Below are 113,972 nucleotides of genomic sequence, written 5' to 3'. Positions count from 1 at the left end.
TTTGACATGTGTGCTGTCGATGAAGGCAACCGAAGGATCGACGAGGCCGAGATCCATGGCCTGACGTAAAATCCTATAGAAGATTGTTTCAAATAGGTCTGTGTCATGAAAGCGACGTTCATAGTTTTTACTGAAGGTTGAAAAGTGAGGGATTTTTTCAGAGAATCCATATCCAATAAACCAGCGATAGGCTACATCAGTTTCGATTCGCTTAATGGTTTCGCGCATGGAGCGATGACCAAACACGTATTGAATGAGCACCATTTTAATCAGTACAACAGGATCAATACTTGGACGCCCTTTTGAAGAATAAAGAGGGGCAACTTTTTGATAAATAAATGAAAAATCAATGGCTTCTTCCATCTTCCTGACCAAATGGTCTTCAGGTACAAGCTCACTTAAGGCAACGACTTCAAGCTGTTCACGCTGATCTTTAGAGTGTTTGGTCAACATGGTAAAACCTCCAAAAATTAGATTCCACACACATTTTAACAAAAAAAGCTTGTCGATCAAGCCACTTTTTTGTGACTTTGTCGACAAGCTGAACGGATCATTTCTGATCCGTTTTTTATGATTTCAAAAGTCCGAGCGCTTCCACCGCGTATTGAATGCCGTCTTCATCGACGGGCTTTGTGATAAAGTCGGCTATTTTTTTCAGCTCGGGCACAGCGTTGCCCATCGCTACTCCGGTTCCCGCAAATTCGATCATCTGCAGGTCGTTCAGACCGTCCCCGAACGCATAAGTATCCTCTCTGTCGAACGGAAGTTTTTCAATGACTTTTTTGATTCCTTCCGCTTTCGATCCGCCTGAAGGCAGCACATCTGTGGAGCGCTCGTGCCAGCGGACGAGATCAAACTCTTTAAACCGGCTGTACCGCTCTTCCTCGTCTTGCGTGCAGAACAAGAGGACCTGGAAAATGTCCCTGCCCTTAAAGTAGGTACGATCCTCTTCCGGCGGATTGACTTTTAAGCTGCCGATCCCTTCATCGACGAACGGATGGGCGGCAGTTGTAGAGCGCATCCCCTCTTCCCCCATGAAGACGAGGGGGTGGCCGCAGCTGTCCGAATGCGCAAGCAGCGCTTCTAACGACTGCTCGGCAATGGGATTTTTATAAATGACCTCTCCTTCAAAAACGACATATTGTCCGTTATAAGAGACAAAAGAATCGATGCCCAGTTCTTCAAGAACAGGCCTGACCATAAACGGCGCACGGCCTGACGCGATGAAAACATGATGGCCGTGCGCTTTCAAATCGGAGACGGCCTGTTTTGCGGTGGCGGGAATGCGTTTATCGTGATCATAAATCGTTCCGTCAATATCAAAGAAAATCAGCTTTTTATCCATGGCAGTGAATCCTTCTCCCTTAGCTAGTATGATTGATGGTTCTCCTGTACCATCATACAAAAACTGCGTACGCGAGAAAACCTTTTCACTCCAAAATCAAAACTAAATCAACATGCCAATAATATCCATGTAACAATAGACGGATTCATCATATAATAGAACTAAAGAGATACGGAAGTTACTCAGACAAGTCAGAGAAAGGAGGAACCCGTATGCTTCGCCGTCTGCGGAAAAAATTAAAAAAACAGCTGAATGGCATGATGCGCAGAAAGTCGATTGCCTAAAAGGACCTTCACTCGTGTGGAAGGGTCCTTTTTTTCTCAGGCGCTTTTCTTATGAGCCAATTTCGAATATAATAGAAAGATGAGTCTAACAATCGGCAGTTAAGGAGAGATTTGGATGATCTATAAGGTATTTTATCAAGCAAGCAATGACGAAGTACCTGTTCGTGAAAAAACAGATTCAATTTTTGTGGAAGCTCAATCTGAACGTGAAGTCAGATCTAAATTAAAACCATACAACTACAATATTGAGTTTATACAGCAAGTTGAAGGCGCTTTTTTAGAATATGAAAAGCAAAGCGAAAATTTTAAAGTATTGGAGTTATGAATGAATGAAATTTGTTAAAAATGACCAAACGGCTGTATTTGCCCTTGGAGGACTTGGGGAAATCGGCAAAAACACGTACGGGGTCCAGTTCCAGGACGAGATCGTGCTCATCGATGCGGGGATTAAGTTTCCGGAAGACGAGCTTCTCGGAATCGACTATGTCATCCCTGACTACACTTATTTAGTCAAAAACGAAGAAAAAATCAAAGGTCTTTTTATTACGCACGGACACGAAGACCACATCGGCGGAATTCCGTACCTGCTCAAACAGGTGAACATTCCGGTTTACGGCGGACAGCTCGCCATCGGCCTTCTCAGGAAGAAGCTTGAAGAGCACGGTTTGCTTCGCCAAACAAAGCTTCATATCATTGAAGAAGACGATATCGTCAAATTCAGAAAAACGTCGGTTTCTTTTTTCAGGACGACCCACAGCATTCCGGACTCATACGGGATTGTCGTAAAAACACCGCAAGGAAACATCGTACATACCGGAGACTTTAAATTCGATTTTACACCGGTGGGCGAACCCGCCAACTTGACAAAGATGGCCGAAATCGGAAAAGAAGGCGTGCTTTGCCTGCTGTCAGACAGCACAAACAGTGAAATCCCTGATTTCACGATGTCAGAGCGCAAAGTCGGAGAAAGCATTGATGATATTTTCCGAAAAGTCGAAGGCCGGATCATCTTCGCAACCTTTGCGTCAAACATCCACCGCCTGCAGCAGGTGATCGAAGCGGCTGTTGCAAACGGACGGAAGGTTGCCGTATTTGGGCGAAGCATGGAGTCGGCGATCGAAATCGGCCAAACGCTCGGATATATTAAGTGTCCGAAAAACACTTTCGTTGAAGCGAATGAAATCAACAGGCTCCCTGCCGGGAAAGTGACGATTCTCTGTACCGGAAGCCAAGGCGAACCGATGGCTGCTCTATCTCGAATTGCAAACGGCACACACCGGCAAATCTCCATCAATCCCGGGGATACGGTCGTATTTTCATCATCTCCGATCCCGGGCAATACGATCAGCGTCAGCCGCACGATTAACCAGCTTTACCGGGCGGGTGCCGATGTCATCCACGGAGCTGTGACTAACATTCACACCTCGGGACACGGCGGACAGGAAGAGCAAAAACTGATGCTCCGCCTCATCAAGCCAAAGTTTTTCATGCCGATTCACGGTGAATACAGAATGCAGAAAATGCATGTCAAACTGGCGACAGACTGCGGAATTCCTGAGGAAAACTGCTTTATTATGGACAACGGGGAAGTGCTTGCTTTGACAAGCGAAGAAGCCTCAGTTGCGGGTAAAATCCCGTCAGGCAATGTTTATATTGACGGAAGCGGCATCGGCGACATCGGCAATATCGTGCTTCGCGACCGCCGGATTCTTTCCGAAGAAGGGCTCGTCATTGTCGTTGTCAGCATCAACATGAAAGAATTCAAAGTGTCCGCAGGGCCTGACTTAATTTCCAGAGGATTTGTCTATATGAGAGAATCCGGTGATTTAATCAATGATGCCCAGGAACTGATTGCAGGACACCTTAAAAAAGTGATGGAGCGCAAAACGACACAGTGGTCTGAAATTAAGAACGAGATTACAGACACGCTTGCTCCTTTCCTCTATGAAAAAACAAAACGCCGGCCGATGATCCTTCCGATTATTATGGAAGTCTAATCGCGGATGCGGATACAGCAAAAAACGGATGCACCGGGGTGCATCCGTTTTTTTATGGTTGAACCGGGATATGCCTGAACGCTTTAACATCAAACAATCCTTCCGTTGTCATTTTAATGTCGGGAATGACCGGAAGCGCTAAAAAAGAAAGCGTCAGAAAAGGATTAAACGCTCCTGAAAATCCTGTCTCTGTTATTGCCGCGTGGAGAGATTTCAAGCTTTCGTTGACCGTCTCAAGCGGTTTGTCCGACAAGAGGCCGGCGATCGGCAGTGCGACGGATTGAAGCTCCTTCCCTCCTTTGGCAATGGTGAGGCCTCCTCCGATTTCTCCGAGGCGTTCAATCGCTTTTAAAATGTCTTGATCATTTGTACCGACAGCGATTAAATTGTGGGAATCATGAGAAATGGTTGTCGCGATGGCGCCTTCTTTTAAACCGAAGCCTCTGACTACGCCGAGTCCGATTTCTTTAACGCCGCGATGGCGCTCAACCACTGCAATTTTCAACAGATCGCTTTCCAGATCCGGCTGAAAAAAAGCTCCGCTTTTCGGCTTGGCCAGGGACAGCTTTGTTTCGAGCTGATTGGGGATAATGTCAATAACCCTGATTTCATTCTCTTGAACGATCGGAATTTGCAGATCATCCTCATGTAAATCAGACAGATGCACAGATTGAAGCAGACCGGATGCCGCTTTGCCGCCCGTCGATTGGCTTTGCTCTGTCCCGCTCCAGATCACGCCGTTAATCATCGTCTTTGTAATGCTCACGTTCTCAAAATCGCTGATGAAAAGAAGATCTGCGTCATAACCCGGGGCGACCGCTCCCTTCGTCTTTAACCCGAAGCATTCCGCTGCATTCAGGCTGCCCATTTGATATGCGAGAAACGGGTCAAGCCCCTCTTGAATGGCAAGCTTGACCTGGTAGTTAATGCTTCCTTCATCGACCAGTTCGTCCAGATGCTTATCATCCGTACAGAAAAAGAAGCGTCTCACATTTTTCTCGTTGACCGCAGGTAAAACATGACGCGTATTCTTTGCCGCAGAACCTTCTCTCAGCATGACGTACATCCCTCTTCTCACTCGTTCAAGCGCCTCTTCAGGTGTTGTGACCTCATGGTCTGTAAGCACGCCCGCCGCTCTGTAGACATTGACAAACCCGGCTGACAAGCCGGCCAGATGCCCGTCGATCCGCTTGCCCGCTTTATCGGCATCAATGAGCTTTTGCACCATATCCGGCTCTCCAGCTTCAACGGCCACATAGTCCATCACTTCCGCAAGCCCGAGCACCTCTTCGCGGCTGTAAAAAGGATGTAAATCCGCGGCGTTCAAAATCGCACCCGATTTTTCGAATGGTGCCGCAGGCACACAAGAAGGGAGCATAAAATAAATGTTCAGCCTGGTCATCTCAGCCTGCTCCAACATGAACTCAAGACCCTTCACACCTGAGACATTCGCGATTTCGTGGGGATCGGTGACAACGGTTGTCACACCGTGGGGAATCACCGCTTTAGCGAATTCGGGCGGCGTCACCATCGAGGACTCAATATGGACATGACCGTCGATAAAGCCGGGAACGATCATTTGTCCCTCAGCGTCAATGATATTTCCCCCCTCATATTCGCCCAAGCCGACGATGGCCCCGTCTGTGATGGCAATGTCCGTCTCCAACCATTCCTGATTAAAAACATCCATGATTTTTCCGTTTTTAATTACAGTTTCCGCTTTTTTGCGATGACTGGCGGCGCCAAGCCGGCGAATGAACATCTCTTTGTCCAAAGGTATATGTCCCCTCTCTTTTTTATATGTATATGGTTCAATATCGTAGCCGAATCGCTTGAAACAGTCAATGAAAAGATCAAAAAAACCGCGGGCTGTGGGGTTCCCGCGGTTAATCGGTGGCATTTTAATGTTGAAAGACTTTTTTTTCAAATCTCTCAATGTCAGGATTTGAGCCGATGACGATTAAAATATCGTCTTTCTGAATTTCTTCAGTGGCAAGCGGAGATACGATGACTTCCTTTCCCCGCTTGATCGCAACAATATTAATTCCGTATCTGGCCCGGATATCAAGGTCAAGCAGTGTATTTCCGGCCAGTTTGCCGTTCGCTGCGATTTCGACAAGGCTGTGTTCATCAGAAAGTTCCAGATAATCAAGCACATTGTTGGAGACGATGTTGTGGGCGATCCTTTTTCCCATTTCACGCTCCGGGTGAACGATCCGGTCCGCTCCGATTTTGGATAATACTTTTTCATGATAATCGTTTTGAGCTTTTACGGTAATCATTTTCACACCAAGCTCTTTTAAGATCAGCGTTGTCAAAATGCTCGCTTGAATGTTCTCCCCGATCGCTACAATGACATGGTCAAAATTGCGCAGTCCAAGGTTTTTCAGCACAGATTCGTCTGTAGTGTCTCCTATCACAGCATGTGTTGCAATTTTGGCGTATTCGTTTACGCGATCTTCATCTCTGTCGATCGCCATTACTTCAAGCCCTTCTTCACTCAATGCTTTGCAAATGCTGCCGCCGAACCGGCCGAGTCCAATTACTGCAAATTCTTTTTTCATCGGTAATTCCTCCATGGGTCAATCTTGAACAAATTCTATCATATGAAGTGGAATTTTTCCTCTTTTATTTTATAGTTGCGCGGCTGCAGCATCCTTGCTGAATGTCGTTCTCTTCGGACGCCGCACCTTTATCGACCGGAAGCAAAATGTGGAATGTGCTTCCCTCGCCCAATTTGCTGTCGATTTTCATTTCTCCGTTGTGGGCGCCGATGATATTCAGGCAAATTGTCAGCCCAAGACCTGTCCCTTCTTCTTTCGTTGAGAAGAAAGGCTCCCCGAGCTTTGCCAAGTCGGCTTGGGAAATGCCGCCGCCTTCGTCTTTGATGCTGATTTTCACATAGTCTCCTTCTGCCTTTGAGGAAATCGTAATTTTACCGCCGTCAGGCATCGCTTCTATCCCGTTTTTAATTAAATTGATGAATACCTGTTTGATTTGATTTTCATCACCGTTTATTTCCCACTCCTCCCCGTGCTGAAACGCTTTTTCGATCTTAATGTGGGAAAGCACGGCGTTCGTCTCAAGAAGCGTTGCCACTTGCTGAAGAACCGAATTGATTTTGATCTTTTTAAATTGAACCTGGTGCGGTTTGGCCAGCACAAGCAGTTCTCCGAGCACAGAATCGATTCGTTTAATCTCTGAGAAAATAATGTCAAAGTAATCTTTCCGGTCAGGATATTCCGCTTTCATCAGCTGCAAAAATCCGTTTACAGATGTCAGCGGGTTCCTGACTTCGTGAGCGATCCCCGCTGCGAGCTGCCCGGCCATCGCCAGCTTTTGAGACTGCATGGCCAGCCGCTGATTCGACTTAAACAGTTCCATCTCCGCTTTTTTCCGTTCTGTCACATCAGTCAGCGTCCCCAAGCTGCCCGTAAATTGACCGTTTTTATAATAAAGTTTATAGTGAACTTCGCCCCAGAACTTGCTCCCGTCTTTGCGATGGTAGAGCACCTCGATCCTGCCTTCGGGCTCCTTGTTCTTCAACTGGGCGATCAGGTGATTCGAGATCCGTTCTTCATGGTCAAAATAATCGTTGTACATCGTTCCAAGGCTCTCTTCGACACTGTATCCGGTCAGGGTTGTCCACGCCTGATTCAGAAATGTAATGTATCCTATCCGGTCCGTTTGAAAGACGATTTCCTGAAGATTATCCATTATGCGGTTGGTTTCTGAGGAAAGCTCTTTATATTTCTTTTCGCTTTCCTTCAATTTATAGACAAGCTGATTTGACTCATCGATATAAAGTGTGAGCCACCAAACGCTGATTAATGTCACCAGCGTAAACAGCAGATCAACCGTCCAATTGATTTTATTTCCCAACACCCCATAGAATAAAAAATTCCAAAACATGATAAAAGTCATTGCCAGCACGGTTGCAATGATTCGTCCTTGATATCTTTTCATACCCCCACCTGCCACTTGTATTTCTCAGTCAATTGTAACATTCTTTACACCACATTTGAGAGGATTGTTCGAAGTATTTATCGTCTCTATGGCTGAATTTTTCAGTGACGGCGGTTTTATCTGCTCCCGGCGCAAGAAAAAGCCCTTCTGATGAAGGGCGTCGAATGTTATGCTTTCACTCCGTTTAAGGCAGCTTTGATTTCTTCCAAAAGCAATTCGGCCCCTTCAGGACTGAGCGTAATTTTCCCGTTTCCATACTCGCGGTTTTCAGAAGTGATTTCACCGGTCATCAGACACACACCGTGCGGTTTATATTTTTTCAGGACGATTTTATCTTGGTCGACAAAGAATTCGATGCTGTCCTTGATCGAGATATCCAAAGCTCTTCTCAATTCAATCGGCATCACGATCCTGCCGAGTTCGTCTACTTTTCTCACAACTCCTATTGCTTTCAAAACTTTCGCCTACTTCCTCTATTGTTTCTATTTTTCTAAGATATTGTCTTAGCATAACGATAGACGAATGAAGACTGAAAAAGGTTTCCCTTATCAAGCGTTTCTTCGACAAAAATCCGGTCATAAAAATGAAATAATTTTCTCATCATGTAAATATGAGGACAGCATTTTACAGATTGGTTTCAAAATCGTCACAAACCCCCAAAAATCGCCGATGATTTGAGAAAATTTAAATGAAATTCATTTTTTCAGCACGAAGAAAATTTCGTTTTTCGGAAAAATTTTAAATAGAGATTGGGTGAAAACATGTTTCAAACAACCGAGATCGGAATTGATCTAGGCACAGCTAACATATTGGTTTACAGCAAAAACAAAGGAATCATTTTAAATGAGCCTTCCGTCGTCGCCGTGGACACGGAAACAAAGAGCGTATTGGCGGTCGGCACAGAAGCCAAAAACATGATCGGAAAAACGCCGGGAAAAATCGTCGCGGTCAGGCCGATGAAAGACGGAGTCATCGCCGATTATGACATGACGACAGACCTCTTGAAGCAGATTATGAAAAAAGCCGGAAAGAACATCGGCTTTACGTTCAGAAAGCCGAGCGTCGTCGTCTGCACGCCGTCCGGCTCAACCGCTGTTGAAAGGCGCGCAATCAGCGATGCTGTCAAAAACTGCGGAGCCAAACAAGTCCATTTGATAGAGGAGCCTGTCGCCGCCGCCATCGGCGCAGATCTGCCTGTCGATGAACCTGTCGCAAACGTTGTCGTCGATATCGGCGGCGGCACGACAGAAGTGGCGATCATTTCATTCGGAGGCGTTGTCTCGTGCCACTCGATCCGGATCGGCGGTGATCAGCTTGATGAAGACATCGTGTCATTCGTCAGAAAAAAATACAACCTGCTGATTGGTGAACGGACGGCCGAAGAAGTCAAAATTGAGATCGGCTACGCATTGATTGACCATGAGACGAAAACGATGGAAGTCAGAGGACGCGACCTTGTTACAGGCCTGCCGAAAACGATTACCCTGGAATCGAAAGAAATTCAGAAGGCGATGCGCGAATCGCTCCTGCATATTATCGAAGCCATCAGAGCGACGCTAGAAGACTGTCCTCCGGAGCTGAGCGGAGACATTGTCGACCGGGGCGTGATTTTGACCGGAGGAGGCGCGCTTTTGAACGGCATCAAAGAATGGCTGTCACAGGAAATCGTTGTGCCCGTGCATGTTGCTGCAAATCCGCTTGAATCTGTCGCTATCGGAACGGGTCGTTCTCTCGAAGTGATCGATAAATTGCAAAAAGCGGCTAAATAATTTTTGTTTTCGCGTCTTTTTTCCCGGCTTCTTTCATATCGTGAGGAATGGAGAAACGATAAGGAGGAAGACCATGCTTAGAGATATGGGAAGACGCCTGGCCATCACCGTTATTTTAAGCGGTATTATTCTCGGGGGGATGAGCATCTCCCTTGCAAACATGCCAAGCTCGCCCCCCGGCCAAACGGCCAAAATCAACCGTTAAAAAAGAAGCAGCCTGAACCGGGCTTCTTCTTTTTTTCTTTTCAATCAAATATTTGATATGATGTTATGGACAATAAAGGAGGTTTTGCCAATGAATTCGTTTACTGATAAACTGAGCAAATATGCAAAGCTTGTGGCCGAAGTCGGCGTAAACGTTCAAAAAGGACAGCAAGTCGTCATCAACGCGTCAACAGAAGTACGCGATTTTGCACGGCTCCTCGTCAAAAGCGCCTATCAAAGAGGGGCGAAAAACGTGACGGTCCGCTGGCAGGATGATGAGGTCACAAGGCTGAAATACGAGCTGGCTCCTGCGGAAGCCTTTGAAGAGTTCCCTGAATGGGAAGCAAAGGGGCTTGAGACGCTCGCCAAAGAAGGCGCTGCTTTTATTTCCATTGTCTCTTCAAGTCCTGATCTTTTGAAAGGCATCGATTCCAAAAAAATCTCCGCACAGCAGAAAGCCGCCGGAAAAGCGATGCATACATACAGGCAAATGATTCAATCGGATAAAGTCAGCTGGACTGTCGTCGCAGCGCCTTCGCCGGCCTGGGCGAAAAAAGTATTCCCTGAGGCAGATGAAGAGACAGCCGTGCAAAAGCTATGGAATGAGATTTTCAAAACGACCCGCGTCGACCGTGAAGATCCCGTTCAAGCGTGGAAAGATCACGATCAAACCTTGCGCGATAAAGTAAGCGTCTTAAACGACAAGCATTATCACGCCCTTCATTACCAAGCAAAGGGAACAGATTTGACGATCGAGCTTCCCGAGAAGCATCTGTGGGTCGGCGCCGGAAGCACAAACGAAAACGGCGTCGAGTTCATGGCCAATATGCCGACAGAGGAAGTATTCACTGCTCCGAAAAAAGACGGGGTGAACGGCACCGTTTCAAGCACGAAGCCGTTAAGCTACGGCGGCAATTTAATCGACGGCTTTACACTGACATTTAAAAACGGACGGATTACGGATGTCAAAGCTGAACAAGGCGAAGAAATTTTAAAAGAGCTGATCGAAACGGATGAGGGTTCACACTACTTAGGCGAAATTGCGCTTGTTGCCCACGATTCGCCGATTTCCAAGTCCAATATTCTGTTTTACAACACACTGTTTGATGAAAATGCCTCAAACCACCTCGCGATCGGCAGTGCATACGCATTCAACATCGAAGGCGGAAAACAGATGTCGCGCGAGGAGCTGGCGAAAGAAGGATTAAACGAAAGCATCACACATGTTGACTTTATGATCGGTTCAGGAGAAATGAATATAGACGGAATCACTGCTGACGGAAAAAGAGAGCCGATATTCAGAAACGGCAACTGGGCGATATAAAGCCTTCCGCAAAAAAAGACCTCAGAAAACTTCTGAGGTCCTTTTATATCGTGTCCGCATGCCGCCCGCAATCCTAAACTTCCCTGTACATGCATGGCGGCTGTAACAGCTGAAAATCAGGTCCATGCTCCGCCGCCTCATCGCTTGGGCAAACTGCTTAAATGTTCATGCTTCAGTTTCCAGCGTCCTGACTCGTCCTTTACAAATACGTTTGTCGCACGGCCTGCCCCTTGAACCGGTTCGCCCCTATATAACCCTTTCCATTCGTATGTATAAAGACAGACGGCCTGTTCGTCCGTTTCCGTGATCCAGCTGACATGACCGGCGCTGTATACTTCATTTTCGATTTGCTTCCAGGCGTTTTCAAAATAACGCTGAATCTCCTCAAAGCCCGAGCACGTTTGATCCGAAAACCAGTACACAGCGCCGGGGTCAAGGAGGGCTTTGACATTCTCAAACTCATGTGTGTTTGTTGCTTGAATATATTGCTCAAGAGCCTTTCGGCATGACACAGCAACCATCTCCTTTTTATAAAAAAAACCCGCTTTTTAAGGCGGGTTTTCTATCATTACGCGTAAAGTTCAGCAAGCTTGTCCTGAACCGTTTTGTCTTCCAAAAACTCGTCGTAGCTCATTTGTTTATCGACGATTCCGTTTGGCGTGATCTCGATGATCCGGTTGGCGATTGTTTGGACAAACTGATGGTCATGAGATGTAAACAGCATGGCGCCTTTAAAGCTGATTAAACCGTTATTCAGCGCTGTAATGGACTCGAGGTCCAAATGGTTTGTCGGCTCATCAAGCATCAGCACATTGGCGCCGGACAGCATCATTTTCGACAGCATGCAGCGGACTTTTTCTCCCCCTGACAAAACGCTTGCTTTTTTCAGCACTTCTTCTCCGGAGAACAGCATCCGGCCTAAAAATCCGCGCAGGAAGCTTTCACTTTGGTCATGCGGCGAAAATTGGCGGAGCCAGTCGACAAGGTTTAAATCGCTGTTTTCAAAATACTCGCTGTTGTCTTTCGGGAAAAACGCTTGGGATGTAGTGACGCCCCATTTAAACGATCCGCTGTCAGGCTCCATTTCCCCGGCAAGGATTTTAAAGAGCGTTGTAGCGGCTAGCTCGTTCCGGCCTGTAAAGGCGATTTTATCCTCTTTATTCATCATAAAGCTGACAGAGTCAAGCACCTTGACGCCGTCGATCGTTTTCGACAGGTCTTTGACAACAAGCACATCGTTTCCAATTTCGCGTTCAGGTGCGAAATGTACATACGGATACTTGCGAGATGAAGGCTTAATATCGTCAAGCGTAATTTTTTCAAGCAGTTTTTTTCTCGATGTCGCCTGCTTCGATTTTGAGGCGTTGGCGCTGAATCTGGCGACGAACTCTTGGAGCTGTTTGATCTGCTCCTCTTTTTTCTTATTGGCTTCCTGAGCCATTTTAAGCGCAAGCTGGCTTGATTCATACCAGAAATCATAGTTTCCGACATAAATTTGAATCTTGTTAAAATCCAGGTCGGCAATATGCGTACATACTTTATTTAAAAAGTGGCGGTCATGCGATACGACGATAACCGTATTCTCAAAATTGATTAAAAACTCTTCTAGCCATTGGATCGCCTGAATATCCAAGTGGTTGGTCGGCTCATCGAGAAGAAGGACGTCGGGTTTTCCGAACAGGGCCTGTGCAAGAAGGACCTTCACCTTTTCAGAGCCGCCCAAATCTGCCATTTTCTTCGTATGAAGTTCTTCAGGAATGCCGAGTCCTTTTAATAAGATCGCGGCTTCCCCTTCGGCTTCCCAGCCGTTCAGCTCGGCGAATTCGCCTTCAAGCTCCGCGGCGCGGATTCCGTCTTCATCTGAAAAATCAGGTTTCATGTAAATCGCGTCTTTTTCCTGCATGACTTCATAAAGTCGTCTATGTCCCATGATCACGACTTTCAACACTTCATGCTCTTCATACTCAAAGTGGTTCTGCTTCAGGACGGCAAGACGTTCGCCAGGACTCATATGGACTTCGCCTGTCTGAGGCTCAATTTCGCCAGACAATATTTTTAAAAAAGTGGACTTTCCGGCGCCGTTTGCTCCGATCAATCCGTAGCAGTTTCCGGGCGCAAACTTAATATTTACATCTTCAAACAGCTTCCGGTCTGCAAACCGCAAGCTGACATTTTGAACAGCTATCATTTAATATCCTCCATCTATACTTCATTAAAATGAGTATAACACGAAAATTCCGCAAGAGAAATGCTTTGCTTTTTTACGATAAAGTTTGAAAGAAAAATATATCAAAAAAACGCTTATTTCCACTTTCTTTGTGACAATATGTTACAATTAATGAAGAATGGGGGAAGGAATAATGAAATTGAAAGATGACCCTGATATCATCAGATGGATTAATTCGAGGCCGCGCCAAGCGCTTTTCGCGTCAGTGGCCATGGTGATTTCTACGATGTCTATCGGGCTTTTCAAAGGGTTTGATATGTGGACCGCTGACTTTTTTATATTTTCCTGTCTGCTGATCGGCTTCGGCCTCCTTGTGGGATGGCTCCAAAAGATATATTATAAAAAGGTGATATTTGAAGAAAACTCGGATCGTTAGACGGAGGAAACCATGAAGCTTATCACTTTGACGGAATACTGCATGTTTATTTTTTTTGCAGGGGTCTATCTTGCCATAACCGGCTTTACAGCACGGGATCTGGGGCTTTACATCGGGATTGCCATGATTTACGTGTTCGTTCATATCGCGGCGAAACGAATGCTGTCAAAACGGGGAAAAGAAGCCGCGGAAATCAGAATCTTGTACAGCGTTCTTCTGATTATGGCCTCTGTGTTCGTTACCGTACTGTTTATCGCAGTGCTGGCATCATTATCCGCATAAATCAAGCAAAAATGCCTGATTGTCCAAATGGACATCAGGCATTTTTCAGTCTGTTTTTCGGATTTCGTTAAACGGGAAAAACACAAATTGCGAAGTTCCGGCCACTCGTTTTTTATCAATCAGTCCGAGGCCGTTCCGGCTGTCCATTGACCTCTGGCGATTGTCTCCCATCACGAAATACTTGCCTTCGGGAACCTTCACAGGGCCAAAGTCGCCCGTCAGCTTGACGCCGACTGCTTCCGCCTCTTTTCTGTTTTCCGAAAGATACGGCTCCGACACCTTCTTCCCGTTTATGTACAGCGTGTCATCTTTCATTTGCACGGTATCTCCCGGCAGGCCGATCAAGCGCTTTACATAATGGACATTCTTTTCGTCGCCGTCGATAATGACGATATCTCCCCGCTTAAATTCGCCTACGTATCTAACCGTTTTATAGACGAACAGCCGCTCTCCGTCGTGCAGCGTCGGGTCCATCGACGTACCTTCCACTAAATACGGTTCGAATAAAAATGCCCTGATCAATAACGCCAGAACGACTGCAATAATAATGGCTTTTACCCATTCAAAGAGAGAGTTTTTCTTATTGGTGGATTTTTCTTCAGTCAAAACGCTTCCTCCTAAAAACAGTCTGTCACAGCATACATGCCAAAATAAAAGCTTTCCTATACTTTATCACAAGTTCCCGCTGAATACATAATCCCCGCGCTCACTTCCGGCAAAAACAGTAAAAAAGAAAGTGCCACGAGAGGGATTACTGTGGCACTTTCAGCACTTATTTTTCAGTTGGAACCGGCTTTTTCAAAACGCCGAGAATCAAAGCTGTCACAACCGCACCGATCAAGATGCTGAGGAGATACAGCAGCGCATGATTCGTCGTAAAGAAGAGAACGAATATTCCGCCATGCGGCGCTTGCAGTGTGACATGGAAAAATTGAGACAGACCGCCGGCAACTGCTGACCCGATGATACAAGCAGGAATGACGCGTGCCGGATCTGCTGCCGCAAAAGGAATCGCACCTTCAGTAATAAATGACAAGCCCATCACGTAGTTGGTAATTCCGGCTTCGCGATCCCGTTTTGAGAATTTATTTTTAAAGAAAGTCGTTGCAAGGGCAATTCCAAGCGGAGGCACCATACCGCCTGCCATGATGGCTGCGTGAGGTCCAAAGTTTCCAGCTTCAATCATTGCGATACCGAATGTAAAGGCCGCTTTGTTGATCGGACCGCCCATATCAATCGCCATCATACCGCCTAAAACAATACCCATTACGACAAGGTTTCCTGTTCCAAGACCTTCAAGCCAATGTGTCATGCCGTCCATAATGTACTTGACAGGCGTATTGACAACATATTGCATAATGATTCCGGTCAAGAATATTCCAAACAGCGGGTAGAGCAGCACAGGTTTTAAACCGTCAAGCACTTGCGGCAGACCAGCGAACACTTTTTTCAACAGGACAACAATATAACCAGCTAAGAAACCGGCAATCAGGCCGCCTAAGAAACCTGCGCCAGCTTGTGTCGCCATGAAACCGCCGACCATACCAGGCGCAAATCCCGGACGATCTGCAATGCTCATCGCGATAAATCCGGCCAATACAGCGACAATTAATCCAAGTGCATTCGTTCCGCCAATATTATTTAATACAGCAGCGAACTCATTATAAGTCGGATCTCCCGGCTTGGTCGCGTTAATTCCCCAGAAGAACGAAATCGCAACTAAGATCCCGCCCCCGACGACGAACGGCAGCATGTTGCTGACACCGCTCATCAAGTGTTTGTAGAAACCGCCGCCTTTTCCTTTGGCAGCTCCGTCTTCAGAAGCGGTTGCACCGCCGCCTTTACCCTGATAGATAGGCGCGTCTTGTTTCAGCGCCTGCTCAATCAGCTCTTGCGGACGTCTGATACCTGCTGTTACAGGTACTTCAATGACATGCTTGCCTTGAAAGCGTTCCATTTCAACCTGCTTGTCGGCGGCGACAATGATCGCAACGGCATCTTCGATTTCCTGGGCCGTCAGACCATTTTTAATACCGCTTGAACCGTTCGTTTCAACTTTGATATCAACCCCAAGCTCTTTCGCTTTTTCTTTCAAAGCATCCGCAGCCATGAACGTGTGGGCGATCCCTGTCGGGCATGCTGTAACCGCAAGGATTTTTCCTTTTGCTGATGGTGCAGGAGCCTCTTCGGCCTGCTCTTCTTCTTCATCATCATCTTTATCATGCTGATTGATGATGTCGATGATTTCGTCTTCAGATGAAGCTTCAAGCAGCTGTTTGCGAATCTCCTCCCTCATAAGCAAAGTCGACAGTCTTGACAATGCTTCGAGGTGAGTGTTATTTGCACCGTCTGTAGCGGCGATCATGAAAACGAGATGGCTTGGCTGGCCGTCAAGGGATTCATAATCGACGCCGCCTTTTGAACGGCCGAACGCGATCGCAGGCTCTTTGACGCTTGCCGTTTTCGCATGCGGGATGGCGATGCCTTCGCCGATACCGGTAGAGCTTTGTTTCTCGCGGTTGATCACAGCTTCTTTGTAGCCTTCTTTATCATTCAACTTGCCAGCCTGATCCAAAACGCTGACGAGTTCTTCGATAACGTTTTCTTTCTGGCTGCTCTCAAGGTTTAACTTGATCGTATGCTTTGTTAGTAGCTCAGTTATTTTCATAACCTTTCCTCCTTTATATCGCTTTGACTTGAACTTCCGGAAGCAGCTTGTGAACGAGCTCTTCCGTTCCCAGCTCCTCTGAAAAGGCAGTTGCGCTTCCTGAAGCGACTCCTAAGCGAAAAGCTTCTTTGATGCCAAGCTGTTTTTCAATGCCTGCGAGAAAGCCTGCAACCACTGAATCCCCCGCACCGACTGAGTTTACGAGCTTTCCTTTAGGTACGTTGGCATGGTAGACACCGTCTTTTGTACATAAAAGTGCGCCTTCTCCAGCCATGGAAACGATCGCGTTTTCAGCCCCGCGTTCAACGAGTTTCTTTCCGTAAGGCACCGCTTCTTCGGCCGAGGTGATAGTTGTTCCAAACATTTCTCCGAGCTCGTGATGGTTCGGTTTCATTAAAAGCGGCTTCATTTCTGCTGCTTTTAAAAGGGCCTCACCCGAAATATCAACGACAACCCGGACATTTTGCTCTTTGCATTTTTCCGCAATCTTTTCATATGTGTCCTGCGGCAATGATGAAGGAATGCTGCCCGCCAGTACAACAATGTCCCCTTCTTTCATCGCTGAAAACTGGTCTAAAAAGGCCGCGAAATCTTCTTCGCTGATGACCGGCCCCTGCCCGTTGATTTCCGTCTCATCCCCGGTCTTCAATTTGACATTGATGCGCGTGTCGCCATTCACCTCATGAAAAGCCGTTTCAAGCTTCTCTTCTTCGAGAAATGATTTGATATATCCCCCGGTAAAACCGCCGATAAAACCGAGAACTTTTGAAGGTACATGGTGTCTGTTCAGTACGCGTGAGACATTGATTCCTTTGCCTCCGGGATATTTCGTGTCATAGACTGAACGATTCAGCCCGCCTACAGAAAATTCTTCAACGTGAACAATATAGTCGACCGATGGGTTGAGAGTTACAGTGTATATCATGTTTTCACTACCTTTACGACAGTTTTTTCTTGATAGTTATCAAATGAATGTTTTGCAGATCCTGCTGTAATGATAGTTGCTTCGTCTAAACCGGCAAAGGCAGAAAATGAAATTTCCCCAAACTTGGAAACGTCAGCTAAAATAAATGCTTTTTTCGCCTGGTTGACAGCTTTTGTTTTCAAAAGCGCTTCTTCAGGATCCGGAGTCGTGAACCCCGCTTCCTTATGAATGCCGTTGACGCCGATGAAGCTTTTGTCAAACCGGTATTGGCTGATGGCTGATAAAGCCGAACCGCCTACGATCGCTCCGGTTTTATACTTCACATACCCGCCTAATAAATAAAAAGTAATGCCTTTTTTACCTAGTGCCTCAATGTGCATGACTCCATTTGTAACCACGATAATATCCATCTCTGGATTGATAAAATCGATCATTTGCAATGTGGTCGTTCCGGCATCAAGGTAAATACAATCGCCTTCTTCAAGAAGTGAGGCCGCTTCTTGAGCGATTTTTCGCTTTTCATGAAGGTTTTTGGATGATTTCTCTAGCATGTCAGGCTCCGTACGAATATCGGAAAGCCTTGATGCCCCTCCATGAACACGCTTTAAATATCCGCGGGCTTCCAGCGTCGACAAATCTCTTCTGATCGTTGACTCAGATGCGTTCGTTAAATTCATTAAGTACTGGATTTTCACGACATCATGCTTTTCAATCTCGTCAATAATCAGCTGATGCCGTTCGGGAGTCAACACATTATCACCCCTTTTGGAAACGCCTTCATTAAGCTTACAATTTCATTGTAAACGCTTTTTCGACATAACTCAACAAAAATCTTTCAAATTCATTCAATAACCATCAAAATCTTTCACATTTTAAAATATTAACGTGATATGTACCGTTTGTAAACTGTATAAACTATAAAAATCCGCAAAAATATGTGACATTATTATTATCTATTCCTTCAAACATCATTCAGGTCACAGGATAAAACCCCATGCTCACCGCATGAGGTTTTACAGCAAATCTGTATCCTGTTTCCGATTACTGAATATTTTCTATAAATTGATATAGTAAGACAGGCCGCAACATGGATATAAATATAATTGAAATGCCGATCCATCGTTCTCCGGCTGCTGATGCATATTCCAAGTAGATTTAATAGAGGCTTCTCGGCCGGAATGTAGCCACCAAGCACCAAGCATCCCTTTATATAGGCATGTTTAACCGGAACATCCATACACCATATGCCTGATCAAATTTGCTTTTCCATAAAAAAACCGCCTGCTCAGGCGGTTTCAATATTGTCGATAGTCTGACGTACTGGCATGGACCATTCGTGCATTTGGGTTTTTCCTGCAACTGCTTCAAGTTTCTCAACCATCTTACTCATACCTCAATGCATCAATCGGATGAAGGCGGGCCGCTTTATTGGCCGGGATGAGTCCAAAGATAATCCCGATCGCCATGCTGAACAGGACGCCTCCGAGGACCACCTGCCAGGAAACGAGCGGCGGCCACCCGGCAAAAAACGATACGAGGGCTGCACCGCCGTATCCAAGGCCGATGCCAAACACCCCGCCGATCAGTGTAATTAAAGACGATTCTATTAAAAATTGCATCAGAATCTGGCCTCTTGTTGCACCAAGCGATTTTCGAATCCCGATTTCCCTCGTCCGTTCAGTGACCGACACCAGCATAATATTCATGACGCCGATCCCCCCAACGAGTAAAGAAATGCCTGCAATTGAACCGATGAACATCGTCATAATTGTTGTAATCTGGCTGATTCCGGCCGCTATGGCCTCCATGTTCATCACTTCGTACGAGTCCGAAGTGCCGTGATTCTTGTTGACGGCCGCTGCAGCCCGCTTCCCGACGGCCTGCAGATCGTCGGCAGACTCAGCTTGAACGGAGACAGAGTCATAGTCGCTGATGCCGAAGGACGATTTTAACATTGAAAATGGAACATACATCTCATTCATCCCCAATGCAAGCAGCCCGGTTTCTTCTTTCAATACACCGATGATTTCAACAGGCTGGCTATTTATCCATACGACACGGCCGAGAGGCGACTGCTGAGAAAACAGTTCTTCCGCAAGCTTCGGCGAAATAATGGCGACCCTGCTTCCAGCAAGGTAATCCTCTTCTGAAAATTCTCTTCCCTTTTCGATTTCCATCGAATTGATGCTGATATATCCGTCATTAATGCCGTTTACAGCGGCATCCGTATTTTCATCCCGGAAGCGGGCATTCATGGACTCGGTTGTTTTCGCAACGACATGTTTCACGCCTTCGAGTGACTTTAAGCTTCTGATGTCTTCTTCGGTGAAGCCGGCGTCTAAGTAGGCGTTCGGATTGGCGGTTAATTCTTCATTGCTGGGCTGATAATAGATTTCGACCGTGTTGCCGGGTCCGCTGATCGTCTGCTTGAGCATCTGCTCTCCTCCTTGCCCCGCTGCAACAACGACAATAACGGAGCCTACACCAATAATGATTCCAAGCATTGTTAAAATCGATCGCAGTTTATGGGAAAGGATGGAACTTAAAGCCATTCTCAAGTTTTCGATGAGATTCATTGCACCGTCCCCCTCCGCTCTGTTTCCGGCGAGACGATCACACCGTCCCTCACCATGATGGTCCGGCTTGTATAGTCCGCAATTTCAGGTTCGTGTGTGACGAGCACCACCGTCGTTCCTTCCTCATTCAATTCGGTGAATTGCTCCATGATGTCCCGGCTTGTTTTCGTATCGAGCGCTCCGGTCGGTTCATCAGCCAATATCAGTTTAGGTTCATTGACGATCGCTCTAGCGATGGCTACACGCTGTTTTTGCCCGCCGGAAAGCTCGTTCGGCATATGGCGCATTCTGTCCTTGAGCCCGACTTTTTCGAGCGCCCGTTCAGCCCGCTCCCGCCGCTCCTTTCTTGGAACGCCGCCGTAAATCATCGGAAGCTCCACATTTTTTATGGCATTCAAGCGCGGCAGAAGCTGAAACTGCTGAAAAACAAAACCGATTAAACGGTTTCTGACACCGGCAAGCTCCCTTTCGCCGTATGATGAAATATCCTCGCCGTCCAGCCTGTAAATACCCGATGTCGGGCGGTCAAGGCAGCCGATAATGTTCATGATCGTCGATTTTCCCGAACCGGACGGCCCCATGATGGACAGATATTCTCCCGGCTCGATTTTCATATCGATCTCCCTGAGAACATCAATGGTTTCTCCTCCGATTTGGTAGCTTTTTTTCACTTTGGAAAGCTCAATCATTGAAGCTTCACTTCCGTTCCGCTTTTCATATCCTCGGCCGGGTTTGCGATAACCGGGTCCTTGTTTGTCAGACCGCCGGTAATTTCAACGAGGCCGTCTGCTTTCTCACCGGTTTTGACATTGATCCGTTTTGCCTTGCCGTCTCTTACGGCAAACACGTATGATTGATCACCATCCTGCTTGACGGCATCTTCAGGAAGAGCCTGAACGATTCTTTTGTCCGTCTGGATTTTGAGAATCATGTTAAAGCCGGACTTTGCTTTAGGACGCTCCCCTTTTATTTTGACTTCAAACGGATATTGAACAGCTTGCTCCTTTGTTCCCGCAGCACCTGCAGACGCCTCTTCTTTGGGAACCAATCCGACTTGTGATACCCTTCCACGCCACTCTTTATTTTGGATGACATCCGACGTGATGGTCACGTTCTGTCCCTTTTTCACTTTCAATGTGTCATACTCTGAGAGCACGCCTTTAACGACAAGCTTGTCCTCGTTACCTATATGTATAACCGGCTTTTGAATATCCGATTGCTTTGCAGCGGCTTGTTTGTCAACGGTAATAACCGTCCCGTCAATGCCGCTTTTCACTTGCAGCGCTGCCGATTTCTTCTCGAGCGTTTCCTTTTGCAAGTCGGCTTGTTTCAGTTCAAGCTGGAGCGATTTTTCTTCCATTTCAAGCTGTGACCGTTCTTCATCAATTTGCCTCTTGGCTTTTTCCGCTCCGAGCTCAGCCTTCAGCTCGTCTTCCTTGCTTTTTAGGCTGCTGATTTTTCGCTTAACCTGTTCAAGCTGGAGATCCTTCGATTGAATGGATAAAGCGTTTTGCTCCTTTTCCAGGCGAATTTCTTCATTTGTATAGGTGAAAAGCACATCTCCTTTTTTCACCTTATCGCCTTCTTTTACTTTGATGTCGGCAATTTCTCCTTTTTCAGGTTCAAAATATTCGTATTGTTCGTTTGCAAACTGAAGGGTCCCCGGAACCATGACTTCAGAAGAAATCTCTTTTTCTTCCAATTTCACGGTTTGAACCGCTTCTTCAGCCCCTCCGCTCGTTTGAACCGAGCGGTAGAGGTTGAGTCCGATAAAAAGCGCAGCAGCCCCAACAATGACGATGCCGATCCATATTTTTTTCATTTACATTGCTCCTTCAAATGAATCGAAGAAATTGATCGCCATACCGCCTATTAAAGCGAGCAGAATGGAGATCACAAATAAAATGATCACACCGGTCCAAGCCGCTTTTTTGGAGATGCCCCCAACCTTTTGGAGACCCAGGGCAACCAATGAGAGCGACCAGATCGTGAAAATATCAAATACACCCAATACCGATTTGAGCGGCTCGTCTGCCGGGATGATGCCGTTTAAAGACGTGACGACGATCGTGGGATCGATATTTGAATAATAGATCACTAGTCCGCCTATGAATTGTCCGATAGCCGCAATAAAATATGTAAAAACAGACAGCGAAAACATGTGAACAAAATTGGTTGTTCCTCTTCCGATTTTGACAATCAGCCAATAAATTAAAGCGCTGATCAGCAAGGCAATCACAAAGCCGAAGATCCCGCCGATGATGCCGATTCCCTTCATAGCAGCTTGAAATGCTTCAGCATCCGGCATTTCCGACAAATCGGTAGACAACGCCGTTTTTTCGCTGAGCATATACGCTCCCGCAACCGACAAGATTAAAACAATGACAAGCGGAAACCAGAAAGCCGGCTTTTCTCTCATTCTCTCGAACTGTTCTCCGGGCCGGGTAATCAATCCGAGCAATGACGGATTCTTTACTTTTTCAGTTTCTAAATTCGTTTCCATATGTATCCCCCTTAAAAAATGAATTACCAGTTTATACGCAGAATGTCCTAAAATGTTTCACAACTGTTCTCAAAAAAACGCCCCGGCCGCATTCTTAGAAGGTGCGGCCGCGGACGGTTTTAGTTTCGCTGAAACATTTGATACTGCAATTTAACCAGCTCATAATACATTCCACGTTTCCCGATCAATTCCTGGTGATTTCCTTCTTCTATTTTCCGGCCGTGGTCAAGAACCAGGATTTTATCCGCATCCCTTATCGTTGAAAGCCTGTGAGCGATCATAATAGCCGTTCTGCCATGGAGCAGTGTTTTCAAGGCAGCCTGGATTTTGACTTCCGTTTCTGTGTCAATGCTTGCGGTTGCTTCATCAAGGATTAGAATACGAGGATCTGCCAGAAGCGCCCTCGCAAATGAAATGAGCTGCCGCTCACCTGCCGATAATACATTGCCGCGTTCTTCCACTTCTGTGGCGTATCCATTCGGAAGCGCTGAAATAAACGAATCGGCTCCGACAGCTTTTGCTGCTTCGATCACTTCTTCATCGGCGGCGTTCGGACGGCCAAAACGAATATTTTCCATAATCGTTCCGGAAAAAATAAACGTGTCCTGCAGCACGATGCTGATTTGCGAACGAAGATCGGAAAGCGAGATATCGGTAATCGGTATACCGTCCACTTTGACAGCCCCGCCTGTTGCATCGTAAAACCTGCTGATCAGATTTGCGATCGTCGTCTTCCCTGATCCTGTATGTCCGACAAGCGCAAGCGATGATCCCGCAGGTATCTCAAATGAAATGCTGTGCAGCGCCTTGCGGTTCCCGTCATAAGAAAATTCCACCTGTTCAAATTCGATCCGGCCTTTTAATTCTTTTATTTTGACCGCATCTTCCTTGTCTGCAACGCTCGGCTTTTCATCCAGAAATTCAAAGATCCGCTCTGACGAAGCCATCCCCATCAACAGCTGGTTGTAGACTTGGCCGAGCCTTGAAATCGGCTCCCAGAACATTCCGAGATAGAAGGCGAACGATACAAATACACCGATCGTGATCGTTTCATTGATGATCAAGCTTGAGCCGTACCAGATTAAAATGGCCGTCCCGACAGCGTTTGTCATTTCTACAAGCGGACGGAAAGTCGCATTTTTTTTCGTCGCTTCCCGCCAGGCTTCAAAGTTCTCACTGTTGACGCCTTCAAAATACATCATATTCTCTTTTTCCTGAGTAAATGCCTGAGTGACCCGGATGCCTTGAATGCTTTCGTTCAAATGGGAATTCAGCTTGGACTGCTTTAAGCGCACCTTTTGCCAGGATCGCCGGATTTTCCTTCTGAGATTAGTAGAAATGAAGAACATCACAGGCAGCGTCACCATAATGGCGATGGTCAGCTCAGGACTGAGCGAGAACAGAATGACGACAATTCCAAAAAGAAGCAAAATATCCATCAATAAATTGATGACTCCGCTCGTAAACAGTTCCTGCAAAGAATTGATGTCATTCATGATCCGGACAAGGATTGAACCTGCCGAACGCTCGTCGAAAAAGCGGTGCGACAGCCGCTGAACATGCGTAAACAAATGCTGTCTGAGATCATATATGACATGCTGGCCAAGCTTGTTCATCCAGCGGATTCTCAGCACATTGCTAACATAATTGACAAGATACAACCCACTGATGACGGAGATCAGAATCACAAGAAGATTCATATCCCGGCCTGCGATCGCTTGGTCGAGCGCATAGACGCCGATCAAAATCGGCACCGCCAGCCGGATCGCCGCCGAGATCATGACCGTTAAAAACGACAGCGGCAGCAAATTTTTTCGGTAGGGCTTTAAATATTTAAGCAGCCTCCACATCTGCGCCCAGTTAAAAGGCTTTTCAATGATTTGGTCTGAAGTATAAAAAAACCGGTTCATCAACGTTTGTTTTTTCGCCTGGTTTTCCATAGCAAGAGCCTCCTATCCTGCAAAATGCGGCTCATTCAACACATTTTGATCTTTATACTGCAAATCAAAAATCCGTTTGTATAAACCGTTTGCTTCCATTAATTGTTCGTGTGTTCCCCTTTCCTTGACTACGCCTTTATCGAGAACAAGGATTTCGTCGGCATGCTTTAAGGATGAGATTCTGTGAGCGATGATGAAAGTCGTCCGATCCCGCATCACTTCCCGCAATGCAAGTTGAATGCGGTGCTCCGTTTCCATGTCAACGGCACTCGTCGAATCATCCAGGATGAGAATGCCCGGGTTCATACAAATCGCTCTCGCAATCGCAATCCGCTGTTTTTGGCCACCGGACAGCCCGAGCCCCCTCTCGCCGAGCATCGTATCATATTGATTCGGAAGCTCCATGATAAAATCGTGAGCCTGGGCTCTTTTCGCGCTTTCGATAATCTCATCCATCGATGCATCAGGCTTTCCATACGATATATTTGACCTGATCGTTGAGGAAAATAAAAACGATTCCTGCGGAACGACGCCGATATTGGAGCGCAGCATCTTTAATGAGTAGTGTTCAAGCGGTTTGCCGTCGATCGTGATCCGGCCGGATGTCGGTTCATAAAAGCGGCTCAGCAGTTGAATGATGCTGCTCTTGCCTGACCCCGTCGCGCCGATTAACCCAATCGTTTTGCCGCGCTCAGCCTGAAAAGACACCCCATGCAATGCTTCCGCATTTTCTTTTGTATATTGAAGGGAAACATCGCTGAATACGACATCGCCGTTCAGTCTGCCGCTTTTCACCGCCTGTTCGGTATCGGTGATTTCCTCCTCGGCATCAAGAATTTCCAGCAGCCGCTCTCCCGATGCTTTCGCTTGTGAAAACAGGTTGATGACATAACCGAGGTTCATGATCGGCCACATCAAGTAATTGACGAGACTGAAAAAAGCGACAAGCTCACCCGGTTTTAAGCTGTTCTGCATCACGAGCCAGCCGCCGAACGACAGCAGAGCCACGAGGCAGATATTGCCGATAAACTCCATCAGCGGAAAGAACTTCGACATGATAAACGATGCGTTTAAATTTTTAGTTCGAAAATGGTCATTTGAATGAGTAAAGTTTTGAATCTCAAAATCTTCTTTTGATAAAGATTTAACGGTGTTCATGCCGCTGATATTTTCCTGAACCTTCGTATTTAAACGGGCGAATGATTTTCTTATGTTCCGAAAAGCGGGATGCACTTTTTTATCAAACCGGTAGACGGCCGCTCCTAAAAACGGCAGAGAAGCAATCGTAACCAGAGTCAGCGGCACAGAATAAGAAAACATGACAGACAGACTGAAAGTGACAAGCAGGATAAATCGAATCGCCTCAGCAAAGCCGAAAGATAAAAAGAATCTGATGCCTTCGACGTCCGCCGTAAGCCTTGACATTAAATCTCCCGTTTTAGCGCTGTCGTAATATTTGAACGGCAGACGCTGCAATTTCGCATACAGCTCTTTTCTTAACCGGTAGACAGAGCGAATTCCGAACATATCTCCGAGATACTGATGAAAAAAAGTGGCTGCGCCCTTCGCCGCCATGACAGCGATGAACCCGAGGCTGATCCATATGACCAAACCGTATTTTCCGCCGAGAATTACTTCATCAATTGTCATTTGCAGAATAATCGGATAAACAACGGTAATCGCCGTCATTAGAAGCATCGACGCAATCGACCATAAAAACATTTTTTTATAAGGCCAATAAAAATCTTTTAGTTTTTTAAGGGACTCCATTAGCACCAGCACCTTTCCAATTCATGTAAAACAAGGACACATCATCTAATATATCGGTTTACGAAATAAAATTCCACCGTTTTTAAAAAATTCAGTCTTATTATGGAGTTTTCCCCCTTCTTCGGTTTGAAATAAAGCCTGTTTAAAATGTGACAGCCGATAAAAAATAGTTTCTCGATGTCAAAGGAAATTTTTTGATGAATGAAGGAAGATGATGTAAAATAATAGAAAAAGTTATCAAATTATGAATGACGGAGTTGATTGCAATGTCGAAAAGAGAGGCTTTAAAAAAACGGCTTCTCCTCTTAGGTGAATTGGAACAAAAAATCTGGAAGGACTTCCGGAAAGAACGCGAAGGGATTTATGCAAGGTTGGGAGAACTTGACAGACAAATCCAGCGACATAGACGTTCCAATAAAGAGTATTATGCAGCACATTGCGTAGACATTATTAAACAGCAAAAAGGAGAAATTGTAACGACAAAAGAACTGAAAATGAAACTGAAGGAAAGAACCAATTTTAACGTTCACCGTATTAGTGAGCTTTATGACCTGATTCAAAAATTAGAACCAAACATTTCGAAAGAACGGCGCGGCTGTTTTCTTTATATAGAGAACGGTTCTAAAAAAAACGTCGGTCGGTGACAGGCTTATGCCTGAACCGACCGACGTTCTCATCCTCCGCTGACCGGGGGAATAAAAGCAACCGTATCTCCCGACTCGACCTCACTGTTTCCTCTTCTGTACACTTCGTTCACAGCGATCATCGCCCGGTCCGTCCCCTGAAGATTGTACGTTTCTTTTAAAAACTGTCTAATCTCGTCTGTTGTCGTCTTTTCTTCATCTATATCGATACTCTGCGCACCCGCTTGTTCCGCAAGCTGGGCAAACAGCAAAATTTTAATCAATGGTCAGCACCTCTTTCTCTGCCGGAAGCCGCCTCTTCAATATCCGGTTTCCCTTCCGGGTATTCAGTTGTCTCAAGCTGGTCGCCGATCCAAGTCTCGCCGTCCTCCCAATGTTCTTTTTTCCAAATCGGGACGATTTGCTTTATTCTTTCGATCGCATATTCGTTCGCTTCATACGCCGCTTTCCGGTGAGGCGACGACACGGCGATGACAACGGCCGCGTCAGAAATGTCCAGCCTGCCGATGCGATGGGTAATGGCTGCAGCTGTGCCGGGCCATTTTTCATTGATTTCTTTGCCGATCTGAGCGAGCATGCTGACCGCCATTGGAACATAAGCTTCATATTCGAGATAGAGGGTCTTTTTTCCGTTGGTCCATTCTCTCACTGTTCCGATAAACGTCGTGACGGCACCGGCTTCCCTTCTTTCAACTTTTTTGACGACATCTTCGATGACAATCGGGTCTTTTGTTATGATAAATCGTTCAGACAAACGCCTTCCTCCTTTAGATGATTCAGAATAAAAGCCAGGGCACCCGGGTCTTCAATATGAAAGGATGGAACATCTGTTTTCGGCTCGCTCTGCTGGTAAATGACGGCGATGATGCCGTCCAATTCCTTCAGGAGCCGGCAGTCCGCTTCGTTTCTGACCATGACAACTTTTTGATATGGCGCATGTTTAAATCCTTCGATGAGGAGACACTCAACTGCTAAAACGCCGTAAGCGGCAATCAGTTGATCAAGCGTCCACTCGCCGCGCGCCGTAAGCTGAAAAACGCCCGCACCTTCTACGCCGGACGCAGCCGCTCCAGCCCGAAAAAAGCGGTCGGAATCCTTCCCTTCGGCAAAAGCGTCCGGTTCTCCTCCATGTCCGTGGTGTTTCAGACAGCCAACATTGACTCCTAGCTGATCGAGCTTTCCCGCCAATTTTTCAACGAACGTCGTTTTGCCGCTGTTTTGGTACCCTACGATCTGGAGGATTGGAAAATGTGCGGCCACAGCTGTTCACTTCCGTTCTCATCCCGGTATAAAAGAACATGCACTCTTGCCCCGGCTTCAAAGCCTCTCGTTCCGCCCGGCAAAACCATCAGCGCATTGGCATCTGCAAGAGACGTTACGGCGCTCGATTTATCCAGACCGACAGGCTCCGCCTGAAGCGCGCCGTCTTGAATGGATACAAACGAGCGGACAAACCTCGTAAACGGGTTAGGTTTTGGAAAATCCTTGGCTAAAACCGCTTCTGCACATAAAGAATACGGCTTCGGATGATGCAGCCAGGTGCGCAGGGACGGCTTGACGAAAAGCTCAAATCCAACGAAGCAGGCTGACGGGTTCCCGGACAGCCCAAACAGCAATTTGCCGTTTAATTGAGCGACCGTCGTTACACTTCCGGGACGCATCGCCACTTTATTAAACAGGACCTCGGCACCGAGCTTTTCGTAAATTGCCGGCAGAAAATCAAAGTCCCCTACGGATACCCCTCCGGTCGTAATCAGAAAATCCACCTTGTCCAAAGCTTTTTCCACCGCTGCAAAGCTTTCGTCAAATTGATCAGAAATCTTTCCTAAATAAAGGGGTTTTCCGCCTGATTCTTCAACCTGAGCGGCCGCCATGCCTGCATTGCTGTTGCGGATTTTTCCGGGAACAAGAGGATCGCTGACATTCAGAAGCTCCGTCCCGGTGGCAATGATGCCTACCACAGGCTTTTTGACTGCAGGAACCGCTGCATATCCGAATGTTGCAAGCAAAGCGACAACACCCGGCGTTATCCGGGTTCCTTTTTTCACAAGAACTGATCCTTTTCTCGCATCTTCTCCGGTTTTTGATATATTTTCTCCCGGCTGTAGTGAGCGCTTCAACACCATATAGTTTTTGCCGTCTTCCGAGAAGGTTTTTGTCAGCTCAAGCATGACTACCGCATCAGCGCCCTCCGGAATCTGCGCTCCCGTCATAATTCTGACGGCTTGAAAAGAACCCAGCTTTTTATCCGATACGGCCCCGGCTCCAATGTGATCAACCACCTCGAATTGCAGCGGATTTTCCCCCGAAGCACCGGCTGTATCGCATGCTCGGACAGCAAAGCCGTCGTATGGCGAACGGTCAAAAGCGGGTACATCGTGATCAGCCTTGACATCTTCGGCTAAAAATCTATGGAGACTCTCCTCAAGGTGAATCCACTCTGCATCTCCCAGCTTCTGGTGCTGAGAGACACGCGCAGCGGCTTCAAAAACTGGAATGGGCGTTCTTTTTTCAATCATTTAAAAAAACCTCCTGTTGTTACATTCCGATGACTCTCGCCAATATGGAGTTGGCTTCTTTTATATCATTTGTGCCGTGAACAAGGGCTCTTCCATCGTTGAAAATAACGATTCTGAACGCCTCATATTGTACATGCAGCAAATAATCATTCGCATCCACTTTTCCGATGACCGAAAGCTTTTTCATGAGCTCCTCTTTAGGCAGCCGTTTTAACATTTCGCTGCGAATTTGGACGGTCTCTCTTCCGCACAGCACGTCGGCTTTCTTTTGGCTCATGTTGCTGAGGAAAGGATAAACCGGCGTTTCTCCGCACGAAGGACATTTCTCATTGCGGCCGATCTGCATGCGATAATGGGTGTTCGCCCATAAATCAAACGTGACAAAAGCAGTTTGAAGCGCTTCTTGCTGTCCAGTTAAGATTTTTAAAATTTCAGCTTGCTGATAAGCCGACACCATTTGAACGGCCGGCGAAATAATCCCCGACGTATCGCATGTAGCCCCGCCAATCGGAACATCTTCAAACAGGCAGGCAAGGCATGGCGTTTTTTGGGGAATAATCGTCATATACATGCCCTGACTGCTGACACAAGCGCCGTAAACCCACGGAGTACCCGTCTCCTGCGCAAGGTCATTGATGATCATGCGGGTCTCAAAGTTATCCGTTGCATCAATGACGGCATCCGCCTCTTCGATCAGCGGTCTGAGTGTTTCAACTGTGCCGTCTGCAACATATGTACGAAGCTCAACACCGCTGTTGATCTCGGAAAGACGTTCTTTTGCAGCCGCCGCTTTCGGAAGCCTTTCCTCCGCGTCTTTCTCTGTGTAGAGCTGCTGCCTTTGCAAGTTGCTCCATTCCACATAATCGCGGTCTATAATAGACAGTGCGCCGATGCCTGCGCGCACAAGCCCTTCAGCGGCTGACGTGCCAAGCGCCCCGGCCCCGACGATCAAAACATGGCTCTGCCTGATTCTGTCCTGACCCGCCTGTCCGATGTTTTGATATCTGATTTGTCTTGAATACCGTTCATGCATCAGGATGATCCCCTTTACTTCCTTTTCTATATCATACCATTTTTCCGTCTGCTGTTCTTTGAAAAACACCTTCCGAAAAACCCTTGCAATCTATGATAAAATATTTCATCCCGGAAAGAACGGCTCTATTTCTTCTAAATCCGACTTTTTATTGACATTTATAAATTCCCACGGCTCTGCACCAACCGCATCTGCTTCAATGTACTTGACGCGAATGCGGTCGAGAAAACTGCTGATCTTCAGTTCGTTCTGCTGAAGCTGTTCATGGAGGACGGATTTTACCCTTCTGTGGTAGACGGCAACAAGCGGCTGCGCCCTTCCGTCTGCGACAGGCACGACGGCGTCATCCGCCGGGGTCAACTGCCGTTTTAAAGCCGATATGGTCTCCTGCCGGACAAGCGGGGTGTCACAGGCCGAAAAAATATAGCATTCCCCTTCCGCCCGCTCCATGGCTGTGTACATACCGGCAAGCGGCCCTTTCCCTCTGTACGGTTCGATATCTTCCAGCACCGCTTTTTCCCCGAGTTCTATAAACCGCTCCGTCAAGCCCGGACGGCTCAATATCAGGACGTCGTCTCCCAGCGCCTGTTTGCACCATTGATAAAGCGGCTTGCCTTTCCAGCGGGCAAACGCCTTCGGTTCCCCAAAACGGCGCGAAAGCCCCCCTGATAATATGACATGTATTTCTTTCATACGGCTCAACCTTCCTTCGCGTGTTCCTGCCTGCGAACATCATAGCAAAACTTTAGAAATCCGAACAAGTCTGTAAAATCTCTTTTTCAAAAGGCATGGCGGGTTTCATTTATGCATATTGTAGTTGTAACATTTATAGGGGGCTGGTCACCATGAAAAAAACATCGGGTTCGCTGCCTTATTTTCAAGATTTATCACAGGAAAACCTTTTTTTAAAAGCTGAGCTGGCAAGATCACATCAATTGATACACGAGCTTGAAGCAAGCTATTTTCACCAGAAAAATCATAAGCTCAGCCGGGAAAACGCAGCAATGAAACAGCAGCTTCAGCAGCTGTCATTCGAACTGGAGCGGATTTCGGCAAACAAGGAAGACAAGTCGGCCGAAACGCTCAACCGGATAAAAAGCGAATTGCTGAGTAAAATCGTCGTTCTTCAGGAGCTTCTTCAAAAAGAAACCTATGCAAGAAAACAAGAGATAGAAGAAAAGCACCGCCTTCATTTAACAAATGTAAAAGCCGAAGAAGAGAAAAAAAGCTTACATAGCCAAATAGAATACGAAAAGCTTCATGCAGAAAGAGAAAAAACGCTGAGGGAAAAAAAGGAACAGGAGCTCAAAAACGCTGCATACGAAAATGCCCGCCTGAAAGATGAACTTCATGCTAAAAGTCTTCAGCTCAAACAAATCGAAACTGATGTTGCGGTATTAAAAGAGCGGGTGACGGAAACGAAAAGCCGGCTTTTGGAGGCTGAAAAAACAAAAGAAGCGCTGTTTTATGAAACGATTCTCTCTTATAAAAGGCAACTCGATGAAAGTGATAAGTGGATCGCTTCTCATTTTGCCGATATTGATGCATTTCAGCAGACGGAGAAGGCGCTTGAACAAAACGAGGAGGTTTTTGAACGGACAGAACAGATCGAGGCGGTGCTTCAAACTGTTACAGAGCAAGTTGATCAGCTCCAACAACAATTGAGCGCCATTCAACAAAATGATACGAAAATGGATCAAAAAATAACAGAATGGAAAAAACAGGCGAAAGAAGAAACACCCCCGCAAAAATGGGTCTATCAAATTAAACGCAAAGACAAAGAAACAAAACCTTTAAATTAAATACCACTTTAAGGAATAATTTGGTTTTTACAAAAAAACCGCTTGAGTAGATTGTCTCAAGCAGTTGATTGGGCGGCGCGTATAAAGCGGCCGCCTTTATGTTCCCTTAAAATGGAAACGCTATCTGAAAAAGCAAGGGTTTGACCTATTGCTGCTCTGTCTCAGTAGAAATCTCACCCTCTAATATATATTGACCGCGGTATGGTTTTTTGACTTCCGGGTACATTTTAATCAGGCTTTGCATAAAGGTTGTCATATTAGGGATCTCAAGTCCGCTCTCTTTTTCGATTTCTTTTTGAAGTTCGGAGCTTTTGATGGCCGCATTATGGCGTTTTAATGTTTTAATCGCCGCTTCACGCAATTTTGCAGCTTTTGAGCCTGGACGTGCTGTACCCCTTCTGCGCCTTGTCGTTCCATCTGGAATTCCGGCAGGCAGTGAGGAGGTTTGCGGAGAAGTCTGCTGCTGGTTCTTTTGAGATGCTTGCGGCTGCTGTTGCTGCTGTTGCTGGTAGCTCTTCATCTCCTGTGCAGCCAATTCAGCTAAAACAGGGAGAGATTCAGTTTTACGCTCCGGGCGAAAATCTTTTTTTGTATCATTAAAGCTGGATGGACGATCCAATTCACGCAGCTTTGCATATATGTTATCCCGCTCAATTTGATACTCCCTAATCACCTTAACTTCAGCCTCGTTCAGCTGCTCTAATCTTAAACGCAATGCTTCCCTCTCGTTAAACATACCGTTTATACCCTCCTATCAGAATAAATAAACCTTCCAATAAAAATATTAGATTACCAAACTAATTTTATCAACTATTTTTTCGTTTTTCTACTGTTGCTCTCCGTTAAGAAAATAGAACTAAATTTCCGAAAAACTTGAAGCCTGAGGAGTTTTTGAAGCATTTCGGCCTATTCTAAGCTCATTGTCGAAAAATGGTAAATAATGAAGGAACCTAGAAAATTACTTTTCAATGAAACATAATTTAGGAATAGAATCCACTGTTTAATTATGATGGAAAGTGTGAGATATCAATGATTATTCCGCCTTATAAATCCAGAATATTTAAAATTTCCAGATTTCACTTGTCGAATCCACAGTCTTTTATGCACGGGGTAAGTAAGAAATGCTCCCGAACCAAAAACAGGCCACCAGACTCATCAAATGAAATAAACAGTGTCAAATGGCCTATTTGTCGAAAGGGGAGGCTAGAGGAAATTTTTTTTGTTTTTTTGTAATTGGGGAGCCAAATAAATAAAAAACCCCATGAAAACGGGGTTTTTCATCTTTATTCAGCAGACTGTTCTGTTTCGGCAAGAACGCGGTTCACACGTTTTTCGAGCATTTTCATTCCGCTGCCTCCAGCTTGAAAATGGCGAAGCTGGCCTGTTTTGTCAAACACGTAATAAGCAGGGACATATTCATTCTCAAAAGCGTCAGTCAGCTTATGGTCGCTGTCAACAAAAATAGGCTGAGTGATATCATGTTCAGCGGCAACTTCTTTGATTTTATTCAAGTCTAAATCGTCTTCTGAACGCGGCATATGCACGGCCACCACGTTTAGTTTATCGCTGTAGCGGTCGCGGAATTCATTGACCTGGGGCATCGCCTCTTTGCACAAGTGGCAGCTGATGGACCAAAAATGAATTAATGTCGGCTTTTCTCCTATAAGCTGCTCTTTTGTCACTTCTCCGTTTAACCACTCTTTTGCGCCGGTCAGTTCCGGCATCGGCTGACGTAATTTCATGATTTTTCCTCCAATGTCATTTTTGTCGTTTAAAAAGGTCTAACAAATGTTAGACCTTTCCAATCAGATTTCTTATCGAAATTAAAGGGTTGCTTGTCCCGGTTTCCAGTTTGCAGGGCAAAGACCGCCTGTTTGCAGCGCTTGAAGCACGCGCAATGTTTCGTCTACATCACGGCCGATATTGTTATGGAACACTGTTTGATATTGAAGTTCGCCTTCTGGATTAATGATGAACAATCCGCGAAGCGCTACACCTTCTTCTTCAATCAGTACGCCGTATTCACGAGATACTTCATGGTTTGTGTCGGCAGCAAGCGGATATTTCAGCTGGCCGAGACCGTTATCTTTGCGGTCCGTGTTAATCCATGCCAAGTGAGTGTGGATGGTGTCAGTTGATACGCCGATAACTTCTGCATCAAGGTCTTCAAACTCGTCATAGCGGTCAGACATTGCTGTAATTTCTGTCGGACACACGAAAGTGAAGTCCATTGGATAGAAGAATAGAACCGTCCACTTATCATTTTTCATGTTTTCTTCAAGGCTTACTTTTCCGAATTCTTTGTTTGCAAGAACCGCTTCCATTTCAAAGCGCGGCGCTTGTTTACCTACCATGCGTTCTGCCATTTTATGTATCCCTCCAATTGTGATTTTTGGGTTATGCTACCCGTATCTAAATGAGAATTCAAATATTAAATTCTCATTTAGTTAATAATATCACATACATAGTTCATTATAATGCTTACCATATTTTAAGTCAATATTAATTGATAATAAATTTAAATTAGCGGTTGTTCTATTTAAATCCTTTAAAAAAATTGTAACATGCCGCCGGATGAGGAAACAACCGTTTAACACGCAGCAGCTGTTTTTTTTGGAAAACAAGTTAAAACCGAAGCTGGAACTTCGGTTTTATGTCTATTACTGAAGTTTTTGCTCAACCTGCTGACAGATTTCATCGGCAGTTAAACCCGTCGCCTGTATGACAGATGCTCCGGTCATCGTATCTGAAATCCCGAGCATATCAGTGTCCAGACCAGTGACGACGCAGCAGTCGCAGCCTTTTGCATCGTCTTCGGTTTTCATCGTTACAACCTCATACCCTTTTTCCTTCAAAGCAGCCTCGACATCAGAAAGAGATTGTTCGATTCCGATTTTTTTCGACATGAAGAAACACCTCCACCAATTAAGATGCCACGTTTGCCGATTTTTTATACCAGCCGCTTTATCTAATTGGCTTTGGAAGAGAAATAAGCCGTCATGACGCGGACTGCCGTTTCAAGCGCTTCCTCTTTCGGCTGCAGCTTGGCGTGGTGAAGCCCGTAAGGTGAATCGACGCCGAGCCAAAACATGAAGCCCGGATACTTTTTCAGCATATAGCCGAAGTCCTCCCCTGTCATCGCTTCTTTTGAACGGACGACCTCTGCAAGGCCGTTTTCAGAAACGAACTGCATAAAGTCTTCGACTAAATCGCTTGAATTGCAGACCTGATAATATGCTGCAGGATAGCTGACTTTACCGCTGCATTGATAAGCCGTTTCCAGGCCCCGAACCATGGCCTCGATCCTTTTCTTCACCTGTTCCATTGACGCTGGGGACAGCGTCCTGATCGTCCCTTCAAGCCTTGCTTCCTGAGCGATGATGTTTTGTGCCGATCCGCCTGTAATCGTCCCGATGGTAATGACAGCACTGTCCAGCGGATCGACATTCCTGGCTACGATCGACTGCATTTGCGTAACGAGCGAACTGGCCGCGACCACCATATCTTCTGCAAGGTGGGGATATGCGGCATGCCCGCCCTTTCCTTCAAGTTCGATTACGAGCTCCGACGTATTGGCAAAGAGCAGCCCGCTTTTCGTTCCGATCGTTCCGACCGGGAGTTCAGGCGCGATGTGCAGCGCTGTGATCATGCTCGGCTCCCACTTTTTAAACAAGTCGCTTTCAAGCATCGGCTCAGCGCCGCCCGGTCCTTCCTCAGCCGGCTGGAACAAAAACAGCAGATCTTGTTTAACCGGGTGGCGGACGAAATGATCGATGATGCCGAGGGCAATCGTCATGTGGAAATCATGCCCGCACGCATGCATCCTGTCCTGATGAACGGAAGAAAAAGAATATCCGGTATCTTCCCGAATAGAGAGCCCGTCCATATCCGCCCTGTACGCCAAAATCTTTTCAGGGGCCGTCCCTTTAACCTTTACAAACAGTCCGGTTCTCCACTTTTCAATTTCAATCCGTCCTTCCGGATGCTTTGCTAAGTGGTTCAAAAGATAAGCCTGTGTCTTATATTCCTGAAAACCGAGTTCAGGAATTTGGTGCAGATCTCTGCGAATCGCTGCTAATTCGTCCAATTTCATCTTTCTAACCTCCCCGGCGATGCGAAAATGCGTGGATTGTCACATCCACGCACTTTTCGCTGCCGCTTCTAAAGCTGGCGCAATTCCTGTTTGATTTCTGTTTTGCCTTTAGTTTTTTCATCGATGTCTTTGATTTTTTTCGCAGGTGTTCCGGCGACTACTGTGTAAGGCTCAACATCTTCCACAACGATCGCGCCGGCAGCAACAACGGCTCCTTTTCCAACAGTCACGCCTTCAAGTACGACGGCGTTTGCACCGATGACGACATCGTCTTCAATAACGACAGGTTTTGCTGAAGGAGGCTCAATGACACCCGCAAGCACGGATCCCGCTCCGATGTGGCAGTTTTTGCCGACGGTAGCTCGTCCGCCCAGCACGACATTCATATCGATCATCGTTCCTTCTCCGATCACAGAGCCGATGTTGATGGAAGCCCCCATCATGATGACGGCATTATCGCCGATTTCCACTTGATCGCGGATGATCGCACCCGGCTCGATGCGCGCTTTAATATTTTTTAAATCGAGCGTTGGAATCGCCGAATTGCGGCGGTCGTTTTCGATGACATAGTCTTCAATTTTGCCTTTGTTGGCTTCGAGCGCAGCTTGAATCTCCGCCCATTCTCCGAATACAACCCCTGTATTGCCTGTAATAAAAGGCTTGGCTGAAGCGCCGAAGTCAATTCCTTCAAGGTCGCCTTTCACATACACTTTAACAGGTGTCGATTTCTTACTATTTTGAATAAATGAGATAATCTCATTTGCATCCATCATTTTCATTATGTAAGTCCTCCTTCTCTTTTTCTCCTCATTACTGTATCAAAGGAAAGATTTAAAAACAAGAAAAAAAGGAAAGGGATGTCCCGTTTCCTTTTTTATCAAAAGCTATGCCGGCACTTCACATTTCTTTGCAAAATCCCTGCCGAATTGGAGCAGCATGCCTTCTTCTTCATCCTCCGGATTCATTTCGATTTTGACGGACGGAAGCACCACGTTCCCGCCGAGCTCCTTGATTTTATCTTCAAGAATGTCGACGGCACCGCAAAAATGCTCGTAAGAAGTATCTCCGGATCCGAAAACGGCAAACGTCTTGCCTATGAAATCCATCCCTTCCATATCGTCGTAAATATCCAAAAACTCATCCGGAAGTTCTCCGTCGCCCCAAGTATAGGCGCCAAATATCATGTGCTGATAATCGTTAAAGAGCGCCGCATCTACATCCATCGCTTCATGACGGTCCACTTCGGCCCCGCCCTCAAGAAGGCCCTTCTCGATTAAATCGGCCATCGCCTCTGTATTTCCAGACATGCTTGCATAAACCAGCAAAACTTTCCCCATCATTATTCCTCCTATAAAACGCTATAAAATCAGTGGGCTGCAGCAGGCTGTTCATAAGGCCTGACAAATTTGCATTCATAAAGACCTGCGCAAAAGAAGTTCTCCTTTTGGTTGGCCACCCTGAACCCATGCCCTTTTATCGTGTCAAACCATTTCAGCTCCCTCTCAAAGAAATCAAGCTGATAGATTCTTGAAAAGCCGTCTCGGTCCTGAGCCGATGTGACATAGATGATTCCGTTGTCTTCGGACACATCCAGGAATGATTCTTCATTCTCAACAAGGCCCCGCCTGATTTGTATTTCATCATTTGTGTGAATGTTGACCAAATCGACGGCACCGTGATTCCCTTTTTTGGATCCCATCGCACATACCAGCCATTCGCCTTCAAATGCGATCATCGAGGCGGTCATGCGGCCGGTTTCTTTTTTGATCATAAAAGCCGATTCTGATGCCAAATCGTATGCCCAAACACCGCCGTGCACTTCATGAATCTGCGTCCCGATGTAAAGGCGCTCTTCATGGAGGCACAGAGAGCGGATAACGGGCGGATGACTCAAACCGGAAAACGGCTTGACGACTTTCCATGAGACGCCGAAATCGTCGGATATGTAAATGCAATGCTTCCCATGCGCACACACAAAGCCGTCCGTTCTCCCCGTGATCGACCAAATCGTGGCGTTTGTCGGAAAGCTTGAGATTGACCAGGTTGCCCCTTGGTCAGACGATCTGATAATCGTTCCTCTCTCCCCTGCGCCGAATAAATAATCGCCGATATAGGTGATGGAACAAATTTTGCTTTTTAATTGAAAGAGCCTTTTCCAGCCTTGCTCAAGTGAATAGTGAAAAATGCCTTCCCGCTTGACGGCGACAAAGTAACCGGAATGCTTTGCCGAAGCGACGGCCGTCGCACCTTTATGAAACATGGATCTCAGCCCGCCGTTTTTGCTGTTCTGCCCATCTTATAAAGCCTTCGGCAAATTCCTTGCAGCACTCGGCATCTTCATCTGTTTCAGGAGCAAGCTCTATTTTCAGTGTCTCTTGATAAAGGTCGGCGCCGGTTCGTTCAAGCATGGTGTAAAACGTGTTGACCGCTTCGCAAAATCGGGGGTATGCATAATCGCCGGATCCGAAGCATGCCGCTTTCTTTCCTTTAAGGTCAAGCGAAGAGACCTCTTCGTAAAACGATTCCGCTTCATAAGGAAGATCCCCGTCCCCCCATGTGTAGGTGCCGATTAAAAGAAGATCATATTCAGCCAATGAGTCGGTATCGACATCATCCATTTCCTGAATGGTGACATCAAAACCGTACTCTCGCAATGTATCTTTAATGATCATAGCGATATCCTCCGTGTTGCCGGACATGCTGGCATATGCAATCAATGCTTTAGACAACAGAATCACCTCTATAATTGATAATGATTTTCATTATTGTATAGATACACTTTAAATGATAATGATTATCAATGTCAATAAATCGTACAAAAAAAAGCAGTCCCCTTTTTGGAGTCCTGCCTTTCTAGTGTTTATTCCATTGCCGTACATTCTTTCACAACTTCTACAAACGCCTGTACTTGCTTCAGCTGGAAAGCCGGCTCATAACCGAGCAGCCACGTATCTCTGCCGATTGCTTTTCCTTTAGCATCAAGCAAAGGGATTTGGTGAACATGGCTCCCGCTTCCGTGAAGCGTCACCGATGGAAGGATCGCATAACCGATTCCGTGGAAAGCCATCTGTTTGCATGTTTCAATTTGGTCGACAATAATGGTTTGTTTCGGCGATGTTTTGAACTTTTGGTGCCACCAGTGCTGAATTTCCTGATAGTACGTGCTGTCGCTTTTGAACTGGATGAACGGCCGTTCCGTTTTGGCAATGTCCTCAATGTTTCGGATCTCTGTATCGACGAGGTACAATTCGTCCCGCATCAAGTAGTGCTTAGGGCCTTTCCATTCCGGGTTTCCCCTGATAATGCCAATATGAACATGGTCTTCGTAGAGGCTTTTCAGCATTTCGCTGCTCCAGCCGGTGACGAGGGAGATTTTGACGTTCGGATATTGTTTAACGTAGGTTTTCAGAACGTTCGGAAGCCAATGCTGCCCGATAATCGAAGCGGCCGCCAATTTGAGCGTACCGTGTATCTCGCCCTCCAGCTCATCTATATTCTCTCTCACTTTTTCCTGTTCCAATGTTACATCTTTTGCAAACTGGATAATTTTTTCTCCGGCAGACGTGACAGTCAGCCCTTTTTGCGATCTTAAAAAAATTTTCGTTCCCCATGATTTCTCGATGGTCTGCAGCCGCTGGGATAATGCCGGCTGGGAAACAAACAGACGTTCAGCCGCTTTCCGCATATTTAATTCTTCCGCCAGAACGACAAGCATGTGAAGCTCTTGAAGCTGCATGGACATTCCTCATTCCAATAAGTTTTTCTTATCATACATTTAATCAAACGGCTGTTTTTTAATCAAGCGGGAAGTCGGGCATCGGGGAATGTGCGGAGGATTGGATGGAGCGCTGCAAATAAAAAATAGGCCGCTGCCGCGCCTATTTATTCAACGTCCTCAAATGCTTATTCAGCTGTTTTAATACGACACGCCTTGTAAAAATGCCTTCGAAAACCTGCTCTTCATTTTCGACACATACAAACGCGTTGTTGATGACGAGTCCGAATCCTTTTAAAATCGGATCATCAATTTTTAAGCGGGGGATGTCCGTCAGCATGACTTCTTCAACATGAATCTTATCAAGCTTCTCAAATTCGATTCGTTCCAAGCCGAAGATTTTATCCATGATCATATTCGTTCCGATTAATCCGTGCAAACGGAAAGAAGCATCAAGTACAGGGATCGCGGTATATCCGGTTTTCGTCAAAACGAGAAGGGCATGTTCCAGATTGTTTCCGACTTGAACATGGGCTACTTTATCAGCATCGATCATAAACTGACCTACTGTCGTTTCAAGAAGTTCATCTGATTGCAAACTAATCATGATTTTTCGACTCCTTTTCAGCTTTAATCCATCAACGCATAATTTCCCTATACTACAATAATATAAACAATATCAATATTTGTCGAAAACTTTCCTTTCTCCCAAGGTCAGTTTATCATTCAATATCCTTTTAGGAAACAAAAAAGATACTCTAATGAGTATCAATTGATATAATCTGACCTAATTTTCAGACCGGACACGGTCATATAAGGTAACCAGTTTCTTATATGTCAGGCTATCCACATTTTTTGTACCAGTTTCTATATCATTGATCTCACTGCTTAGTAGCTCTACGGCATACTCATGGTCCAAAAGTACGTTCAGCAACAGTTTTCTCTCTTCTTCTGAAAAGCGTTCCATTCTTAACCAGCCCCCTAATTGATTTAGCTAGAGTCAGAAACAATATGTTCTCTCTAGTTTCTATAGGGCTAGAATATGAAATTGAAAATCAAACGTCAACCGCACATTTCGACATCTGTTCGATTTTCTTTCAAACAATTATTTTGTGTACCGGTTTGCATAGCTTGAAGCTGTATAGGAGTCAGGTTTAATTTTGGCGCAGATCCCCATCGAAGTGATTCGTCCTGTCATTTCCTGAATTAAATCCTTTGTCATTCCTTTTTTTCCGATATCCAAATGAACTTCAAGGGTTAAATCTGCTCCCTCGTCTGTAAACGGAAGAAGCAGATCCATGATTTCATTAAAATAATCATTTAAAAGATATGCGGCAATCTCTTGGCTGTAAGCTGTTTCAAGCGATATTTTCTCCCTGAGGCTATGTATCGGTCTGTTGACAACCGTGTTTTTCAGACAGCCCCACGCTCCTTTGCCTTTGCGGTGCAAATGGATAGCTGTGATAAATTTTGTGCAATTCTGATGGATCTGCGAGTCTGTTCCGACGGACAGCAGATAGCTTGCCCTCGGATCTTGGCGTATGAACGACTTTAGTCTCCCGATCACTTCAGGAAATGTCATTTGATCTTCAGAAAGATTGTAAAAAAGAAAAGAATCAGCCATTGGAATGCCCCTTTTCATTTTTGATCTGCACCGAAGATGGAACGATTCGTCTGTCTGCTATCCTTTTTTGGTCGGTATATTTTTCAAGCTGAACCCGCAGCTCTCACATCTGTAAATCACATTCTGATTGGACTGGGCCGTCAGAACTTGATCCATATGCTCGGTTGTTTTGCAATGCGGACAAATAACGCTTGGAAAAGCTTTCATGCCATATCCTCCTATTGCTGAAGCAGTTCAAAGATTTCGATTGAAATCATATCGATGTTGTCAAACGGAAATGTGGTAGGCTTATCTCCTTTTTGATAAACTGTCAGCTCAAACGTTTGGTTTTTTTCAAAATATTTTACGCTGCAAATTTTTTCTCCGTTCACTTCAAAATTGCGCTGCGTCGGTTCTCCGGCAGCCTCCGCAGTCTCTTGCAGGCTCTGCAGTCTCGTGATGATACCCATTAATTGTGACATTCTAAAAAAGACTCCTTTCAAAAAAACAACTTCAGGATCAACAAGTATTAATTATAATACAAGTTCTACAAAGCATCATACCACAAAGTATCAGCCGATGACATTTTTCCTTTTTGATCATGAAAAAGAAAAACCGCTTTTTCATAGTTTGAGTTTTCTTTTTTCATGTCATACATGAAAAATATTTTTTTGACTGCAGAGGAGTCTATTTGAACCACCAATTTAGATTTATGGAGCAAAGGATTGTCTTATTCCTGCGCGCGCCTAATGCCCAAAAATCCCGCAGCTATTTGAAGTGCGGGATTCCATGCAAATAAAAAACTTGGCGGGGGCAGCGCCAAGTTTTTTAAATCTTGATCTGATAGAGGGGTTGGGGAACAGAGAGGTTCATCTCTCTATAATTAAATGATAATGATTATCAGTATCATTGTCAATGATTTTCTTTAAATTCTTTTGCTAGCTGAAAATTCCGGCCAATGTCCAGTTAACATCGGTGGCAAAAAGCGGAGATGCAGCCTGGTCTCCTTCCCCTTTATCCGCAAAATTCGAGCTTGTTTCTTTTTCATCCGGTTGTTTGGACATTATTTCTTCTCCAGCCGGTTTTGTATCAGATTGGCCGATATCCGTTACTTTGAAGCTGCCGCCGGTATTCTTCAGCGTCACCGTCTGATAATTTTTTTGATATGAAACAGGGCCGTCGTTTTGATCTCCAACAAATTCATATACGGTATAGCTTCCGTCTTTCTCAGCCACTTTTGTGTCTTCGTCATAGCTGAAGAAAGGGATTGCAACTTCAGGCGCGTCTGTCCCGTAAAAAATCCACCCCGCTTGTTCAGGAAAGGCGTTCGCCTCTACATACTTCACTGCCATGGCGTGCTCCATATAAGGTTCCAAGAGGGATATCATGTCTGTTTTCGTTCTTTCCTTTTCGGTCAGCTGAAAATGGACGTCCGATACGGATTGAAGGGTCTCAAATAACGATGCTCTTGTCGGTTTTTCTCCGGCTTTGGCAAAATCCGCGCAGAAGAATACAAGAGCCGCAGCCAGAAGCGCGCACAGTAAGGATGACCAAACGTTCTTCATATGATCCACCCCTTTTTAGCATTTATATTTTCACATTTTCCTTTATATACGCGAAACAAACCTCTCGGGATTCATTTTTTCAAAAAGAAAAAGCGGCGAAAGGCCGCCGCTTAAATTAATCCGTCTTGTTCGTATAAATATGAGTAGGACAGGTCAATGAACAGATACAATTCTTCATCCATCGGATAGGAAAACGTTCTGATCATTTCCCCCGTTTCGATATCGCTGTACAAATCGCTGAAAAACCCTTTTCTCATCGTTCTCATCCTCATGATATTCTCGAGAAAATAAGGGCGCCAGCTCCAATTTTTGCCGATGTACTCAGGCTGAAATATCCATGCTCCGTCATGCTTAAACACGTTTTTCGTCAGCTGAATACCGTCTTCATCGCACATGTAAATTCTAAAGCTGCAATCTGTCAGTTCTTTTCCGAGATTGAAGAGAAATTCATCGTCTGACTGAGCCGTTTTCTTTAGCGATGTGACAAGCTGATGAACCCGTTTGTAAAACTGCTCGGAGTGATCGTACAGAATGGTTAGCTTCTTCTTCTCATGCGTGATGAATTGATGAAACTCGGCCTGCAGCCGGTCCTTTAATACATCCCGTTCGATAAATTTATCCTTCGGCAGCTCAAGATACTGCCCCTGGAAATATCGGCCCCCGTTTCTCCATGCGTATTGCAGCTGAAAGCTCGCTTCAATATCTTCATAAAGCAATGCGGCTCCGATTTTTCTGGCAAGGAGAGATATGCTGTAAAGCACATATTCATAGGAAGGCGAAGGAGAAGACAGCTTGAGCGGCTGAAGGTCGATCTTTAACAGATCCGGAGAAAGAAGAGCGATTCTGTCGAGATTGCTGCTTTCCTTACCGATATTATCAACAGCGACTTTAATTCCGTATGTACGGTAATAGGTCAGCAAATGATGAAGCTGTTCAATATCCCCTTCAAACTTTTGCTCCGTGATTTCGATAACGAAACGGCTGAGCTCGAGCCCTTTATCCTGATATTCCATCAACAGGTCGAGGAACGATTCGCCGTGATCCATCATCAGCACATTTGCATCTTGATTGACGAAGATGAGCAGGTCGCGCCCGCTGTCCAGAAAATGATCGAGCGCCTGGCGGATCACCTTGAGATCAACCTCTTTCTTGTATTCTTCCGGAATTGTCGGATCAGAAAAAAACGGCCCGAGGCTCTTCACTTCAGTTTCTACCTTGATGCGCCCCAGCACTTCATAGCCGATCACCTTTTGTTCTTCAGCACTGAAGATCGGCTGATAGTATGGAATGACATCTTCAATGTTCGTTAAAATATCGAGTGGATCCAACATGGCATATCACCTGCTTCTAATCTTTGTCTGATTATACCATACCGGCTCGCACCTTTGAATTTGAAATCTAAAACGGACGGGGATTCAGCCATTGACCTCCGTCCATCGTCACACACTCCCCGTTGACATATCCCGCCTGCTCAGAAAGCAAAAATGCGGCGAGTCCCGCGATTTCTTCAGGGGTGCCCAGCCTTTTGAGCGGAACGCTTTTGATTGTCGCGTGCGCGGCTTCTTCCGATTCAAATAATTTTTCGGCTCCGCCCGTCCTCTCGATCGGACCGGGCGCAATGGCGTTGCACCTAATCCCGTATGCACTTCCCCACTCGACGGCAAGCGTCCTTGTCAGCGACAGAACGCCTGCTTTTGCCGCCGCGGAGTGAACGACACCGGCACCGGCGCCCCATGCATACGTCGCGACCATATTTAAAATCTGGCCGCGTTTCTTTTCCTTGATCCAGTAGCGGCCGGCTGCTTGGCTGCAATAAAATGTGCCGTTCAGCACGATATCGATGACCGCCTTCCAGCCGTTGACCGATAGTTTTTCAGCCGGGCAGATAAAGTTGCCTGCGGCATTGTTAACCAAAGCGTCGATCGTGCCAAACCGTCCTGCCGCCTCTGTGATCATCTGTTCCACATCTTCAACAGACCGGACATCCATCCGGCATACGGCCACCTGCCCGGCAAAAGTTTCAATTTCTTCTTTGGCCGCTTCGAGCGTTTCTTGTGTTCTGCCCGTAATCATCACATTCCATCCTTCTTCAGCCTGCTTTTTGGCGATCGCTTTTCCCATTCCGCTCGACCCGCCGGTCACGATTACAACTTTTCTGTCCATATCCATCCCCCTTGTTATGAATGAGTATTCATTCAATTGATAGTTTATCATATAAATTAAAAAAAATTAACAAAACATGCGGACTGTCCTAAAATGGCTTTTCTGGATGATATAATGTAGAGAATCTATTAAAGGTTGGTTGATTATGAAAAATCCGTCCAGAAGACAATTTTTAAAAGGCTTCTTAGGCCTTGCCGCAGCAGGGCTCTTTACCGCTGCCGGCGGCTTGGGCTATGCGCGCTATCTCGAACCGCACATGCTTGAAACAAACTTTATTCCCATTCGGCATCGGCTCATTCCTAAAGGGTTTGATCAGTTTCGGATCGTTCAGTTCAGCGATACCCACTTAAGCGAATACTTTACAGCAGACGAGCTTTCAAATGTTGTCAGCCAAGTGAACGCCCTCTCCCCGGATCTTATCGTATTCAGCGGGGATTTAATAGATAAACCGCATCGCTACCGGGAACACGAGCGTGCTGTAAGCGCCTTAAAAAAGCTTTCAGCCCCCTATGGAAAGCTTGCTATATTCGGGAACCATGATCACGGAGGCTATGGAACAAAAGTCTATCAGACGCTCATGGCATCGGCCGGTTTTCGGGTGCTGCGAAACGATTTGCTGAAGCTTGAATTGATAGACGGAAGCGTAATTGAGATCGCTTCACTCGATGATTTGATGCTCGGCAGACCTGACTACGAAGGCATCCTGTCAAAGCTGAGCAAAAAAGCCTTTTCGATTTTGCTCGTCCATGAGCCTGATGCCGCTTTAACGGCAAATCAATACCCCGTCAATCTGCAAATATCCGGACACACCCACGGCGGACAAATTCAGATTCCCGTATTCGGTCCTTTGATTACGCCTCCGTACGGAGAAATTTATACGGAAGGAATGTATGAAACAGCCGGAATGAAAATCTATGTCAATCGAGGAATCGGCACGACCAGGCTGCCGCTCCGCTTTCTGTCAAAGCCTGAAATCACCGTGTTCCAGCTTGAATCCATTTAAATCTTGCCCGGTCTTTTGGCTCAAAACAAAAGGCATCTGCATACATTAAGTAAAAACATTCCCGCTCCATTTCATCCAATCCCCATCAAAAAAACGAAACTTCCTCAGCCTCTTTCCGTCTATATATTAGCAGCGGAAAAGGCTCTCTTTTCGTTTTTGAAAAGGAGATGTGCTGATTATTGCTGATGTACCAAGTCAAACCCGGAGAAACCCTTGAAAGCATCGCCGCCGATTTCAGAACGACCCGGCAGGCGTTGCTGCAGGCGAATCCTGGCTTAAACGGCGGCCAAGTGTCCGCGGGCCAGTCGATTATCATTCCCGGCATCAGAAATCCGGACACAATTCCATACCGGATTGCCGTGTCTCTCAACGGAAGAACGCTCAGATTGTATGAGCGAGACAGACTTGTAAAAACATATCCGATTGCCGTCGGAAAAATCCTCACACAGACGCCGAGAGGCGAATTTGTCATCGTCAACCGGCAGCCAAATCCGGGCGGCCCGTTCGGCGCCTACTGGCTGAGCCTGTCAAAACAGCACTACGGCATCCATGGAACGAATAACCCTTCGTCAATTGGCAAAGCTGTTTCAAGGGGATGTATCCGCATGCACAATCGGGATGTTCTGGAACTTGCTTCTATCGTACCCAACGGAACCCGAGTGTCCATTACACCTTAGACGAGTACATTTCCAGACAAATGCAATTTGAACAATACAACATCTTGTATTAAGATATAATGGGACCTTTAGGGTAAGGAGCGTATATATGGATCTTTTTAAAAATCGTAATTTCGTCCGACTTTTTTTCGCAGCTTTCGCTTCTCAAATGGGAACGACAGTCGGAAATATGGCTTTCGCCTTTTTCTTGCTCGACCGGTTCAGCAGCCAGCCGGCCTATACGACAATCGCCGAGCTGATGTATTCCTTGCCGACGGTTTTCGTATTCTTTATCGTCGGGGTGGTCGCTGACCGTTTTGACCGCAAGAAAGTCGCGGAAAACTGTGATTGGATCAGAGCGGGACTGACTGTCGTTCTTTTCTTTGTATTGTATCTTCAAATTATACCGCTTGTGTTTTTAGTCCTATTTATCAGAAGCGCGGTTACAAAATTTTTCTACCCGGCCGAAGCAAGTTTGGTCCAGGCCATTTTAAGAAAGGACCAGTATGCAAAGGCTGCAGGACTGAACCAGATGCTTTTCAGCCTGTTTCTATTGTTCGGCGTAGGAATTGGAGCATTTATGTACAAGACGATCGGCTTGCATGGAGCAATCGCTCTTGATTTTGTGAGCTTTATCGTCTCCGGCTTTTTAATCCGTTCCTGCGATATACCGCTTGCAGCGCGGAAGCCGAACGGAAATAAAGGCTGGAAAAACATGACCGTCAAAGATTCGATGCGCGATTTTAAGGAAGGCATCGTTTATATATTAAAAAATAAATTGCTTGCCTCTCTTGTATTCGGATATTTTATTTTCGGGCTTGTAAGCGGCGGACTTTCGGTTCTGCCGATGTTTAAAATGAAGTATGAGCTGTCCCCTGACAGTTATGAGTGGCATACTTCCCTCTTCACAATCGTACTGGGCATCGGACTTTTGACTGGGATTGCCGTCGCCGCCCTGCTCGAAAAAAAAGTGAAGCCGGCATACATGATGTCAGTCCCGATTTTTATCGCGGGTGCCTTTATCATCCTGCTTGGCTTTACAGATCAATTGCCCGTATACTACTCGGCTGCATTTCTTGCCGGGATATGCATCGGGCCGATCAACACAGCTCTTGGCGGCTGGATTCCCAAAATCGTCCATCCAAGGCTGATGGGAAGGGTCAGCGGGTGGACCGATCCGCTGACAATGCTGGCGCAATCCTCAGCGCTTGGCATGATCGCTGTCCTATTCCCGGGAATCATCGCCGATGTGGATTATATATATTACGGCTTGGCGGGAATTATTCTGCTGGCGGCGCTGTACTACTTTATCGCCCTGCCTAAATTAAGCGCCGAGAGTGCGGAAATCGACGTTCAAGCGGCGCTGAAGAGACAAAAAAATACAAAAGCGAAAATGAACTCTGTTTTATAAAGATGAAAACGCGCGATTCCATAAAAAATCGCGCGTTTTTTCTATGGGATATTTGCATTTTCTGTTCTATTTCGTATAATTTAGACATAAGCCTTGCATCTTTAGGAGGTGATCTAGAAACGAATGGATAGGAGAGAAAAAATGGACGACCATAATCATACGAAAGAATTAAAACCGACAGTTGAAAACCTTTCAAAAGCGATTTATACAGTTAACCGCCATGCGAAAACCGCGACTAATCCCAAATACCTGTATCTTCTGAAAAAGAAAGCTTTGCAAAAGCTGCTTAATGAAGGAAAAGGTAAAAAGGTAGGCCTGCATTTTTCGAAAAATCCAAGATTCAGCCAGCAGCAGTCAGATGTGCTGATATCTCTCGGAGACTACTTTTTTCACATGCCTCCAACAAAAGAAGACTTCGCAAACCTTCCACACTTAGGTACATTAAATCATTCGTATCGGAACCCTAAAGCTCATATGTCCTTGAATATAGCGAAACAGCTTCTTCAAAACTACACGGGAATCAAAGAAAAACCGCTCGTCACAAACCGGAAGCGTCCAGCCTCAAAACCCGTCTTCAAGAAGCTTGGCGAAAGCTATTTTTAATAAAAAAAAAAGCCTCCTTTCGAGGCTTTTTTTAGTTCTTGAAAATATATTTATCAAGCTTTTCGATCAGTTCATTGAGCTCTGGCTTGCTGATTTGTTCATCGGCTCCGACTTGTTCCCCTTTATGGCGAAGATCGTCTGTAATCAAAGAAGAGAAAATCAAGATCGGCAGCTCCGTACTCAGCGGGTTATCTTTTAGCAGCTTTGTGAGCCGGTGTCCATCCATCTGCGGCATTTCAATATCCGTGATCATCAGATCGACTTTTTCGTGAAGAGCTGTGCCGTCTTCCATCAATTGAAGCGCGTGCTCGTAAGCGTCTTTTCCGTTTTCAAAAGACACGATGTTGTTGTATCCCGCTTCATTCAGCTTTTCCACCAATAGCCGCAAGAGGAGCGGAGAGTCCTCGACAATGATCAGCTTTTTGTCAGTCCGTCTCTGATCGAATTTTTCATTTTTCATTTGATAAGGGTCCATACCTGACTCAGACTCAAGATCAAAAATGATTTTTTCGTAATCTGGCAGGAAAATCATGGTGCCGTCGAGCTTAATGATGCCGGTAAGGTGACGGTCCATCCCTTGATTCAAAGCAGTCGGCTTCTCAATTTCTTCCCATGACACCCGGTGAATCTGTGAAACCGCTCCAGTGTGAAAGACGATTTTCCGCTTGTTAAATTCCGTCACAATGTATTTTTCTTGATGCTCGTCATCACCGTGCTCAACGCCAAAGAAAGAGAATAAATCAATGACGGGAAGAATTTCCCCGCGCAATGTAATCATGCCCTCCATATGCTTATGCGAATGAGGCACTTTCGTAATTTCAACCGGCTGAATGATTTCTCTGACTTTCATGACATTTATGCCGAAAATGTTGAGACCAACCTCGAACTTCACGATTTCTAATTCATTGGTTCCCGAACTTAATAAAATTTCCTGTTGGTTTGAAGACACTGATATCCCTCTCTATCCTACTTTGTGTTTACTTTTTATATCGGCGTCTTTTGTTAAAAGTTGATGCTCCGGCTCAAGCTTTTGCCTTAACATTTTGATGAATGATCAGGCCGATCGCCGCCAATAACACTAAAGATCCGAAAGCCATTCGGCTGGCCATGTTCCCGAGATCCCTGAACAGCAAAGTAATCGATCCGTAGAGGACCGGACCGAAAATGGAAGAGATTTTCCCCGACAAAGCAAACAATCCGAAAAATTCGCCTCTTTTATGTTCTGGCGTCAGCTCGATAATCAGTGTCCTTGATGCGACCCATGTGCCTCCAAGCGAAATGCCGAACAAGCTCCCCGCAATCCAAAACAAGAGCGTTGACGTCGTGCATGCTCCAATCGTCAAAGCGGTGATCATAATGGCGGCGACAAGGCTGACCGCGTGCTTGGCGCCGATTCTTTTCGTCACAAAGCCGAGCAGAAATGAACCGATGATGCTTGATACAGTAGAAACAAGGTAAAGCAAAACGAATTGTCCGGTCGTAAAACCGATGACCGTTTTTGAATAAACCGCCATCATGGCTATTGCTGTAGCAAGCGCATCATTCAGGAAAAAGTAGGCGATCATGAATAAGAAGACCGGCTTATATAGACGAATGTCTTTGAATGTCTGCACAATTTCCCAGTATCCGCTGAAAAACGATTTCTTTTCTTTCGGTTCCGGTTTTCTTTTCTCTTTCGTGAAGAGCAGATACGGAAGTGAAAAAAACAGAAACAAGAGAGCCGACGGGATGAATGCGCGGTGAAAATCCTGGTTGCCGACAAGAAGGTATACCGTTAACCCGGCTAAAGTGCCGATATACCCGATTGCAATTCCGAAACCTGATAAGAGCGGGATTTCTTCTTTTGTCCCCAAGTCAGCCAAAATCGTATCATAGAACACCAAGCTTGAATGATAGAAAAACTTTGCGGTCACAAACATGATGACGACAAGGATCAAGGATAGCGGAAGCCCGTATATGTCCTTCTGAAACGAAGCCCCGGCAAAAACCCCCATTAAAATGGTGCATGAAACACAAATCATCGTAAACAGGCCGATGTATTTTTTCTTTCTGCCCGTTCGGTCGATCAGCACTCCGAATAAAGGCGTGAAAATGACAAGCAGAAAGCTTGCGGCTGCGTTCGAATAGGAGATAAAAGTGCTTGCCACCTGATTCATGCTGGCATTTTCGCCGACTGCCTCCTGCAAATAAAAAGGAAAAAAGATCGTCACAATATTTGATGAAAAAATGGTATTTGCAAAATCGTATAACGCCCAAGAAAGAATCGGCAGCGTCAAAAAGAGCTTGATTCCCGTTCTTTGCGCCCGCTTTACAGCTTGTTCACGTTCCGGCTGAGTATCCATCTGGATTGATGCCTCCTTATTTTTATTCCTGCCGTGAAACATTTTCCTGAACAAGACAGCACGCATTCAAGCTGAAAGCGTGCTGTCTTTTGCCCGTTATTTTTTTACGACAATGGTTCCTGCCAACATATCATGAAGCGCCTGGCGCCTTTCTGTAAAAAAGGCCATAATGTAGCCGATCATCAAAATCGGAGATAGAAAGCTTTTGGCCAGAAACCTTCCGGCTGCACGGCCGAATGAGATTCTTCCGCCTTCTGCCTTCGCCACCTGAACGTTCATGATTTTCTTGCCTAGCGTCCCTTGCCATTTGGATGATTCCATCAGCGTGTAATAAAGAAAATACACAATAAAAGTAATACTTCCAACGATCGCTACGGTTTTGAACATACTGATGATAAACGTAAAGACTTCCTGATCGCTCAAATACTCGGGATCAGTCTCCATCATGAGCATGATATCCGAATTTCCCAACATCAACGTCGCTGTTAAAACGTACGTGAAAATATATGCGGGAATCCCGAGAATCAATCCGTCGAGCAGGGAAGCTACAAAACGCGCGCCGATTCCGGCATACTCGCTCCTTTCAGGAGCAGTTTCGTGTTTGTCTAATTCCAATTCCAATGTGCTTTTCCTCCTAACATCTTGACTTCTATATACTACTAAGACTGGCTGAACATTATCAATACGTATCGCATTTTTTTAAAGTTAAATTAATGTACGGATCACAAGTTTTTCATTGACTTTGACATTTATCGTGTTACAATGGTCAAGGATTTTTCAGGAAAGGTGTTTATGATGGGAACAATTGTAGCGATTAAAAATCATGAAATGACCATTTTAGAAGAGGTCAGCCGGGCCGTTTACACAGAAATGCTCAAGGAAGCTTCAGACAGTGAAGAACAAATATATATTTCGTGGAAAGAAGATTTTGACTCCGATTACGGCTACTAAACGGAACATAACGTAAGGCAATCGTTTGATTGTCTTATTTTTCTATCTGCCGCCGTCCGCATGTCCGCATACCTTGCATCGTTTCGCATATACTTGTTACGAGTTTTTATAAAATTGATTGATTAAAAGATGACAATTGGTCTGATGATGGTAAAATAAGATAAACCATAACATTTTTAAGGTGATGCTAAATGGAACATTTGCTTAATCCAAATGTAAAAGAAATCGAAATCTCAGGGATCCGCAAGTTCTCAAACCTTGTATCCCAGTACGAAAACGTAATCTCTTTAACAATCGGCCAGCCTGATTTCTTCACCCCCCACCATGTCAAACAGGCCGCCAAAAAAGCGATAGATGAGAATCAAACATCCTACACTCACAACGCCGGATATCCTGAGCTGAGGCAGGCTGTACAGCTTTATATGAAGAAAAAAGCCGATTTAAATTATGAAGCGGAAAGCGAGATTATTGTGACAACAGGCGCCAGCCAGGCTATCGATTCGGCATTCCGCACGATTTTATCTCCGGGCGATGAAGTCATTCTTCCGGGGCCGGTATACCCCGGCTATGAGCCGATCATCAAAATGTGCGGAGCGTCTCCATTGATCATTGACACCACGTCCCACGGCTTTAAGCTGACAGCAAAATTGATCGAGGAAGCGCTGACGCCGAAGACAAAATGTGTTGTTCTTCCATATCCGTCGAATCCGACGGGAATGACGCTGTCCGAAGAAGAGCTGAAGGACATCGCCTCCCTTTTAAAAGGCCGAAACGTCTTTGTGCTCTCAGATGAAATATACAGCGAACTCACTTTTGACAGACCGCACCACTCGATCGCAACTGTGCTAAGGGACCAGACGATCGTCATCGGCGGGCTTTCCAAATCCCACAGCATGACGGGCTGGAGAATCGGGTTTTTGTTCGCACCGAAGGAAATCGCAAAGCATATTTTAAAAGTCCATCAATACAACGTATCTTGCGCTTCATCGATTTCTCAAAAAGCTGCTCTGGAAGCCGTCACTAACGGGTTTGATGACGCTCTGATCATGCGCGAGCAGTATAAAAAACGGCTGGACTACGTGTACGACAGACTTGTGACGATGGGCCTCGATGTGATTAAACCGTCGGGAGCATTCTACATTTTCCCGTCCATCAAATCGTTTGGAATGTCTTCCTTTGACTTCTGCATGTCGCTTCTTGAAGAAGAGGGGCTTGCGATCGTGCCGGGCAGCTCGTTTTCTGAATACGGGGAAGGCTATGTGAGGATCTCTTACGCATATTCTCCTGATACGCTAAGGGAAGGTCTTGACCGGCTGGAGTCCTTTGTTTTCAATAAGAGGCAATCGATACAGACTACGTAAACAACGGCTTTTACGCCGTTGTTTTTTTATTTTATTTTGGAAATAGAATCTTAAATGTCGTGCCTTTTTCTGCTTTGCTGTCGACTTCGATGGTTCCGTTGTGATTTTCGATGATATTGAAGGTGACCATCAAACCGAGGCCTGTTCCTTTTTCCTTCGTCGTCAAAAACGGCTCGCCGATCCGCTTCAGGACATGTTCAGGTATCCCTTCTCCTTCGTCCTCCACCTCGACGACGACCGAATCGTCGGTTTCTCTGACCGTCAAATGAACCGTCCCGCCGTTTGGCATGGATTCGACGGCGTTTTTGATTAGGTTGATAAACACTTGCTTTAATTGATTTTGATCCCCTTTAATGTAAATTTTGTCGTCTGTGAGGATCGTATTGATCAAAATGCCGTTTAAGTTGGCCTGCGTTTCTAAAAGCGCCGTCACTTCGCGGATCAGCCTGATCAGATCAAGCTTTTCTTTCAATGCGTTTTGCTGCGGCTTTGCCAGCATGAGAAGCTCGCTCAAGATCAATTCGATTCTGCTTAACTCGGAAAAGATAATATTAAAATAATGTTCATTTTCTTCCATTGTCGGCTTCATCAGCTGCAAAAACCCTTTGATCGCGGTGAGCGGATTGCGGATTTCATGGGCGATCCCGGCTGCAAGCTGTCCGGCAATCGACAGCTTTTCCGAACGGACCATCAGCTCTTCGGTCTGCTTGCGTTCAGAAATGTCCCTTAAAATCACCTGAACCGCCGTTTCCCCGAAAAATGTCGTAGGGATGCAAACCATTTCTGTATAGATGAGCCTTTTTTCAAATGTATACCACGTCTGTTTTATGATTTCAGATTCGGATTGGCGGTCTGTGATCCGTTTCAGCCTCGCTTTGACATCTTCGTGATCGCATGGGTGCAGGTGTTCGTAAATATCTTTGCCGATTAAATCCTCATACGTCTTTGCTTCAAACAGACGAATGCCCGATTCATTCATAAAGACCCATCTTCCTTTATGAATCACGGCTATCGTATCGATTGAGTTTTGAATCAAGAGCTGATATCGCTCCCTGCTTTTTTGCAAAATGGTCTGAAATTTTTTTCTCGATGAAATGTCAATGAGAAGAAGCAGCTCCGCTTTCTGGTTTTGATAAATGGTCGGCGCCGCCTTGACTTCGAGGTGAATCTGCGTGCCGTCGAGCTTATGCCACGTTTGCTCGATCATTCCGACATCAAGTCCCTGCTGCATCCGCTTAATGCGGTTTTTGACGATGTCATGGTACTCTTTCTCGATAAAATCGTAGGAATACTTTCCGATAATTTGCCGTTTATGCTCGGCTCCGAGCAGGTTGACCATGGCGTCATTTACGTAGACTATTTCCCCTTGAACGCTGATGCACAGAGGGTTTGGCAAGCCTTCGATCATGGCTTCGAATTCCTCTTTTGCCGGCAGCCTGGAGGCTTCTTCCGGAGCGTCTTCCTCTTTTATGGAGCTGCTTTTCTTAGAGGGACGGTCTTCAAACACTTTCATTTTGAGTACAATTTCGCGTTCTTTTTCTCCAACATGGGTCGTCACGAAATCGATCGATGCTTCGATCCAGATCATCGTGTAGTCTTTTTTCACAAATCTGAAGGTGCAGGGCAGCAAATGATGCTCATTGTAAAAATAGCTTTCTACCAGAAAAAGATCGTCTTCGTGTAAATAGTCCTTCAAATACGTACCGATCAGTTCATTCTGCTCGTAGCTTAAGAGCTCTTTGCAATTTGCAGATATGTATATAAAACGGCCGTTAGCTGACAGGACTGCCTGTAAATTCATATGAGGCTTATATTGCTCAAAACGTTTTGTTTTTTGTTCCATCATATCCCTCCTTTATACCCTATTCATGACCAGCATTCATTAAAACTATTTTGCTTAAAAGGATTCGCTAAAATGCGAGAAATCTCCTTCAAAACTTCTAGCATTCGTCAAATTTTGATAACAAAAAAAGAACCCGGAAAAAATCCGTGTTCTTTTTTGTCTAATCTTTGCTGTATTTTTTTTGCAGATCGACATAGGCTTTGACGATTTTGGCGGCGATGTTTTTGTTCATCTTCGTTTTGTCGTCGACATTCGGGACGACAACGCTGAAGGCGACCTGCGGATTTTCCGACGGGTAATAGCCGGCAAAGGTGATATTGTAAGTCCTAGTCCCCCACCAGTTTCGGTTTGTGCCGTAGTATTGCGTCTGCGCCGTTCCGGTTTTGCCTGATACGTCAAGCGAACCGAATGCGCCGGCTGCAGTTCCCGTCTGGGTTACTCGTTTAAATCCTTGCTTGACGATGGCGATGTCGCTTTGAGAATTGTTGATACGATTCAGCACATTGGCAGAGCGCTCTTCAATGACCGGACCGAGTTTTTCGCTTTCTGGCTGGTGAATGCTTTTCACGACTCTCGGCTGCAACCTGTATCCGCCGTTGGCGATCGTTGAAACATATTGGGCGAGCTGCAAAGGCGTGTACGTGTCAAACTGGCCGATCGCTTCATCGAGGAGGAGACCCCCGACTATTTTTGGGTTTGTCTGCATCCCGGCCGACTCCTGCGGCAAGTCGATGCCTGTTTTTACCCCAAGGCCAAATTGATTGAAGTAATACCTCATTTTCTTTAAGTCCTCTAGGTTCGCCGGAAGCGGGCCGTTCGGTACATACGTAATTCCTGCCATTCTCATTGCCACATAGAACATATAAACGTTTGAACTTTTTTCCAGCGCTCTAACTTCATTAGCCCAACCGATAGTGTTTCCTCTGTAGGAACCTTTTTTAACTCCCCCTGCGAAGCTCAGCTCTTGGTCTAAATAACTCTGCCCATGCGGCATGCCGTCCTGATAGCCGGCAAGCACGGTCGCGCCTTTGACCGCCGATCCCATTTCGTACTGGGTTGTAAACGCGCCGATTGCATAGTCGGTGATTTTGCCGTCGACGATCCGCTTTCCGGCCATGGACAGAATGTCTCCGTTATTCGGGTCCATCATGACGACGAACGCTCTGTCCAGCATGTAGTTTGAGCCGCGGAATTTATTAAGCTCCTCTTCGATAGCCTCTTCGACTTTCTTTTGGAGCTCCATGTCGAACGTCAGCTGCAGATCGTAGCCGCGTCTTCCTTCATCAACCGTTTCCTGGCTGATAACCTTTCCTGAACGGTTTTCGGTATATTGGACTTTCGCTTTTTTCGGATTTAAATATTCTTCATATTGATACTCGAGATAGCTTTTTCCCACTCTGTCATTCCGGGCATATCCCCTTGTCAGGTAAAAGTCTTCCCGGTCCTTGATAAGCCCTTGTTCAGGCGTTGTGACGCCTCCGAAAATGGAGTAGAGCGTTTTTTCATAAGGATATTTCCTGGTCCAGTCCATGATGACGTCGACGCCGGGCAGTTCCTCAAGATGCTCGGAAACGCGTGAGACTTCCTCATACGTCAAATCGTTGGCCGGCATCTGTTTAGAAGCCTTCTCATCAAGGAGCTGCGCATCGTTTTTCCCCGCGGTTTTCGGGCTCATCGCCTTGACGATTTGCGGCTCATACGCATAGCCGCCAGAAAATCTTCTGAAAATCGCTGCGACTTTAAGCTCATCTTTGTCCTTTTCCAGCGCTTTGATCTCTTCCGCCGGAACGCGGTCCACCTGAAGCTTGTATGTTTGATCAGACTTGAGGGTTTTCTCGCTGTCTTTCAGAAGTGCAGCAGCTTTTTTCGGGTGTCTGGCAAGCCAGTAATCTTTCAGATCTCTCTCTTTCAGAAACGAAGTATCGATATCGATCAATTCTGCGAGTTTTTTGGCTGTGCTGATTTTTTCCTCCGTTTTTGTGCTAGTCATCATCGTATATGTGATCGCGGGAACGCTTTGGTTGTCGACAACCACCCGCCCGTATCTGTCATACATTTTACCCCGCGGTGCCGGGTATGACGCAATTTTCGCCTCGGTTTTCGAAGCTTCCTGCTCATACGCCTCTCCATTGACGATTTGCACGAGGCCCAGCTTGACAATCAGCGCAGCGAACAAAGTGAACACCGCAAAGAAGTACAGGTTGATCCGCCATAAACGCGAACGCCTGCTCTTTTTGATTTCAGCCGGATCATGTTGAGATTCTGTCACTGAAACTCTCTCTCCTCTCACAATATTCAATTTTACATTAATTAACTGAGATATATTGTAACACTTTTGTAATGGTTGTTACAATCTAAAGTTTTCAAAAAAGCTGTCAATCTCTTTTTATATTAAAATTTAACTAACAAATTTAAATTTTACCACGTTTATGACAAGACGTGTAAAAGAACGATCTGGTTGCATATTGGCAGCAAAGGGTTTTTCTTTTTTTATGTCAAAATTAACAATAATACCTTGTCAAAGGGAATATATGGATCTATTATTTCAAAAAAGCCATGTTATGATTCTAGTGTACGAAACAACAACTACTACAACATTTAGGAGGATTACTGTTTATGAAAAAAGCTTTTCTTTTATCAGCAGCAGCTGCAGCAACGCTCTTCACATTCAGCGGCGTTCAGCACGCAGACGCTAAAGAGCAGCAGCAAGTACAAGTCAAAACCGTTCATTCCATAAATGTAACTGATCTCGCGGGCAAACTGAATATCCAAAACATGAACCAGCTTTCTAAAGCTGACCAAGAAAAAATTCAGTCCCTGCTTCATTCTTATATGAAACAAGCAACTCAACAGCCTAAAGCTTCTGCACCGAAGGCTTCTGCTCCTAAAGCTTCAAAGCCTGCGGCTTCAAAAGAGCAGACTTCACAGCAAAAGCAAAATACAGCGCCTGCATCTTCTTCTGTAAGCGCGTATGAAAAAGAAGTTGTTGAACTGACGAATGCAGAAAGAAAGAAACAAGGGCTAAAACCTCTTACATTGGATGAAAAACTGAGCAAGGTTGCCCGCACGAAATCTCAAGATATGAAAGATAACAACTATTTTGATCACAACAGCCCGACTTACGGTTCTCCATTTGACATGATGAAGAAATTCGGCATCACATACCGCACTGCCGGAGAAAACATCGCAAAAGGCCAAAAAACGCCTCAAGAAGTCGTCAAAGCTTGGATGAACAGTGAAGGCCACAGAAAAAACATTATGAATCCTAACTTCACGCATATCGGTGTCGGATATGTGAAGGACGGCAACTACTGGACTCAGCAGTTCATCGGAAAATAAGAACCAGCAAAAAACCACTTGCATGCAGCAAGTGGTTTTTTTCGTTATTTGTATTCTGTCCAAAGCTTGTACAGACTTTGGGTGCCGCTGTTTTCTTCGCCTTTTTCAACAAGGGTGTCGTAAAGGCTTTTCGCAAGCTCGAGCCCCGGCATTTTCTCGCCCATCAGCTCCGCCTCTTCAAGCGCGATGCCCATGTCTTTAACAAAGTGTTTGACGTAAAAACCCGGTTCAAAGTCGCCTTTCAGCATTCTAGGCGCTAGATTTGAGAGCGACCAGCTTCCCGCAGCGCCGGTCGTAATGCTTTTCAGCACGTTGTCGGGATCGAGTCCGGATTTTTCGGCGTAGGCCATCGCTTCTGCGACGCCGATCATCCCTGCGGCAATCGCAATCTGGTTGCACATTTTCGTATGCTGGCCGCTTCCGGCCGGCCCCTGATACTGGATGTTTTCACCCATGATCGAAAAGAGCGGGTAGCATTCATCATAAGCTTTCCGTTCTCCTCCGACCATGATAGCGAGCGTGCCGTTCCTCGCGCCGACGTCCCCGCCTGAAACCGGAGCATCCAAAGCGTAAAGTCCTTTCTCTTTTGCGGCAGTCTCGATTTGTTTGGCAAGCGAAGGTTTGGAAGTCGTCATATCGATAAGGTAGGAACCTTTTTTGGCATTTTCAATAATGCCTTCGCTTCCAAAGTAAACCTCTTCAACGTCTTTTGGGTAGCCGACCATTGTGATGATCACATCAGACGACTGCGCCAGTGCTTTGACGGATGATTTCCATTCCGCCCCTTTTTCCACGAGGCTGTCCGCTTTGTGTTTCGTTCTCGTATAGGCGCTGACGGGATAGCCCGCGGCTAAAATGTGCGAGGCCATGCTGTTTCCCATTACACCGAGTCCGATAAATCCGACCGTTTTTTTCATGGTCTCATCCCCCTTAAATTGCTTTTACCATTCCGCCGTCGATCAGCAGCGTTTGTCCAGTCATATATGTATTGCACTCTGATAAAAGAAAGCTTGCATACTGTGCAAAGTCGTCAGGTTTTCCGTAGGAGCCGAGCGGAATTTCTTTCTCATAGCTTTCTTTCACCTGCTGCTCGGAAAGGCCTGTTTTCTCGGCTTTCAGCCGATCAAGCTCTGCCACGCGGTCCGTCGCGATTCTTCCGGGGGCGAGCGTGTTGATCAAAATGCGGTGTTCGGCCAACTCTTCGGCAATCGATTTTGTCAGACCGACGATTCCCATTCGAAACGTGTTGGAAAGCAGCAAGCCCGGAATCGGCTGTTTGACTGATGATGAAGCGATATTAACGATGCGTCCCCCATCCTTTTTGAGATATGGAAAAGCTTCGCGGATTAAACGGACATAGCTGAGCAGATGCAATTCAAATGATGAGGTCCAGTCATCGTCTGTCAGATCAAGCAGGCTGCCGCCCTTCGGTCCTCCGACATTGTTGACAAGCATATCGATCGTTCCAAATGTGTCAGCGGTCTTTTGAACGAGCGCTTTGATCCCGTCGGCGTCTGCAAGATCGCATACTTGATAAGAGACGGTGCCGCCGCCGAGTCCGTTCAGCTCTTCCGCGGCTTTTTTCAAGTCCGCTTCGTGTCTCCCGGACAGCATGACATTTGCCCCTTCTTTCGCAATGGCTTTGGCGATCGCATTGCCAAGTCCTTTGCTGCTTGCAGCCACAAGCGCTGTTTTGCCATTCATCTTTAAGTCCACAATGATCACTCCCTTCCTTCTTATAGTGTAACACGTATATTCTGAAAATTGGGATTGTGAATGTTGAAAAAGGAGAAGTCCCTCTTTCAACAAGAGGGACCTCTTTATTACACGTTAAACTTATTGATCGCATTTAATAATTCTTGGTTGGCCTCGCTCAGCGCTTCAGCCGATTTTGCGATGCTTTCCAGCGCTGTCAGCTGCTCGTTGGCCGAAGCGCTGACCTCTTCCGCAGCCGCGGCAGACTGCTGGGAAATGGCTGAAATGCTCTGAATCGAATCGGACATTTTTTGCTGCTCTCCGCTCATATCCGAGATTTCAGAATAAATGTGGTCAATTGAGTTGACGAGCGCCTGCATTTCAGCAGTAATTTTGCTGAGCGCTTCACCTGTTTCGTGAATCATTCCATTTTGCTCTTCATTCATCTTGCTTGCTTCTGTCATCGCTGAAACGGCTTCTTTCGTTTCCATCTGAATCTGTTTGACCGTTTCACTGATGTGCTGTGAAGAAACCGCCGATTGTTCAGCAAGCTTTCTCACCTCTTCTGCAACTACCGCAAAACCGCGTCCGCTTTCTCCGGCACGGGCCGCTTCAATGCTGGCGTTCAGAGCAAGCAGGTTTGTCTGATCAGAGATCGCCGAGATGGCTGTAACAACGTCTTCAATGTTTTTCGTTTTTTCTTCAAGCTGGAATAGCATATGTTCCACTTTCTTTGTCTCCGAGTTTGCTTCATTTGACTTTGCAAGCAGCTGCCCGAGGGCATCGATTCCTGTATAGCTTGCTTCTTCTGATGTTCTCGAAAGTTTCTTGATGCTGTCGGCATGATGTTCGATTTCTTTAATTTTGACAGACAGCCGTTCGGATTGTTCATTGACATTTTCGACCTCAGCCGCCTGTTCAGTCGCGCCTGTCGCCACTTCTTCGATTGCTTTGGCGATTTCATCGCTCGCAGAAACCGTCTCTTCTGAAACAGCGCTTAATTGATCGGTCGTATCCGATACTTTTCCGGACGATGATCTGACTTGCACAATCATTTCTTTCATATGTTCGACCATCTTGTTAAAGTCTTTTGTCAATATACCGATTTCATCTTTTGAGGCAGCTGCTGTTTGGACCGTCAAATCGCCGCCAGCGACTGCTTTTGTTTTGGCAATCAGCTGCTTAATCGGGCCTGTGATCGTTTTGGCAAGGAAATAGCTTAAAATGATCGCCGCTGCCAGAGCAATGATTGAAACGATAATGACCATTTTGTTCATTTCCTGCGCGACCCACATCAGCTTCGCCGTGTCGAACTGCGTACCGACTTTCCAGCCCGTACCGCCGACAGTCTGATAAGCGATCACAGTATCTTTGCCTACTTTGATTCCGTTTTTTGATGACGGGATGTCCCGATATGTTTTATCATTCGATATATCGTCGCCCTGTTTTGACGGGTGGGCGAGCATTGTCCCGTTTTGGTCCAAAATAAATGCGTAGCCGTCATAAGGCATCTTTTGATTTTCGATAATTTTGTTCAATGAATTCAATGACAAGTCTATACTGACAACGCCTTCAACTTTATTATTGACGACGATGGCTTTTGCCGCAGTAACTGTCATATCTCCGGAAACCGCATCTTTGTAAGGTTCCGTCCAAACGACTTTGTCGGGTGTTTTTGCAGCTGACGTATACCATGGCCTTTCAGCCGGATTATAATCATCATCAAAGGTCGTTTTCGGAAATGTAAACATTTCCTTCTTTTTTGTGCCGATATAAGCTAAATTGACATACTCATTTTTTTCTTTTAATTGTTTTAATTCATCATTGACGATTTTTATAATTTTATTATCCCCGTCTTTTAAGAATGAGTGAGCCATTTCTCCATCACTTATACGATTCAAAGAAATCTCGTAGTGTTCTAATTGAAGCTCAATATTTCTTTTAATTGAACCGAGGAGGCTGGACGTTGATTCTTTTGCCTCATCTTCAAGCATCGATTTCAACAAATGTGTTGTCGAGAACTGTAGGACGATAACCGTCAAAACCAGCAGGACGGCAACAAATCCGGCAATTTTGACATGCAGTTTTTTAAACAAATGAAACCCTCCTTTACATGCACCTTCATATTCTTTTTATCGGCAAAAATTTCGCAAAATTAAGATAGCCTGTTAAAATAACGGTATAATGAAGGAAATAGCAAAAGGAGTGATTGGCGATCTATAAACAGTTTTACGTCGATAACGGCACTTCTTATCAGCAGGTGGACATCCGCAATTACAGCAAAAAAGATATTCCCGGTTTGATTGCTCTCCAAAGAGAATGCTTTCCGCCTCCGTTTCCGGAAGACCTTCTGTGGAATGAAGAGCAGCTCCATTCCCATATTGAACGATTTCCCGATGGAGCGCTTTGCGCAGTTTCCGAAGGCCGCATCATCGGTTCGATGACAGCGCTCATGGCTGATTTTGATCCGCATCATCCGCACCACAGCTGGGTTGAAGTGACGGACAACGGGTATATCGGCACACATCAAAACGATGGAAACTCCCTTTATGTCGTCGATATTTCCGTGTCCCCCGACTATCGAAAACTCGGCATCGGAATGCGGCTGATGCAATCCATGTATGAACTGACGGTCTTTAAAGGGCTCAAGCGTCTCATTGGCGGCGGACGGATTCCCCATTATCACAAGTCGGCTGAAGAAATGACGCCCGAACAGTATGTTCAAGCTGTATTGGACGGGGAAAAGCGCGATCCAGTGCTCTCGTTCCTGCTTCATTGCGGACGCTCTCCAGTTTGTGTGATTCCCGGCTACATTGAAGATGAGGAATCGCTTGATTATGCGGTGTTAATGGAGTGGAAAAATCCTTTTTTAACATAATGTTTTCAAAACAAAAAACAGAGCTTTTTCAACTAAAGCTCTGCTATGTGAAATATTCGATTTTTGCTTCGGGAAAATAGTTGTCGATATACGATTCAAGGGCGCTGCGAAGCTCTGCTTCTTCATCCTTCTGATAAATGTATTTGCCAATCCCGTATCTGCCCCATTTATAGCGCCGTTTTTCTTCATCCAGTTCGAGCTTTGTCTTTGGATAGTTTTTTTCAATGACTCTCTTTGCCGGCTTCGTGAATCTATGCTGGATCATTTCAAAGGTGATGTCGCGCCTCGCATGCTGCGGCAGCGCACGATCGAGCTTTTCCAGCAGCACTCTGTAGCCTTCCTGCCAGCCGTCATGAATATAAATCGGAGCGATGATAAAACCGAGCGGATAGCCCGCTTCCGCTACTTTCACGGCGGCTTCGATCCGTTTATCCAACGGGGATGTGCCGGGTTCAAAGCTTTTAATGACATAGTCGGCATTCACGCTGAAGCGGAAGCGCGTTTTTCCGTTGTGCTTGGCATCGAGCAAATGGTCGACATGATGAAATTTTGTCACGAAACGCAGCTTACCATGGTCGGTTTGACCGAAATGCTCAATGGCGCGTTTTAACGTATGTGTCAAATGGTCAATTCCGACGATATCGGATGTGCAGGAAGCTTCAAACCGCGTATCTTCGGGAGCCCTTTCTTTTATATATTGATCCGCCTGCTCAAGTATTTCCTCCACATTGACGTACGTTCTGATATACGGCTTGCTGCCCATTGTCGTTTGCAGGTAGCAGTAATGACAGTGACCCATACACCCTGTTGCAAACGGGATCGCGTATTCTGCGGACGGTTTTGACGAATCGAACTTCAATGTTTTTCTGACGCCGATCACCAAAGTGGATTTCGCATTTCTGTATTTTTGCAGGTGGCCTTCCCCCGGGATATTCCTCACCTGGTTGTGTGAAGTTGTTTCCCTGATCTCAAGTCCCATGTTTGAAAATTTATCCCTCAGCTCTTTTCCAAGCGGATATTCCAGGGCTCTCGGTTCAATATAGACGAGTTGGGGAACAAACGGTTTTACCATTGGAAACAGACACATCCTTTGCATATTTCCATTACTTTTTGCATTTAGAGGATGTGATATACCGGTAATGTCTTCATATCCCGTCAAATAATTCACGGTAAAGCCGTTCCGCCTCTTCATATGAAGAAAAAACGGCATCATCTTCGGCAAAGGCGTGATATGTATCATACATAAACAATGCCAGTTCGCCTTCGTGAAGCGGATGATCAACGACTTCAGCTTCCTTTATATGCGCCACATTCGCTGCATGCGGATTCCGGTAAATGACATACACCTCATCTCCCGGTTTGAATGGCTGCCTAGGCATATCAGAATCCCCCTTTCTAACAATTGGTCACATGTATTATCTCCGCCGCAGCCGGGATCATTCAGATAAACAAAAAACCCGGACGGGCATTGGTGATGCCGGTCCGGATTTTCAATTGCTTATGCCAGGTTGAAGGTTTCTTTTACGAATTGTACAACCTCTTCTGTTGTGCTCATAGACAGAATTTGCTCTTTGAACGATTCTGTCTCTTTTTTAGAAAGCTTGCTGATTTGCGTTCTTGCCGGCAGGATTGACGTCGCACTCATTGAGAACTCGTCCAATCCAAGACCCAGCAGGATCGGGATCGCAATTTCATCTCCCGCCATTTCGCCGCACATGCCGACCCATTTTCCTTCTTTATGAGCCGCTTCAATGACAAGCGTGATCAGGCGGAGAATCGCAGGATTGTATGGCTGGTAAAGATAAGATACCCGCTCATTCATCCGGTCAGCAGCCATCGTGTATTGAATCAGGTCATTCGTTCCGATGCTGAAGAAATCGACTTCTTTAGCAAATTGATCAGCGATGACCGCTGTTGAAGGGATTTCAACCATCATACCGACTTCAATGTCGTCGGAAACTTGTTGGCCTTCAGCTTTCAGCTTTTCTTTTTCTTCTAAAAGAATCGCTTTCGCTGCTTTAAATTCGTTTACAGTCGCGATCATAGGGAACATAATTTTTAAGTTTCCATATGTACTTGCCCGAAGCAGCGCACGAAGCTGCGTTCTGAAAATCTCTTGCTCATCAAGGCAAAGACGGATCGCTCTGTATCCTAAGAAAGGATTCATTTCTTTTGGCAGTTCTAAATATGGAAGCTCTTTGTCTCCGCCGATATCAAGAGTACGAACGACAACGGATTTGCCTTCCATACGCTCAAGAACGGTTTTATAGGCATCAAATTGCTCCTCTTCTGTCGGAAGCTGGTCTCTGCCCATGTAAAGGAACTCAGTTCGGTAAAGGCCGACTGCTTCTCCTCCATTTTCCAGAACGCCTTTTACATCATCAGGTGTACCGATATTAGCGGCAAGTTCCACGTGATGGCCGTCGCTCGTTACAGTCGGTTCGTTGACAAGCTTTGCCCATTCGGCTTTTTGCGCCAGGAAGGCTTGATGCTTTTCTTCGTATTCGCTGATTGTTTCCTGGGAAGGATCAACGATGACATCGCCATTGATGCCGTCAACGATAACTGTTACGCCGTTTTGGATGCCTTTCGTTGCCGCTTTTGTGCCGACAACGGCCGGAATTTCAAGCGAGCGCGCCATGATGGCAGAGTGGGACGTCCGTCCGCCGATATCTGTTGTAAACCCTTTTACAAAGTTGCGGTTTAATTGCGCTGTATCAGACGGTGTCAAGTCTTCGGCCACGATGATGACTTCTTCGGAAATCAGGCTCGGATTCGGAATCTCAACGCCGAGAAGATGCCCTGTGACACGCTTGGTGACATCGCGGATGTCCGCGGCGCGTTCTTTCATATATTCATTGTCCATCGACTCGAACATGGTGACGAACATGTCGGCCGTTTCTTTTAAAGCGAATTCCGCATTGACAGAATCAGATTTGATTTTGTCTTTAATCGGGTTTAACAGTTCAGGATCGCTTAATACTAACAAATGTGCAGAAAAGATTTCCGCTTTATCTTCGCCAAGCTCTTTCAAAGCATGGTTTTTAATGGTTTCAAGCTCTTTCTTAGAACGCTCGATGGCGTCTTCAAAACGATTTACTTCCGCATCAGAATCAGAGATGTTTTTCTTTTCAACCGTTAGATCAGGCTCCTCAAGCCGATATGCTTTTGCAATCGCAATACCGGCTGAAGCGCCTATTCCTTTTAATTCAAGCATTATTCGCCTAAACCTTCGCTTTTCATTGTTTCTTCAAGTGCGGAAAGAGCATCATTTTCATCAGCGCCGGAAGCAGAAATCGTGATTTCAGCACCTTTGGCAATACCTAGTGACATAACGCCCATAATAGATTTAAGGTTTACTGTTTTTCCGTTATATTCCAAATTAATATCTGCATCATATTTGCTTGCTGTTTGTACAAGAACAGTCGCTGGACGAGCGTGGATTCCAGAATCTGCAGTTACTTTAAACGTTTTTTGTGCCATTTTTTATCAATCTCCTTTTAATTTAAAGCTTTGAGTACATTCACAATATTATATCATACAGCCGTACATGTCATCTGACAAGTACGGCCATTTTGTGAATTTATTTTTCGATGCGGACGATGTCGTCCTGTGTCAGGCTGACATTGCCTTCTGCCTGCAAGCTCACGCTTTCTCCTTCTTGAAGGTTCGTGAACACGATCGGCGTCATCAGGGAAGGTACATTGTCCTTCACTTTTTCAATGTCGACTTCAAGCAGTTTCTGGCCAGGCTCAACCCTGTCACCTTCAGAAACAAATGAAGTGAAGCCTTCTCCTTTCAGACTGACTGTGTCGATTCCAAAGTGGATCAGAATTTCTCTGCCGCCGTCAGACTGCAGACCGATCGCATGCTTTGTCGGGAACACGTTCAGCACTTTCCCTCTTACAGGTGACACAACTGTGCCTTCTGCAGGAAGAATCGCAAATCCGTCACCCATCATTTTTCCGGAGAATACTTGGTCCGGAACATCTGCAATCGGATGAAGTTCACCCGCAAGCGGTGAAACGAATACTTCTTCACCTGATTCGTTTTGAAGAGGCTCAACCATAGCTTCTTCGATTTGCTGCTCCACTTCCTCGGCAGCGTTCGGCGCTTTTTCAGGACGAGGCGTCCGGCCTGACATAATGTCTTGCATTTGTGATTTTAAATTGTCGGATCTTGGTCCGAATATCGCTTGGATGTTATTGCCGACTTCCAGCACGCCGGAAGCGCCGAGTTTTTTCAAGCGCTCTTTGTCAACTTTCTTCTGATCGTTGACTGTTACGCGAAGTCTTGTGATACAAGCGTCAAGGTGCTTGATATTTTCCTGGTCACCCATCGCTTCAAGAATTTGATAAGGAAGATCTCCTGCTGCTTCTTTGCCTTCATCAGCGGGTTCTGCAGCTGCATCTTCGCGTCCAGGCGTTTTCAAGTTGAACTTGCGGATGGCAAATCTGAATCCGAAGTAGTAGATGACAGCCAGGACTAAACCGACAGGAATGACAAGCCACCAAGCTGTACGGTTCGGCAGAATTCCGAACAGGAAGTAGTCGATCAAACCGCCGGAGAACGTCATCCCGATCTTAACATTCAAGATGTCCATCATCATGAATGACAGGCCGGCAAACACACAGTGAATCGCAAACAGAATCGGTGCGACGAACAGGAATGAGAATTCGATCGGCTCAGTGATCCCTGTTAAGAATGATGTTAAGGCTGCTGACCCCATAATACCGGCAACAAGCTTTTTGTTCTGCGGTTTTGCTTCATGATAAATGGCAAGCGCTGCCGCAGGAAGACCGAACATCATGAACGGATACTTACCGGTCATAAATGTACCCGCTGTCAATTCGACGCCGTCTTTGATTTGCGCCATGAAAATTCTTTGGTCACCGCGGACAATTTCTCCCGCCTGGTTCGTATAGCTGAAGAACTCATACCAGAACGGCGAGTAGAAAATATGGTGCAGACCGAACGGAATCAGAGCCCGCTCAATCATTCCGAAGATGAGAGCTGCGACCGCTTCATTGGCTGCAAGCAGGTTCGTTGAAAAGCTGTTCAGTGCGCCTTGAATTGGCGGCCAGATAAACAGCATAACAAGTCCCAGCAGCAATGCACAAATAGATGTAATAATCGGAACAAAGCGCTTTCCGGCAAAGAATCCTAAATATTGCGGAAGCTCGATTGTGTAGAATCGATTGTACATGGCTGCGGCCAGGACACCGACAATAATACCCCCGAATACTCCCGTTGCCAATGTCGGTATCCCGAGCATTGTCGTGTATTCCGGATGGTTTTGAGTAAAGAACTGTGCTCTTTCAACTGCATCGCTTGGAATTGAACCGTTTTGAAGGAGCACTGCACTCATCGTGACATTCATAACAAGATATCCGATAATAGCAGCGATTCCGGCAACGCCGTCGCCGTTAGCCAAACCGATGGCAACCCCGACAGCGAAAAGGAGCGCCAAGTTGGTGAACACAACGTCACCTGAACTTTCCATCACTTTCGCAACAAGCTGAACGGTGCTGTTCGTTAAGAATGGTGCGACTTTTGTCATCTGCGGATTTTGCATGGCATTACCAAGCGCGAGCAGAATCCCTGCAGCCGGCAGGATGGCAACAGGAAGCATCAGCGCTCGTCCAATTTTTTGCAGAACGCCAAATAGCGATTTAAACATTTTTTAACCCCCTCTAAGAATAGTTTGACCTTACAGCAAAAATTCATGACAACTTCGTTCAAAAGACTGCTTTTTCATCTAAATAAACCGTTTACATTTCGCCTTTAGAACGACAAAAAAGGCATGGTGAAAGCGGGTACACTAAGAAACAAAAGACAGCGTCTTCATTTCTCCCTTTTTTCACTCATGCCTGATCGAATCAGTAACACGTTATAAAGGCGTTATGAAATTTTATTAGTCAAACGGTACAAATGCAATGTCAAATAAACGGCTTCTGCCTCATGAACCGGTTTCTTGAGCGCTTGCTGCAAGATCTTGATCATCTTCCAAGCAGTATTGTAACACAGCGGATATTCCGTTTTCAACAACAACATTAATTTTTCCGGTTCCTGAATCGGCTCGTCCCGTTTTATCCTGTCAATCGTAAAGCGCAAGTGCCTGATCAGCCGCAAATAGTTCACGCTTTCCCTGTTGACTTGCATCTGGAATGAATCTTCGATGACCTGGACAAGCCTGGAGATCAGTTGTGAATGCTGATTGACTTCAGAAAGCGGGCGGTTTGTCATCGCACTGTGGATATGAAGCGCGATGAACCCGATTTCACCTTCAGGCAGCTGAATGTCGGATTTTTCATTAATCATATCGACGGCTTCCTTGGCGACTTCGTATTCCTTCGGATAAAGCGATTCCGTCTCAAGCAAAAACGGATTTTTCATATCAAATCCCTTTTCTAGACGCTTAACTGCAAATGCGATATGGTCCGTCAGGGCGACATGAATGTGTTCGTTCAGCGGCTGGCCGATTTTTTGCGCGATATGGTAGATGACATCATTGGCGATATCAACCATTTTTTCATCGACATAAGTGAGGAGCTTCTTATACTGCGATTGTTCCTTATCATTTTCCAGGATAAACATTTTTTCGTAGTTCTCATGTTCGATAAGATCTCCGCGCTTTTTACCAAAACCGATTCCTTTGCCAATCAAGACAACTTCTCTGTAATCATCATGGAGAGCGATTAAAACGTTGTTGTTGAGTACCTTTTCAACGGTAAAGGATCTGTTCACGATCCTCAGCTCCTTTTTGTCATCAATCTCTCATATCGTACAAAACTCATGAAAGCGCGTCAATTTATTTTGACGTTTTTGATGAAAAATGTCGAATTTTGATCACTGTCTGGAAAAAGATTGATGTTTTGATTACACAGTCGCCCTTTTGATCAGCTTGTAAGGAACAGTCAGTTTTTCCGGCCCGGCGCCGCCGATTCTTTTTTGCAGAAGGCGAAACGCGCGCTTCCCCATTTCCTTTATATTGATTTCAATTGTTGAAATGCCGAGCACTTCGCTGATCGGCTGGTTGTCACAGCTTAAAATAGCGAGGCTTCCGGGAATATCCACTTGATGCCGCTGCGCTTCAAGAAAAATACCGGCTGATACTTGGTCGTTTGCGACAAAAACAGCCGTCGGCTTCTCCTCCATCCCTTTCCATTCGGAGAACAGTTTTTGCCCGTCGGTAATTGTCAGCGACCGCTCAAATACCCACTCTTCCCGGTAAGGCTCCCCGATCGCGGCCAAAGCTTCCTTGTATGCCTTGAGGCGAAAATGGCTGTTCATGCCGTTTTTCCTTGCCAAACCAATCGCGATTTTTGTGTGCCCTTTTTCAATTAAAAAATCCAATCCAAGTCTGAATGCTTCTTTATGCGGAATGCTGACCGTTGCAAAGTGCTGCTCGCCTGAGTCCTGGCACAGGATGAACGGGCCGGTTTCACGCCAGTCCAAAAGCGCTTCATCGGACATCGCTTTTGAACAGAAAATCAGGCCGTCCACCTGTCTTTGTTTCAGCTGCTCCAATGCAAAAATTTCTTTTTCCAATTGATAATTTGTTTGGTAAAGCGAAAAGTGAACGCCTTCCTTCGCAGCTTCTTCAGCGATTCCTTCCAGCAGCTCGCCGAAATAAGGAAGGCTGATGGTCGGCAGCACAACGCCTATCATGTTGGAAAAGCCTTTGGATAAATGAACGGCATGCATATTCCTTGCATATTCGAGGCGTTCAATCGTCTCAAGAACTATTTGACGCTTTTCTTCTTTGACATACGGGTGGCCGTTGAGAACCCTCGAAACAGTCGTGATGGAAACCCCTGCCGCTTCAGCTATTTCCCTGATATTTGCCATTCGTTTCCCTTCTTTCATTCAAATCTTTTCGCACATCCGGATCATTTCATCATAAAGAAATTATATCGCTTTGAGCCATAGATTTTGATCCTTTTGGCCATTTTTTCGGGATTCTATTGATATGAAGAAAACAGCGAAGAAGATTTCGGAGGAGGTACAAGGCGGCGAAAAAAATCGGCTGATATGAAAATATTTCACAATCAGCCGGATACTCGAAATATTTTTTATCTAAACCATGCTTTTCCTAGGTTATTCGTGAAATTGTGATCATTGAAAGGAACGTTTGCGCTTCCGAAATCCGTTGTGTTCAATGCGTTTCTTGCGGCAGGCGTCAAATCTTCCCACCCGATGAGAGGCTGGGTGCCGCCCTTTGCACTGTCCACATATAGGCTGTGGTTGATCGGCGGTTGAGGAGCATCATAGCGGATCTTCGGATGATCGCCTTCCATAATATTGTTGTTTGGCGCTGTTTTTTGAAATTTACCGTGTTGAGAATAAGCGATGGAAAGCACTTTTGGATTTTGATTTGCCGGATTGTCGATCCATACGACGATACCTTCCCAATCATGTCGATGGCCGAATGCTTTTAAAGGCAGAGGTGAATCTTTAGGAAAATACCATGCATACATAATCGCCCAAACTCCATTATACCATGCGGATCGTGAGTACACTTGTCCCACGCTTTTGCTGCAGTGGCCTTCGGGCGCTCCGGTAGGCTCCAGACCTCCGCTTGTGTTGCCTTGTGCGTCAACTGCCGGAAAAGGCACGCAGCCGCTCGCAACCTTCAAATAAGGCTGAAAACGTTTGGCCGCTTTTTGGGAAACCGTCACAGGGGTCACTTCGCTGAAGCCTTGCACTTTGTCATGATCAATGACTTTCGCCTCAGCTGCCGGTACTACACTGACAAAAGCAAACATCGACATAAACAGTACAAACCCTAATTTTTTCACTCTTTCTAGCTTCCTTTCAGAGGTAATGGATGGCTTCAAATCATTAGAAAAATCCTTAATGCTTATTTGTTTTATGGGTGATTCCGCAATCGTTGCGGAGACTGAAATATCTGGATGCGAGATGAAAAGATTTTGTCTAAAACAGTAATTTATCAGTGTTTTTCCCGTGTAATCCCCCCTTTCTTCTGAGCTAAGTATACAAATTTTTCACATGAGAATAATGATGCAATCCGATTATCTTTTGATCAAACTAAATCACCAAAACAAAAGCAAAAAGGCGTCATAGATTCATTCATCAAACGATCATCACAGGACTTTTTTGGCAGCATGCAGCCCCAATAAACTCAAGCGATGGTCAAAATATTCCAGAACCCTTTGGCATCAGAAGTTTCTTTTATTGATTTAGGGCTTGATATGGAAAGCGTTTCATAATTTAGAATGAAGACAGCACCGGTGCTGAACACGTTTACATTCCAGAAAGGAGAAGGAAAATGGGCATCTTCATTCTGATCCTATTATGTATCGTTATCGTGCTGTCTTCAAAAGCAGCGATGAAACCCCTCAAAGAAAAACACGAAATCAAACCATTCCGTTCCTTTGACGATTTCTTCATTTCAAAGGATTGACGGTGAGATGAAAAGATTCACTTCCGTAATAAAATAGAACCCGCGCACGGCGGGTTCCATTTTTTATGAAATGACAGTCAGCTCTTTTGGATACTTTGTCAGCGCTTCTGCTCCATCGGCTGTAACAAGTACATCATCCTCGATGCGAACGCCTCCGATTTCCGGCACATAGATGCCGGGTTCAATCGTGTATACCATGCCTTGTTTCAAAAGTTCGTCATTATTATGGCTCATGGACGGGTATTCATGAGGCGAAATCCCGAGCCCGTGCCCGAGGCGGTGCGGAAAGTAATCGCCGTAGCCCGCTTTTTCGATGATGCCGCGCGCTTTTAAATCAAGATCGCCGATTCTCACACCGGGTTTGCTCATCTTAAGCGCCTCCGTTTCGGCTTGAAGCACCGTATTATATATTTCTTTTTGTTTTTCGCTCACATTTTGATACACGAGCGTCCTTGTAATATCAGAGCAGTATCCGTCAATGATTACACCTAAATCAAAGAGGACGAAATCGCCCGGCTTGAGCGTCCGGCTGCCGGGGTTTCCGTGCGGCTGTCCCGATTTTTCTCCAAAAAGGACCATTGTGGAAAACGACATCCCCTGGACTCCTTTTTTCTTCAGCTCATACTCGATTTTAGCGACGACATCGATTTCCGCTATCCCCTCTTTTAATGCGGCGGCTCCTGCTTCGACCCCGTAATCGGCAAGCTTGGCCGCTTCGCGGAGGATGCTGATTTCTTTTTCGTCTTTGATGACGCGGATTTGGTTCAGCCTTTCTTCTGCAGAGACAAGCTCCGCACCGTTTGTGACCGCCTGCAGCATTTCGGCGCGCGAAAGAGCAAGCGTTTCTTTTTCAACCGCCACTTTTAAACATTGGCCGTTTCGCTTTTGAAGCGCTGAGGATATGAGTTCCCAAGGGTTTTGATGATCCCCGTATCCGATGATCTCATACGCCCAGCCGGCTGCTCTCGCCTGACCGGCCTCCATTTGCGGACAAACAAAAAACGGCTCTTCATCTTGAAAAATAAAAACGCCCATCAGCCGTTCATGCGGTTCTGTATAAAAGCCGGTAAGATAAAATACGTTTTCTTTTGAATGAATAAAAGCCGAAGATATGTTTTTTTCTTTCAGCCAGGAAGAGATTTGTTCAATTCTTTCCATGCTCTGTTCACTCCTTGAGACAGTTTCCGTACCATACATGTAAAATGTAAAAGCATCACATCCATTGTATCAGTTTTTCCCGTCTCTTGCTCACCGCTTATGTATTGTGGGGGTGCCGCCCGCTTCTATTATTGCCGCCTCTTCCTCAAACTGCCCTCTGATGTGAAAAACGGCTGCCGTTAGCATGCAGCCGTTTCTTTGCTTAGGATTTCAGCAGTCTGAGACCGTTTAAAATCACAAGCAGCGTGCTGCCTTCATGCCCGATGACACCGAGCGGCAGATCAAGAATTTGAAGAAAGTTGCTGCAGATTAAAAGACAGATCACAGCAAGCGAGAAAATGACGTTTTGTTTAATGATCGTATTCATTTTCCGGGAGAGCCGAATCATTTTGGTCAGTCCTGTCAATTCGTTTTTCATTAAAACGACGTCAGCCGTTTCCAGTGCGACATCTGTTCCTCCCCCCATTGCGATCCCCACATCAGCGGCGGCTAGGGCCGGTGCATCATTGATTCCGTCTCCCACCATAACGATTGTTCCGTATGTTTTTTTCAGCTTTTTCGCTTCCTCTACTTTTCTGTCAGGAAGGCATTCTGAAACGACGATTTTCAAGCCCGCTTCTCGTGCGATGGCCGCTGCGGTTTCAGGCTGGTCCCCTGTCAGCATCGCCGTCTGAACGCCAAGCGCGTTCAGCTCTTCGACCACCGCTTTTGCTTCCGGTCTGATTTGGTCTTTTAATGCAAAACACCCCGCGATTTTTTCGCCTTTTTTCATGAACACAATTGTTTTTCCCTGCTTGGCAAGCTCCTGAACAGCCGCCGTGAGAAATTGCCCGGCTGCCTCTTCCCCGACAAATCCGGCTTTGCCGATCAGCCATGTCTCTCCATTGTATCGAGCCTGAACGCCAAACCCTGACGTCTCCTCAATCGACACATTCGCGGCCGGCTTGATGCCTTTTGCTTCTGCATACTCGACAATCGCTTTGGCAAGCGGATGGCCTGACTGCTTCTCAATCGCAGCAGCAGCCTCCAAGCATTCGCGCTCCTCGATATCTGCAGCTAAAAGCATATCCTCCACGCCGGGCTTTCCGTTCGTAATCGTTCCCGTTTTATCCAATGCAACGATTTTGCTGTTGCCAAGCTTTTCAAGAAAGACGCTGCCTTTGACAAGCAGGCCGTTTCTTGCGCCATTTGATATCAGCGACAGCGCGGCAGGCATGATTGAAGCGACAAGGGCGCACGGCGAAGCGACGACCATGAACACCATCGCTCTGTAAAATGTCTCGCTCCAGCTCCAGCCAAGCAAAAAATGCGGCAGAAAGAGCAGCAGTCCGACAGCAAGCAAAACCCCTTTAACGTAAATATTTTCAAATCGCTCAATGAACGCCTGCGACGGTGAAACGCTGTTTTGCGCAGACTCAACGAGCCGAATGATCTTTTTGAACAACGAATCTTCATTTGCCTTTGTGACACGGACCGTGAGCGATCCGCTCAAATTGACCGTACCCGCAAAAACCGCGTCTCCGAGTGTTTTTTCGGCTGGGATGGATTCGCCCGTTAGAGCCGATTCGTCGATACTCGTTTTTCCGGTTTCGATTTCTCCGTCTGCCGCAATGCGTTCTCCAGGCTTCACAAGAATGAGGTCGCCCGCCTGAAGATCGGCTGCCGCCACGGTTCTTGTTCCTTCTTTTTCAAGCAAAACGGCTTCCTCCGGCTCCAATTTCATCAGTGAAGTCAAATCGCGTTTGCTTTTATTTAATGTATACGTTTCAAGCGCTCCGCTGAGAGAAAAGATAAAAATTAACACGGCCCCTTCAGCCCAGTAGCCGATCAGCGCAGACCCGACCGCCGCAAAAATCATCAAGAGTTCAACATTCAGCGTTTTTTCCGACAGCGTTTCTTGTATACCTTCTTTCGCTTTAGCAAAGCCGCCGATACAAAAAGCTAAAATAAACAGAACAACGGACAATGTTTCATTGCCGGACAACAGCCAGCCTGCAAGAATCAACAAACCCGACAAAAGCGCAGCTATCAATTCCCCGTGCTGCCTCCAATTTTCAAATTGCAACGTGTGACGGTTTTGCTGCGATTGCTTCCCGATCTCTAATTGCATCTCCAATATCCTCCCTAATTGAGAATGTAATTCATCGTCAATTTCCTTCTTAAAAAACAAATTGCCGCCTCATCGGCAGCATAAACATTAAGTATTTTATTTATATAAAGGGTATGACTGCTACTTGTCCATTGGACACACCCTTTTCTATTTCTCATTATAGCACGACATCCTACGTTTTCAAATAATAATTATTATAATTTCTTTATGATATTAATTATCATTTACATTTTAAAAAAAGCTGAACTCCCGGCTCAGCTTTTCCCTGCCCATTCCTTCATCTGTTCTACAGTAATGGGGCCGACAAACGTTTTCTCCAGCTCTCCTTTTTCATTAAAGAAAAAAGTCGTAGGAATTGTCATGACTTTATATGCTTTCATCATCTCACCCTTTTTGTCAAAAACGATCGGAAATGTCAGCTTGTTTGCTTTAATAAACTGTTTTACCTTCTGTTCGTTCTTTTCGGCATTCAGTAAATTAACGGTCACGAGCTTGACGCCGGATTGCTTGCTTTCATAGTAGGATTGGAATCGCGGAAGCTCTTCACGGCATGGCGGGCACCAGGTCGTCCAAAAATGAACGATCGTCTTCTGGCCTTCGGCGGGAATGACGACGCGCTGACCTTCGACCGTGTTCATCTGCATGACTGCCGGCGAAGCTTGTTTTGCAGATGCCTGCGGCTGAAATACGAATAACCCGGTAAAAAACAGCAGGATGAGCGGGTAAATGAGACTGATTCTTCGCATGGGAACTCCCCTTCTTTTTTAATATTAGCTTCCCCGCAAAAGCTAAAACTATGAAGAGGATCCATCAGCGGCTTTCAATTCTCGGAGATCGGGATTTGTTTGTCAAAAAAAGCGTGACGCCCAGCTCCTTGCAAATCGTCACATAATGCAGCGCCGTCAGCAAAATCATACCGGTATTCATCGCAAGAATGATCCCCGTCATCTGCAAAGTCTGCATGGACCCGAGAACATACATCATCAAAAACGATAAGACACTGGCCCAAACGTTATGATAAAAAGCATCTTTGGCCAACCCCATTCCGATTAAACAGGCCTGAAAAGGCATCGCAAAAAAGTGGAATAAAAAATACGGCCACAACATTTTAAGGTAAAACGACGCCTTGACCGAATCGAAAAATAAATGGGTCAGCGGCTCTGCAAAGTGATACATCACCATGACGGACGGTATGCCGTAAAACAGCGTAATAAAGATCGCCTGTTTAATCCGTTTGATCACTCTTTCGTATTGCCCGTAAGCGTAGCTTTCAGAAATGCTCGGGATCATGACGACCATCAGTGAATGGGCGATAAAAGCCGGAAAAAAGCCGATTGTCATCGCAACTCCCGAAAGCATGCCGAACTGGTCGATGGCCGATGTTCTTGATACGCCAGCGGCAAGCAGCGTCCCCTTCACCAAAAAAGGTTCGACGGCATTTGTCACAGCATGAAACACGCGCAGCCCCGTCGTCGGGATCGAAACAGTGAGCAGGCGTTTTAAAACATCGTTTCTCCGCAAGTGGATCTGCTGCCCTTTTTGAGCGGCACGCCTGACCAAAACAAACTGCGAAAACAAATAAACAAACACGACCACTTCACTTGCAACGAGGACAAACAATGAAATGAGAAGAGAAGTATCCAATTCAAAGGAATACCATTGAAAAAATAAAAACAAGCCGATGAGCTGAAAGATTTTTTTCAAGGCATTCGCCGTTGCGATTTTACCCATTTGCTGAACGCCCATGAAGTAGCCTCTCGCGATCGATGTGAATGCAACCGTAGGAATCATCCCGATCACAAGTCCTCTGATTAGAGGGTGGTAAGAATCAAAAACCGGAATAAATGGAAGAATGATCACTGCGGCTGCCGTGGAGAAAACCGTGCAGACCGCAGTCATCCGCAATGCATGTTTCAGCATGCTTTCGTGCAGCTTCGGGTTGGACTCGGCGATAAACTTCGATATTGATACGGGCAGCTCAAGGCTCGCAATCACCACGACCAAAAAAATGGAAGGCAAAACACTCATGTAGAGCCCCATGCCATGCTCGCCAAGCTCCCGTGCAAGAATCATGTTGATGACGAATTCAAGACATTCTGCAAAAAAAGCAGCTAGCGAAAGAAGAACGATTCCTTTTACAAAACGGTTCATGAGGTCTCTCCTTGTCTCACGGGTTTATCCCATCATATGAGACAAGTCTAAAAATTATTTTCTTTTTAATTGAAAATTGATTTTCATAAAGTATCAAAAATAAATTTTTTCTTGGGCTGTGAAAGATGATAATGCGTAAGAAAGAATCGCACAAAAAAAGCAGCCAAGGCGAATGGCCCTGACTGCTTTCTAGATCGCAAAGACATGATTGCCGATGCGCTTCACGACTTTTCTCGTTTTAATCCAGTCATCAGAAGCGATGTCGGGATTATAGAAAAATAAAGCTTCTGTTTCTTTTTTATTTTGATCTACCGCTTCTTCCACAGCTTCCACTGATTCGCGGTCTGCTTTTTTCTCGATGCTGCCGTTTAGAACGGGCTCAAAAGCGTTTCTTTGATAGATCACGCTTTTTACGCTGTCAGGAAATCGGCTGTCTTTCACCCGATTCAGGACGACATTGGCGACAGCCACTTTTCCTTCAAATGACTCGCCTTTCGCTTCGGCGTGTACAAGCCTTGATAAAAGATCTTTTTCTTTATGTGTAAGATCAGTCGTCTCTTCTTCAGCTTCTTCTATTTCCTCCTCCTCTTCAGCTGACAGATGCGCGGCTTCAATGAAGCTTTTCTCATCTGTCAATTGGGAAAAAGCAGGATTTTCTTCTTGTTTAAGGCTTTCCATCAGCCGTTCCATTTCCTGTTTATCTTTTTTCGAGAACAACATGACAGCTTGAGCATGCTCGATTCTTGCCGCCGGCAGCATGCAGATTAAAAACGCAGCTAGAGCAGCAAATTTCGATTTCATTTCCTTCCTCCTTGTCAAATCTTCATCGAAAAAAACATATGTTTTACAGTAACAAGACGATTCGCCGATTTCATTGCCAAAATGTTGGCATGACTTCCATCAAACCGTTCGGCTGTCACATTATTGCAGACAGCCGGCGGATTTCATGCAAAAAACACCAAAATCTCCAGAAACATATGGCTTCACACAAATAAAAAAAGCTTTCTCAGCCTGTCTGAGAAAGCTTTTTTCAGCTTCTTGCCTCTTTCATATATTGAAATATAATATCTCCGCCATGCTGGGCAATGCCGCGAAAATGCTTAAAATCTTCCTGCTTTGTTAAGATGGCTCTGAAAGAAAGAAAATCCTCTTTTTTCACACGGAGCTCATGAATGCTCCCTGACCTTAATTGCTCGATCTGATCGATGGCATTTTGCTCTGTCAACTTTTCTCTCCCCTTTTCTCTCATCATCTTTAACTAATTAACTATATCATTAAGTCACACCGGGTACAACAATAGTGATGCCGCTTCCCAAATCGCTTTACTTCTCCAAGAAAATATTGCAAAATACTTTCAATAGGTTAATTTACTTTAAAGGAGAGGAAGTCACTTGAAAATTGCAAAAGTCGGGAATGTCATCGAATTTAAAAACGGACTCACCGGAATCGTAGAAAAAGTAAACGAAAACTCTGTGATCGTCGATGTCACGATTATGGAAAACTACAGAGACTTGGAACTGGACTCCTTAACCGTCGTCAATCATAAAAACTATAAAATTATTAAAGACTCCCTGCATTAATCAGCCGCCCTTCACAGCAAAAAATTCACGATTTCCACGAAGCTTTATTTCCACAAGTTTTTCTACAAAAGGAAAACCGCCTGCCACCTTGGTCCGGCGGTTTTTTCCTCTGTCCCCTGCATCATCCCGAAGAAGTTTGATATGTTCAGGATGTCTTTTGAAGCATCGCACAGCGCCTTAATCGATTTTTGATTGGACAGCTGAAAAAACGGCGACTGTGCGAAATGAAACACCCGAACGGTTCCCCAGGACATTATTTTTCAAAATAGATGATGAAATCTCCACTTTTTCTTTCCCGCTCATATCCATACAGAAAATTGATCGGTTTCCAATCTCTTTATCGGTTAGGAAGACCTTATCGGCCAAGCGTGCTTTTTCTTGAATTATATCCTAGGTTTTTGTTGATTCTATTGTCACTCAAGTAAATGGTGTAAGTCCCCGGGGCCAGCTCTTCCATGTCCTCGATATCCTGGACAACTTGATTATAAATGCGCTCGTCCGGTCTTGTATTTGGTTTTTTCATATATAACCGTATATTGATATCACATGATTTTGGGGTGATTTCTTCATCTTCCAATTTCTCTTGCCAGTCTTTTTTGCTTCTTTTTGGGTTTTCTAAATAGGCTGAATAAAGGTCATCCTTCCAATCAGCATTTAAAGAAACAGCATAATAAGGCGTCTGATATCCCATACCGCTTGTGTTATCAACGGCTGCCTGCGTTTTACCTACAACCGGCTCTTCTTCTGCCAGCTTCTCTAAATAGTAATCTAGAGCGGCAAATTCGTCTTCAAAAGCCAACGCATATATCGCGCTTGTAATCGAGTCTTTTACGTCCCACTCCGATGAGCTGATCGCGTCAGCCTGCACCTCTTTCTTGTCCAAATCAATTTCAATTTTTGCGCTTGTGTAGAAATGCAAGTTTCCGACTGATTCGGCATACACAGTAACAAACCCATGCCCTCCGACAATGTTATGGACTTTTACCTTCGTTCTATATTGATCCAAAAAATAATCTTTTACCGTTTTTTCAACTTCATCTCGATGCGCTTCTGCGATCTCAGCGGTTTCCTTCTGATAACCTCTACTATGAATATGAAAATCCTGTCCTGTGTAATCTTGGACGCTGATTTCAGCTTCCCCGCTCTTCTGACATCCGCCTATAAATAAAAGTAAACCAATTCCAAGTGCTGCTGCTTTTTTATATTTCAAAAATGTATCCTCCAGTTCATACTGCATGCCCTTATACGATTTTATTGCATTCCGCTCCATGTTTGCTGATTGTTAGGCCCGCTTCATTATAAAACATATGGAGTGCATTTTTGGTACTCAATATATAAAACAGGACAATAGAACTAATAAAATTCGCATCATTAAGTTCTTTCGTTCTAGGTGAAAAAAATGCCCTTAAAAGGAATAGGCGTGCAACGATGCACGCCTGCTCAATACGAATATCTTTTTATTATTATGAACTTGGACGGTTTTGAAGGCAATTTCCCGATAACCAACTATGCATATTAAAGCTTAAGCCATATAATCTGAAAATGGATTCACCTTTCGTTTATTACACATCACACTATAAGTATGTAACAAATTATTATAAATCAAAAATTTCGTTGTTTTACAGCTTATCCTATTTCCGCATGCAAGTTATCTTCCCATCTTAAAAATGCCCAAAACTGCAATTTATCCATTTTAGAGGATTAAACGTGCCTACTGAAGAACTATTTTATGTTGAGGAGGCCTAAAAGGGGTAATAAAAACCGATTAGTTAAACAAACGAGAGATGAAAATAGAAAAAAGCCCGCTCAATCGAGTCGGGCCTTTTATTAATAATCGCAAATTTTATCTTTATATTCGGGCTTTCTTTCAGCATCGACTGTGAAGGACCCAACTTCGTCATTTGCCTTATCGTAAATACCCCATATTTTCTTTTTCTTATCATCATTTAGATACCCTTTAATATCAATTCCGCCCATTGGATTCACTTCGTAGTCATCATAATAATCAATTGACTTAATGTCCTTATAATTCGTTTTAATAAAGTCTGTCATTCTTTCCTTAGCTAAATTATAAAGCTCTTCTTTTTCTCTGTTATTATTTTGTTGCTTCATAAATATTCCTCCAGATGTTATAATGACCAGAGCAAGAAGGATAATTATGTATTTTTTCATAAAACCATCCTTTCCACGTTACATTTTACATAGTTTGCGGGGTTATGTACCTGAATAAAAAGAGCGATATTCCTAAATTAACAGATAAAGAGTATTATTTTCTTAGCCAAAACACATATAGTACCGATAAAATGAAAGAAGCATTCAAGGAAAGAACACCTATAGAGAGTAAATCAAATAAGGCTTTTTTTGTTGATAAAATTAAAAGGGACTCTGACACTGGACTTGATGCGTATGTTTTTGTTCAAGCAAAGAAAAAGGACGGTAAATGGGTTAAACCTAACGCACCAGAAAACGTCGTCGTGGCCTTCGCTGGAACAAATCCTAAAGAACAGTTTTTTCAAGATGTTATTGATGCAGACGGCGGTAACGTTGTTATGGGTCTTGATCCGAAAAAGAAATCGCAATACATAATCTAAAAAGATGCGAAGGATACATCAAAAACAATAGGAAAATACAACGCAACCCCCTCACAAGACGCGATGCTTAGCACCGGTAAATACAAATTAATTACGAAAACGTCCCAAATCGGGCAAGCTGATGATCTGGTACGGGAAGTTAAACAAAAGTATAAAGGCACCTCGACGGTTATTTCAACCACCGGACACTCTCTTGGCGGCGCAGAGGCTGAATACAGCGCTGTGAACAATGATATATACGCAGTCGCATTCAACAATCCTTCCGTCGTTAAATTGCATTCTGAAGAAAAGCAAAAGGAGATCCGAAGCGGCAAATATGACTCGTCTGTAAAAGCGATTGTCAATCCGGATGATATGACTGGTTCCGGCTGGTGGAATGAGTACGAACGACACGCAGGCAGAACAATATATACCAAAGACCCCTCTACTTCGCGTGTGGAACGACAAATACGACTAGATCCGAAGTATAACGGCGGTATATTTGGCACAGTGTTTAATGTCGCTGTAGACTACATTGCTACCACAGCAATGGGAATGCCGGATACACACGGCCTCAACAAAGGCAACTTTACCTTCGACGAAAACGGCAACGTTCAAAATATAGAGGGCGATGAACTCGTTTATGACAAAAATTTAAAAGCGATGCTTCCACCGGAAGTTGCATCCGGAAGTGGCGCAATTAAAGTAACGCCCGAAGTTGCCAAGCAGCTCGCGCAAAAAGTAAATGCTTGCGGACGATGAAACGCGAAGCCGAAAACGCTTATCAGGAACACGACGCCGAGATCAACGACCTGAAGCACGATACCTACCGTCAAGTCGGCCACGGTTTATACGACAAGCTGACACTCGAGGATGTAAACAATACGCTGAAAAACCTGGCGCAGTCGTTTGACAAAAAAGGCAATCCGCTATTTTACGATGTTCATGCCGAAAAAGCTTACATCGCCTCATTAAAGGACACGATTTCAGATTTAGAAGACATCAGCGGATACCTGGCGCAGATTGCAAAAGATTTTAAATCGAAAGATAAAATGCTGGCAAATTGGCTTAAACTTTAGGAGATGAAACAATGGAAAATTTCAACAAACTGGCTTCACTCAACAACTTAAACTGAGATCAAGAAGATACCCTCTTCATACGGCGCAATCAGCTTCAAATGCTGAAAACGGGCATGAGAGTAACAGCCGCAACTAAGCTTGAAGGCATTAAAACGACGCTAAGACCGAAGTTTAAAATAGACGATATACAAAAAGAAATGAACAGCGTTTATTCATCGCTTCTCTACAGCTTCGAAGGAAAAGCGCAGCAGGCGCTTGCTCAGCGAATCAGTCAAAGCGCCCAGCAGCTTATTGCGACAGAGAAGGATGGAGAAAGTTTTGTGAATGGATTTAAGACAAGATGAAGGCGCCTTAATTGGCGTCTTATTTTAATTTAATCTAACAAGACTCTCTGCTCTGTGTTTACCACAATAAAAAGACGTCGATCATGCGTCAGCGTCTTCTGCTTCACCTCAAATAACTCCTCGACTATTCACGTTAAAAGGAAAGACACGCCAATCGCCAGCTGTTTTATTTTATAACACAACATATGCTAGACGACTTGTTGATACATATTCCTTTAAAGCTATTCTATTATAAATTCAAAATATGTTTGGGAAAAATCGATTCTTTTTCACTCCTCGACGATCTGTAGGATTCAGTACGCGCTTAACATATTTAGGGCTTTTATTTGCATATAAGCGGAAGCCGTAGAGGTCTGCAAGATGTGTGTGTACTCTGCAGACGTGTCGGCTTTGTTTCCGCAAGTAACGCCATCTTGTCTAAAAATCAAAAGATCAGTCCATAACAATAATAAAATCATCAATTTCAATATATTTTTATTGTAAAACGATAAATAATGTGTTAAATTCAAATCGACAAAAATAAGTGAGGTGCTTTTAATGAAACGGGGATCAACTCTCTTTTTAAAGATAGCTGTTATTCTTATTGGAATCCCAGTTCTTGCTTTGTGCATATTTTTTGTGCCGGAAATAGCGAATTTTGCAGCCGAATTGTATCCGGGTATTTCTTATTTGAAATATCTCGTATATGCCGATTTGTATGCAGCGGCGATACCTTTTTATTTTGCTCTGTATCAAGCCTTTAAACTTTTAAGCTATATTGACCAGAATAAAGCTTTCTCAGAATTATCTGTACGGGCTTTAAAGAATATAAAATACTGTGCAATCACCATCAGTATTTTATTTGCGGCAGGCATGCCGCTCTTCTATCTTATCGCAGAGATGGACGACGCTCCAGGGATCATACTGATCGGGTTGGTCCTTATTTTTGCTTCAATGGTTATCGCAGTCTTTGCCGCTGTTCTCCAAAGGCTATTGCAAGAAGCGATTGATATAAAATCAGAAAATGATTTAACAGTCTGAGGTGATAACAATGGCAATTATAATCAATATCGATGTGATGCTGGCTAAAAGGAAAATGAGTGTAACAGAACTTTCTGAGAAGGTTGGAATCACAATGGCGAATCTTTCTATATTGAAAAATGGAAAGGCAAAGGCCATTCGATTATCAACTTTAGAGGCAATTTGTAAGGCGTTAGAATGTCAGCCCGGAGATATTTTGGAATACCGAAGTGATGAAGACACCCAGGATTAAAAAAGTATTTAATATGGAAAGAAACCATTTTTTTGGCGGTGATCCTATGCGCATACCTGTAAGCCGGTTTAGCTGCTATACTAAGCTGGCCTCGCATATATTCAGAAAAAAACTTCGGAGGCACACATCATGAGAGCACTAAAACAACTCGTTCGTTTTGGTTGGGAGCAGTCCTTGTCATGTGTATTTCCTGTCGTTATTTTTGCCTCTTTGGCTGTTACACAAATCATACCTCTTCCCTTCCTGCCGCGGTATGACTTGCTGCTCATCATCTGTGTTCTCATGCAATGGTGGATGGTGCGTTCCGGTCTTGAAACACGGGATGAATTAAAAGTAATCACATTGTTCCACATTATTGGACTTGCTCTTGAGCTTTTCAAGGTGCAAATGGGCTCCTGGTCTTATCCGGAGGAAGGTTACTCCAAAATCTTTGGGGTGCCTTTGTATAGCGGCTTTATGTACGCAAGTGTAGCCAGTTATCTTTGCCAGGCTTGGAGGAGGCTCAAGGTTGAACTGGTTAAGTGGCCGCCGTTTTACGTCGTTGTACCGCTGGCCGCTGCGATTTATTTAAATTTTTTCCTCCATCATTTTTGGATTGACGTCCGCTTTTGGTTATCTGGACTTGTGATAATTGTCTTTTGGAAATCATGGGTCATATACGAGGTTAATGGGATTCGTTACCGTATGCCGCTCGCACTTTCTTTTGTGCTCATCGGATTTTTTATATGGATAGCCGAAAATATCGCAACGTTTTTTGGGGCCTGGACATATCCAAACCAAACCAGTACGTGGAGTCTCGTTCATGTAGGGAAAGTGAGTTCATGGCTCTTATTAGTGATTGTCAGCTTTCTAATCGTAGCCACGTTAAAACAGGTGAAGGGGAAAGATTCCACTAGAGTGGATGCTGGTCAATTTTTATAACTCTTTATTTTAAAAGGGTTTCGAGGAGCTGTGGAAGCTGTTGCAGGCATCAATAAAAGATCAATATTTTCTTTAAGTTGATCATTCACAAATCGAATTACTTCTTTATTAGGCCAAGTTTCATTTTCATGGATGCACAGGGTTTATCCGCAAATTCCTTCAAATAGTAAACCCTTCAAGATCGCGGTGGACGAAATTTCCCTTCGAGAATACTGCAGGTGCGGCTTGAAAAAGAGCATATAGAGATTCAGGCGTCTTAGCAGGCGTCTTTTTGTTGCTGATTTTATTGCGGCATACCGAAAATTTTTTCACTTTTCAACCTATTATCACCCGAATTATAGTAATATATTTACAAAAATGAAATAAAAAGGTATAGGCGGAAGTGAAACAGTTAATACCCTCGTCAAAAGTCGGAGTGAAAATCCACGAATGGTATAAAATGATAAGAGAGTTTAGCGTACCGGATGCAGAGGCTTTAAAAGAAGAAGTAGAGAAGGAAATTAATCAAATGGAAGAAGATCAGGACTTACTCCTTTACTATCAGTTGATGTGTTTTAGACATCAATTAATGTTAGAATATTTAGAACCTACTAACAAAAGAAAACAAGGACAATCAATAAACAAATTGTTGGCCCAAATCGAGGAGCCTCGAAGAGATTTAAATGGCCTCCTTAGTTACTACTCATTTTTCTTTAGGGGCATGTATGAATTTGAGAAAAAACAGTACATCAAAGCAATAGAGTTTTATCGAAACGCAGAAAAACAGTTGGCTCTCATTACGATGTTATAGAACAAGCCGAGTTTCACTTTAAAATGGCTGAAGCATACTACATCATGAAACAGACACATGTATCATATATTAAGGGCCTTTAAAATATACAATAATCATGAACTCTACACAGTCCGTAAAATCCAATGTTTATTTGTTATCGCGGGTAACTATGACGATTTAATGCGCCATGACAAAGCCTTACCCCACCTGGAAAATGCACTTGAATTAGCGATAGAGATCGACAATAAAAGGCTCATTAGTTCTGCCTATTTTAATATAGCCGACTGTCATGAATGTATGGGAGACATTGATGCAGCAGTTGAATATGCTGAAAAAGCCGTAGAGATTAATCTAAAAGAAGAATATAACAACCTACCACAATCATTATATTACTCTACTCAACTTCTTTTTAAGCAGAAAAACTACGAGCGCGCAATCGAGATATTTCTTATTGGTTAGACAAACAGCTCGAAAATTCAACGATACCCTATTCACTTCTCTATTTGAATATCTTGAGGCGTTATATATCTATTCTGTGAATAAAGAAGAGATTTTAGAGGTATTTAAATACTTGGAGGAGAATAAAATATTTGCATACATAGAAGAGCTTTCGCTTGAAGTCTCTAACCAATACCTTGAAAGAAAAGACCATAGAAACTCAATCGAGTTCCTTCAAAAAATGATGTATGGGCAAACAAAAATTAAAAAAGGGGAGTGTCTCTATGAGTATTAAAAAGCTCGTTATTCCCATTTTAGCCGCCGCGTTATTAACGATGGGTATTAGCGTTGTTTCAGCAACCGACCAGTCTGACGGCGTATATCAAATCGCTACCCGTAAGCAAACGTAAGAAACGCCCCAAATGTGGGGCGCTTTTTATTTCTACGGTTTCTTAACGTTAAACATCGTGATTAACTTCTTATCAGCTGTCGGTAAGATTAACGTATACCATTCCGACTCAGTGCCAACCTTCCTTTAAAAGCCTCCACAAATTCTTCAACGCTCCTCCCGTCTATAACGATCGATTGTTTCTTTACGTAAGCCCTCCAACATCTTCGCGTTACATATTTGTGTGTATACGAATAAGACATGCTCTTGGCACTATGTCTTCGTCTCTGCTATATACCTCCCATCCCCTCCTCAAAGTCAGAATAACTAGATTTTTATGTTTAAAGAAAAAACAGAAAACATCCTTTGTAACATGAGGACAAAGCTACATTTTTTCACGAATAAATGAACAAACAAGACTAAAAACAGACGGAAACCATCTAAATACCGAACGCTAGAGCATTCGCAGTTAACGACGAACTGTCAAGCGGAGACGTTAACGAGGCGAGTGACGACGAAGTTTCCTCCTCTTTACCTTTCAATTAACAATTCGAATCGTATTTCATATACCCGGACTAGCATTCGACCAATACGCTTGGTAATTGTTCGTGGAAATTTCGAACAAAAAAGACGCGTAACAGTACGCGTCTCGGTCACACATCGATCACAAACCTTCGCTTCATCTGCCCGCATCATCACCGATTATCAATCGTCTCCGGATACAGATCATGGTTCATCATCCGATACTCGGCCATTTTTTCATACTTTGTGCCGGGCTTGCCGTAGTTGGTGTACGGGTCGATCGAGATTCCGCCCCTCGGCGTGAATTTGCCCCAGACTTCGATGTAGCGCGGGTCCATCAGCTCAATTAAATCGTTCATGATGATGTTCATGCAGTCTTCGTGAAAATCGCCGTGGTTTCGGAAACTGAAGAGATACAGTTTCAAAGACTTGCTTTCTACCATTTTTTTATCAGGGATGTAGCTGATGTAGATCGTGGCAAAATCGGGCTGTCCGGTTTTCGGGCACAGCGATGTGAATTCAGGGCAGTTGAATTTCACGAAATAGTCCCTGTTTTCGTGTTTATTCGGGAAAGACTCAAGCACTTCCGGAGAATAGTCAAACAAATAATTGGTGCCTTGATTTCCAAGAAGGGTTACGCCTTCCAGTTCTGAATCTTTTCTTGTCGTCATCATTCATCTTCCTTTCTTAAATCAAACACCCCGTTTGTTTCCCCAGATCAGGGTGTGGAGCTGCGGGAGAACGCGGACGCGGTTCAATTCAGGGTCGCGCGTGACCGCTTCTACCAGCTGTTCATATTTTTGGAGCAGCCGTTCGACGAGCCGCTCTTGGTCTTCTGTATGAACGTCATCATTTCCGACCTGAAGAAAAAACGGGATATCGGGATAACGCTGGTGAACTTGTTTTGCAAATTGAAGGTCGTCCGCCGTGAAAATGACGACCTTCAAACTTGCCGCAGCCGCCCGGCCGTGTTCCTTCAGCCTGTCAACAATATGATCAAGCCTGTTAAAATCGGTTTTCATATTGGAGCTCGGCGGCTTTGGCGAAATTGTTAAATCATCGATTCCGGTAAACCAGTCTTGATAAAACGTTCCTTGCGTCTCAAGCGCTGTCCGTATACCGTTTTCTTTTAAAAGGGAAATCAGTCCGTCCAGCTGTTTTAAAAGCGCCGGGTTGCCTCCTGAAATCGTAACGTGCGAGAATGCGTTTCCGCCGATGTCTTTAAGAGATTCGTACACTTCTTCCGCGGTCATCCATTTGATGTCTTTTTTCGCCGAACCGTCCCAGGTAAAAGCTGAATCGCACCAGCTGCACGAATAGTCACAGCCGGCTGTTCTGACAAACATCGTCTTTTGGCCGATGACCATCCCCTCTCCCTGAACCGTCGGACCGAAAATTTCAAGTACGGGAATCGGCTTAGCCATGCTGAACACCCGGTTTCGGACGGTACACGACATAGCTTGTCGGCGTTTCCCTGACAAACACCTGGACGCAATGCGGACGGTTGTTGAGATCTTTCAAATAAGCCTCTACTTTATCGTAAATCGTTTTGGCCACGACTTCTGTCGAAGGGATCCGATCCGCGCTTTCACCTGAAAATTCCTGATGATCATTTAAAAGCGTATGATCGTATTCTCCGTGGATCAATTTTTTAATGGTGCTGAAGTTGACAAGGAAACCTGATGCATTCAACTCATCCCCGGCAATCGTAATATTGATTGTATACGTATGCCCATGGACTCTGCTGCATGCGCCTGCATCCTCTCTCGGAATAAAATGTGCAGCTGACATTTGCATATCTTTATTTAATTCAAAAGAGTAAGGATGGCTTGGTTGCGGATAAATTTGTGTAAGCACTGTTAAGCTCGCTCCTTTTTCATTTTCATATATTCATTGTAGCCGTTTGCGCGAAGCTTGCAGGCCGGGCATTCGCCGCAGCCGTCGGCAATGATTCCGTTGTAGCACGTCAGCGTCTCGTTTTTCACGAAATCAAGCGCATCAAGCTCATCGGCGAGCTCCCACGTTTCCGCCTTGTTCAGCCACATAAGCGGCGTATGGATGACAAACGGGCGCTCCATCGCCAAGTTGACAGTGACATTGCAGGATTTGACGAACTCATCACGGCAATCCGGATACCCGCTGAAGTCTGTCTCGCATACGCCTGTAATGATGTGCCGCGCGCCGACCTGGTAGGCCAGGATCGAAGCGAACGATAAAAACACGAGGTTGCGTCCCGGAACAAAAGTGGACGGAAGCTCGCCTTCTTTCGCCTCAATCTCGATATCATCCCTTGTCAAAGCATTCGGCGCGAGCTGATTTAACAGTTCCATATCAAGAAGGTGATGCTTGACGCCAAGCTTTGCAGCGATCTTTTTCGCGACTTCGATTTCCTGCTTGTGCCGCTGATTATATTGAAACGTGACCGCCTCCACCTCCTGAAATTGCCGAAGCGCCCACAATAGGCAAGTCGTACTGTCCTGACCGCCGCTGAATACGACGATCGCTTTTTCCTGTTTCATAGTTCCTCCTTCTCCGCTTTTCGTCACCATTTCATAAAAGAAGAGATTCAATGATATCTAAACGAAAAAACACCTTTCTCTGTGAGAAAGGTGCTCTAGCAAAAAAACAATAAAAAAGGCCATACCCCAAGGATACAGCTTTCCTTAGTTTTTTATAGAGGGTTTTGCTAGAACCTCTCCCGCAGTTTCAAGCGGATTTTATTTCAATTTTCCTTCGCCATCTTATCACAAATCGCACGTTTCGCCAAGTGCAATGCCTGCCAGTCATCGCTCAGGCACCCTTTTGACGATCAGAAAGAAAATAAAGACGAGGCTCAGCTGGCCGAACAAAGGATAAATGGTCGATATCAGCTTTCCGTAGCCGATTTGTCCCGTCAAGTAGATTGTCAGCAGGATGAAGATAAACACATACAGGCTTTTTATATGAATATATTCATTAATCTGCTTTTCAAGACCGTATAAATTGCCGATGACTGATGTGAAGACTTCCCCGAAAATGATAAACAGATAGATGATATGGACAGAATGCTGGACTATGAATACGACCTGTGCCATCGGGACTTCATATAAAAGGGCATCAGGCAATGTTGAAAGAGACAGAAAGCTTGCGACCAACACAAGGGTAAGCAGAACCCCTCCGATTAATGCTCCTTTTATAATCAGGCGTTCGGATTTCAGTTCAGAAGCGATCGGCACGAGAACAGCCTGTGCGAGCGACAAATTAAAAGCGCCGTACGAGACAGCGGATAAAATCCAATCGGGGTTTGCCGAAAATGCCGCCAAATTGTGTATCTCCGGCCCTCTGAAAATAAACGAGTCAAACAGGACGACAACTGTGAACAGAAGCAGCAGCGGAACGACAATGACATTGACGCCGAATATCCCTTTAACGCCCTTCATCATGACAAACAGACTCAAGGCAATCGTCGCAATCATCCCCGCTTGGTTTGAAAAGCCGAGCTGTTCTTCAAATATCGCCCCCGCTCCGGACAGCATGACGGACGTCACGCCGAGCAAAACCACGAGCATGAAGACATTGACAAATTTCCCAAGCGTATGGCCGAATAAATATTTATTCAGCTCCTGATAAGACTTGGCATTGATTCTGACCGCAATCAGCATCATTTTTGCACCGAGAAACGTAAACATCAGTCCGCTGATCAAAATTCCGGCCAATCCCGGCCAGCCGAATCTTAAAAAAAACTCGACGATTTCTCTTCCAGTTGCAAATCCGGCTCCGACAACCGTTCCTACATAAACAAATGCCAGCTGAAAGGCTGATCCTTGTGATTGACTCATACGACTCCTCCGTAAGCGAATTCCCTTTCTACACCATATGATCCATGTCCTTCAAAAAGAAGGACAACTTCTCATCCAGGTCATCCAGGAACAAAAAGGAAAAAGCATAGAACTTGAAAGTCAAAGAAGGTCAATGTATACTAATAGTCAGAAATGGTCAAACTGCAGACCATTTTTTCTAAGTCAATTGGTCAAAAAAGGTCAAATTCAATAAAGGGGGTTTTGGCAAATGCGTTGTCAACATTGTCAAAAAAATGAGGCGACGATTCGCCTAAACATGCAAATCAACTTTACAAAAAAACAAATGGATTTATGTGAAGACTGCTATAAAGAGCTGACTCAGCCTTCTATGTTTTCAGGAAATCACTTTTTTGGCGGCGGAGGTTCTTTCTTCAGCCAGCCATCACAAGCGCAGACGCAAACCGCTGCCAAAAAAGGCTTGCTCGATGAACTTGCCGTCAATTTAACAAATGCAGCAAAGACCGGCTTGATCGATCCGGTGATCGGCCGCGATGATGAAGTAGCCCGTGTGATCGAGATCTTAAACCGCAGAAATAAAAACAATCCGGTCTTAATCGGTGAACCGGGCGTCGGTAAAACAGCCGTCGCTGAAGGACTTGCTCTCAAAATCGCCGAAGGCGATGTTCCAAATAAATTGAAAAACAAAGAGCTCTACCTGCTTGATGTCGCTTCCCTCGTGGCAAACACCGGCATCAGAGGGCAATTTGAAGAAAGAATGAAACAGCTGATGAAAGAGCTGAAAGAACGCAAAAACGCAATCTTGTTTATTGACGAAATTCACCTTCTTGTCGGGGCCGGCTCTGCAGAAGGCTCCATGGATGCGGGCAACATTTTAAAACCTGCACTTGCCAGAGGCGAGCTGCAAGTTATCGGCGCTACGACGTTGAAGGAATATCGCCAAATTGAAAAAGATGCGGCGTTAGAGCGGCGCTTCCAGCCGATCATGGTGCACGAACCGACAATTGAGCAGGCCGCAGCGATTTTAAACGGTCTCAAGGAAAAATACGAAGCATATCACGATGTGACTTACTCGGATGAAGCGATCAAAGCCTGCGTCATTCTGTCAAGCCGCTATATTCAGGACCGCCATCTTCCCGATAAGGCGATCGACCTTTTGGATGAAGCCGGTTCAAAAGCGAACTTGAAAATCGACACGGTCAGCGGTGAACAAGCTTCCCAACGCCTGCAAGAAATCGAAGCGGAAAAAGCCAAAGCGCTTCAAGAAGAAAACTACGAGCTTGCAGCAAAACTCCGCGACGAAGAAGAAGCGCTGCATAAAAAAATGGAAAGCCATGAGGAAGAAAAACGGGCAACAGTTGAAGCGGAAGACATTCAAGCGATCATCGAACAAAAAACCGGCATTCCGGTCGGCAAGCTTCAGCACGACGATCAGAAGAAAATGAAAGAGCTTGAAGCAAACCTTTCAAGCCGCGTGATCGGTCAAAAAGAAGCGGTGAAAAAAGTGGCAAAAGCCGTCAGAAGAAGCCGCGCCGGCCTGAAATCAAAAAACAGGCCTGTCGGTTCATTCCTGTTCGTCGGCCCGACAGGTGTCGGTAAAACAGAACTTTCTAAAAGGCTTGCGGAAGAACTGTTCGGCACGAAGGATGCCATCATCCGCCTCGATATGAGCGAATACATGGAAAAACACGCCGTATCAAAGCTGATCGGTTCACCTCCTGGATATGTCGGCCACGAAGAAGCCGGACAGCTTACCGAAAAAGTCCGGAGGAACCCGTACAGCATCGTTTTGCTCGATGAAATCGAAAAAGCCCATCCCGATGTCCAGCACATGTTCCTGCAAATCATGGAAGACGGACGTCTGACAGACAGCCAAGGGCGGACGGTCAGCTTTAAAGATACCGTCATTATTATGACAAGCAATGCCGGTGTATCTGAAAAGCGGACAACCGTCGGTTTTAACCGGGAAGAGCAAGTAATGGGCGAACAATCAATGATCGATTCATTAAGCGGCTACTTTAAGCCGGAATTCCTGAACAGATTTGACAGCATCATCGAATTCCAGCCGCTCGAAAAAGAAGATCTGGTCAAGATCGCCGCCCTCTTGCTGAAAGAGCTTGAAGAAACGTTAAAAGAGCAAAACATGACGCTCGAAGTTTCAGATGAGGCAAAAGAAAAAATCGCTGAAATCGGATACCATCCGGCCTTTGGCGCCCGCCCATTAAGAAGAACCATTCAAACAGCGGTCGAAGATCAAATGACCGATCTGCTGCTTGAAGAAGAACACATCAAAGGTTTTGCGGTTATCGTTGAAAACGATGAAATCCGGGTGAAAACAACCAGATAACACACACAACGGCCTCCGATCGCGGAGGTCGTTTTACATACAACATAAGAATCACAAAAGTTCTATTTTTTAACATTAAATAACCCTAAAGTCCCTTTTCGCCATGATTTTGCAACAATTTAAGAAACAGCCTAAAGTTCCTATCACGCAACACCGATATTAACGATAGAAAAGTTAGTTAAAGGAATTGGTGAAAAAATGGACAAAACATCGTTAATTGGAATCATCTTAGCTATCATCGGAGTAGGTGTCGGCATGGTCATGAAAGGTGTCAGCCCTTCCGTTCTCGTCAATCCCGCGGCATGGCTGATCATCCTTGTCGGGACAATCGCAGCAGTTGTGATCGCTTTTCCAATCCGCGAGCTCAAAAAGGTTCCCAAACTCTTCGGCATCTTGTTCAAAGAGAAGAAGATGATCGAAATCAACGAACTGATCCCGATGTTTTCCGAGTGGGCGCAAATCGCAAGACGCGAAGGACTTCTCGCTTTGGAAGCAAATTTGAATGAGATCGATGATGAATTTTTGAAAAACGGCATGAGCATGGCGGTTGACGGTCAAAGTGCCGATTTTATCAGGGACGTTTTAACTGAAGAAGTTGAAGCAATGGAAGAAAGGCATCAAGTCGGAGCGGGTATTTTTACCCAGGCAGGCACATATGCGCCGACACTCGGCGTTTTGGGCGCTGTTGTCGGACTGATCGCCGCACTTGCGGATATGAGCGACACAGAAGCGCTTGGACATGCGATCAGCGCCGCCTTTGTCGCCACCCTTCTCGGGATCTTCACCGGATATGTACTATGGCATCCTTTTGCCAATAAATTAAAGCGGAAATCCAAACAGGAAGTCAAAGTCCGCGAAGTTATGATTGAAGGCATCCTTTCGATCTTGGAAGGCCAGGCTCCAAAAGTCATTGAACAAAAGCTTTTGATGTACGTTTCTCCAAGCGAACGCTCCAGCATCGTCATCCCAGATGGAGACAAAGGGGACAGCAGCAATGGCTAGAAAAAAGAAGCACAAAAAAGACCATGAAGAACACGTGGATGAGTCTTGGCTCATCCCATATGCAGACTTGCTGACACTGCTTTTGGCCCTGTTCATCGTACTGTTTGCCATGAGCTCGATCGACGCCAAGAAGTTCGATATGCTGTCAAAATCATTTAATGCCGTATTTACCGGCGGAACAGGAATGATGGATTATTCCAGCTTCACCGAGCCGAAAACGAGCACAACCGAAGATGGAAAAAGCCCTGACCAGGCAAAAGATCTCTCCGAAGCTCAAAAAGAAAAAGACAAGCAGTCGCTGAAAAAAATTCAGGAGCAGGTCAACCGGTTTATTAAAGAGAAGAATCTTCAAAAACAGGTCAATACGAAGCTGACAGACGAGGGCCTCCTCCTTTCCATCGAGGATAATATCTTTTTCGATTCCGGAAAAGCGGAGATCCGCCAGCAGGACATTCCGCTGGCCAAGGAAGTATCCGACCTTCTCGTATTGAACCCGCCCCGCAATATCGTAATCAGCGGGCATACGGACAATGTGCCGATTCGAAATTCTCAATTTAAATCAAATTGGCATTTAAGCGTGATGCGGGCTGTCAATTTCATGGGGCTTTTAATCGAAAATCCAAAGCTTGACGCCAAGATCTTCAGCGCGAAAGGCTACGGGGAATTTAAACCGATCGCTTCAAATGACACCGAAGAAGGAAGAAGAAAAAACAGACGCGTTGAAATCCTTATCCTGCCGATCGGCCAGGAAAATCTGAATAAAAAAGAATAAGGAAGCTGTCTTTTGGCAGCTTCCTTACTCTTTGCCCTTATAAATATTTCTTGCATTCAGTCCGACTTTTTTCAGCATTTCGATGCAGGCTTCTTTCTCCTCATCGCTTAATACGCTGATCATGTTGTGCAGCTCTTCTGCATGACCTGGAAAAATCTTCTCGAGGAGCTCGGTGCCTTTATCTGTAATTTGCGCATAGGTCACCCTGCGGTCTGTCGTACAGGCTCTTCTCGTGATCAGCTGCTTTTGCTCAAGCTTGTCAACCACATATGTAATACTCCCGCTCGCCAGAAGAATCTTATCCCCTATTTGCTGAAGGGGCTGATCCCCTTTATGATAGAGGAGTTCTAAAACGGCAAACTCGGTTGGATTCAGACCATGATGATGAATATGTTTATTCATATGATCATTAATGGATCTGTACGCTCGAGATAATACAATAAATAACTTCAAGGACTGTTCCTGTTCTCTATTACTCATATCACTCATCTCCAAAGAAACAACTACAGGAAAACATTAATAAACTATGAGGAAAATGTCAACTGTTAACATTCAAACCATGTTATGATGAGTAGGAATTGAACAGCAAATAGATATATCCGGAAATTCCCCGGCATTGTGTCCTATTTTCACGGTATTGGTTATCTTTTCTATAAATCGGCTCTCACTAGTGATATAATACCTCTATTCCTGTATCGATTGGGAGAGAGTAAAAACATGCGCAATTTGAAAAGTATATGGAAGAAAATCAGGCTTTATTTGATCTTGGTGATGATCCCCGCCTTCATTATAAGCTTTTTTGTATACGAACAAGAACGAGAAAATATCACTGAAAAGCACCGTCAGACTGCGACTCTCATGCTCAATATTCACCGCAACCAAATCAATTACCTGATCGGCGAAACAGAAGCAAGGCTCAGCTCCCTTGCCACGGCCCTCAACCACCCTGTTAATGAGCAGCATATCAAACGAATCCTGACGGAAACGTATAAAAAAGAACCGCGTTTTTCGGCTTTATACCTTTTAAATGAAGACGGCGATGTCATGGTGAGCACGTCTCCCGCCAAAGAAAAAAAGGCGCTTTCTTACAAGAGCATTCTGCAAAAAGCGGAAAAATCAAAGAAATCCGTGATCACAGACGATATACATACAGTGTCGGACGGGCTGGAGCTGAATATTTTTACTCCGGTCTTTGACAGCGAAGGGAGAACAACAAATTTTCTGCTCGCTTCGATCCGCGTCGATTATCTGAAAAATATCATGAACGTCTTGAGCCCTGAGCTTTATATCAAAATTCTCAATCAGAAGAATCAGATCGTCTTTACGGCAGGCCATTCTCCTCCTGAGAAGCCGGACGGCGGTACCGTCGACGCTTTTTTGGACCAGATCGACTGGAAGCTTGAAGTCTATCCGGAACCGGTCCAGCTTGATGAAATCGTTCACAGTCTTCTGCTGTCATTTTTGAGTATTTTCATTCTGCTGAATATTATGTTCCTCCTGCTCCAGTATGTCCTGCTGAAGCGGCGGACCAAGCAGGAGCGCGCCCAAAATGAAGCGCAGAAGCTCGAATTAATCGGCACCTTGGCGGCGAGCACCGCTCATGAAATCAGAAACCCGCTGACAGGCATCAGCGGCTTTATCCAGCTCCTTCAAAAAAAATATCAATCAAAAGAAGATCAAATGTATTTCTCAATCATCGACCAGGAAATCCGGAGGATCAACCAGATTGTCAGCGAGTTTCTCGTGCTCGGAAAGCCGACGGCAGAGCAGTGGCAGCTCAACTCCATGAATGAAATGATTGACGAGATCATGCCGATTATTCATTCTGAGGCAAATTTATATAATGTGGAAGTGGAATTTCAAGACTGCGGAGAAGATCCGGCTTATGTGTATTGTAAAAAGGATCATATTAAGCAGGTTGTCTTGAACGTCGCCAAAAATGCTCTTGAATCGATGAAAAACGGCGGAAAGCTGGTCATTCAAATCGAACATGATCAAGAGAAGGCGCAAATTATTGTGAAGGATATCGGAGAAGGCATTCCACAAGAAATGATGGAAAGTATTTTCCAGCCTTTTGTTACATCAAAAGAAAAAGGAACCGGACTCGGCCTTGTCGTGTGCAAGCGCATCATTTCCATGTACGGGGGAACCATTCATATCGAAAGCGAACGGCATAAAGGAACGACTGTAACGATTACGCTGCCGACTTCAAAGGAACAGGACGACTGAGGTTTCCCCGTTCCTGTAAAAGAGCCTGCCTTCCTTACGGCAGCTCTTTTTCGTTCATCCGCTATGCCGTATATTTTTCAACGGGCAGACAGTCGATGCAGCCTAAAAAATCTTGCAGCAGATTGTCTGGCGCGTTTTCATTCATAGACAATTTTTGATATTCATAAATTAATTGATCCAGCTCCTGGCTCCGCCTGATCGTTTCATCCCCTGTATATCCATAGATTTCAGCGGCTTCAACCATCATTTGCCGCTTCTTGCTGATGGAAACGAGCAATGCTTCTTTTTCAATATACCTTTGCATACGCTTCACCCCTTACCAACATATCGTTTCTTAAAACCATCCAGATTTTGCGTACTTGAGCATTATTACAGATTATACTTATTTTGTAAACCTATTTCCGAAAAAAATATTTTGAAATCGAGTATAATAGATTTGTGGAATTAATGGTGTTATACCCATCGATGAAATATGGTAAACCACCTTTAAAAGAGTTCATACGGATAGAAGGAGGTCCAATGATGCGCCAAATGATGAAAAAACCAGTTTCAAAGCTCCGAACCGTCTTTGCCGTGAAAGAAGCATATTCAGGCCTCTTATTGTTTCTCAGGGCATTTAGAGCCTGGAGAAAGGGAGACTACCCCTTATTCCCGAAAAAAACAATTTTGCTGGCCGCGCTGGCATTTATCTATGTGCTGTCACCGATCGATTTGATCCCCGATGTTCTCGCAGGCGTCGGCTGGCTTGATGATGCGGCTGTGCTCGCTTTTCTCTTCAGGCAAATCACCAAAGAGCTGGACGGGTTTGAAACACATCTAACAGGGAGAGTAAATTACAATGGAAAACAATAAAATCCTCGGCATCAATCATCTCTTGTTTTCGGTCTCTGACCTGTCCGTCTCTATTTCATTCTATGAAAAGGTGTTTGATGCCAAGTGGCTCGTAAAAGCCGAGAAAACCGCTTATTTTGACCTGAACGGCATCTGGCTCGCATTCAACGAAGAGAAAGACATTAAAAGACAGGAAATCCACGACTCTTACACCCATATCGCGTTTTCGATCCAACAGGAAGATTTGCCGTTCTGGGAAAAGAAATTACACGATTTAGGCGTTAATGTGCTGAAGGGCAGAAAACGGAATGAAGGAGACAGAGATTCAATTTATTTCTCAGATCCAGACGGCCATAAGTTCGAGCTTCACACAGGCTCTGTATTTGACCGTCTTCAATACTATCAAAATGAAAAACCGCATCTTTCATTTCATGAAGGCCACATCAAGGCTCTTTATGACAGAAACAAATAAAAAGCGTCCCCGGGGACGCTTTTTTTATGACTGGTTCACACTCTCTTTTTCATAAATCGGCACCCAGCCCTCTGTCGTCACAAAGATTCTGACAGCCACGACTTTCCGGTCTTCCTGAAGCGTGAAATAATGGCGGGTGTTTTCAGGAACAGAGATCAAATCCCCCGGATTTAAAAGGACATCAAAAAATGTGCCGTCTTTTCCTTCTATCGCAAAGATGCCGTGGCCGCTGACGATAAACCTGACTTCATCGTCTGTATGATGATGCTCCTGTTTGAAGTTTTTCAAAAGCTCATCGAGTTTCGGATTTTGGTCGGAAAGCGAGATGACATCGCTCGCTTTATAGCCGCGGCGTTCTGAAATGTCTTTGATTTCAGCGGCAAAGACGTCTAAAATCTCCTGTTTCTCTTCATCGGTCAAATCGTATTTTTCCTTTAAACCGGCCGGCAGTTTTGTGATATCCCACTTTTCATAAATGACCTCCTGCCGCTTTAGAAATTGTTCTACTTCTTCCTGGTTTTCAATGCTCGTGTTTTGTTCATCATGGATCCGAATTGTCGCCATGCTTTCTCCCCCTTTTTTAGTTAAACGTGATAAGCCTGCAAAGCTTTCAGCTTTAAATGCCAGCTGAACAAGAATTCATATGCTTCAAGCATCCGCTTTGCCTCAAATGCCGTTTTTCCCCAGACAGTAATGCCGTGGCTGCGAATCAGCACTGCGCCTGAATCGCCTGAAAGGTGCCCGGCAAAATCCGCCGCCAAATCAGGAATATGAGCGCTGTTTTCGATAATCGGGACCGTGACCTCCGCGTGCTCCTCCCAAAGTCCGAGCGCCTTTATGATTTCCTGGCCCCTGAATGTCACTTGCTTTTCTTTTGCATAAAGCTCTGAGATGACATTGTTGTCAACCGTGTGGACGTGAAGACAGCAGCCGGCGTTTGTGTGTTGATAGACATAGGTGTGCAGCAGCGTCTCCGCCGACGGCTTCAGCGCGTGTCCGGTCTCCGCCGGCCTCCCCTCTTCGTCCGCCAGGAGAAAATCCTCCTCGGTCTCTTTTCTTTTATCTTTTCCGCTTGCTGTGATGAGAAACCGCAGCGGGTCTTCTGATACTTTGATTGACAGATTACCGCTTGTCGCCGGGAACCAATCCCTTTCCGCAAGCTCTTTTTTTACCTCGGCTAGTTCCTGCCGTTTTTGCTCAGACATCCATTCTTTCACCTCCGCGGTCTCTTCGAGTATTCGCCTTACATCGCGGAAATCGCCGAATGCCGCATGCTTCAAGCCGAGCTCTTCACATTCCCGCAGCAAATAGTCGCGCGCGATGCATAAATCGGAACATTTGGCAGCTTCAACATCTGTAACAGAGTCCCCGATCATGACAACGAAATCGTCCCGGCCTTTCAGCCGGCGGATGATGGAAGGCTTGCAGCAGCCGCAGTCATTTCCGCAGCCGCCGTCACACGGATACGGCCAGCGGATCTCGATATTGCGGCTGGTGAAAGCGGCCTCGTTGCAATAAATGCGGTCCTTTCCGACAATTCCTTCAAGCAGAGGATAGACGAAAAAATCCATCCCTCCGCTCACAACGTAAAACGGAAGACCCTTCTCATCCAGGAAAGAAACAAATTCTTTAAATCCGGGGCGGGTCTCGGCTTGTTTCAGTACATATGCCGTAATGTCTTCTTTCAGGCTGGCCGGAAGCAAATTAAACATTCTGCCGACTCCGTCCCGAATCGATATGTCCTTGGACAGAACCCCGTCTTTTAGAGCGGTCCATTCTTCTGGAGCAAATTGTTTCATAATGCTGATGATGTTGTCGTTTGTTGTGATCGTTCCGTCAAAATCGCAAATGATAAGCGGCTTTCTCATACAGAGACCTCAACCCTTCCCCATTTTTCAAGGGCGAGCTTCAAATCGGGAGAGCGCTTTGCTTTCTCTTCGACAGGCTCCGCTTCTAAGACGGCATCAATGACCGCCCGAAACGCTCTTCCTCCGCCTGCCGCCCCGTTTGGATGGCCGTGAATCCCCCCGCCTGCATTGATGATGTGGTCAATGCCAAAGTCTTTCATCAAGAGCGGGACCATGCCGGGGTGAATGCCGGCCGACGGCACCGCGAATGTCGGTTTAAAGACGTCTTCCTTCGTGCATTCATCGTATATGGCAAGCGCATCTCGCTTCGGCAGAGCGACGCTTCCGTACGGAGAAGGGAACAGGCTGAAATCGGCACCCGCATACCGGTTCAGTTTGCCGAGCAAGAGCGAATGGGAAAAACCGTAATGCGGCGATGAAGTAAGTGCGCCGCTTACTGCCGGGTGCGCCATAATCGGCAGCGGGATGTCATCGTCTTCTGCAAAGCTTTGCAAAACATCGAGCCCGTAGGCAAACACATTAAGCAGCAAAACATCAGCTCCGAGCTCGGCTGCTTTTCTCGCTTTCGCTTTCAGCTCCATTGTCCTGCCCGTCAGGTTGACGGCATACAGCGTTTTGCGCCCTGTTTCTTCAAAGGCTTCCTCAAGCACTTTTTTTCCTTCCGTGATTCGTTTTTCAAAGGGGGCACTGCCTGTTTCGAATAGGATTTCATCGTCCTTGATCAAATCCACTCCGCCAAGAGCCTGCTGCCTCAGCTGTTCCTTCAAGTCTTCCATATCGCGGCCGATGACGCCTTTAAAAATGCTCATCAACAGCGGCCTTTCAAATTCGCCGATTTTTTTCCGGATCCCGTATACGCCGAATTTTGGACCCGGCAAAGATTGCTTAAAAGACCGCGAAAACTCCAAATCCGCCAATTTGATTTTTCCGTCGAGAGACAGCTTTCCAAAAACGGTCGTCAGCACAGCGGGAATGTCGTTTGTAAAATTGGCTTCCGGATAGGCGATGGTGACCGTTGCCTGTTTTTCCCCCAGCTCGCTTTCTGTTTCTTCGACGTTGACGACGCGTCCTTTATGCTTTTTCAGCTGCTCCTGCTTTAAGAGCGGCAGATCTGTCCACGATCCGACCGTCAGCCCGATCGCGATTTGCTCGGCCCGCTTTTCTGCGTCACAGCCTGGATCGGCCAAGATATATGTTGCCAAAAGTTCACTCATTCTGTAGCTCCTTCCTGCTTCATGCATATAAAAAAACCTCTTTTGCTGCTTTAGCTAAAAGAGGTTTCGCTTTTCAGGTTCGAATCCTTATCTCTCAGCGTCAGCTGCAAGAATTAGCACCGTGCTTAAAAAGTCGGTTGCCGGGCTTCATCGGGCTTGTCCCTCTGCCTGCTCTTGATAAGAATATTGATTTTATAAATTATTTTGAATTATCCCATCGTTTCTCCCGGTTGTCAATGACTGTGGCCGGTCTTTTTGAATATATTCAGCTCGGCAATACGCGAAGCCGCTTCCCGGAGCCGCTCTTCGCTTGTCAAGAGGCCGACTCTCACATAGCCTTCCCCGTGTTTGCCGAAGCCGATGCCGGGCGCGGTGACGACATTCGCTTTTTCGAGAAGCAGATCGGAAAAAGCCTCAGATGTATAGCCGTCGGGAACAGGCATCCAGGCGAAAAAAGATCCTTGCGGAGCATCCGCATGCCAGCCGATATCGCGGACCGCGCGGATCCATGCATTCCGCCTTTTTTCGTAGCGCTCATTTTGCTCCTGGACACACGCTTGATCTGATAGGAGCGCGGCCGCCGCGGCGTCTTGGACTGCTTTAAAGAGGCTGACATACATATGGTCCTGGTAAAGGTTCAGCGCTTCGATCACAGAGGCGTTGCCGACTGCAAACCCGACCCGCCATCCAGCCATATTATACGTTTTGGAAAGCGTGTAAATTTCGATTCCTGCGTCTTTTGCTCCCGCCGTTTCGAGAAAGCTGACAGGCCTCTTGCCGTCGTAGCCGATCGCGCCGTAGGCAAAATCATGGACGACGCAAATTCCGTTCGACTTGGCAAACCGGACGGTCTCTTCGAAAAAAGCAGATGTGGCTTGGGCACCGGTCGGGTTGTTCGGATAATTTAAATACATGAGCTTCGCTTTTTCTTTCACTTCCTTGGGAATCCGGCTGTAGTCAGGCAGAAACTGATTGTCCGCTGTAAGCGGCATCGTTTCCATGTTCGCTCTTGCCAGTTCAACGCCCGACCAGTAGTCGGGATAGCCGGGATCGGGAACGAGCACTGTATCCCCCGGATTTAACAAACATTGCGGAAGTTCGACAAGACCGGCTTTTCCGCCGAACAATACAGCGACTTCGCGTTCAGGATCGAGCTCTACGCCGTATTCCCTTTGATAGAACGCGGCCGCCGCCTCCTTGAGTGAACGGCTGCCGCGAAAGGAAGAATACCGGTGGTTTTCAGGGTTGCGGACGGCTTGCGCCATTGTATCAACGATATGTTCCGGTGTCGGCTGATCCGGATTCCCCTGACCGAGATTGATGACATCATGGCCGGCGGCAATTTTTTCATTCACCTTTTTGACCAAGGAAGCGAAAAACTGCTCCGGCAGCTGCTTCAGTACATCTGAATGCTCAAATTTCATACGATTCACCCGCTTTTGAAAAATTCTTGAAATGATAGTCCATCATCATATATTGTTAAATGTAAAATGTAAAGAAAAAAATGAGGTGATCCAGAGTGAAGCTGACAATTTCATGCCTGCAATTCGATATCGCGTACGGCAATCCTTCTGAAAATTTCAAAAAAGCGGAGCAGCTGATCGAGCAGGAAAGCCGGAAGGCGGATATCCTTCTCCTTCCTGAGCTGTGGACGACGGGTTATGATTTAAAAAATCTCGGCTCCATCGCGGATGAAGAAGGCAGGCAAACGAAGAGATGGCTGCAGGAAACGGCAAAAGCAAACCGCATCCATATCGTATGCGGCTCAGTCGCAGTCAAGAAAAAAAGCGGTGTGTACAATATCATGTACATCGCAGACAAAAACGGACATTTGATCAAAGAATACAGCAAAGCTCACCTTTTTCAGCTGATGGACGAACACCTCTATTTGTCAGCGGGCTCAGGCGACGGGCGCTTCGAGCTTGAAGGGATGCCGGCTGCGGGGTTCATCTGCTACGACATCCGTTTCCCGGAATGGATCAGAAAACATACGAGCGAAGGTGCGGGCATCATCTTTGTATCGGCGGAGTGGCCGCTCGCCCGCCTCGATCACTGGCAAAGCCTTTTAAAAGCCAGAGCGATTGAAAATCAGTGCTTTGTCGCAGCCTGCAATCGTTCGGGAAAAGACCCGGCAAACGAATTTGCGGGCCACAGCACAGTCATTGATCCGCTCGGCCGCACCCTTGCTGAAGCAGGACGCGGAGAAGCGGTCATCAGGGCCGAAATCGACCTAAGGGACATTGAAAAAGCGCGGGGGCAAATTCCGGTTTTTGAGGACATTCGCAAAGATTTATATTAAAAAAATGTTGACAAGAAAACGGAGATGCTGGTAACATGTTCAGCAACTGACCGAACTGAAATTTCAAAATTTTATATTGATTTCTCTTATCGAGAGTTGGGTGAAGGACTGGCCTAATGATCCCAACAGCAACCGACCGTAATACCATTGTGAAATGGGGCGCGAATCTCTGCGCCGCTAGGGCACGGTGCTAATTCCATCAGACTTTGAATTCTGAGAGATAAGAGAGGCGTACGCGACAAATCAGCCTCTTTCTCTCGACGAGAAAGAGGTTTTTTTATTTGTTAACGACATTTTAGGGGGAATCACACATGACCGTAACAAAAACCGCAGCATACGAAACTTTGACTGAAAGCTCCGCGGCCGCGCTTGCCGTCCGTCTCGGGCTTTTTCCAAGCAAAAGCACCCTGACATGCCGAGAGATCGGGGACGGAAACCTGAATCTGGTCTTCCGCGTTTATGACAAAGAGCAGCAAAGAGGATTGGTCATCAAGCAGGCGGTGCCTTATGCAAAAGTCGTCGGCGAAAGCTGGCCGCTGACGCTTGACAGGGCAAGAATCGAAAGCAGTGCGCTGATCCGCCAGGCTGAGCACGTTCCGCACCTTGTTCCGAAAGTGTACTATTCTGACACCGAGCTTGCCGTCACCGTATTGGAAGACCTTTCTCACTTGGAAATCGCCAGAAACGGACTGATTGACGGGAAGGATTACCCGCATCTGTCGGAAGATATCGGAGAATTCCTTGGAAAAACGCATTTTTACTCATCAGAATATGCGCTTGACCCAACGGTTAAAGAGCGGCTTGTGAAGCAGTTTACGAATCCGGATCTGTGCGATATTACAGAAAGCCTTGTGTTCACAGACCCTTTCTTTGACCATGAGACGAACGATTTCGAAGAAGAGCTTCGCGATGAAGCAGAAGTTCTTTGGGGCAATGAAGCGCTAAAAATTGAAGCGGCAAAACTGAAGCAGCGCTTTTTATCAGCGGAGGAAACGCTGATCCACGGAGACCTGCATACAGGCAGCATTTTCGCCGGTGAAGATGGCGAAACGAAAATCATCGACCCTGAGTTTGCGTTTTTCGGCCCGATCGGGTTTGACATCGGACAGTTTATCGCCAACCTGCTGTTAAACGCGCTTTCTCGCGAAGAAAACAGGCGGGCTCCTTTATACCGCCATGTCGAGACCGTCTGGAATACGTTCAGCCGGACATTCAGCGAAGCATGGGAAAACGATGCTGTTGAGACTTGCAAACATGAGAATGGGCGCCTTGAGTCAGTCCTGAGACAGGCGTTTGAAGACGCAGCAGGCTTCGCCGGCTGCGAAATGATCCGCCGGACGATCGGCCTCGCCCATGTTGCGGACCTTGATACAATCGTTCCATTTTCCCGGAGAATCAGCCAAAAAAAGCTCGCCCTTAAAATAGGCGCAGCATTCATAGAAAAACGCAGCGGTTTCCGGACGCCAAAAGACATGATTGAAGCGTTTCGAAACGCGCTTAAGGAGTGAATGACATGCCGGAACAATTTGCGGTGCCCCGTTCTGTCGAATGGGAAGAAACATCGGTAAAAATCCTGAACCAGCAAAAGCTTCCCGAAAAGACGGAGTACCTGCATCTCACAACTAAAGAAGACATCTATGATGCGATCCAAACGCTAAAAGTGAGGGGAGCGCCTGCCATCGGCATAACAGCCGCCTTCGGACTCGCCCTTTGCGCACAAAGCATCGATACATCTGATGTTTCCGCTTTTCTGCGGGAGCTCCGCAAAATCAAAGATGAACTCAATCAGGCAAGGCCGACAGCCGTCAATTTATCCTGGGCCCTCAATCGGCTGTTAAAAAGCGCAGAGGGCGCAAAATCGGTCAATGAGGCAAAAACAAACCTCGTCCACGAAGCGATTCAGATCCAGGTTGAAGACGAAGAAACATGCCGGCAGATCGGACAGAATGCTCTGCATTTGTTCAAATCGGGCGACAGCATCATGACCATCTGCAACGCCGGCTCGATCGCGACAAGCAGGTACGGAACGGCCCTTTCCCCGTTTTACCTTGCCAAAACAAAGGATCTCGACCTTCATATTTACGCCTGTGAAACAAGGCCTGTTCTTCAGGGGGCGCGCCTGACGGCGTGGGAGCTTATGCAGGGGGGGATTGACGTGACGCTGATTACAGACAGCATGGCTGCCCATACGATGAAGGAAAAGAACATTTCAGCCGTCATTGTCGGAGCGGACAGGATCGCAAGAAACGGAGATACAGCCAATAAAATCGGAACGTTCGGCTTGGCAATCCTCGCCAAAGCCTTTCAAATCCCGTTTTTTATCGCTGCTCCCCTGTCAACTTTTGATGTCTCGATTTCATGCGGCGACGACATTCCGATTGAAGAACGCGATCCGGATGAAGTCAGACGGATAAACGGAACGCAAATAGCGCCGCAAGAGGTGCCTGTGTTCAATCCTGCTTTTGATATCACGCCGCACGATTTAATCTCTGGAATCATCACGGAAAAAGGGATTATCACAGATAGATTTGAAGAAGAAATCGAAGCGCTGTTTTCCGCTGAAGCCCTTACTTAGGCCGCTTTAGCGGATTTTAATCGATTTGATGATGTCTTTCTTTTGCTCTTCGGTCAAAACGTGCAGCTTGACGAACAATTCCGCGTATCCTGCTATTTTTTTCGGGCGGTTTGTTTTCACTTATTCGTCCTCCTTTTTTACCAAGGCCAACATTTTTAACTTAATAAAATTATATGTCGCGGACGAAAAAAAGAAACGGCGTGCTCGTATATTATTTTCCTTTATACGCAATATTTTCGATGTCGAGCAGCACCGCTTTTTTATCCGTTTCATTTCCGGAATACCCCGTCAATGAACGATTTTTGCCGATGACACGGTGGCACGGGATCAAAATCGGCAGCGCATTTCTTTTATTGGCTTGGCCGATTGCGCGCACCGCTTTCGGATTCCCGACGGCGCATGCGATGTCTAAATAGCTCCGTGATTCACCGTACGGGATCGACTGCAGCGCCTCCCACACCTTTTTCTGAAACGGGGTTCCATCCTGGCGGAGAGGAAGGGTGAACGTTTTCCGCTCCCCCTGGAAATATTCTTCGAGCTGGCGCTTTGCCTCCTTCAACAATTCCGTTTCGGCCGGGCGAAGCTCCAGGCCGTCTTGTTGAAGCTGTTTTAGTTCTTCTTTTTCAAATAGCAAATGTGTAATATGGTTATTTTCCTCGACGATGTAGGCTTGTCCAAAAGGCGAGGTCATTTCAATATAAAAGCCCACGATGCGATTAAGCCTCCTCCTCATGCTGCTGTCTGATCGGGAGAGTCAGGTGGAATGTCGTGCCTCTCCCTTCTTCACTTTCAACTTCGATTTTTCCTTTATGTTCTTCAATAATTTTATAACTGACCATCAGCCCGAGTCCAGTGCCCCGTTCTTTTGTCGTGTAAAAAGGTTCGCCGAGCCTCTTCAATTTGTCTTCTGTCATGCCGATTCCTTCGTCAGCAAGCGAGACAATGATATGGTCGTCTCCTTTCGGTTTGATCGACACATATACATTGCCTCCGTCGGGCATTACTTCGATCGCATTTTTCAAAATGTTGATAAATACCTGCTTCAGCTGATTCGGCTCGCAGTAGATCAGCGGAATGCCGTCTTCGCACTTCAGATGCATCTGGACGTTGTCAAGGTTTGCCTGCGCATGCAGCAGATCCATTGTGTCCTGCATGATTTTGACGATGTTTTTTTCTTCATACATAATCGCCTGCGGTTTTGCAAGGATGAGAAACTCCGTAATAATGGATTCAATCCTTTTGAGCTCTGATGTGATGACATTAAAGTAAAGCGCGTGATCCTCATTTTGGATGCTGCCTTTCAGCAGCTGGATAAATCCTTTTAATGCCGTCATCGGGTTGCGGATTTCATGAGCAATTCCGGCTGCGAGTTCTCCGACGACATGGAGGGTATCAGACTTGCGGAGCCGCTCTTCAAGCTCTTTTCGTTCCGTCACGTCTCTGAGCATCGCCAGATTCATATTTTGAATGATGTTTCGCTTAAATGAAAATTCAAGTATCCGTTTTTGGTCGCTCAGCAGGAATGGGATATCATTGTCCATTTCTTCAAAGGAAATCGTTTTAGCGGGAGAAGCCGCGTTTTCGATGTGATAGCCGGAGATGACATCAAGAAGATTGGACGTTTTCAGCTGTTCAAGAGGGATGCTGAGAATTTTTCCGGCAAGGGGGTTCGCATCGATAATATCGTACTGGTTGTTGAAAAGAACGATTCCGTCCATTGATCCGTTGAATACTTTTCTGAACTTCAATTCGCTTTCCCGCAATTCTTGTTCCATTCGTTTTCTGTCGCTGACATTTCTCAAAATGGTTAAGTCCTGGCTGTCGAACATAATCCGTTTTGATGTGAACTCAAGCTCCTTATATTGTCCGTTTGCCATACGAAACAGCAGTTCCGCCCGGATTTCCCCTTTTTGATCGTACTGCTTTTGAATGGCATGATACCGCTGATCGGTTCGATCTATAAAATCAGTCATCTTCTTGTTGAGCAGCTGGTCCATCGGCAGTTCGAAGATTTTGCAGGCCGACTGGTTCGCTTTGACGATGCGGCCGTCGTTATTCATCAGAATGATGGCATCCATCGCATTTTCAAAGACTTCCCTAAAGCGTTCTTCGCTCTTAAACAGCTGTTTTTCCATTGAGCGCTTTTCGGTAATATCCCTCATAATCGACATGTAAAAGCCATTTAAAATATTCGAGGTTATCGTCAGCTCAAACAGCCTGTCTTCTCCTGATCTGAGGCGGACAGGAAGCTCCCCTTTTGCCTTCCCTCTTCTGAAAAGAGCGTTCCAGATTTTATCGAGCCGCCCCTTGTTTTCAGGCGATACGAATTGAGACAGCTTCAGTTTTGAGAGCTCTGATTTTTCAATTTCGAAGCTCTGGCAAAACGAATGGTTTGCATCGATGAAACAGCCTTGTTTATCAAAGATGACGATTCCTTCAACCGCGCGGTGAAACAAATCTTTAAACAGCTTTTCATTGATGGTGCGCTCCCGCTCCAATATTTTTTTAGACGAAATGTCTCTCATGACGACAAAAAAGCAGTCCTCACCGATTCCTTTGCTTGCGGTAAATTCGATATATTTGACAGATCCGTTGTCAAGCCTGATGGCCACTTCTTTTTTCGCATATCCCCGCTCCAAGAAGCGGTGAATGTTCTGGTTTAGTTCATCCGGCGGAACGGCGTGCAGGAAGTCGAGCGCCGACCGGTTCAGCAAATTCTTTTTTTGGCTTTGCAGGATCTTGCAGGCGGCATCATTCGCCTTAATGATGTTCATCTGTTTATCCAATATAAAAATAGCGTCCAGCGTCCCGTTAAACAGCAGCTCATACTGATACAAATCCGCTTTCAGCTTGGCGTTTTCTTTCTTCAGTCTGTTCAGCTGGTTTTGCAGATTTAAGGATTCATTCAAATCAAGAGTTTCCTCCATTTATTACACTCCTTCTTGAAAACCTGTCCTCCAATTATTCTACAAACCGGAAAATCTTCCTTCATTTGTTTCAAACTTTTACAACCTTTCCGCCTATTTTACATGAAGATGACGATATAAAAGTTCCTTACTGTTCAATTACATCGGCCTAACAATAAGACTTAATGCATAGGAAAACACATGCTTTCTATTTTAAAATTTTAAAATGAGGCAAGACTGGTTGAAGACGTCATTCCGGAAAGAATGTAGCCGGGTTCAGAATCTTCCCGCACCGGCGCCTCCTGAAATTGTTTGCGAAAGGGTGATGTTATGGCGAATTCACGCGACAGCTATTTCGACAACGCAAAATTCCTATTGATTTTTCTCGTCGTCTTCGGACATATAATCAGGTCCTATATTCATGACAATGATGCACTGCTTCATATTTATAAATTTATTTACACGTTTCATATGCCTGCTTTTATTCTCATATCAGGCTATTTTGCAAAAGGGTTCAATCGGCCCGGATATGTCAAAAAAATCGCCTGGAAGCTGATCGTTCCCTATTTGATTTTCCAGGGAATCTATACGCTGTTTTATTCCTTTATCGATGATCAAAGCTTAACTGCCGCAAATCCGTTTGAACCGCAATGGTCGCTTTGGTTTTTGCTGAGCTTGTTTTTTTGGAATCTCCTGTTGTTTCCGTTCACAAAACTGCCGGCGAAATGGGCGTTTGCCGCAAGCTTTGCGATTGCCGTTCTTGTCGGGTATATCGACATGATCAGCAACACGCTCAGCCTGTCCCGCACGTTTGTTTTCTTTCCGGTCTTTTTGGCGGGCTATTATTTGCAAAAAGACCATTTTAAAATGCTGAAAGGCTGGAAAGGAAAGCAAGCGGCTCTAGCCGTTTTAGCAGCAACGTTCGTTTTCTACTTTTTTGCAGACTTCGATTACTCCTGGCTGTTCGGTTCCAAGCCTTATTCGGAATTCGGCGATGTCGGGATAAAAAGCGGGTTAAACCGGGTGGCGCTTCTCGTTATAACATTTGCCTCAACCTTCGCGTTCATGGCGCTGGTGCCTGAAAGGCGGTATTTCTTTACCCTCTGGGGAACGCGCACATTCTATGTCTACCTGCTGCACGGCTTTATCATCAAGTCGTTCAGAAAGACGGGCGCGGAAGAATGGCTTGCCGATTATCAGAGTCTGACGCTATTGTTCATCGCCACGGCAATTTTAACCTTCTGCTTATCAAGCGGATTTGTGAAAACGGTCGCCCAGCCGTTCATCGAATTAAAAATGACGAATTTAATAAGGCTGTTGAAAAAAGACAACGGATATAACCCTTATTTAAAATAAATGAAGGTCCAAATCGTTTCCGATTTGGACCTTTCTCGTTTGCTCTGCAGTTTCATTCTTTATCTTTATCCCGCTTCTGTCCGTCCGCCTTTTTGTTCTTCTTTTTATTGTTCTCGATCACATCGATAAATTTAAAGGCGTTGACATCGCCCAGTTCGTTCGAAAATTCCTCCTGAAGCACATCGGGATTCATCGGTTTTTTATGGTTTTGCATATCCTTGCTTTTTTGGTGTTTTTTCATTGGTGCGATTCTCCCTGCTTCCCGTGTTTCGAGTTGCGGTTGGCTCCCCTGTCTCCGTTTTCGGCGTCATATTGGGTCATGTATTGATGATCATGCATGCTTTCAGCAGGCGTTTTATTGTTAAGAGCCGCTTCATTCCTGGCAACTTTTCTTTTCATAATGACATTCCTTTCTTTAGTCGTTTCATCCATATCCTTTCCGTTTCGGCACATTCCACACATCCAGTTTTCGGCAAAAAAATAAGCACCCTGAAGGGTGCTTATTTAAACACTTTTTTCACTTTATTAACGACGTATGAGCTGCCGCCGCGGTCTGAAACATCCTCGATCATCATCGTGATTAAAAGGTTTTTGTTTTTGTAATCATAGGCGGTGAACCAGCCGTTTTCTTTGCCTTTTTCGTCTTTTTTCGTTTTCAGTTCGGCCGTTCCCGTTTTCCCTGCGATCGTAAGCCCTTTGACAACCGGCTTGTAAGCCGAGCCGCGCGGGTCTTCTACAACGCCTTTTAACCCTTTTGTAATCGCTTCTGCTCCGCCTGTGGGCAGTACGTTTTTATGCCATATTTCTTTCTCTTCGCCGTCCTTTTTGATCAGGTGCGGCTTGATCAGATTACCGTCATTCAAGAAAGGCGTATAGCTTGCCGCAAGGTGTATCGGCGACATCAGCATTTGCCCCTGTCCGTATCCTGAATCGGCAAGGAGAATATCCGAGTCGATTCCTTCGTTTGATATGGAGGAAGACTTCGTCGGGAATTCATAATCAAGCTTTTCCTCAAAGCCGAATGATTTCAGGCCTTCGACAAATTGATCCTTGCCTGTATCAAGGGCAGTCTGGGCGAAATAAATGTTGTCGGATGTGATCAGCGCGTTTTCCAAGTTGACGTCGCTTAGTCGATCGGAAACCCGTGTGACTTTATATCCGCCCCATGACGAATCTTTCTGCCATTCCTTCCCTTCGATCTTCTTAGGTTCATCCGCTTTGATCGCATCATTTTTCAGACCGATTGAAGCGGTGATCGGTTTGATCGTTGAACCCGGAGCATAAGTTTTATTAAATTTAGAGGTGAATGGCGCAGACGCATCTTTGTTGAGCTTTTCCCATTCTCCTTTTTTCCAGCCGAACAAAAACCCGTTCGGATCATATGAAGGCGCGCTGACAAGCGCCAGCGTTTCTCCAGTCTGCGGTTCTAAAGCAACGGCAGCGCCGGAGTCATCTTTTAACTGGCTGTACAGTTCTTCCTGTTTCTTAATGTCGATCGTGGTGTGGATGTCTTTTCCGTCTTTTGCATCCTTTGACGCAACCGTCGCGCCTGATTCAGGGATCGAAATCGTCCAGCCGATTTCTCCTCTGAGCTCTTTTTCATAAATATGTTCGAGACCGACGATTCCGAGCAGTGAATGCTCGCTGTAGCCTTCTTTATTCTGTTTTAATTCCTCTTCGGTAATCGGCCGTATGTAACCGGTAAGATGTGCGGCTTTTTCACCGTAAGGATAGTATCTTGACTGCGTATCCTGCTTCAAAACCCCGGGGAGAGAGGTCGCTTTTTTGAGAAGCTCGGTGCTGCCAGGCTTCACTTTTTTCAGGGGAACGAATGAATCGTCCGTCACCCAGCTTGCGGACAGCTGTTTTTCTATGTCTTCTTTTTCCATATCAAGCATGTTCGCGAGCTTTTTGATGACACCGTCTTTATCATCTCCGAGCTGCCCCGGAACGACGCCGATTTCAGGCACTGTCGCATTCGTAGCGAGCGCCTTTCCGTTTCTGTCATAAATGATGCCTCTAGTTGGCTCCTTGGCGGTAATCCGGATGGTCTCCCCTTTCTTCAGCTGTGAAAAAATAAAGGATGGGTTCCAGTTGACCTTCCATGAAGTGTCTCCGTCTTTTTTTTCTTTGACAAGCTTTGCCTTGCCTTGAAAAGAAACCGGACCGGCCAATGTCTTCATGCTGACTTTATACGGTATCGTCACCGAATCATTT

General features: G+C 45.5%; 117 protein-coding genes, 5 pseudogenes and 3 riboswitches (2 of these 125 running past the window's edge). Of the genes and pseudogenes, 36 read left to right on the top strand and 86 right to left on the bottom strand.

The window, feature by feature from the left end; translation table 11 throughout:
- On the bottom strand, positions 1–453 hold the beginning of the coding sequence (locus H7F26_RS14685; protein WP_026699437.1) for an IS1182 family transposase. 978 nt of this gene lie to the left of the window's left edge; the window shows 453 of its 1,431 coding nt (coding positions 1–453); it begins with the start codon at positions 451–453; the stop codon falls past the left edge of the window.
- Between the two features lie 115 nt (positions 454–568).
- Complete coding sequence (locus H7F26_RS14680; protein ID WP_003181395.1) at positions 569–1,345, bottom strand: Cof-type HAD-IIB family hydrolase; 777 nt, start codon at positions 1,343–1,345, stop codon at positions 569–571.
- A 399-nt stretch (positions 1,346–1,744) separates the two neighbouring features.
- Here H7F26_RS14680 and H7F26_RS14675 point away from each other — a divergent pair, with 399 nt between their 5' ends.
- Both H7F26_RS14675 and rnjA read left to right on the top strand, forming a co-directional pair.
- Positions 1,745–1,954 (top strand): DNA-dependent RNA polymerase subunit epsilon, encoded by a 210-nt coding sequence (locus tag H7F26_RS14675; RefSeq protein WP_003181393.1) that lies wholly within the window; start codon positions 1,745–1,747, stop codon positions 1,952–1,954.
- Positions 1,955–1,958: 4 nt separating this feature from the next.
- Positions 1,959–3,626, top strand: a complete 1,668-nt coding sequence (rnjA, locus tag H7F26_RS14670) for a ribonuclease J1 (RefSeq protein WP_003181391.1) — start codon at positions 1,959–1,961, stop codon at positions 3,624–3,626.
- Positions 3,627–3,678: 52 nt separating this feature from the next.
- Here rnjA and ade read toward each other — a convergent pair whose 3' ends face one another.
- The 4 genes from ade to H7F26_RS14650 form a co-directional block, all read right to left on the bottom strand.
- The gene (ade, locus tag H7F26_RS14665; protein WP_003181389.1) at positions 3,679–5,400 is read right to left on the bottom strand and encodes an adenine deaminase; all 1,722 of its coding nucleotides are present in this window, start codon (positions 5,398–5,400) and stop codon (positions 3,679–3,681) included.
- Between the two features lie 127 nt (positions 5,401–5,527).
- A complete protein-coding gene (locus H7F26_RS14660; protein ID WP_003181388.1) occupies positions 5,528–6,190 on the bottom strand; it encodes a potassium channel family protein in 663 nt (220 codons plus the stop codon).
- Between the two features lie 64 nt (positions 6,191–6,254).
- Positions 6,255–7,592: an ATP-binding protein gene (locus H7F26_RS14655; protein ID WP_003181386.1), complete on the bottom strand. Its 1,338-nt coding sequence runs from the start codon at positions 7,590–7,592 to the stop codon at positions 6,255–6,257.
- 167 nt (positions 7,593–7,759) lie between these two features.
- Positions 7,760–8,047, bottom strand: coding sequence for a transcriptional regulator AbhA (locus H7F26_RS14650; protein WP_003181383.1), 288 nt, complete (start codon positions 8,045–8,047; stop codon positions 7,760–7,762).
- 306 nt (positions 8,048–8,353) lie between these two features.
- Here H7F26_RS14650 and mreBH point away from each other — a divergent pair, with 306 nt between their 5' ends.
- The 3 genes from mreBH (at position 8,354) to H7F26_RS14635 (ending at position 10,889) form a co-directional block, all read left to right on the top strand.
- Positions 8,354–9,361, top strand: a complete 1,008-nt coding sequence (gene mreBH, locus H7F26_RS14645) for a rod-share determining protein MreBH (RefSeq protein ID WP_003181381.1) — start codon at positions 8,354–8,356, stop codon at positions 9,359–9,361.
- 73 nt (positions 9,362–9,434) lie between these two features.
- A complete protein-coding gene (locus tag H7F26_RS14640) occupies positions 9,435–9,566 on the top strand; it encodes a protein YkpC (RefSeq protein WP_003181378.1) in 132 nt (43 codons plus the stop codon).
- 90 nt (positions 9,567–9,656) lie between these two features.
- Positions 9,657–10,889 carry an aminopeptidase gene (locus H7F26_RS14635; RefSeq protein WP_003181374.1) on the top strand — a complete coding sequence of 411 codons (1,233 nt, stop codon included), beginning with the start codon at positions 9,657–9,659 and terminating at the stop codon, positions 10,887–10,889.
- Between the two features lie 137 nt (positions 10,890–11,026).
- On the opposite strand, the gene H7F26_RS14630 is transcribed toward H7F26_RS14635, so the two are convergent.
- Positions 11,027–11,401, bottom strand: coding sequence for a YybH family protein (locus H7F26_RS14630; protein ID WP_003181373.1), 375 nt, complete (start codon positions 11,399–11,401; stop codon positions 11,027–11,029).
- 56 nt (positions 11,402–11,457) lie between these two features.
- Entirely contained in the window at positions 11,458–13,077 is a 1,620-nt protein-coding gene (locus H7F26_RS14625) for an ABC-F family ATP-binding cassette domain-containing protein (protein WP_003181369.1), read from the bottom strand.
- 172 nt (positions 13,078–13,249) lie between these two features.
- Here H7F26_RS14625 and H7F26_RS14620 point away from each other — a divergent pair, with 172 nt between their 5' ends.
- Positions 13,250–13,492, top strand: coding sequence for a hypothetical protein (locus H7F26_RS14620; RefSeq protein ID WP_003181367.1), 243 nt, complete (start codon positions 13,250–13,252; stop codon positions 13,490–13,492).
- Between the two features lie 12 nt (positions 13,493–13,504).
- Complete coding sequence (locus H7F26_RS14615) at positions 13,505–13,774, top strand: hypothetical protein (protein WP_003181365.1); 270 nt, start codon at positions 13,505–13,507, stop codon at positions 13,772–13,774.
- A 45-nt stretch (positions 13,775–13,819) separates the two neighbouring features.
- Here H7F26_RS14615 and lepB read toward each other — a convergent pair whose 3' ends face one another.
- The 10 genes from lepB to H7F26_RS14565 all read right to left on the bottom strand — a co-directional run bounded on the left by lepB (position 13,820) and on the right by H7F26_RS14565 (position 26,156).
- Complete coding sequence (gene lepB / locus H7F26_RS14610) at positions 13,820–14,380, bottom strand: signal peptidase I (RefSeq protein WP_003181363.1); 561 nt, start codon at positions 14,378–14,380, stop codon at positions 13,820–13,822.
- Between the two features lie 166 nt (positions 14,381–14,546).
- Positions 14,547–16,442, bottom strand: coding sequence for a PTS fructose transporter subunit IIABC (locus H7F26_RS14605; RefSeq protein WP_009328577.1), 1,896 nt, complete (start codon positions 16,440–16,442; stop codon positions 14,547–14,549).
- 13 nt (positions 16,443–16,455) lie between these two features.
- Positions 16,456–17,367, bottom strand: a complete 912-nt coding sequence (gene pfkB, locus H7F26_RS14600; protein WP_003181358.1) for a 1-phosphofructokinase — start codon at positions 17,365–17,367, stop codon at positions 16,456–16,458.
- Positions 17,364–18,119 (bottom strand): DeoR/GlpR family DNA-binding transcription regulator, encoded by a 756-nt coding sequence (locus tag H7F26_RS14595; protein ID WP_003181356.1) that lies wholly within the window; start codon positions 18,117–18,119, stop codon positions 17,364–17,366. The genes pfkB and H7F26_RS14595 overlap by 4 nt, the downstream gene beginning before the upstream one ends.
- Positions 18,120–18,749: 630 nt before the next feature.
- Positions 18,750–19,943 (bottom strand): ABC transporter permease, encoded by a 1,194-nt coding sequence (locus H7F26_RS14590; protein ID WP_003181354.1) that lies wholly within the window; start codon positions 19,941–19,943, stop codon positions 18,750–18,752.
- Entirely contained in the window at positions 19,940–20,632 is a 693-nt protein-coding gene (locus tag H7F26_RS14585) for an ABC transporter ATP-binding protein (RefSeq protein ID WP_003181352.1), read from the bottom strand. Before H7F26_RS14585 ends, H7F26_RS14590 begins: the two co-directional genes overlap by 4 nt.
- Positions 20,629–21,765: an efflux RND transporter periplasmic adaptor subunit gene (locus H7F26_RS14580; protein ID WP_003181350.1), complete on the bottom strand. Its 1,137-nt coding sequence runs from the start codon at positions 21,763–21,765 to the stop codon at positions 20,629–20,631. The genes H7F26_RS14585 and H7F26_RS14580 overlap by 4 nt, the downstream gene beginning before the upstream one ends.
- Complete coding sequence (locus tag H7F26_RS14575) at positions 21,766–22,446, bottom strand: YknW family membrane protein (RefSeq protein WP_009328579.1); 681 nt, start codon at positions 22,444–22,446, stop codon at positions 21,766–21,768.
- A gap of 119 nt (positions 22,447–22,565) precedes the next feature.
- Positions 22,566–24,386, bottom strand: coding sequence for an ABC transporter ATP-binding protein (locus H7F26_RS14570; RefSeq protein WP_016886375.1), 1,821 nt, complete (start codon positions 24,384–24,386; stop codon positions 22,566–22,568).
- A gap of 12 nt (positions 24,387–24,398) precedes the next feature.
- Complete coding sequence (locus H7F26_RS14565; protein WP_003181344.1) at positions 24,399–26,156, bottom strand: ABC transporter ATP-binding protein; 1,758 nt, start codon at positions 26,154–26,156, stop codon at positions 24,399–24,401.
- Between the two features lie 266 nt (positions 26,157–26,422).
- On the opposite strand from H7F26_RS14565, the gene H7F26_RS14560 reads away from it, so the two are divergent.
- Positions 26,423–26,800: a Rok-like winged helix domain-containing protein gene (locus H7F26_RS14560; protein ID WP_003181342.1), complete on the top strand. Its 378-nt coding sequence runs from the start codon at positions 26,423–26,425 to the stop codon at positions 26,798–26,800.
- 29 nt (positions 26,801–26,829) lie between these two features.
- Here the strand turns inward: H7F26_RS14560 and moaD are convergent, their stop codons facing one another.
- From moaD to H7F26_RS14530, 6 genes are all read right to left on the bottom strand, one after another.
- Positions 26,830–27,063, bottom strand: a complete 234-nt coding sequence (gene moaD / locus H7F26_RS14555; protein ID WP_003181340.1) for a molybdopterin converting factor subunit 1 — start codon at positions 27,061–27,063, stop codon at positions 26,830–26,832.
- Complete coding sequence (locus H7F26_RS14550; RefSeq protein ID WP_003181338.1) at positions 27,060–27,554, bottom strand: molybdenum cofactor biosynthesis protein MoaE; 495 nt, start codon at positions 27,552–27,554, stop codon at positions 27,060–27,062. Before H7F26_RS14550 ends, moaD begins: the two co-directional genes overlap by 4 nt.
- Positions 27,533–28,060, bottom strand: a complete 528-nt coding sequence (gene mobB, locus H7F26_RS14545) for a molybdopterin-guanine dinucleotide biosynthesis protein B (RefSeq protein WP_003181336.1) — start codon at positions 28,058–28,060, stop codon at positions 27,533–27,535. The genes H7F26_RS14550 and mobB overlap by 22 nt, the downstream gene beginning before the upstream one ends.
- Positions 28,027–29,319, bottom strand: a complete 1,293-nt coding sequence (glp, locus tag H7F26_RS14540) for a molybdopterin molybdotransferase MoeA (RefSeq protein ID WP_003181335.1) — start codon at positions 29,317–29,319, stop codon at positions 28,027–28,029. Before glp ends, mobB begins: the two co-directional genes overlap by 34 nt.
- A 19-nt stretch (positions 29,320–29,338) precedes the next feature.
- On the bottom strand, positions 29,339–30,352 hold the full coding sequence (locus H7F26_RS14535; RefSeq protein ID WP_011197943.1) for a molybdopterin-synthase adenylyltransferase MoeB: 1,014 nt from the start codon (positions 30,350–30,352) through the stop codon (positions 29,339–29,341).
- Positions 30,353–30,457: 105 nt separating this feature from the next.
- Positions 30,458–31,045, bottom strand: a complete 588-nt coding sequence (locus H7F26_RS14530) for a molybdenum cofactor guanylyltransferase (protein ID WP_003181331.1) — start codon at positions 31,043–31,045, stop codon at positions 30,458–30,460.
- A 152-nt stretch (positions 31,046–31,197) separates the two neighbouring features.
- Here H7F26_RS14530 and H7F26_RS14525 point away from each other — a divergent pair, with 152 nt between their 5' ends.
- On the top strand, positions 31,198–32,154 hold the full coding sequence (locus H7F26_RS14525; protein ID WP_009328583.1) for a coiled-coil domain-containing protein: 957 nt from the start codon (positions 31,198–31,200) through the stop codon (positions 32,152–32,154).
- A gap of 145 nt (positions 32,155–32,299) precedes the next feature.
- Here H7F26_RS14525 and rok read toward each other — a convergent pair whose 3' ends face one another.
- The 18 genes from rok to fadH form a co-directional block, all read right to left on the bottom strand.
- Positions 32,300–32,890 (bottom strand): transcriptional regulator Rok, encoded by a 591-nt coding sequence (gene rok, locus H7F26_RS14520; protein ID WP_003181328.1) that lies wholly within the window; start codon positions 32,888–32,890, stop codon positions 32,300–32,302.
- 547 nt (positions 32,891–33,437) lie between these two features.
- Positions 33,438–33,896: a TlpA family protein disulfide reductase gene (locus H7F26_RS14515; protein ID WP_003181327.1), complete on the bottom strand. Its 459-nt coding sequence runs from the start codon at positions 33,894–33,896 to the stop codon at positions 33,438–33,440.
- A gap of 81 nt (positions 33,897–33,977) precedes the next feature.
- Positions 33,978–34,520: a biofilm-specific peroxidase AhpA gene (gene ahpA / locus H7F26_RS14510; protein WP_003181325.1), complete on the bottom strand. Its 543-nt coding sequence runs from the start codon at positions 34,518–34,520 to the stop codon at positions 33,978–33,980.
- Positions 34,521–34,814: 294 nt separating this feature from the next.
- On the bottom strand, positions 34,815–35,060 hold the full coding sequence (locus H7F26_RS14505; protein WP_003181323.1) for a YkuS family protein: 246 nt from the start codon (positions 35,058–35,060) through the stop codon (positions 34,815–34,817).
- Between the two features lie 62 nt (positions 35,061–35,122).
- Positions 35,123–36,247: an N-acetyldiaminopimelate deacetylase gene (locus tag H7F26_RS14500; RefSeq protein ID WP_003181321.1), complete on the bottom strand. Its 1,125-nt coding sequence runs from the start codon at positions 36,245–36,247 to the stop codon at positions 35,123–35,125.
- Between the two features lie 68 nt (positions 36,248–36,315).
- Complete coding sequence (dapD, locus tag H7F26_RS14495) at positions 36,316–37,026, bottom strand: 2,3,4,5-tetrahydropyridine-2,6-dicarboxylate N-acetyltransferase (protein ID WP_003181319.1); 711 nt, start codon at positions 37,024–37,026, stop codon at positions 36,316–36,318.
- A 105-nt stretch (positions 37,027–37,131) separates the two neighbouring features.
- Entirely contained in the window at positions 37,132–37,584 is a 453-nt protein-coding gene (locus H7F26_RS14490) for a flavodoxin (RefSeq protein ID WP_011197942.1), read from the bottom strand.
- 29 nt (positions 37,585–37,613) lie between these two features.
- The gene (locus H7F26_RS14485; protein ID WP_003181315.1) at positions 37,614–38,507 is read right to left on the bottom strand and encodes a WD40/YVTN/BNR-like repeat-containing protein; all 894 of its coding nucleotides are present in this window, start codon (positions 38,505–38,507) and stop codon (positions 37,614–37,616) included.
- The gene (locus H7F26_RS14480) at positions 38,497–38,976 is read right to left on the bottom strand and encodes a flavodoxin (protein ID WP_011197941.1); all 480 of its coding nucleotides are present in this window, start codon (positions 38,974–38,976) and stop codon (positions 38,497–38,499) included. Before H7F26_RS14480 ends, H7F26_RS14485 begins: the two co-directional genes overlap by 11 nt.
- Before the next feature lie 131 nt (positions 38,977–39,107).
- Positions 39,108–39,983, bottom strand: coding sequence for a transcriptional regulator CcpC (locus tag H7F26_RS14475; protein ID WP_003181309.1), 876 nt, complete (start codon positions 39,981–39,983; stop codon positions 39,108–39,110).
- Between the two features lie 142 nt (positions 39,984–40,125).
- Complete coding sequence (gene cbpB / locus H7F26_RS14470) at positions 40,126–40,569, bottom strand: cyclic-di-AMP-binding protein CbpB (protein ID WP_003181307.1); 444 nt, start codon at positions 40,567–40,569, stop codon at positions 40,126–40,128.
- Between the two features lie 180 nt (positions 40,570–40,749).
- A complete protein-coding gene (abbA, locus tag H7F26_RS14465; RefSeq protein WP_003181305.1) occupies positions 40,750–40,929 on the bottom strand; it encodes an antirepressor AbbA in 180 nt (59 codons plus the stop codon).
- A gap of 138 nt (positions 40,930–41,067) precedes the next feature.
- Entirely contained in the window at positions 41,068–41,586 is a 519-nt protein-coding gene (locus tag H7F26_RS14460; protein ID WP_009328590.1) for a ribonuclease H-like YkuK family protein, read from the bottom strand.
- 57 nt (positions 41,587–41,643) lie between these two features.
- Positions 41,644–41,793, bottom strand: a complete 150-nt coding sequence (locus H7F26_RS14455; RefSeq protein WP_003181301.1) for a hypothetical protein — start codon at positions 41,791–41,793, stop codon at positions 41,644–41,646.
- An 11-nt stretch (positions 41,794–41,804) separates the two neighbouring features.
- Entirely contained in the window at positions 41,805–42,047 is a 243-nt protein-coding gene (locus H7F26_RS14450; protein WP_003181299.1) for a YkuJ family protein, read from the bottom strand.
- A gap of 456 nt (positions 42,048–42,503) precedes the next feature.
- A complete protein-coding gene (locus H7F26_RS14445; protein WP_003181298.1) occupies positions 42,504–43,130 on the bottom strand; it encodes a DUF3993 domain-containing protein in 627 nt (208 codons plus the stop codon).
- Between the two features lie 110 nt (positions 43,131–43,240).
- Positions 43,241–44,461, bottom strand: coding sequence for an EAL domain-containing protein (locus H7F26_RS14440; protein WP_003181297.1), 1,221 nt, complete (start codon positions 44,459–44,461; stop codon positions 43,241–43,243).
- 67 nt (positions 44,462–44,528) lie between these two features.
- The gene (gene fadH / locus H7F26_RS14435) at positions 44,529–45,293 is read right to left on the bottom strand and encodes a 2,4-dienoyl-CoA reductase (protein ID WP_003181295.1); all 765 of its coding nucleotides are present in this window, start codon (positions 45,291–45,293) and stop codon (positions 44,529–44,531) included.
- 145 nt (positions 45,294–45,438) lie between these two features.
- On the opposite strand from fadH, the gene H7F26_RS14430 reads away from it, so the two are divergent.
- The 4 genes from H7F26_RS14430 (at position 45,439) to H7F26_RS14415 (ending at position 48,966) form a co-directional block, all read left to right on the top strand.
- Positions 45,439–46,296, top strand: coding sequence for a metallophosphoesterase (locus H7F26_RS14430; protein WP_003181293.1), 858 nt, complete (start codon positions 45,439–45,441; stop codon positions 46,294–46,296).
- A gap of 179 nt (positions 46,297–46,475) precedes the next feature.
- Positions 46,476–46,973, top strand: a complete 498-nt coding sequence (locus H7F26_RS14425; protein WP_003181289.1) for a L,D-transpeptidase family protein — start codon at positions 46,476–46,478, stop codon at positions 46,971–46,973.
- Positions 46,974–47,061: 88 nt separating this feature from the next.
- Complete coding sequence (locus tag H7F26_RS14420) at positions 47,062–48,363, top strand: MFS transporter (RefSeq protein WP_003181287.1); 1,302 nt, start codon at positions 47,062–47,064, stop codon at positions 48,361–48,363.
- Positions 48,364–48,504: 141 nt separating this feature from the next.
- On the top strand, positions 48,505–48,966 hold the full coding sequence (locus H7F26_RS14415; RefSeq protein WP_003181285.1) for a YkyB family protein: 462 nt from the start codon (positions 48,505–48,507) through the stop codon (positions 48,964–48,966).
- Between the two features lie 31 nt (positions 48,967–48,997).
- Here the strand turns inward: H7F26_RS14415 and H7F26_RS14410 are convergent, their stop codons facing one another.
- The 3 genes from H7F26_RS14410 to H7F26_RS14400 form a co-directional block, all read right to left on the bottom strand.
- On the bottom strand, positions 48,998–49,915 hold the full coding sequence (locus H7F26_RS14410) for a chemotaxis protein (RefSeq protein ID WP_003181284.1): 918 nt from the start codon (positions 49,913–49,915) through the stop codon (positions 48,998–49,000).
- A gap of 73 nt (positions 49,916–49,988) precedes the next feature.
- Positions 49,989–51,308, bottom strand: coding sequence for an MFS transporter (locus H7F26_RS14405; protein WP_003181282.1), 1,320 nt, complete (start codon positions 51,306–51,308; stop codon positions 49,989–49,991).
- A gap of 96 nt (positions 51,309–51,404) precedes the next feature.
- Positions 51,405–51,929, bottom strand: a complete 525-nt coding sequence (locus H7F26_RS14400) for an RDD family protein (RefSeq protein ID WP_003181280.1) — start codon at positions 51,927–51,929, stop codon at positions 51,405–51,407.
- Between the two features lie 171 nt (positions 51,930–52,100).
- On the opposite strand from H7F26_RS14400, the gene H7F26_RS14395 reads away from it, so the two are divergent.
- Both H7F26_RS14395 and H7F26_RS14390 read left to right on the top strand, forming a co-directional pair.
- Complete coding sequence (locus H7F26_RS14395) at positions 52,101–52,259, top strand: hypothetical protein (RefSeq protein ID WP_016885792.1); 159 nt, start codon at positions 52,101–52,103, stop codon at positions 52,257–52,259.
- A 191-nt stretch (positions 52,260–52,450) separates the two neighbouring features.
- Positions 52,451–53,631 (top strand): annotated as a pseudogene (locus H7F26_RS14390) (aminotransferase A); the annotation flags it as partial.
- A gap of 20 nt (positions 53,632–53,651) precedes the next feature.
- On the opposite strand, the gene H7F26_RS14385 reads toward H7F26_RS14390, so the two are convergent.
- Together H7F26_RS14385 and H7F26_RS14380 are read right to left on the bottom strand one after the other, a co-directional pair.
- Positions 53,652–55,463 carry a PAS domain-containing protein gene (locus tag H7F26_RS14385; protein ID WP_003181274.1) on the bottom strand — a complete coding sequence of 604 codons (1,812 nt, stop codon included), beginning with the start codon at positions 55,461–55,463 and terminating at the stop codon, positions 53,652–53,654.
- 160 nt (positions 55,464–55,623) lie between these two features.
- A complete protein-coding gene (locus tag H7F26_RS14380; RefSeq protein WP_003181272.1) occupies positions 55,624–57,732 on the bottom strand; it encodes a peptidoglycan D,D-transpeptidase FtsI family protein in 2,109 nt (702 codons plus the stop codon).
- Between the two features lie 347 nt (positions 57,733–58,079).
- Between H7F26_RS14380 and H7F26_RS14375 the strand changes: the two genes are divergently transcribed.
- Positions 58,080–58,802: a CAP domain-containing protein gene (locus H7F26_RS14375; RefSeq protein ID WP_009328594.1), complete on the top strand. Its 723-nt coding sequence runs from the start codon at positions 58,080–58,082 to the stop codon at positions 58,800–58,802.
- A 44-nt stretch (positions 58,803–58,846) separates the two neighbouring features.
- On the opposite strand, the gene H7F26_RS14370 is transcribed toward H7F26_RS14375, so the two are convergent.
- The 4 genes and pseudogenes from H7F26_RS14370 to H7F26_RS22275 all read right to left on the bottom strand — a co-directional run.
- The gene (locus H7F26_RS14370) at positions 58,847–59,719 is read right to left on the bottom strand and encodes an NAD(P)-dependent oxidoreductase (RefSeq protein WP_003181267.1); all 873 of its coding nucleotides are present in this window, start codon (positions 59,717–59,719) and stop codon (positions 58,847–58,849) included.
- A gap of 13 nt (positions 59,720–59,732) precedes the next feature.
- Positions 59,733–60,518, bottom strand: coding sequence for an SDR family oxidoreductase (locus tag H7F26_RS14365; protein ID WP_011197937.1), 786 nt, complete (start codon positions 60,516–60,518; stop codon positions 59,733–59,735).
- A 107-nt stretch (positions 60,519–60,625) separates the two neighbouring features.
- Entirely contained in the window at positions 60,626–61,552 is a 927-nt protein-coding gene (locus H7F26_RS22280) for a methyl-accepting chemotaxis protein (protein ID WP_370539001.1), read from the bottom strand.
- A gap of 63 nt (positions 61,553–61,615) precedes the next feature.
- A pseudogene (locus H7F26_RS22275) lies at positions 61,616–62,491 on the bottom strand (cache domain-containing protein); the annotation flags it as partial.
- Between the two features lie 215 nt (positions 62,492–62,706).
- Between H7F26_RS22275 and H7F26_RS14355 the strand changes: the two are divergent.
- Entirely contained in the window at positions 62,707–63,375 is a 669-nt protein-coding gene (locus tag H7F26_RS14355) for a GNAT family N-acetyltransferase (protein WP_069500450.1), read from the top strand.
- A 43-nt stretch (positions 63,376–63,418) separates the two neighbouring features.
- Here the strand turns inward: H7F26_RS14355 and splB are convergent, their stop codons facing one another.
- The 8 genes from splB to H7F26_RS14315 form a co-directional block, all read right to left on the bottom strand.
- Positions 63,419–64,447: a spore photoproduct lyase gene (splB, locus tag H7F26_RS14350; RefSeq protein ID WP_069500449.1), complete on the bottom strand. Its 1,029-nt coding sequence runs from the start codon at positions 64,445–64,447 to the stop codon at positions 63,419–63,421.
- 73 nt (positions 64,448–64,520) lie between these two features.
- Positions 64,521–64,754: a transcriptional regulator SplA domain-containing protein gene (locus H7F26_RS14345; protein ID WP_025808421.1), complete on the bottom strand. Its 234-nt coding sequence runs from the start codon at positions 64,752–64,754 to the stop codon at positions 64,521–64,523.
- 119 nt (positions 64,755–64,873) lie between these two features.
- The gene (ptsP, locus tag H7F26_RS14340; protein ID WP_003181250.1) at positions 64,874–66,592 is read right to left on the bottom strand and encodes a phosphoenolpyruvate--protein phosphotransferase; all 1,719 of its coding nucleotides are present in this window, start codon (positions 66,590–66,592) and stop codon (positions 64,874–64,876) included.
- The gene (locus H7F26_RS14335; protein WP_003181247.1) at positions 66,592–66,858 is read right to left on the bottom strand and encodes a phosphocarrier protein HPr; all 267 of its coding nucleotides are present in this window, start codon (positions 66,856–66,858) and stop codon (positions 66,592–66,594) included. Before H7F26_RS14335 ends, ptsP begins: the two co-directional genes overlap by 1 nt.
- Positions 66,859–66,958: 100 nt before the next feature.
- The gene (ptsG, locus tag H7F26_RS14330; protein ID WP_003181245.1) at positions 66,959–69,055 is read right to left on the bottom strand and encodes a glucose-specific PTS transporter subunit IIBC; all 2,097 of its coding nucleotides are present in this window, start codon (positions 69,053–69,055) and stop codon (positions 66,959–66,961) included.
- A gap of 221 nt (positions 69,056–69,276) precedes the next feature.
- Complete coding sequence (gene glcT / locus H7F26_RS14325; protein WP_003181243.1) at positions 69,277–70,122, bottom strand: glucose PTS transporter transcription antiterminator GlcT; 846 nt, start codon at positions 70,120–70,122, stop codon at positions 69,277–69,279.
- 132 nt (positions 70,123–70,254) lie between these two features.
- Positions 70,255–71,226, bottom strand: a complete 972-nt coding sequence (locus H7F26_RS14320) for a LacI family DNA-binding transcriptional regulator (protein ID WP_069500447.1) — start codon at positions 71,224–71,226, stop codon at positions 70,255–70,257.
- A 224-nt stretch (positions 71,227–71,450) separates the two neighbouring features.
- Positions 71,451–72,176 (bottom strand): NPP1 family protein, encoded by a 726-nt coding sequence (locus H7F26_RS14315; protein ID WP_009328598.1) that lies wholly within the window; start codon positions 72,174–72,176, stop codon positions 71,451–71,453.
- 491 nt (positions 72,177–72,667) lie between these two features.
- On the opposite strand from H7F26_RS14315, the gene H7F26_RS22030 reads away from it, so the two are divergent.
- The gene (locus tag H7F26_RS22030; RefSeq protein WP_003181237.1) at positions 72,668–72,802 is read left to right on the top strand and encodes a hypothetical protein; all 135 of its coding nucleotides are present in this window, start codon (positions 72,668–72,670) and stop codon (positions 72,800–72,802) included.
- Positions 72,803–72,865: 63 nt separating this feature from the next.
- Here the strand turns inward: H7F26_RS22030 and H7F26_RS14310 are convergent, their stop codons facing one another.
- From H7F26_RS14310 to H7F26_RS14285, 6 genes are all read right to left on the bottom strand, one after another.
- Positions 72,866–73,960: a M24 family metallopeptidase gene (locus H7F26_RS14310; RefSeq protein ID WP_003181235.1), complete on the bottom strand. Its 1,095-nt coding sequence runs from the start codon at positions 73,958–73,960 to the stop codon at positions 72,866–72,868.
- A 202-nt stretch (positions 73,961–74,162) separates the two neighbouring features.
- Entirely contained in the window at positions 74,163–76,070 is a 1,908-nt protein-coding gene (locus H7F26_RS14305; protein WP_009328599.1) for a heavy metal translocating P-type ATPase, read from the bottom strand.
- A 254-nt stretch (positions 76,071–76,324) separates the two neighbouring features.
- Positions 76,325–76,816, bottom strand: a complete 492-nt coding sequence (gene stoA / locus H7F26_RS14300; RefSeq protein ID WP_009328600.1) for an endospore biogenesis thiol-disulfide oxidoreductase StoA — start codon at positions 76,814–76,816, stop codon at positions 76,325–76,327.
- A 64-nt stretch (positions 76,817–76,880) separates the two neighbouring features.
- Positions 76,881–78,221, bottom strand: a complete 1,341-nt coding sequence (locus tag H7F26_RS14295) for a polysaccharide biosynthesis protein (RefSeq protein ID WP_003181231.1) — start codon at positions 78,219–78,221, stop codon at positions 76,881–76,883.
- A 189-nt stretch (positions 78,222–78,410) separates the two neighbouring features.
- Positions 78,411–79,022, bottom strand: coding sequence for a cell wall hydrolase (locus H7F26_RS14290; protein WP_003181229.1), 612 nt, complete (start codon positions 79,020–79,022; stop codon positions 78,411–78,413).
- A gap of 229 nt (positions 79,023–79,251) precedes the next feature.
- Positions 79,252–79,470, bottom strand: coding sequence for a hypothetical protein (locus tag H7F26_RS14285; RefSeq protein ID WP_223307092.1), 219 nt, complete (start codon positions 79,468–79,470; stop codon positions 79,252–79,254).
- A gap of 142 nt (positions 79,471–79,612) precedes the next feature.
- On the opposite strand from H7F26_RS14285, the gene H7F26_RS14280 reads away from it, so the two are divergent.
- Positions 79,613–79,801 (top strand): YkvS family protein, encoded by a 189-nt coding sequence (locus H7F26_RS14280; protein ID WP_003181225.1) that lies wholly within the window; start codon positions 79,613–79,615, stop codon positions 79,799–79,801.
- A 62-nt stretch (positions 79,802–79,863) separates the two neighbouring features.
- On the opposite strand, the gene H7F26_RS14275 is transcribed toward H7F26_RS14280, so the two are convergent.
- From H7F26_RS14275 to H7F26_RS14265, 3 genes are all read right to left on the bottom strand, one after another.
- The gene (locus H7F26_RS14275; protein ID WP_003181224.1) at positions 79,864–80,034 is read right to left on the bottom strand and encodes a hypothetical protein; all 171 of its coding nucleotides are present in this window, start codon (positions 80,032–80,034) and stop codon (positions 79,864–79,866) included.
- A gap of 122 nt (positions 80,035–80,156) precedes the next feature.
- On the bottom strand, positions 80,157–81,011 hold the full coding sequence (locus H7F26_RS14270; RefSeq protein WP_003181221.1) for a DUF1672 family protein: 855 nt from the start codon (positions 81,009–81,011) through the stop codon (positions 80,157–80,159).
- 617 nt (positions 81,012–81,628) lie between these two features.
- Positions 81,629–81,973: a DUF1433 domain-containing protein gene (locus H7F26_RS14265; protein ID WP_003181219.1), complete on the bottom strand. Its 345-nt coding sequence runs from the start codon at positions 81,971–81,973 to the stop codon at positions 81,629–81,631.
- A 44-nt stretch (positions 81,974–82,017) separates the two neighbouring features.
- Here H7F26_RS14265 and H7F26_RS14260 point away from each other — a divergent pair.
- The 7 genes and pseudogenes from H7F26_RS14260 to H7F26_RS22025 all read left to right on the top strand — a co-directional run bounded on the left by H7F26_RS14260 (position 82,018) and on the right by H7F26_RS22025 (position 87,587).
- Positions 82,018–83,450 (top strand): annotated as a pseudogene (locus H7F26_RS14260) (lipase).
- Between the two features lie 77 nt (positions 83,451–83,527).
- On the top strand, positions 83,528–83,794 hold the full coding sequence (locus tag H7F26_RS14255; protein WP_171970000.1) for a hypothetical protein: 267 nt from the start codon (positions 83,528–83,530) through the stop codon (positions 83,792–83,794).
- A 537-nt stretch (positions 83,795–84,331) separates the two neighbouring features.
- Complete coding sequence (locus H7F26_RS14250; RefSeq protein ID WP_003181211.1) at positions 84,332–84,814, top strand: DUF2975 domain-containing protein; 483 nt, start codon at positions 84,332–84,334, stop codon at positions 84,812–84,814.
- 10 nt (positions 84,815–84,824) lie between these two features.
- Entirely contained in the window at positions 84,825–85,046 is a 222-nt protein-coding gene (locus tag H7F26_RS14245; protein WP_003181209.1) for a helix-turn-helix domain-containing protein, read from the top strand.
- Between the two features lie 129 nt (positions 85,047–85,175).
- On the top strand, positions 85,176–85,967 hold the full coding sequence (locus H7F26_RS14240) for a DUF817 domain-containing protein (protein ID WP_003181208.1): 792 nt from the start codon (positions 85,176–85,178) through the stop codon (positions 85,965–85,967).
- 382 nt (positions 85,968–86,349) lie between these two features.
- A pseudogene (locus H7F26_RS14235) lies at positions 86,350–87,472 on the top strand (tetratricopeptide repeat protein).
- Positions 87,462–87,587, top strand: a complete 126-nt coding sequence (locus H7F26_RS22025) for a hypothetical protein (RefSeq protein ID WP_016885803.1) — start codon at positions 87,462–87,464, stop codon at positions 87,585–87,587. Before H7F26_RS14235 ends, H7F26_RS22025 begins: the two are co-directional and overlap by 11 nt.
- A gap of 673 nt (positions 87,588–88,260) precedes the next feature.
- Here the strand turns inward: H7F26_RS22025 and queF are convergent.
- The 5 genes from queF to H7F26_RS14210 all read right to left on the bottom strand — a co-directional run bounded on the left by queF (position 88,261) and on the right by H7F26_RS14210 (position 91,905).
- A complete protein-coding gene (gene queF / locus H7F26_RS14230) occupies positions 88,261–88,758 on the bottom strand; it encodes a preQ(1) synthase (RefSeq protein ID WP_009328607.1) in 498 nt (165 codons plus the stop codon).
- Between the two features lie 21 nt (positions 88,759–88,779).
- The gene (gene queE / locus H7F26_RS14225) at positions 88,780–89,511 is read right to left on the bottom strand and encodes a 7-carboxy-7-deazaguanine synthase QueE (RefSeq protein WP_003181103.1); all 732 of its coding nucleotides are present in this window, start codon (positions 89,509–89,511) and stop codon (positions 88,780–88,782) included.
- Positions 89,504–89,944 carry a 6-carboxytetrahydropterin synthase QueD gene (gene queD, locus H7F26_RS14220; RefSeq protein ID WP_003181100.1) on the bottom strand — a complete coding sequence of 147 codons (441 nt, stop codon included), beginning with the start codon at positions 89,942–89,944 and terminating at the stop codon, positions 89,504–89,506. Before queD ends, queE begins: the two co-directional genes overlap by 8 nt.
- A gap of 2 nt (positions 89,945–89,946) precedes the next feature.
- Positions 89,947–90,606 carry a 7-cyano-7-deazaguanine synthase QueC gene (queC, locus tag H7F26_RS14215; RefSeq protein ID WP_003181098.1) on the bottom strand — a complete coding sequence of 220 codons (660 nt, stop codon included), beginning with the start codon at positions 90,604–90,606 and terminating at the stop codon, positions 89,947–89,949.
- 138 nt (positions 90,607–90,744) lie between these two features.
- Positions 90,745–90,789, bottom strand: a riboswitch (PreQ1 riboswitch).
- 81 nt (positions 90,790–90,870) lie between these two features.
- A complete protein-coding gene (locus H7F26_RS14210; RefSeq protein WP_003181096.1) occupies positions 90,871–91,905 on the bottom strand; it encodes a YkvI family membrane protein in 1,035 nt (344 codons plus the stop codon).
- A gap of 229 nt (positions 91,906–92,134) precedes the next feature.
- Between H7F26_RS14210 and clpE the strand changes: the two genes are divergently transcribed.
- The 3 genes from clpE to motB all read left to right on the top strand — a co-directional run bounded on the left by clpE (position 92,135) and on the right by motB (position 96,005).
- Positions 92,135–94,231, top strand: a complete 2,097-nt coding sequence (gene clpE / locus H7F26_RS14205; protein WP_016885804.1) for an ATP-dependent protease ATP-binding subunit ClpE — start codon at positions 92,135–92,137, stop codon at positions 94,229–94,231.
- Positions 94,232–94,429: 198 nt separating this feature from the next.
- Positions 94,430–95,233, top strand: coding sequence for a flagellar motor stator protein MotA (gene motA, locus H7F26_RS14200; RefSeq protein ID WP_003181093.1), 804 nt, complete (start codon positions 94,430–94,432; stop codon positions 95,231–95,233).
- On the top strand, positions 95,226–96,005 hold the full coding sequence (gene motB / locus H7F26_RS14195) for a flagellar motor protein MotB (protein ID WP_003181091.1): 780 nt from the start codon (positions 95,226–95,228) through the stop codon (positions 96,003–96,005). The genes motA and motB overlap by 8 nt, the downstream gene beginning before the upstream one ends.
- Positions 96,006–96,029: 24 nt before the next feature.
- On the opposite strand, the gene H7F26_RS14190 is transcribed toward motB, so the two are convergent.
- A complete protein-coding gene (locus H7F26_RS14190; protein WP_003181089.1) occupies positions 96,030–96,485 on the bottom strand; it encodes a MarR family transcriptional regulator MhqR in 456 nt (151 codons plus the stop codon).
- A 237-nt stretch (positions 96,486–96,722) separates the two neighbouring features.
- On the opposite strand from H7F26_RS14190, the gene H7F26_RS14185 reads away from it, so the two are divergent.
- Positions 96,723–98,234 (top strand): sporulation kinase KinD, encoded by a 1,512-nt coding sequence (locus tag H7F26_RS14185; protein ID WP_003181087.1) that lies wholly within the window; start codon positions 96,723–96,725, stop codon positions 98,232–98,234.
- A gap of 61 nt (positions 98,235–98,295) precedes the next feature.
- Here H7F26_RS14185 and H7F26_RS14180 read toward each other — a convergent pair whose 3' ends face one another.
- On the bottom strand, positions 98,296–98,538 hold the full coding sequence (locus tag H7F26_RS14180; RefSeq protein ID WP_003181085.1) for an aspartyl-phosphate phosphatase Spo0E family protein: 243 nt from the start codon (positions 98,536–98,538) through the stop codon (positions 98,296–98,298).
- A 218-nt stretch (positions 98,539–98,756) separates the two neighbouring features.
- Here H7F26_RS14180 and H7F26_RS14175 point away from each other — a divergent pair, with 218 nt between their 5' ends.
- Together H7F26_RS14175 and fosB are read left to right on the top strand one after the other, a co-directional pair.
- Positions 98,757–99,086: a YkvA family protein gene (locus H7F26_RS14175; RefSeq protein ID WP_185855273.1), complete on the top strand. Its 330-nt coding sequence runs from the start codon at positions 98,757–98,759 to the stop codon at positions 99,084–99,086.
- The gene (gene fosB, locus H7F26_RS14170) at positions 99,073–99,537 is read left to right on the top strand and encodes a metallothiol transferase FosB (protein WP_003181080.1); all 465 of its coding nucleotides are present in this window, start codon (positions 99,073–99,075) and stop codon (positions 99,535–99,537) included. The genes H7F26_RS14175 and fosB overlap by 14 nt, the downstream gene beginning before the upstream one ends.
- A gap of 24 nt (positions 99,538–99,561) precedes the next feature.
- Here fosB and H7F26_RS14165 read toward each other — a convergent pair whose 3' ends face one another.
- The 5 genes and pseudogenes from H7F26_RS14165 to H7F26_RS14150 form a co-directional block, all read right to left on the bottom strand.
- Positions 99,562–100,101, bottom strand: a complete 540-nt coding sequence (locus H7F26_RS14165; RefSeq protein ID WP_003181078.1) for a 1,2-dihydroxy-3-keto-5-methylthiopentene dioxygenase — start codon at positions 100,099–100,101, stop codon at positions 99,562–99,564.
- A 20-nt stretch (positions 100,102–100,121) separates the two neighbouring features.
- Positions 100,122–100,742, bottom strand: a complete 621-nt coding sequence (locus H7F26_RS22020; protein WP_025805738.1) for a methylthioribulose 1-phosphate dehydratase — start codon at positions 100,740–100,742, stop codon at positions 100,122–100,124.
- Positions 100,719–101,405: pseudogene (mtnX, locus tag H7F26_RS22015) on the bottom strand (2-hydroxy-3-keto-5-methylthiopentenyl-1-phosphate phosphatase); the annotation flags it as partial. The gene H7F26_RS22020 and the pseudogene mtnX, both read right to left, overlap by 24 nt.
- Positions 101,402–102,619 carry a 2,3-diketo-5-methylthiopentyl-1-phosphate enolase gene (mtnW, locus tag H7F26_RS14155; protein WP_003181075.1) on the bottom strand — a complete coding sequence of 406 codons (1,218 nt, stop codon included), beginning with the start codon at positions 102,617–102,619 and terminating at the stop codon, positions 101,402–101,404. The pseudogene mtnX and the gene mtnW, both read right to left, overlap by 4 nt.
- Positions 102,620–102,703: 84 nt before the next feature.
- Positions 102,704–102,803, bottom strand: a riboswitch (SAM riboswitch).
- Positions 102,804–102,852: 49 nt separating this feature from the next.
- Positions 102,853–104,043 carry a pyridoxal phosphate-dependent aminotransferase gene (locus H7F26_RS14150; RefSeq protein WP_003181072.1) on the bottom strand — a complete coding sequence of 397 codons (1,191 nt, stop codon included), beginning with the start codon at positions 104,041–104,043 and terminating at the stop codon, positions 102,853–102,855.
- Positions 104,044–104,138: 95 nt separating this feature from the next.
- On the opposite strand from H7F26_RS14150, the gene H7F26_RS14145 reads away from it, so the two are divergent.
- The 3 genes from H7F26_RS14145 to mtnA all read left to right on the top strand — a co-directional run bounded on the left by H7F26_RS14145 (position 104,139) and on the right by mtnA (position 107,493).
- Positions 104,139–104,918 carry a carbon-nitrogen family hydrolase gene (locus H7F26_RS14145; protein ID WP_003181070.1) on the top strand — a complete coding sequence of 260 codons (780 nt, stop codon included), beginning with the start codon at positions 104,139–104,141 and terminating at the stop codon, positions 104,916–104,918.
- An 83-nt stretch (positions 104,919–105,001) separates the two neighbouring features.
- A riboswitch (SAM riboswitch) is annotated at positions 105,002–105,145 on the top strand.
- An 84-nt stretch (positions 105,146–105,229) separates the two neighbouring features.
- Positions 105,230–106,426, top strand: coding sequence for an S-methyl-5-thioribose kinase (mtnK, locus tag H7F26_RS14140; protein WP_003181068.1), 1,197 nt, complete (start codon positions 105,230–105,232; stop codon positions 106,424–106,426).
- Positions 106,427–106,431: 5 nt separating this feature from the next.
- Positions 106,432–107,493: an S-methyl-5-thioribose-1-phosphate isomerase gene (gene mtnA, locus H7F26_RS14135; protein WP_009328612.1), complete on the top strand. Its 1,062-nt coding sequence runs from the start codon at positions 106,432–106,434 to the stop codon at positions 107,491–107,493.
- Positions 107,494–107,499: 6 nt separating this feature from the next.
- Here mtnA and H7F26_RS22010 read toward each other — a convergent pair whose 3' ends face one another.
- From H7F26_RS22010 to H7F26_RS14125, 3 genes are all read right to left on the bottom strand, one after another.
- Positions 107,500–107,613: a hypothetical protein gene (locus H7F26_RS22010; protein ID WP_003181063.1), complete on the bottom strand. Its 114-nt coding sequence runs from the start codon at positions 107,611–107,613 to the stop codon at positions 107,500–107,502.
- A gap of 91 nt (positions 107,614–107,704) precedes the next feature.
- Entirely contained in the window at positions 107,705–108,202 is a 498-nt protein-coding gene (locus H7F26_RS14130) for a methylated-DNA--[protein]-cysteine S-methyltransferase (RefSeq protein ID WP_003181061.1), read from the bottom strand.
- Positions 108,203–108,209: 7 nt separating this feature from the next.
- The gene (locus H7F26_RS14125) at positions 108,210–110,420 is read right to left on the bottom strand and encodes a PAS domain-containing sensor histidine kinase (protein ID WP_003181060.1); all 2,211 of its coding nucleotides are present in this window, start codon (positions 110,418–110,420) and stop codon (positions 108,210–108,212) included.
- A gap of 309 nt (positions 110,421–110,729) precedes the next feature.
- On the opposite strand from H7F26_RS14125, the gene H7F26_RS14120 reads away from it, so the two are divergent.
- A complete protein-coding gene (locus H7F26_RS14120) occupies positions 110,730–111,755 on the top strand; it encodes an acyltransferase family protein (RefSeq protein WP_003181058.1) in 1,026 nt (341 codons plus the stop codon).
- Between the two features lie 52 nt (positions 111,756–111,807).
- On the opposite strand, the gene H7F26_RS14115 is transcribed toward H7F26_RS14120, so the two are convergent.
- The 3 genes from H7F26_RS14115 to H7F26_RS14105 all read right to left on the bottom strand — a co-directional run.
- Positions 111,808–111,996, bottom strand: a complete 189-nt coding sequence (locus H7F26_RS14115; protein WP_003181056.1) for a hypothetical protein — start codon at positions 111,994–111,996, stop codon at positions 111,808–111,810.
- Positions 111,993–112,154 (bottom strand): hypothetical protein, encoded by a 162-nt coding sequence (locus H7F26_RS14110; RefSeq protein WP_011197888.1) that lies wholly within the window; start codon positions 112,152–112,154, stop codon positions 111,993–111,995. The genes H7F26_RS14115 and H7F26_RS14110 overlap by 4 nt, the downstream gene beginning before the upstream one ends.
- Positions 112,155–112,255: 101 nt before the next feature.
- Positions 112,256–113,972, bottom strand: partial view of a penicillin-binding transpeptidase domain-containing protein gene (locus tag H7F26_RS14105; protein WP_003181052.1) — the 3' portion only. Its footprint extends 284 nt past the window's final position; only the last 1,717 of its 2,001 coding nucleotides appear in the window; the start codon falls outside the window, past its right edge; its stop codon occupies positions 112,256–112,258.

The organism is Bacillus sp. PAMC28748 (assembly GCF_014250415.1).
Lineage (GTDB): Bacteria > Bacillota > Bacilli > Bacillales > Bacillaceae > Bacillus > Bacillus licheniformis.
The sequence above is the reverse complement of the archived record's forward strand: the minus strand, read 5'-3'. Positions and strand labels throughout refer to the sequence as shown.

Excerpts from the sequence above, each read along its gene's own strand:
- H7F26_RS14615 (WP_003181365.1), top strand. The coding sequence starts at position 13,505 with ATGAAGCTTATCACTTTGACGGAATACTGCATGTTTATTTTTTTTGCA.
- H7F26_RS14420 (WP_003181287.1), top strand. The coding sequence starts at position 47,062 with ATGGATCTTTTTAAAAATCGTAATTTCGTCCGACTTTTTTTCGCAGCT.
- H7F26_RS14655 (WP_003181386.1), bottom strand. The coding sequence starts at position 7,592 with ATGAAAAGATATCAAGGACGAATCATTGCAACCGTGCTGGCAATGACT.
- H7F26_RS14490 (WP_011197942.1), bottom strand. The coding sequence starts at position 37,584 with ATGGGGAAAGTTTTGCTGGTTTATGCAAGCATGTCTGGAAATACAGAG.
- H7F26_RS14515 (WP_003181327.1), bottom strand. The coding sequence starts at position 33,896 with ATGAAATTACGTCAGCCGATGCCGGAACTGACCGGCGCAAAAGAGTGG.
- H7F26_RS14345 (WP_025808421.1), bottom strand. The coding sequence starts at position 64,754 with ATGCCTAGGCAGCCATTCAAACCGGGAGATGAGGTGTATGTCATTTAC.
- H7F26_RS14660 (WP_003181388.1), bottom strand. The coding sequence starts at position 6,190 with ATGAAAAAAGAATTTGCAGTAATTGGACTCGGCCGGTTCGGCGGCAGC.
- H7F26_RS14675 (WP_003181393.1), top strand. The coding sequence starts at position 1,745 with ATGATCTATAAGGTATTTTATCAAGCAAGCAATGACGAAGTACCTGTT.
- H7F26_RS14430 (WP_003181293.1), top strand. The coding sequence starts at position 45,439 with ATGAAAAATCCGTCCAGAAGACAATTTTTAAAAGGCTTCTTAGGCCTT.
- H7F26_RS14560 (WP_003181342.1), top strand. The coding sequence starts at position 26,423 with ATGTCGAAAAGAGAGGCTTTAAAAAAACGGCTTCTCCTCTTAGGTGAA.
- H7F26_RS14335 (WP_003181247.1), bottom strand. The coding sequence starts at position 66,858 with ATGGCACAAAAAACGTTTAAAGTAACTGCAGATTCTGGAATCCACGCT.
- H7F26_RS14535 (WP_011197943.1), bottom strand. The coding sequence starts at position 30,352 with ATGCATGAACGGTATTCAAGACAAATCAGATATCAAAACATCGGACAG.
- queE (WP_003181103.1), bottom strand. The coding sequence starts at position 89,511 with ATGGCTAAGCCGATTCCCGTACTTGAAATTTTCGGTCCGACGGTTCAG.
- H7F26_RS14385 (WP_003181274.1), bottom strand. The coding sequence starts at position 55,463 with ATGGAACAAAAAACAAAACGTTTTGAGCAATATAAGCCTCATATGAAT.
- H7F26_RS14310 (WP_003181235.1), bottom strand. The coding sequence starts at position 73,960 with ATGGAAAGAATTGAACAAATCTCTTCCTGGCTGAAAGAAAAAAACATA.
- H7F26_RS14180 (WP_003181085.1), bottom strand. The coding sequence starts at position 98,538 with ATGCAAAGGTATATTGAAAAAGAAGCATTGCTCGTTTCCATCAGCAAG.
- H7F26_RS14485 (WP_003181315.1), bottom strand. The coding sequence starts at position 38,507 with ATGTTTCATAAAGGTGCGACGGCCGTCGCTTCGGCAAAGCATTCCGGT.
- ptsP (WP_003181250.1), bottom strand. The coding sequence starts at position 66,592 with ATGCTTGAATTAAAAGGAATAGGCGCTTCAGCCGGTATTGCGATTGCA.
- mtnA (WP_009328612.1), top strand. The coding sequence starts at position 106,432 with ATGCCGGAACAATTTGCGGTGCCCCGTTCTGTCGAATGGGAAGAAACA.
- ahpA (WP_003181325.1), bottom strand. The coding sequence starts at position 34,520 with ATGGCAGAACGCATGGTAGGTAAACAAGCGCCGCGCTTTGAAATGGAA.
- motB (WP_003181091.1), top strand. The coding sequence starts at position 95,226 with ATGGCTAGAAAAAAGAAGCACAAAAAAGACCATGAAGAACACGTGGAT.
- H7F26_RS22030 (WP_003181237.1), top strand. The coding sequence starts at position 72,668 with ATGGGCATCTTCATTCTGATCCTATTATGTATCGTTATCGTGCTGTCT.
- H7F26_RS14375 (WP_009328594.1), top strand. The coding sequence starts at position 58,080 with ATGAAAAAAGCTTTTCTTTTATCAGCAGCAGCTGCAGCAACGCTCTTC.
- pfkB (WP_003181358.1), bottom strand. The coding sequence starts at position 17,367 with ATGATATACACTGTAACTCTCAACCCATCGGTCGACTATATTGTTCAC.
- cbpB (WP_003181307.1), bottom strand. The coding sequence starts at position 40,569 with ATGATTAGTTTGCAATCAGATGAACTTCTTGAAACGACAGTAGGTCAG.
- queF (WP_009328607.1), bottom strand. The coding sequence starts at position 88,758 with ATGACGACAAGAAAAGATTCAGAACTGGAAGGCGTAACCCTTCTTGGA.
- H7F26_RS14150 (WP_003181072.1), bottom strand. The coding sequence starts at position 104,043 with ATGAAATTTGAGCATTCAGATGTACTGAAGCAGCTGCCGGAGCAGTTT.
- H7F26_RS22025 (WP_016885803.1), top strand. The coding sequence starts at position 87,462 with ATGAGTATTAAAAAGCTCGTTATTCCCATTTTAGCCGCCGCGTTATTA.
- H7F26_RS14295 (WP_003181231.1), bottom strand. The coding sequence starts at position 78,221 with ATGAACCGTTTTGTAAAAGGAATCGTTCTTCTTTCGCTAGCTGCTTTT.
- H7F26_RS14320 (WP_069500447.1), bottom strand. The coding sequence starts at position 71,226 with ATGGCAAATATCAGGGAAATAGCTGAAGCGGCAGGGGTTTCCATCACG.
- stoA (WP_009328600.1), bottom strand. The coding sequence starts at position 76,816 with ATGCGAAGAATCAGTCTCATTTACCCGCTCATCCTGCTGTTTTTTACC.
- H7F26_RS14190 (WP_003181089.1), bottom strand. The coding sequence starts at position 96,485 with ATGAGTAATAGAGAACAGGAACAGTCCTTGAAGTTATTTATTGTATTA.
- H7F26_RS14165 (WP_003181078.1), bottom strand. The coding sequence starts at position 100,101 with ATGGCGACAATTCGGATCCATGATGAACAAAACACGAGCATTGAAAAC.
- H7F26_RS14120 (WP_003181058.1), top strand. The coding sequence starts at position 110,730 with ATGGCGAATTCACGCGACAGCTATTTCGACAACGCAAAATTCCTATTG.
- ptsG (WP_003181245.1), bottom strand. The coding sequence starts at position 69,055 with ATGTTTAAATCGCTATTTGGCGTTCTGCAAAAAATTGGACGAGCGCTG.
- H7F26_RS14265 (WP_003181219.1), bottom strand. The coding sequence starts at position 81,973 with ATGAAAAAATACATAATTATCCTTCTTGCTCTGGTCATTATAACATCT.
- H7F26_RS14460 (WP_009328590.1), bottom strand. The coding sequence starts at position 41,586 with ATGGCTGATTCTTTTCTTTTTTACAATCTTTCTGAAGATCAAATGACA.
- H7F26_RS14640 (WP_003181378.1), top strand. The coding sequence starts at position 9,435 with ATGCTTAGAGATATGGGAAGACGCCTGGCCATCACCGTTATTTTAAGC.
- H7F26_RS14445 (WP_003181298.1), bottom strand. The coding sequence starts at position 43,130 with ATGAAGAACGTTTGGTCATCCTTACTGTGCGCGCTTCTGGCTGCGGCT.
- H7F26_RS14395 (WP_016885792.1), top strand. The coding sequence starts at position 52,101 with ATGATGGGAACAATTGTAGCGATTAAAAATCATGAAATGACCATTTTA.
- H7F26_RS14530 (WP_003181331.1), bottom strand. The coding sequence starts at position 31,045 with ATGAAAGAAATACATGTCATATTATCAGGGGGGCTTTCGCGCCGTTTT.
- H7F26_RS14240 (WP_003181208.1), top strand. The coding sequence starts at position 85,176 with ATGAGAGCACTAAAACAACTCGTTCGTTTTGGTTGGGAGCAGTCCTTG.
- H7F26_RS14290 (WP_003181229.1), bottom strand. The coding sequence starts at position 79,022 with ATGAAATCGAAATTTGCTGCTCTAGCTGCGTTTTTAATCTGCATGCTG.
- glp (WP_003181335.1), bottom strand. The coding sequence starts at position 29,319 with ATGATTGAAAAAAGAACGCCCATTCCAGTTTTTGAAGCCGCTGCGCGT.
- H7F26_RS14585 (WP_003181352.1), bottom strand. The coding sequence starts at position 20,632 with ATGATTGAGCTTTCCAAAGTGAAAAAAAGCTACCAAATCGGAGGAGAA.
- H7F26_RS14625 (WP_003181369.1), bottom strand. The coding sequence starts at position 13,077 with ATGATAGCTGTTCAAAATGTCAGCTTGCGGTTTGCAGACCGGAAGCTG.
- H7F26_RS14415 (WP_003181285.1), top strand. The coding sequence starts at position 48,505 with ATGGACGACCATAATCATACGAAAGAATTAAAACCGACAGTTGAAAAC.
- mtnK (WP_003181068.1), top strand. The coding sequence starts at position 105,230 with ATGACCGTAACAAAAACCGCAGCATACGAAACTTTGACTGAAAGCTCC.
- H7F26_RS14175 (WP_185855273.1), top strand. The coding sequence starts at position 98,757 with ATGCGCCAAATGATGAAAAAACCAGTTTCAAAGCTCCGAACCGTCTTT.
- H7F26_RS14635 (WP_003181374.1), top strand. The coding sequence starts at position 9,657 with ATGAATTCGTTTACTGATAAACTGAGCAAATATGCAAAGCTTGTGGCC.
- H7F26_RS14125 (WP_003181060.1), bottom strand. The coding sequence starts at position 110,420 with ATGGAGGAAACTCTTGATTTGAATGAATCCTTAAATCTGCAAAACCAG.
- H7F26_RS22020 (WP_025805738.1), bottom strand. The coding sequence starts at position 100,742 with ATGTCTGAGCAAAAACGGCAGGAACTAGCCGAGGTAAAAAAAGAGCTT.
- H7F26_RS14405 (WP_003181282.1), bottom strand. The coding sequence starts at position 51,308 with ATGGATACTCAGCCGGAACGTGAACAAGCTGTAAAGCGGGCGCAAAGA.
- H7F26_RS14245 (WP_003181209.1), top strand. The coding sequence starts at position 84,825 with ATGGCAATTATAATCAATATCGATGTGATGCTGGCTAAAAGGAAAATG.
- H7F26_RS22280 (WP_370539001.1), bottom strand. The coding sequence starts at position 61,552 with ATGATTGTGCAAGTCAGATCATCGTCCGGAAAAGTATCGGATACGACC.
- H7F26_RS14500 (WP_003181321.1), bottom strand. The coding sequence starts at position 36,247 with ATGAAATTGGACGAATTAGCAGCGATTCGCAGAGATCTGCACCAAATT.
- H7F26_RS14590 (WP_003181354.1), bottom strand. The coding sequence starts at position 19,943 with ATGAATCTCATCGAAAACTTGAGAATGGCTTTAAGTTCCATCCTTTCC.
- dapD (WP_003181319.1), bottom strand. The coding sequence starts at position 37,026 with ATGAAAATGATGGATGCAAATGAGATTATCTCATTTATTCAAAATAGT.
- H7F26_RS14580 (WP_003181350.1), bottom strand. The coding sequence starts at position 21,765 with ATGAAAAAAATATGGATCGGCATCGTCATTGTTGGGGCTGCTGCGCTT.
- H7F26_RS14525 (WP_009328583.1), top strand. The coding sequence starts at position 31,198 with ATGAAAAAAACATCGGGTTCGCTGCCTTATTTTCAAGATTTATCACAG.
- H7F26_RS14370 (WP_003181267.1), bottom strand. The coding sequence starts at position 59,719 with ATGAAAAAAACGGTCGGATTTATCGGACTCGGTGTAATGGGAAACAGC.
- rok (WP_003181328.1), bottom strand. The coding sequence starts at position 32,890 with ATGTTTAACGAGAGGGAAGCATTGCGTTTAAGATTAGAGCAGCTGAAC.
- H7F26_RS14305 (WP_009328599.1), bottom strand. The coding sequence starts at position 76,070 with ATGCAATTAGAGATCGGGAAGCAATCGCAGCAAAACCGTCACACGTTG.
- H7F26_RS14475 (WP_003181309.1), bottom strand. The coding sequence starts at position 39,983 with ATGCAGCTTCAAGAGCTTCACATGCTTGTCGTTCTGGCGGAAGAATTA.
- queC (WP_003181098.1), bottom strand. The coding sequence starts at position 90,606 with ATGAAACAGGAAAAAGCGATCGTCGTATTCAGCGGCGGTCAGGACAGT.
- clpE (WP_016885804.1), top strand. The coding sequence starts at position 92,135 with ATGCGTTGTCAACATTGTCAAAAAAATGAGGCGACGATTCGCCTAAAC.
- H7F26_RS14110 (WP_011197888.1), bottom strand. The coding sequence starts at position 112,154 with ATGAAAAGAAAAGTTGCCAGGAATGAAGCGGCTCTTAACAATAAAACG.
- H7F26_RS14115 (WP_003181056.1), bottom strand. The coding sequence starts at position 111,996 with ATGAAAAAACACCAAAAAAGCAAGGATATGCAAAACCATAAAAAACCG.
- rnjA (WP_003181391.1), top strand. The coding sequence starts at position 1,959 with ATGAAATTTGTTAAAAATGACCAAACGGCTGTATTTGCCCTTGGAGGA.
- fadH (WP_003181295.1), bottom strand. The coding sequence starts at position 45,293 with ATGGACAGAAAAGTTGTAATCGTGACCGGCGGGTCGAGCGGAATGGGA.
- H7F26_RS14455 (WP_003181301.1), bottom strand. The coding sequence starts at position 41,793 with ATGAAAGCTTTTCCAAGCGTTATTTGTCCGCATTGCAAAACAACCGAG.
- motA (WP_003181093.1), top strand. The coding sequence starts at position 94,430 with ATGGACAAAACATCGTTAATTGGAATCATCTTAGCTATCATCGGAGTA.
- H7F26_RS14185 (WP_003181087.1), top strand. The coding sequence starts at position 96,723 with ATGCGCAATTTGAAAAGTATATGGAAGAAAATCAGGCTTTATTTGATC.
- mtnW (WP_003181075.1), bottom strand. The coding sequence starts at position 102,619 with ATGAGTGAACTTTTGGCAACATATATCTTGGCCGATCCAGGCTGTGAC.
- H7F26_RS14680 (WP_003181395.1), bottom strand. The coding sequence starts at position 1,345 with ATGGATAAAAAGCTGATTTTCTTTGATATTGACGGAACGATTTATGAT.
- splB (WP_069500449.1), bottom strand. The coding sequence starts at position 64,447 with ATGGTAAAACCGTTTGTTCCCCAACTCGTCTATATTGAACCGAGAGCC.
- H7F26_RS14575 (WP_009328579.1), bottom strand. The coding sequence starts at position 22,446 with ATGGAAACGAATTTAGAAACTGAAAAAGTAAAGAATCCGTCATTGCTC.
- abbA (WP_003181305.1), bottom strand. The coding sequence starts at position 40,929 with ATGGAACGCTTTTCAGAAGAAGAGAGAAAACTGTTGCTGAACGTACTT.
- H7F26_RS14285 (WP_223307092.1), bottom strand. The coding sequence starts at position 79,470 with ATGAGAGAAAAGGGGAGAGAAAAGTTGACAGAGCAAAATGCCATCGAT.
- H7F26_RS14505 (WP_003181323.1), bottom strand. The coding sequence starts at position 35,060 with ATGTCGAAAAAAATCGGAATCGAACAATCTCTTTCTGATGTCGAGGCT.
- H7F26_RS14250 (WP_003181211.1), top strand. The coding sequence starts at position 84,332 with ATGAAACGGGGATCAACTCTCTTTTTAAAGATAGCTGTTATTCTTATT.
- fosB (WP_003181080.1), top strand. The coding sequence starts at position 99,073 with ATGGAAAACAATAAAATCCTCGGCATCAATCATCTCTTGTTTTCGGTC.
- mreBH (WP_003181381.1), top strand. The coding sequence starts at position 8,354 with ATGTTTCAAACAACCGAGATCGGAATTGATCTAGGCACAGCTAACATA.
- H7F26_RS14620 (WP_003181367.1), top strand. The coding sequence starts at position 13,250 with ATGAAATTGAAAGATGACCCTGATATCATCAGATGGATTAATTCGAGG.
- H7F26_RS14565 (WP_003181344.1), bottom strand. The coding sequence starts at position 26,156 with ATGGAGTCCCTTAAAAAACTAAAAGATTTTTATTGGCCTTATAAAAAA.
- H7F26_RS14605 (WP_009328577.1), bottom strand. The coding sequence starts at position 16,442 with ATGAAAATAACTGAGCTACTAACAAAGCATACGATCAAGTTAAACCTT.
- H7F26_RS14570 (WP_016886375.1), bottom strand. The coding sequence starts at position 24,386 with ATGGAAAACCAGGCGAAAAAACAAACGTTGATGAACCGGTTTTTTTAT.
- H7F26_RS14450 (WP_003181299.1), bottom strand. The coding sequence starts at position 42,047 with ATGTCACAATTAATGGGTATCATCACGAGACTGCAGAGCCTGCAAGAG.
- H7F26_RS14440 (WP_003181297.1), bottom strand. The coding sequence starts at position 44,461 with ATGTTGGATCCACTCGATATTTTAACGAACATTGAAGATGTCATTCCA.
- H7F26_RS14210 (WP_003181096.1), bottom strand. The coding sequence starts at position 91,905 with ATGAGTCAATCACAAGGATCAGCCTTTCAGCTGGCATTTGTTTATGTA.